This is a genomic window from Corynebacterium faecale (assembly GCF_030408735.1).
In the GTDB taxonomy this organism is placed as follows: domain Bacteria; phylum Actinomycetota; class Actinomycetes; order Mycobacteriales; family Mycobacteriaceae; genus Corynebacterium; species Corynebacterium faecale.
Genome location: NZ_CP047204.1, coordinates 2074964 through 2190306, shown reverse-complemented (window position 1 = coordinate 2190306; position 115343 = coordinate 2074964). Strand labels below are relative to the sequence as shown.

Annotated in this window: 100 protein-coding genes, 3 tRNA genes, 1 other RNA gene and 2 pseudogenes (1 of these 106 cut by a window edge); 55 read left to right on the top strand and 51 right to left on the bottom strand. The window is 60.1% G+C overall.

Annotated features, from left to right (window positions below; translation table 11 throughout):
* On the bottom strand, positions 1-545 hold the 5' portion of the coding sequence (locus CFAEC_RS09960; RefSeq protein ID WP_290276478.1) for an IS6 family transposase. The gene continues 52 nt to the left of window position 1, outside the view; only the first 545 of its 597 coding nucleotides appear in the window; it begins with the start codon at positions 543-545; the stop codon falls past the left edge of the window.
* 264 nt (positions 546-809) lie between these two features.
* Here CFAEC_RS09960 and cmtR point away from each other — a divergent pair, with 264 nt between their 5' ends.
* Genes cmtR through CFAEC_RS09940 form a run of 4 tightly spaced genes read left to right on the top strand, consistent with a single transcriptional unit; the run spans position 810 to position 3785 of the window.
* Positions 810-1175, top strand: a complete 366-nt coding sequence (gene cmtR / locus CFAEC_RS09955; protein WP_290276476.1) for a Cd(II)/Pb(II)-sensing metalloregulatory transcriptional regulator CmtR — start codon at positions 810-812, stop codon at positions 1173-1175.
* Positions 1172-3136: a heavy metal translocating P-type ATPase gene (locus tag CFAEC_RS09950; protein WP_197462035.1), complete on the top strand. Its 1965-nt coding sequence runs from the start codon at positions 1172-1174 to the stop codon at positions 3134-3136. The genes cmtR and CFAEC_RS09950 overlap by 4 nt, the downstream gene beginning before the upstream one ends.
* The gene (locus tag CFAEC_RS09945) at positions 3117-3485 is read left to right on the top strand and encodes an SGNH/GDSL hydrolase family protein (protein WP_290276475.1); all 369 of its coding nucleotides are present in this window, start codon (positions 3117-3119) and stop codon (positions 3483-3485) included. Before CFAEC_RS09950 ends, CFAEC_RS09945 begins: the two co-directional genes overlap by 20 nt.
* A 45-nt stretch (positions 3486-3530) precedes the next feature.
* Positions 3531-3785 carry a histidine phosphatase family protein gene (locus CFAEC_RS09940; RefSeq protein ID WP_290279869.1) on the top strand — a complete coding sequence of 85 codons (255 nt, stop codon included), beginning with the start codon at positions 3531-3533 and terminating at the stop codon, positions 3783-3785.
* Positions 3786-3802: 17 nt separating this feature from the next.
* Here CFAEC_RS09940 and CFAEC_RS09935 read toward each other — a convergent pair whose 3' ends face one another.
* Positions 3803-4237, bottom strand: a complete 435-nt coding sequence (locus tag CFAEC_RS09935; RefSeq protein WP_290276473.1) for a tautomerase family protein — start codon at positions 4235-4237, stop codon at positions 3803-3805.
* A 228-nt stretch (positions 4238-4465) separates the two neighbouring features.
* A complete protein-coding gene (locus tag CFAEC_RS09930; RefSeq protein WP_290276471.1) occupies positions 4466-5062 on the bottom strand; it encodes an IS6 family transposase in 597 nt (198 codons plus the stop codon).
* Between the two features lie 248 nt (positions 5063-5310).
* On the opposite strand from CFAEC_RS09930, the gene CFAEC_RS09925 reads away from it, so the two are divergent.
* On the top strand, positions 5311-6366 hold the full coding sequence (locus tag CFAEC_RS09925; protein WP_290276469.1) for a PDDEXK family nuclease: 1056 nt from the start codon (positions 5311-5313) through the stop codon (positions 6364-6366).
* A 54-nt stretch (positions 6367-6420) separates the two neighbouring features.
* Positions 6421-6765, top strand: a complete 345-nt coding sequence (locus CFAEC_RS09920) for a hypothetical protein (RefSeq protein ID WP_290276467.1) — start codon at positions 6421-6423, stop codon at positions 6763-6765.
* 270 nt (positions 6766-7035) lie between these two features.
* Here CFAEC_RS09920 and CFAEC_RS09915 read toward each other — a convergent pair whose 3' ends face one another.
* The 3 genes from CFAEC_RS09915 to CFAEC_RS09905 all read right to left on the bottom strand — a co-directional run bounded on the left by CFAEC_RS09915 (position 7036) and on the right by CFAEC_RS09905 (position 8969).
* Positions 7036-7662, bottom strand: coding sequence for a recombinase family protein (locus tag CFAEC_RS09915; RefSeq protein ID WP_290276465.1), 627 nt, complete (start codon positions 7660-7662; stop codon positions 7036-7038).
* Between the two features lie 87 nt (positions 7663-7749).
* Positions 7750-8058, bottom strand: a complete 309-nt coding sequence (locus CFAEC_RS09910; protein ID WP_290276463.1) for a hypothetical protein — start codon at positions 8056-8058, stop codon at positions 7750-7752.
* Positions 8059-8369: 311 nt separating this feature from the next.
* On the bottom strand, positions 8370-8969 hold the full coding sequence (locus tag CFAEC_RS09905) for a metal-dependent hydrolase (RefSeq protein WP_290276461.1): 600 nt from the start codon (positions 8967-8969) through the stop codon (positions 8370-8372).
* Positions 8970-9191: 222 nt separating this feature from the next.
* Between CFAEC_RS09905 and CFAEC_RS09900 the strand changes: the two are divergent.
* Positions 9192-9496: pseudogene (locus tag CFAEC_RS09900) on the top strand (IS1380 family transposase); the annotation flags it as partial.
* A 131-nt stretch (positions 9497-9627) separates the two neighbouring features.
* A pseudogene (locus tag CFAEC_RS09895) lies at positions 9628-10838 on the top strand (IS3 family transposase).
* Here the strand turns inward: CFAEC_RS09895 and istA are convergent.
* The 3 genes from istA to malQ form a co-directional block, all read right to left on the bottom strand.
* Positions 10816-12222 carry an IS21 family transposase gene (gene istA / locus CFAEC_RS09890; RefSeq protein WP_290276459.1) on the bottom strand — a complete coding sequence of 469 codons (1407 nt, stop codon included), beginning with the start codon at positions 12220-12222 and terminating at the stop codon, positions 10816-10818. The pseudogene CFAEC_RS09895 and the gene istA sit on opposite strands and share 23 nt — an antisense overlap.
* Positions 12223-12501: 279 nt before the next feature.
* Complete coding sequence (locus CFAEC_RS09885; protein ID WP_290276457.1) at positions 12502-14367, bottom strand: ABC transporter ATP-binding protein; 1866 nt, start codon at positions 14365-14367, stop codon at positions 12502-12504.
* A gap of 145 nt (positions 14368-14512) precedes the next feature.
* Positions 14513-16654 (bottom strand): 4-alpha-glucanotransferase, encoded by a 2142-nt coding sequence (gene malQ, locus CFAEC_RS09880; protein WP_290276455.1) that lies wholly within the window; start codon positions 16652-16654, stop codon positions 14513-14515.
* 436 nt (positions 16655-17090) lie between these two features.
* Between malQ and CFAEC_RS09875 the strand changes: the two genes are divergently transcribed.
* The 3 genes from CFAEC_RS09875 (at position 17091) to CFAEC_RS09865 (ending at position 20367) form a co-directional block, all read left to right on the top strand.
* Positions 17091-18941, top strand: a complete 1851-nt coding sequence (locus tag CFAEC_RS09875; protein WP_290276453.1) for an AMP-dependent synthetase/ligase — start codon at positions 17091-17093, stop codon at positions 18939-18941.
* Positions 18942-18953: 12 nt separating this feature from the next.
* Positions 18954-19331, top strand: a complete 378-nt coding sequence (locus tag CFAEC_RS09870; protein ID WP_290276451.1) for a hypothetical protein — start codon at positions 18954-18956, stop codon at positions 19329-19331.
* Between the two features lie 358 nt (positions 19332-19689).
* Positions 19690-20367, top strand: a complete 678-nt coding sequence (locus tag CFAEC_RS09865; RefSeq protein WP_290276448.1) for a hypothetical protein — start codon at positions 19690-19692, stop codon at positions 20365-20367.
* A 260-nt stretch (positions 20368-20627) separates the two neighbouring features.
* Here the strand turns inward: CFAEC_RS09865 and CFAEC_RS09860 are convergent, their stop codons facing one another.
* Complete coding sequence (locus tag CFAEC_RS09860; protein WP_290276446.1) at positions 20628-21242, bottom strand: hypothetical protein; 615 nt, start codon at positions 21240-21242, stop codon at positions 20628-20630.
* Positions 21243-21341: 99 nt separating this feature from the next.
* Here CFAEC_RS09860 and hemW point away from each other — a divergent pair, with 99 nt between their 5' ends.
* The 11 genes from hemW (at position 21342) to CFAEC_RS09805 (ending at position 32562) form a co-directional block, all read left to right on the top strand.
* Positions 21342-22571, top strand: coding sequence for a radical SAM family heme chaperone HemW (gene hemW / locus CFAEC_RS09855; RefSeq protein ID WP_290276444.1), 1230 nt, complete (start codon positions 21342-21344; stop codon positions 22569-22571).
* 10 nt (positions 22572-22581) lie between these two features.
* Positions 22582-23610 (top strand): heat-inducible transcriptional repressor HrcA, encoded by a 1029-nt coding sequence (hrcA, locus tag CFAEC_RS09850; RefSeq protein WP_290276442.1) that lies wholly within the window; start codon positions 22582-22584, stop codon positions 23608-23610.
* 71 nt (positions 23611-23681) lie between these two features.
* Positions 23682-24821, top strand: a complete 1140-nt coding sequence (gene dnaJ, locus CFAEC_RS09845) for a molecular chaperone DnaJ (RefSeq protein WP_290276440.1) — start codon at positions 23682-23684, stop codon at positions 24819-24821.
* Complete coding sequence (locus tag CFAEC_RS09840) at positions 24821-25546, top strand: 16S rRNA (uracil(1498)-N(3))-methyltransferase (RefSeq protein WP_290276438.1); 726 nt, start codon at positions 24821-24823, stop codon at positions 25544-25546. Before dnaJ ends, CFAEC_RS09840 begins: the two co-directional genes overlap by 1 nt.
* Before the next feature lie 80 nt (positions 25547-25626).
* Positions 25627-26706, top strand: coding sequence for a PhoH family protein (locus tag CFAEC_RS09835; RefSeq protein WP_290276436.1), 1080 nt, complete (start codon positions 25627-25629; stop codon positions 26704-26706).
* Positions 26703-27305 (top strand): rRNA maturation RNase YbeY, encoded by a 603-nt coding sequence (gene ybeY, locus CFAEC_RS09830; protein ID WP_290276434.1) that lies wholly within the window; start codon positions 26703-26705, stop codon positions 27303-27305. The genes CFAEC_RS09835 and ybeY overlap by 4 nt, the downstream gene beginning before the upstream one ends.
* Entirely contained in the window at positions 27306-28625 is a 1320-nt protein-coding gene (locus CFAEC_RS09825) for a hemolysin family protein (protein ID WP_290276432.1), read from the top strand.
* 306 nt (positions 28626-28931) lie between these two features.
* Positions 28932-29849, top strand: a complete 918-nt coding sequence (era, locus tag CFAEC_RS09820) for a GTPase Era (RefSeq protein WP_290276430.1) — start codon at positions 28932-28934, stop codon at positions 29847-29849.
* 57 nt (positions 29850-29906) lie between these two features.
* Positions 29907-30635 carry a DNA repair protein RecO gene (gene recO, locus CFAEC_RS09815; protein ID WP_290276428.1) on the top strand — a complete coding sequence of 243 codons (729 nt, stop codon included), beginning with the start codon at positions 29907-29909 and terminating at the stop codon, positions 30633-30635.
* Between the two features lie 25 nt (positions 30636-30660).
* Positions 30661-31395, top strand: coding sequence for an isoprenyl transferase (locus CFAEC_RS09810; RefSeq protein ID WP_290279867.1), 735 nt, complete (start codon positions 30661-30663; stop codon positions 31393-31395).
* A gap of 78 nt (positions 31396-31473) precedes the next feature.
* Complete coding sequence (locus tag CFAEC_RS09805) at positions 31474-32562, top strand: VIT1/CCC1 transporter family protein (protein WP_290276426.1); 1089 nt, start codon at positions 31474-31476, stop codon at positions 32560-32562.
* A 5-nt stretch (positions 32563-32567) separates the two neighbouring features.
* Here CFAEC_RS09805 and CFAEC_RS09800 read toward each other — a convergent pair whose 3' ends face one another.
* Together CFAEC_RS09800 and CFAEC_RS09795 are read right to left on the bottom strand one after the other, a co-directional pair.
* A complete protein-coding gene (locus CFAEC_RS09800; protein ID WP_290276424.1) occupies positions 32568-32996 on the bottom strand; it encodes a Fur family transcriptional regulator in 429 nt (142 codons plus the stop codon).
* Between the two features lie 50 nt (positions 32997-33046).
* Positions 33047-33445 (bottom strand): ArsR/SmtB family transcription factor, encoded by a 399-nt coding sequence (locus CFAEC_RS09795; RefSeq protein WP_290276421.1) that lies wholly within the window; start codon positions 33443-33445, stop codon positions 33047-33049.
* 323 nt (positions 33446-33768) lie between these two features.
* Between CFAEC_RS09795 and CFAEC_RS09790 the strand changes: the two genes are divergently transcribed.
* From CFAEC_RS09790 to CFAEC_RS09780, 3 genes are all read left to right on the top strand, one after another.
* Positions 33769-35154, top strand: coding sequence for a glycine--tRNA ligase (locus tag CFAEC_RS09790; protein WP_290276418.1), 1386 nt, complete (start codon positions 33769-33771; stop codon positions 35152-35154).
* Between the two features lie 76 nt (positions 35155-35230).
* Positions 35231-35803, top strand: coding sequence for a hypothetical protein (locus CFAEC_RS09785; RefSeq protein WP_290276416.1), 573 nt, complete (start codon positions 35231-35233; stop codon positions 35801-35803).
* Positions 35804-35842: 39 nt separating this feature from the next.
* Positions 35843-36331 (top strand): hypothetical protein, encoded by a 489-nt coding sequence (locus CFAEC_RS09780; protein ID WP_290276414.1) that lies wholly within the window; start codon positions 35843-35845, stop codon positions 36329-36331.
* A gap of 12 nt (positions 36332-36343) precedes the next feature.
* Here CFAEC_RS09780 and CFAEC_RS09775 read toward each other — a convergent pair whose 3' ends face one another.
* Positions 36344-38413 carry a TPM domain-containing protein gene (locus CFAEC_RS09775; RefSeq protein WP_290276413.1) on the bottom strand — a complete coding sequence of 690 codons (2070 nt, stop codon included), beginning with the start codon at positions 38411-38413 and terminating at the stop codon, positions 36344-36346.
* A gap of 141 nt (positions 38414-38554) precedes the next feature.
* On the opposite strand from CFAEC_RS09775, the gene CFAEC_RS09770 reads away from it, so the two are divergent.
* The 3 genes from CFAEC_RS09770 to glmS all read left to right on the top strand — a co-directional run bounded on the left by CFAEC_RS09770 (position 38555) and on the right by glmS (position 42503).
* Entirely contained in the window at positions 38555-39157 is a 603-nt protein-coding gene (locus CFAEC_RS09770) for a YdcF family protein (protein ID WP_353960129.1), read from the top strand.
* Positions 39158-40438 (top strand): deoxyguanosinetriphosphate triphosphohydrolase, encoded by a 1281-nt coding sequence (locus CFAEC_RS09765; protein WP_290276409.1) that lies wholly within the window; start codon positions 39158-39160, stop codon positions 40436-40438.
* A gap of 193 nt (positions 40439-40631) precedes the next feature.
* Entirely contained in the window at positions 40632-42503 is a 1872-nt protein-coding gene (glmS, locus tag CFAEC_RS09760) for a glutamine--fructose-6-phosphate transaminase (isomerizing) (protein WP_290276407.1), read from the top strand.
* Positions 42504-42525: 22 nt separating this feature from the next.
* Here the strand turns inward: glmS and CFAEC_RS09755 are convergent, their stop codons facing one another.
* Positions 42526-42786, bottom strand: coding sequence for a hypothetical protein (locus CFAEC_RS09755; protein ID WP_290276405.1), 261 nt, complete (start codon positions 42784-42786; stop codon positions 42526-42528).
* Between the two features lie 3 nt (positions 42787-42789).
* Positions 42790-43323 (bottom strand): guanyl-specific ribonuclease, encoded by a 534-nt coding sequence (locus tag CFAEC_RS09750; protein WP_290276403.1) that lies wholly within the window; start codon positions 43321-43323, stop codon positions 42790-42792.
* Between the two features lie 65 nt (positions 43324-43388).
* On the opposite strand from CFAEC_RS09750, the gene dnaG reads away from it, so the two are divergent.
* Positions 43389-45287 (top strand): DNA primase, encoded by a 1899-nt coding sequence (dnaG, locus tag CFAEC_RS09745; protein ID WP_290276400.1) that lies wholly within the window; start codon positions 43389-43391, stop codon positions 45285-45287.
* A gap of 12 nt (positions 45288-45299) precedes the next feature.
* Here dnaG and CFAEC_RS09740 read toward each other — a convergent pair whose 3' ends face one another.
* The 5 genes from CFAEC_RS09740 to CFAEC_RS09720 all read right to left on the bottom strand — a co-directional run bounded on the left by CFAEC_RS09740 (position 45300) and on the right by CFAEC_RS09720 (position 49948).
* Positions 45300-45542 (bottom strand): hypothetical protein, encoded by a 243-nt coding sequence (locus CFAEC_RS09740; RefSeq protein WP_290276398.1) that lies wholly within the window; start codon positions 45540-45542, stop codon positions 45300-45302.
* Between the two features lie 58 nt (positions 45543-45600).
* The gene (locus tag CFAEC_RS09735) at positions 45601-47433 is read right to left on the bottom strand and encodes a glycoside hydrolase family 15 protein (RefSeq protein ID WP_290276396.1); all 1833 of its coding nucleotides are present in this window, start codon (positions 47431-47433) and stop codon (positions 45601-45603) included.
* A 98-nt stretch (positions 47434-47531) separates the two neighbouring features.
* Entirely contained in the window at positions 47532-47963 is a 432-nt protein-coding gene (locus CFAEC_RS09730; RefSeq protein WP_290276395.1) for an OsmC family protein, read from the bottom strand.
* A 226-nt stretch (positions 47964-48189) separates the two neighbouring features.
* Positions 48190-48262: transfer RNA gene (locus CFAEC_RS09725), tRNA-Asn, on the bottom strand.
* Positions 48263-48355: 93 nt separating this feature from the next.
* A complete protein-coding gene (locus CFAEC_RS09720) occupies positions 48356-49948 on the bottom strand; it encodes an alkaline phosphatase D family protein (RefSeq protein WP_290276394.1) in 1593 nt (530 codons plus the stop codon).
* A gap of 126 nt (positions 49949-50074) precedes the next feature.
* On the opposite strand from CFAEC_RS09720, the gene CFAEC_RS09715 reads away from it, so the two are divergent.
* Positions 50075-50148: transfer RNA gene (locus tag CFAEC_RS09715), tRNA-Ile, on the top strand.
* A gap of 223 nt (positions 50149-50371) precedes the next feature.
* Positions 50372-51700, top strand: coding sequence for a glycosyltransferase family 4 protein (locus CFAEC_RS09710; RefSeq protein ID WP_290276392.1), 1329 nt, complete (start codon positions 50372-50374; stop codon positions 51698-51700).
* Positions 51701-51753: 53 nt separating this feature from the next.
* Here the strand turns inward: CFAEC_RS09710 and CFAEC_RS09705 are convergent, their stop codons facing one another.
* Positions 51754-53082, bottom strand: a complete 1329-nt coding sequence (locus CFAEC_RS09705) for a glycosyltransferase family 4 protein (RefSeq protein ID WP_290276390.1) — start codon at positions 53080-53082, stop codon at positions 51754-51756.
* Between the two features lie 244 nt (positions 53083-53326).
* Between CFAEC_RS09705 and CFAEC_RS09700 the strand changes: the two genes are divergently transcribed.
* A complete protein-coding gene (locus CFAEC_RS09700) occupies positions 53327-54136 on the top strand; it encodes a serine hydrolase domain-containing protein (protein WP_290276388.1) in 810 nt (269 codons plus the stop codon).
* Positions 54137-54468: 332 nt separating this feature from the next.
* Positions 54469-54897: a hypothetical protein gene (locus tag CFAEC_RS09695; RefSeq protein ID WP_290276387.1), complete on the top strand. Its 429-nt coding sequence runs from the start codon at positions 54469-54471 to the stop codon at positions 54895-54897.
* A 93-nt stretch (positions 54898-54990) separates the two neighbouring features.
* On the opposite strand, the gene CFAEC_RS09690 is transcribed toward CFAEC_RS09695, so the two are convergent.
* The 3 genes from CFAEC_RS09690 to CFAEC_RS09680 all read right to left on the bottom strand — a co-directional run bounded on the left by CFAEC_RS09690 (position 54991) and on the right by CFAEC_RS09680 (position 57357).
* The gene (locus CFAEC_RS09690) at positions 54991-56082 is read right to left on the bottom strand and encodes an App1 family protein phosphatidate phosphatase (protein ID WP_290276385.1); all 1092 of its coding nucleotides are present in this window, start codon (positions 56080-56082) and stop codon (positions 54991-54993) included.
* Between the two features lie 73 nt (positions 56083-56155).
* Positions 56156-57001 carry an HAD-IIA family hydrolase gene (locus CFAEC_RS09685; RefSeq protein WP_290276383.1) on the bottom strand — a complete coding sequence of 282 codons (846 nt, stop codon included), beginning with the start codon at positions 56999-57001 and terminating at the stop codon, positions 56156-56158.
* Positions 57002-57060: 59 nt separating this feature from the next.
* The gene (locus CFAEC_RS09680) at positions 57061-57357 is read right to left on the bottom strand and encodes an acyl carrier protein (protein ID WP_290276381.1); all 297 of its coding nucleotides are present in this window, start codon (positions 57355-57357) and stop codon (positions 57061-57063) included.
* A gap of 118 nt (positions 57358-57475) precedes the next feature.
* Between CFAEC_RS09680 and CFAEC_RS09675 the strand changes: the two genes are divergently transcribed.
* Complete coding sequence (locus CFAEC_RS09675; protein ID WP_353960128.1) at positions 57476-58441, top strand: alpha/beta fold hydrolase; 966 nt, start codon at positions 57476-57478, stop codon at positions 58439-58441.
* A gap of 5 nt (positions 58442-58446) precedes the next feature.
* Here CFAEC_RS09675 and CFAEC_RS09670 read toward each other — a convergent pair whose 3' ends face one another.
* Complete coding sequence (locus CFAEC_RS09670; protein WP_290276378.1) at positions 58447-59205, bottom strand: DUF1707 domain-containing protein; 759 nt, start codon at positions 59203-59205, stop codon at positions 58447-58449.
* 257 nt (positions 59206-59462) lie between these two features.
* Here CFAEC_RS09670 and CFAEC_RS09665 point away from each other — a divergent pair, with 257 nt between their 5' ends.
* The 3 genes from CFAEC_RS09665 to CFAEC_RS09655 are packed head-to-tail and all read left to right on the top strand — an operon-like array spanning position 59463 to position 62180.
* Entirely contained in the window at positions 59463-60449 is a 987-nt protein-coding gene (locus tag CFAEC_RS09665) for an ABC transporter substrate-binding protein (RefSeq protein ID WP_290276376.1), read from the top strand.
* Entirely contained in the window at positions 60446-61381 is a 936-nt protein-coding gene (locus CFAEC_RS09660; RefSeq protein WP_290276374.1) for an ABC transporter permease, read from the top strand. Before CFAEC_RS09665 ends, CFAEC_RS09660 begins: the two co-directional genes overlap by 4 nt.
* 7 nt (positions 61382-61388) lie before the next feature.
* The gene (locus tag CFAEC_RS09655; RefSeq protein WP_290276372.1) at positions 61389-62180 is read left to right on the top strand and encodes an ABC transporter ATP-binding protein; all 792 of its coding nucleotides are present in this window, start codon (positions 61389-61391) and stop codon (positions 62178-62180) included.
* A gap of 94 nt (positions 62181-62274) precedes the next feature.
* Here CFAEC_RS09655 and aceE read toward each other — a convergent pair whose 3' ends face one another.
* The gene (gene aceE / locus CFAEC_RS09650) at positions 62275-65043 is read right to left on the bottom strand and encodes a pyruvate dehydrogenase (acetyl-transferring), homodimeric type (protein WP_290276369.1); all 2769 of its coding nucleotides are present in this window, start codon (positions 65041-65043) and stop codon (positions 62275-62277) included.
* Positions 65044-65780: 737 nt separating this feature from the next.
* On the opposite strand from aceE, the gene CFAEC_RS09645 reads away from it, so the two are divergent.
* From CFAEC_RS09645 to cbiB, 3 genes are all read left to right on the top strand, one after another.
* Positions 65781-66212, top strand: a complete 432-nt coding sequence (locus tag CFAEC_RS09645; protein WP_290276367.1) for a DUF3052 domain-containing protein — start codon at positions 65781-65783, stop codon at positions 66210-66212.
* A 107-nt stretch (positions 66213-66319) separates the two neighbouring features.
* Positions 66320-66392, top strand: a tRNA-Val gene (locus tag CFAEC_RS09640).
* Positions 66393-66469: 77 nt separating this feature from the next.
* A complete protein-coding gene (gene cbiB / locus CFAEC_RS09635) occupies positions 66470-67384 on the top strand; it encodes an adenosylcobinamide-phosphate synthase CbiB (protein ID WP_290276365.1) in 915 nt (304 codons plus the stop codon).
* Here cbiB and CFAEC_RS09630 read toward each other — a convergent pair.
* The 3 genes from CFAEC_RS09630 to CFAEC_RS09620 form a co-directional block, all read right to left on the bottom strand.
* On the bottom strand, positions 67381-68445 hold the full coding sequence (locus tag CFAEC_RS09630) for an SURF1 family cytochrome oxidase biogenesis protein (RefSeq protein WP_435384228.1): 1065 nt from the start codon (positions 68443-68445) through the stop codon (positions 67381-67383). The genes cbiB and CFAEC_RS09630 overlap by 4 nt on opposite strands.
* Positions 68446-68516: 71 nt before the next feature.
* Positions 68517-69017 (bottom strand): low molecular weight protein-tyrosine-phosphatase, encoded by a 501-nt coding sequence (locus CFAEC_RS09625; protein WP_290276364.1) that lies wholly within the window; start codon positions 69015-69017, stop codon positions 68517-68519.
* Positions 69004-69672, bottom strand: a complete 669-nt coding sequence (locus tag CFAEC_RS09620; RefSeq protein WP_290276362.1) for an HAD hydrolase-like protein — start codon at positions 69670-69672, stop codon at positions 69004-69006. Before CFAEC_RS09620 ends, CFAEC_RS09625 begins: the two co-directional genes overlap by 14 nt.
* 25 nt (positions 69673-69697) lie before the next feature.
* On the opposite strand from CFAEC_RS09620, the gene cobC reads away from it, so the two are divergent.
* From cobC to CFAEC_RS09590, 6 genes are all read left to right on the top strand, one after another.
* Entirely contained in the window at positions 69698-70816 is a 1119-nt protein-coding gene (gene cobC / locus CFAEC_RS09615; RefSeq protein ID WP_290276361.1) for an Rv2231c family histidinol phosphate aminotransferase CobC, read from the top strand.
* Positions 70813-71955 (top strand): Nif3-like dinuclear metal center hexameric protein, encoded by a 1143-nt coding sequence (locus tag CFAEC_RS09610; protein ID WP_290276359.1) that lies wholly within the window; start codon positions 70813-70815, stop codon positions 71953-71955. Before cobC ends, CFAEC_RS09610 begins: the two co-directional genes overlap by 4 nt.
* Positions 71956-72483: 528 nt before the next feature.
* Positions 72484-73203, top strand: coding sequence for a zinc ribbon domain-containing protein (locus tag CFAEC_RS09605; protein ID WP_290276357.1), 720 nt, complete (start codon positions 72484-72486; stop codon positions 73201-73203).
* A gap of 229 nt (positions 73204-73432) precedes the next feature.
* On the top strand, positions 73433-74653 hold the full coding sequence (locus CFAEC_RS09600) for a bifunctional RNase H/acid phosphatase (protein ID WP_290276355.1): 1221 nt from the start codon (positions 73433-73435) through the stop codon (positions 74651-74653).
* A gap of 74 nt (positions 74654-74727) precedes the next feature.
* An RNA gene (gene rnpB / locus CFAEC_RS09595) (RNase P RNA component class A) lies at positions 74728-75133 on the top strand.
* Positions 75134-75172: 39 nt separating this feature from the next.
* Positions 75173-76582: an RNB domain-containing ribonuclease gene (locus CFAEC_RS09590; protein ID WP_290276353.1), complete on the top strand. Its 1410-nt coding sequence runs from the start codon at positions 75173-75175 to the stop codon at positions 76580-76582.
* Between the two features lie 8 nt (positions 76583-76590).
* Here CFAEC_RS09590 and CFAEC_RS09585 read toward each other — a convergent pair whose 3' ends face one another.
* Positions 76591-77946 carry a galactokinase family protein gene (locus CFAEC_RS09585; RefSeq protein ID WP_290276352.1) on the bottom strand — a complete coding sequence of 452 codons (1356 nt, stop codon included), beginning with the start codon at positions 77944-77946 and terminating at the stop codon, positions 76591-76593.
* Between the two features lie 171 nt (positions 77947-78117).
* Between CFAEC_RS09585 and CFAEC_RS09580 the strand changes: the two genes are divergently transcribed.
* A complete protein-coding gene (locus CFAEC_RS09580; RefSeq protein ID WP_290276349.1) occupies positions 78118-78303 on the top strand; it encodes an SPOR domain-containing protein in 186 nt (61 codons plus the stop codon).
* Between the two features lie 79 nt (positions 78304-78382).
* Here the strand turns inward: CFAEC_RS09580 and CFAEC_RS09575 are convergent, their stop codons facing one another.
* Entirely contained in the window at positions 78383-80314 is a 1932-nt protein-coding gene (locus tag CFAEC_RS09575; protein WP_290276347.1) for a CYTH and CHAD domain-containing protein, read from the bottom strand.
* A 140-nt stretch (positions 80315-80454) separates the two neighbouring features.
* Positions 80455-81609 carry a DUF2786 domain-containing protein gene (locus CFAEC_RS09570; protein WP_290276346.1) on the bottom strand — a complete coding sequence of 385 codons (1155 nt, stop codon included), beginning with the start codon at positions 81607-81609 and terminating at the stop codon, positions 80455-80457.
* A gap of 195 nt (positions 81610-81804) precedes the next feature.
* Between CFAEC_RS09570 and CFAEC_RS09565 the strand changes: the two genes are divergently transcribed.
* From CFAEC_RS09565 to CFAEC_RS09555, 3 genes are all read left to right on the top strand, one after another.
* Entirely contained in the window at positions 81805-83145 is a 1341-nt protein-coding gene (locus CFAEC_RS09565) for a glutamine synthetase family protein (RefSeq protein ID WP_290276343.1), read from the top strand.
* 36 nt (positions 83146-83181) lie between these two features.
* Positions 83182-86322 (top strand): bifunctional [glutamine synthetase] adenylyltransferase/[glutamine synthetase]-adenylyl-L-tyrosine phosphorylase, encoded by a 3141-nt coding sequence (locus CFAEC_RS09560; RefSeq protein ID WP_290276341.1) that lies wholly within the window; start codon positions 83182-83184, stop codon positions 86320-86322.
* Positions 86323-86475: 153 nt separating this feature from the next.
* Positions 86476-86994 (top strand): hypothetical protein, encoded by a 519-nt coding sequence (locus tag CFAEC_RS09555; protein WP_290276339.1) that lies wholly within the window; start codon positions 86476-86478, stop codon positions 86992-86994.
* A 42-nt stretch (positions 86995-87036) separates the two neighbouring features.
* Here the strand turns inward: CFAEC_RS09555 and CFAEC_RS09550 are convergent, their stop codons facing one another.
* The 3 genes from CFAEC_RS09550 to CFAEC_RS09540 form a co-directional block, all read right to left on the bottom strand.
* Positions 87037-88341, bottom strand: coding sequence for an MFS transporter (locus CFAEC_RS09550; protein ID WP_290276337.1), 1305 nt, complete (start codon positions 88339-88341; stop codon positions 87037-87039).
* Between the two features lie 37 nt (positions 88342-88378).
* Positions 88379-89704 carry an MFS transporter gene (locus CFAEC_RS09545; protein WP_353960107.1) on the bottom strand — a complete coding sequence of 442 codons (1326 nt, stop codon included), beginning with the start codon at positions 89702-89704 and terminating at the stop codon, positions 88379-88381.
* Positions 89705-89847: 143 nt separating this feature from the next.
* Positions 89848-90072: a hypothetical protein gene (locus CFAEC_RS09540; RefSeq protein WP_290276335.1), complete on the bottom strand. Its 225-nt coding sequence runs from the start codon at positions 90070-90072 to the stop codon at positions 89848-89850.
* Positions 90073-90206: 134 nt separating this feature from the next.
* On the opposite strand from CFAEC_RS09540, the gene thrC reads away from it, so the two are divergent.
* Positions 90207-91652 (top strand): threonine synthase, encoded by a 1446-nt coding sequence (thrC, locus tag CFAEC_RS09535; protein WP_290276334.1) that lies wholly within the window; start codon positions 90207-90209, stop codon positions 91650-91652.
* Positions 91653-91731: 79 nt separating this feature from the next.
* Here the strand turns inward: thrC and CFAEC_RS09530 are convergent, their stop codons facing one another.
* Positions 91732-92076 (bottom strand): RidA family protein, encoded by a 345-nt coding sequence (locus tag CFAEC_RS09530; RefSeq protein WP_290276333.1) that lies wholly within the window; start codon positions 92074-92076, stop codon positions 91732-91734.
* Positions 92077-92142: 66 nt separating this feature from the next.
* Positions 92143-93129 (bottom strand): TIGR03571 family LLM class oxidoreductase, encoded by a 987-nt coding sequence (locus tag CFAEC_RS09525; RefSeq protein ID WP_290276330.1) that lies wholly within the window; start codon positions 93127-93129, stop codon positions 92143-92145.
* Positions 93130-93249: 120 nt separating this feature from the next.
* Here CFAEC_RS09525 and CFAEC_RS09520 point away from each other — a divergent pair, with 120 nt between their 5' ends.
* Positions 93250-93780, top strand: a complete 531-nt coding sequence (locus tag CFAEC_RS09520; RefSeq protein ID WP_290276328.1) for an NUDIX hydrolase — start codon at positions 93250-93252, stop codon at positions 93778-93780.
* 334 nt (positions 93781-94114) lie between these two features.
* Positions 94115-94282 carry a hypothetical protein gene (locus tag CFAEC_RS09515; RefSeq protein WP_290276327.1) on the top strand — a complete coding sequence of 56 codons (168 nt, stop codon included), beginning with the start codon at positions 94115-94117 and terminating at the stop codon, positions 94280-94282.
* Between the two features lie 78 nt (positions 94283-94360).
* Here CFAEC_RS09515 and glnA (CFAEC_RS09510) read toward each other — a convergent pair whose 3' ends face one another.
* The 7 genes from glnA (CFAEC_RS09510) to CFAEC_RS09480 form a co-directional block, all read right to left on the bottom strand.
* Complete coding sequence (glnA, locus tag CFAEC_RS09510; RefSeq protein WP_290279862.1) at positions 94361-95770, bottom strand: type I glutamate--ammonia ligase; 1410 nt, start codon at positions 95768-95770, stop codon at positions 94361-94363.
* A gap of 551 nt (positions 95771-96321) precedes the next feature.
* Positions 96322-97092 carry a DUF1206 domain-containing protein gene (locus tag CFAEC_RS09505; protein WP_290276325.1) on the bottom strand — a complete coding sequence of 257 codons (771 nt, stop codon included), beginning with the start codon at positions 97090-97092 and terminating at the stop codon, positions 96322-96324.
* 294 nt (positions 97093-97386) lie between these two features.
* Positions 97387-98547 carry an ornithine cyclodeaminase family protein gene (locus tag CFAEC_RS09500; protein WP_290276323.1) on the bottom strand — a complete coding sequence of 387 codons (1161 nt, stop codon included), beginning with the start codon at positions 98545-98547 and terminating at the stop codon, positions 97387-97389.
* A gap of 618 nt (positions 98548-99165) precedes the next feature.
* Positions 99166-99402 (bottom strand): hypothetical protein, encoded by a 237-nt coding sequence (locus tag CFAEC_RS09495; RefSeq protein ID WP_290276321.1) that lies wholly within the window; start codon positions 99400-99402, stop codon positions 99166-99168.
* Between the two features lie 87 nt (positions 99403-99489).
* Entirely contained in the window at positions 99490-101832 is a 2343-nt protein-coding gene (locus CFAEC_RS09490; protein ID WP_290276319.1) for a cytochrome P450/oxidoreductase, read from the bottom strand.
* A gap of 722 nt (positions 101833-102554) precedes the next feature.
* Positions 102555-103385 carry a PRC-barrel domain-containing protein gene (locus CFAEC_RS09485; protein ID WP_290276316.1) on the bottom strand — a complete coding sequence of 277 codons (831 nt, stop codon included), beginning with the start codon at positions 103383-103385 and terminating at the stop codon, positions 102555-102557.
* Positions 103386-103457: 72 nt separating this feature from the next.
* Entirely contained in the window at positions 103458-104009 is a 552-nt protein-coding gene (locus CFAEC_RS09480; protein ID WP_290276314.1) for a PRC-barrel domain containing protein, read from the bottom strand.
* A gap of 285 nt (positions 104010-104294) precedes the next feature.
* Here CFAEC_RS09480 and CFAEC_RS09475 point away from each other — a divergent pair, with 285 nt between their 5' ends.
* Positions 104295-105137, top strand: a complete 843-nt coding sequence (locus CFAEC_RS09475) for an SGNH/GDSL hydrolase family protein (RefSeq protein ID WP_290276312.1) — start codon at positions 104295-104297, stop codon at positions 105135-105137.
* 112 nt (positions 105138-105249) lie between these two features.
* On the opposite strand, the gene CFAEC_RS09470 is transcribed toward CFAEC_RS09475, so the two are convergent.
* Together CFAEC_RS09470 and glnA (CFAEC_RS09465) are read right to left on the bottom strand one after the other, a co-directional pair.
* Positions 105250-105795, bottom strand: a complete 546-nt coding sequence (locus CFAEC_RS09470; RefSeq protein ID WP_290276309.1) for a PRC-barrel domain-containing protein — start codon at positions 105793-105795, stop codon at positions 105250-105252.
* A gap of 412 nt (positions 105796-106207) precedes the next feature.
* On the bottom strand, positions 106208-107641 hold the full coding sequence (glnA, locus tag CFAEC_RS09465) for a type I glutamate--ammonia ligase (protein WP_290276307.1): 1434 nt from the start codon (positions 107639-107641) through the stop codon (positions 106208-106210).
* A 316-nt stretch (positions 107642-107957) separates the two neighbouring features.
* Here glnA (CFAEC_RS09465) and CFAEC_RS09460 point away from each other — a divergent pair, with 316 nt between their 5' ends.
* Positions 107958-108431 carry an RDD family protein gene (locus tag CFAEC_RS09460; protein ID WP_290276305.1) on the top strand — a complete coding sequence of 158 codons (474 nt, stop codon included), beginning with the start codon at positions 107958-107960 and terminating at the stop codon, positions 108429-108431.
* Between the two features lie 46 nt (positions 108432-108477).
* Here CFAEC_RS09460 and CFAEC_RS09455 read toward each other — a convergent pair whose 3' ends face one another.
* From CFAEC_RS09455 to sucB, 5 genes are all read right to left on the bottom strand, one after another.
* The gene (locus CFAEC_RS09455; RefSeq protein WP_290276302.1) at positions 108478-110106 is read right to left on the bottom strand and encodes an aspartate:alanine exchanger family transporter; all 1629 of its coding nucleotides are present in this window, start codon (positions 110104-110106) and stop codon (positions 108478-108480) included.
* A gap of 130 nt (positions 110107-110236) precedes the next feature.
* Positions 110237-111019: a DUF4191 domain-containing protein gene (locus tag CFAEC_RS09450; RefSeq protein ID WP_290276300.1), complete on the bottom strand. Its 783-nt coding sequence runs from the start codon at positions 111017-111019 to the stop codon at positions 110237-110239.
* Positions 111020-111166: 147 nt separating this feature from the next.
* Complete coding sequence (lipA, locus tag CFAEC_RS09445) at positions 111167-112213, bottom strand: lipoyl synthase (protein WP_290276298.1); 1047 nt, start codon at positions 112211-112213, stop codon at positions 111167-111169.
* Positions 112214-112342: 129 nt separating this feature from the next.
* On the bottom strand, positions 112343-113098 hold the full coding sequence (lipB, locus tag CFAEC_RS09440; protein WP_290276296.1) for a lipoyl(octanoyl) transferase LipB: 756 nt from the start codon (positions 113096-113098) through the stop codon (positions 112343-112345).
* A 104-nt stretch (positions 113099-113202) separates the two neighbouring features.
* Positions 113203-115230: a 2-oxoglutarate dehydrogenase, E2 component, dihydrolipoamide succinyltransferase gene (gene sucB, locus CFAEC_RS09435; protein ID WP_290276294.1), complete on the bottom strand. Its 2028-nt coding sequence runs from the start codon at positions 115228-115230 to the stop codon at positions 113203-113205.
* Positions 115231-115343: the final 113 nt, after the last annotated feature.

Here is a 115343-nt window from a genome sequence, read left to right as displayed (position 1 = left end):
CCGTAGGCAAACATCGTGCCTTGCCCTTTCCGCAATGAGTGCATCGCCTCCATCCCTTTCAACGTCCGATATGCAGATGTCCGGTTCTTAAACGCGCCTTTCGGCCCGAGGATCCGCTTCAGCCGACCATGGTCGCCTTCCAGGATGTTGTTGAGGTATTTCACCTGCCGGTGTTCCACTGTTGGCGGGCAGATTCCCTCTGACTTCAACTCGGCGATTGCCCTGGCTAGGGAGGGTGCTTTATCGGTGTTGATCACTCTGGGATACCCGGCTGACGCATTGGATCTGAGGGCCTTGGCCAGGAAACGCTTCGCTGCGGCCACGTTCCGCTTCGGAGAGAGGTAAAAGTCCAGGGTCTGGCCACCGGCGGTGATCGCCCGATAGAGGTAGCACCACCTGCCGCCGACCCGGATATAGGTCTCATCCACCCGCCAGGAACTTAGCCTGCCAGTCAGGTACCTGCCGGTACCACCGTGTTTGCTTGTCCAGCTCAGGGGCGTATTTCTGGACCCAACGGTGAGAATCGTGGTGTGATCGACCGGCACGCCCCGCTGAAGTCATCATTTCTTCCAGGTCTTAGGTCAGCTCACCCCGTAGCGGCAGTACCACCGCACCACCCACAGAATGATGTCACGGGGGAAATGGCGACCCGAGAAGATGCCCATGGTTCTAATTATTTCACGCCGGTATTCCTACTGCCCCAACTTTGCAACAGCACCCTCCAAAGCGAATCCATCCTGCGATTCCGAGGGGCTCCTCGGAGATGAGAGAGATTGCCAACTAGTCAGCACCTACTGTATGGTCAGCACATGCTGACTATTGCTTCCCGTCTTGATGTAATGAACCGCTTGGGCCGTGCCATGGCTGATCCCACCCGGTCCCGGATCCTGTTGTCCCTACTCGAATCCCCCGGGTATCCGGCCCAACTGGCCGAAACGCTGGGGTTGACCCGGACGAATGTCTCCAACCACCTGGCCTGTCTACGCGACTGCGGGATTGTAGTCGCCGAGCCGGAGGGGCGGCGTACCCGCTATGAGATCGTCGACGCACACCTGGCCCGCGCGCTCAATGCCCTGGTAGAGATCACCCTCGCCGTTGATGAGGATGCCCCCTGCCTAGACCCTGCCTGTCTGGTCGCCGGCTGTTGCGATACAGAAGGAGGCCAGCAGTCATGACGTCTGCCTGTGGTTGTGAACCATCTGCACCGATGGCCAGAGAAGAGGAGCACACGCCCTGGTGGCGTGATCGGGCTATCCTCCTTCCTGTGGCCTCCGGTGTATCGTTGCTGGTTGGTCTGATCCTTGAGTGGTTCGTTCCCAATGCCGGGATGATCGCCCTCGTCTTATTCTGGGCCTCCCTGTTGTTGGGTGCCTCCCAGTTCGTTCCTGGGGCGCTGAAGGGGTTGTTTACCCGGGGAAAACTGGGTATCGGGTTGCTGATGACGATCAGCGCCACCGGTGCCGTCCTGCTCGGGTTCATCGAGGAGGCCGCCGCCCTAGCCTTCCTCTACTCCATCGCAGAGGCGCTGGAAGATAAGGCGATGGACAAGGCCCGCTCGGGCCTGCGGTCCCTGCTTGCTCTGATCCCCTCGACCGCGACCATTCTTGTCCGCGGGTCTACCCGCACGGTGCCGGTCGAAGACCTCGCTCCAGGGGATGTGTTGCGCCTGGCGGCCGGAGATCGCTTGGCCACCGATGGAATCATCCGGTCCGGGCACAGCAGCCTGGATGTTTCGGCGATCACCGGGGAATCCATCCCTGTGGAGGTCGGCCCCGGTGACGCGGTGCTGGCTGGCTCAATCAACACCACCGGGGCTCTCGAAGTTGAGGCCACCGCCGGAGGCACAGACAATTCCCTGACCACTGTGGTCGCGCTGGTCGAGCAGGCGCAGAGTGAGAAGGGCCAACGCGCGCGTATCGCCGACCGGTTGGCCCGCCCCCTGGTGCCGGGGGTGCTCATTCTGGCCATCTTCGTTGCCGTGATCGGGTCCCTGTTCGGGGATCCAGGTGTGTGGATTGAGCGTGCCCTGGTCGTGCTGGTCGCGGCCTCGCCGTGTGCGCTGGCGATCTCGGTGCCGGTCACGGTCGTCTCTGCGATCGGGGCGGCCAGCAAGTTCGGGGTGGTCATCAAGTCCGGCGCCGCTTTTGAGCGCCTCGGTGGCATCCGCCACCTGGCCCTGGATAAGACCGGTACCCTAACCCGCAATCAGCCCACTGTTGCGGAGGTGCTCACCATCGATGGCATCAGTCGGGCAGATGTCCTCGGCTGGGCTGCCGCGCTCGAGGATCACTCCACCCACCCGCTGGCCGCCGCTATTACCGCCGCAGCACCCCAGGCGCCGACTGCCCAGCAGGTTGACGAGACTGCGGGGCAGGGGATCACCGGGGTGATCGACGGGACGCAGATTAAGGTCGGGAGTCCCCGCTGGCTGTCCCCTGGCCCCTTGGTCGGGCAGGTCGAAACCCTGGAGAGCCAGGGTATGACCGTGGTCATCGTTTACCGTGACGACCACCCGGTCGGTGCGGTGGGGGTGCGCGATGAACTCCGTCCGGAAACCCCCGAGGTCATTCAGTCCCTGACGGACGAGGGTTTCGGGATTACCATGCTCACCGGTGACAACCGGCGCACCGCCGATGCTCTGGCCCACGAGGCCGGTATTACGGATGTCCGGTCCGAGCTGCGCCCGGAGGATAAGGCTCAGGCCGTGGCTGACCTGGCAGGCCGGGGGCCGGTGGCGATGATCGGTGACGGTATCAACGACGCCCCCGCCCTAGCTACCGCCGATATCGGGATTGCCATGGGAGCGAAGGGATCGGATGCGGCGATCGAGTCCGCGGATGTTGCCTTTACCGGTGATGACCTGCGTCTGATTCCGCGTGCCCTGCACCATGCCCGACGGGGGCGCACCATCATCAACCAGAACATCGTGCTGTCCCTGGCGATCATCATCGTGCTGCTGCCGCTGGCGATCACTGGTGTGTTGGGACTAGCTGCGGTTGTCTTGGTCCATGAGGTCGCAGAGGTTATCGTCATTGCCAATGGTCTACGCGCTGCCCGGACCGCAACTACCGCACGGCCAGTGGCTGCTGGCACACTGTCTACGTCGGAGCTCACCCATGCCGGCCCTCATGTGTGACCTGGTGACCATTGTCCCGATCATCCTGGTCGCCCTGATGGTGTTCACCGGTCCTGACCGCCCCGAGCCTGAAGGCCTGACCGGGGAGAGCGTCCCAATTGAGCTGCTGGTGCGAGAGGACAGTCCACGCCTGTCCGACGGCGAGGAGGACCGCCAGGCAGTCAATGAGTGGATCAGGAACTCAGGTGAATTCGACGCCCTTGCTGATTACGAGGCTGCGGTCCGCGACCCCGACAACCCGAGCAGGCTCCTTCCCGCATTCAATCCGGGCGACAACCTACATCCGAATGACGAGGGCTACGCGGCGATGGTCGACGAACTAGATCTTGAGGAGATCTGCGCCAGCTGATCGGTCAGCTATTGGCTCCGCCACCTATACCCAGAACATGAGCTACTGCACTGCTATTGGCAGGTCATCGACCGGTTCCAGCCCGTGCTGGAGTTGCTGCGCCCGACCTTCGAGGGCGATCGTGGCATGATGTCGGTCAGCCACGGCACCGCGATCCGCACCATCACCACCTACACCACCGGGGTGGACGGCGGCTTCTCCGGATACATGACCAACTGCCGCTACATCGTGATTAAATCCGGCGAGGTCGGCTTCGGCCAGGGTGACCTGGTCCGGTGGGCAAATACAGGCAGCAAATAGATTTAGCGGCCCGCTGGTCACAGACCTGTCAGCACATCGCGAACCTGTGGCGGTAGGGAGCTAAACCACTCAGCTTCCCCGCCGGGCTCGGGCAAGAGCTGGCCGTATTCGGTCATGTTCGCACCGGGGATCTCATTGACGTAGACCCAGAGGTGGGCCGCCGGTATTCCCAGTGTCTCGGCGCCCCTGGCGGTGAGCTGTTTTAATAGCCCGGTTTTCTGCTGTTCGGTGCGCCCGGAACGGATATCCGCCCGGATCCAGACGTGGTCCTGAGAAACTTCCTGGCCGGCGAGGAATAACTCACCGGGTGCAAGATCGTTGAAGAGCACCTGAACCAGATAGCGCGGGGCGGACGTGACTTCGTGGTGGAGGTCGGTGATCAGCTCAGCGAGTTTCGGGCGCTGCCCCGGTCCGATTGTCCCGGCGGTGGATAAGACGGTGTAGGTCGGCATGAACCTCAATCTACCTACCCAGCACAAAAGCGGCACCCGCATCTAGTATCAGGTGCCGCTTCAGGCGTATTTTAGCCCCACTTGAACTGCGGCGCAGCACCTCAACAGTGCACTGTCGTAAAACGAAGAGACAGCCACATCGATCCAAAGGGTGCTGTTGCAAACTTCAGGCGGAGAGCCGTGACGACCCAGTCTTCATCCTCTGATGCTCGCTGCGGGTCGGCGTTCTCAGGCAGCCTCGAACACCCGGCTGACGATCACCGCATCCGGGTTCGGTTGCCCGTAGGCAAACATCGCGCCCTGGCCTTTGCGCAATGAGTGCATCGCCTCCATCCCTTTCAACGTCCGATATGCAGATGTCCGGTTCTTAAACGCGCCTTTCGGCCCGAGGATCCGCTTCAGCCGACCATGGTCGCCTTCCAGGATGTTGTTGAGGTATTTCACCTGCCGGTGTTCCACTGTTGGCGGGCAGATTCCCTCTGACTTCAACTCGGCGATTGCCCTGGCTAGGGAGGGTGCCTTATCTGTATTAATCACCCGCGGGGACCCGGCCGACGCGTTCGCCCGCAGCGTCTTCGCCAGGAAACGCTTCGCTGCGGCCACGTTCCGCTTCGGAGAGAGGTAAAAGTCCAGGGTCTGGCCACCGGCGGTGATCGCCCGATAGAGATAGCACCACCTGCCGCCGACCCGGATATAGGTCTCATCCACCCGCCAGGAACTTAGCCTGCCAGTCAGGTACCTGCCGGTACCACCGTGTTTGCTTGTCCAGCTCAGGGGCGTATTTCTGGACCCAACGGTGAGAATCGTGGTGTGATCGACCGGCACGCCCCGCTGAAGTCATCATTTCTTCCAGGTCTTAGGTCAGCTCACCCCGTAGCGGCAGTACCACCGCACCACCCACAGAATGATGTCACGGGGGAAATGGCGACCCGAGAAGATGCCCATGGTTCTAATTATTTCACGCCGGTATTCCTACTGCCCCAACTTTGCAACAGCACCATCTGCAAGAGCACCAGAGGAATGCTGACCGGTTAACCGGGGCTGGCGCATTCGAAAAGGCGATACGCTAGGGTATGTCCAACGTACTGCAGATCGACGGTGCCCGCTCTGAGATGTGCCAGGAATACTCCATGGCGGAGGCTGGTCTGAACGAGACCGAGCACCTGGAACAGTGGATCGTCGACCATCCCGAGCTTATTGATGCGTCCATGATCATCGTGACCACCCAATTCAATCGCTGGGCCGCGAAAGAGGCCACCGCCACCGAACGCCTCGATGTCCTCGGCCTGGCCAGCGATGGCACGCTGGTCGTCATCGAGCTCAAGAGCGTGCGGGATAAATCCGTTCATCTGCAGGCCCTGACCTATGGAGCCCTGGTCTCGAGCTTCACTCTCAGACAGCTGGCAGAAGCACACGCAGCCTGGCTCAACAAGGATAAAACCGAGGATGCCGACACCGTCCGCCCCGAGCAGACGCTTGAGATCCTGCGGAATCACCTTGAACTGGAGCCGGAACAACCCGACCCCATCTTCGCGCTCCCGAAGATCGTCCTCGTGGCACCGAGTTTTCCCGCCCAGGTGCTCACCACCGTCCAATGGTTGCAGGAGATCACCCCGGAACTAACCATTGAATGCCACACGTACCGGATCATCAACGTGGCCACTAGGGACGACACCGAGGCAGCATCCTTCCAAAATCTGGTGGCCAGCTTCAACCGACTGTTCCCGGTTATGGACATCGACGCCTATCGCCTGCGTGCGCAGTCCCCGCGCATTCAGGAGGCTGTCGACCAGAAGATCCGAAAAGCGAACGTGGTGGACCTCATCCTGACCGGTGACCTCCTCCCCGATGGAGCGGCCCTGGCCTTCCACCCGGCGAGGGAACACCAGGGAAAGGCCAAGGCAGTCGAACGCTGGCTCGATGAGGACCCGAGCCGAAGGAAGTTCTCCTGGGATGCTGACTCCCCGAAGCCGTTTGTCTGGGGGTGCGAACCGGAGAAGCGCTGGAGCTCCGCCAAACTGGTCCAAGAGATCTTTACGCGGGCCGGGCAAGCAATCGACAGCCCCGGTACCCGTGCTTGGGCCTACGAAGGACGCAGCCTACCGGACATTGCCTACGGGCACGACTGAGTTTCCTCGAAGGGTGCTGTTGCAAAGTTGGGGCAGTAGGAAGATTGCGCCCGTATGGTCCAGCAACAGCAGACTCTTGAGACCGCGGCGACTGCTATGCACCTAGTGGAAACCAGTGCTCTTACCGGACAAGGAAGTGAAGCAGCAGTGTTCCTCCCGGAGCCGGATGCCTCCATTGACCCGGGGCCTCCGCGAGAAGACAAGACCCCTCTTGCCCGTTCATGGCAAGCGGTACAAGACAGTTTCAACGCCAGCATCGAAAAAGCCAGACACGACCCGGAGACCGCCCGCGACTTGTTCCGTTTCATGACCTACGGCCACACCGACGAGAAATCTCTTCACCGTGTCCGAGATACTTTTGCCCTGCTCAGTATTCCGCTGGAATTTCTGTCACATTAATCGTTTTTGGTAGCGTTCACGTGACATAGGTAAAATAACGCGTTAAGTGACAAAATTGGTTTTTTCGACCTCGCGCAACATTTTTCCGACGTGTGTCACGCAAACGATCGTTTACGTCACACGCATCGAAAAAATATCGTTGTCAGGGTCAGAAGGCGATTGCACAAACACGGCCTGGTCAGCAGGGCTGTGCACACGCCTTCTGACCACTATCTGGTCACTACCTGCGCGAACAAGACGACAAGTGTCAGAAGTCCCGTTCACCAACCCTCACCGCAGGCTGGGGTTCGAGGCGTCAGGGATGTCTGCGGCGGTGTGGGTCTCCACCGGCCGGGGTGGCAGGTGCCGGTAGAGACTGGAGCGAGTGATGCCGGTCTTCTCCACAATCTTGCTCATCGAGTACCCCTCATTGCGCAAGTGTGCTGCGTAGCGAAGCTTGTCCGGGTCCACCACACTGGGCCGGCCCACCCGCTTTCCCTTCGCCTCGGCCACTGCCCGGGCATGGGCCGCGCGCTCGACGGCGTAGGTGCGCTCCATCTGCCCGAACAGCGAGAGGATCACCACCGCCAACTGCGCCATCGGATCATTCGGGTTCGAGGAATCAACCTTGATGGGATCGGCCAGGGTGCGCACCCCGACCTCACGCTCCTGAAGGTCATGGATCAGGTTAAGAGTGTCCCGGACGGTGCGGCCCAGCCTGTCGAGGGTGTGAACGACGATGACATCACCCGCGCGGGCTTGCTCAAGGGCTTGCTGGAGTCCGGAGCGGTTGGTGGTGGATCCGGATTTCTTATCGACGTAGATGTATTTGTCCGCGATACCTTCTTTGCGTAACGCGTCGATCTGGCGGTCGAGGTCTTGTTTCGCGGTGGAAACCCGGGCGTAACCAATATCCATGACCCACAGCGTACCGGAAGTCTATTCTGCAGCAGGTTTCGTGAGTCAATTCGTTGGAATAGATTGTGGAACAGTTTCGTCCTGGGGCTATGTATTTTCACTTGGTTCCATTAAGGGTGTCCCACTTCCTTGGAAGTGGGACACCCTATGGGCGGCCGTGCAGACGACTTCTGAAAACGACACCCAGACCCCAGTCTGGCGTGGGATCAGTCCTTGTTCAAGGTTTCCATCCGCCATGGCATGTTTCCAGCGGTGGATAGATTTGGGATTGATGCCGTGTTCGATCAGGTACGTCGTTTTCGTGCCGTGGGGGCCGGAGAGATAGGCGATCACGTGCTCGCGTTTGTATTCCGGGGTCAGGTCCTGAGTGTCCTGGGATGGGATGGTCACTGTCATGGTTGTGGTCTCCTTACGTGGTTAACACCACTTCACAACTAGACTGGCAGAGAGGGGGGTACACCGATTGCTCACCCACGCTCACGCGCCGCCGGTAACTGTCCCTGCCTAACCACCTGAACCGAAGTCCTTCGGCCCGAGCTGACCTACCAGTTCGTGGAACAACTAGACGACGACGTGATCTGGGTATCATTCCTGCCCGAAAATTTTGGTGGTGCCCGCAGCAGAAAACAACCGATCACCGACGGACCATCGGCGGATCGAGGCTAAGTGTTGCATTTTCCCAACAGTCCGCCGAAGCCTTCGGTGGACTATGTGAGAGCTACCTTCCCTACCCAATACAAAACTCCCACTATCCCTAGGAGGAAGAATACTGTGTTCATCGCTCCATTGGCGTAGCAGAGTTTCAAGCAAAACTTGCCCTTCTCGATCGGGTAGAAGATTTGGATAGGCTGTTTGTTCAGTAGATCAAGGAGAACATGGGTGATGAACCCTGCGGCAAAGGCTGCCGTCAGTGGTGGGCACAGCAACCAGACTCCTGCGCTCAACGAGACAAGTCCGAGCAAAGAATGTGTGAATGTCCGATGCGATGTAAACCTACCGAATATAACCAGCGCAATCAGAATGGCAGAGCCTGCGATCAATCGCTGACTACTGCTTTGCAAGACAGAGCTAATAATTGGTCCTTGGGTGATCACATCCACAATGAGAAAAACCATGGTCAGCCCCAAGACAATCAAGCGCGCGTGTAAGGCATCTCGAAACTTGGAATTTGAGCGAACCTCCATGTCGGAAATGATTCCGCCAGTAGCTCCGCCGATGACCGCGACTGAGAATCCTTCGAGGGTAACAGGCTGAGTGACCAAGAAAGCGGTTGCAACCCCAACGCTGATGTGAGTTTTCCCCATCATGGCAGCTTCTCCCTGAAGTATTCATATTTTAGAATAGTCATGACCCCAGATTAGCCTGCGCCATCGCGTCGCCTGGGCGGGAGCAATTCGCCGCTGCGGGCCTTAGCCTGGATACACCGATGTGATTTAGGGGCGGCGTGGGAAAAGAGAAATGCCCCTCTGACATGGGATAATATGACTTGTCGAAGGTCTATATTCGCCATCCAGGACGTCATCTCTCAGGTGCAACTATCTCGCACTCCCGCAGCACTATCTATCTCATTCGATGATCCCACCCTCGTGTCGACCGCGGGGCCTGGTCCCGGTCATGCGCCTGGCCGACACTGCTGGCCTGTCGGCCCTGGCCCAATACCGGGTGACCATCGCAGGCGACAAAGGCGCGGAATGCCGGGGCGAAGATCCCCTCACTGGTCGCCAGCATGGTCGCCGGTGCCGACTCGATTGACGATATGGACCAGCTGCGCCACGGCGGCATGAACCGACTGTTTAGCCGGATCTACGCGCCCTCGACCCTGGGATCCTTCCTGGTGCTGTTGCAAACTTCAGGTGGAGAGCTGTGACGACCCAGTCTTTATCCTCTGATGCTCGCGGACCTGACCCCCGTTTGGTAGACACCTAACATCCCAACAATCTGGGACTGAAAGGTAATCTCCACACCATGCCAAGCAAGACCTACACCGAAGAGTTCAGACGCGATGCCGTCGCGCTCTACGAGAACTCCCCGGGCACCTCGCTCCAGACCATCGCCACTGATCTTGGGATCAACCGTGCCACCCTGCATAACTGGCTGAAAAAATACGGCACCGGTGCCCGCACCAAGATCAGCTCTAAGGATTCACCTTCCCCGGCCTCGGTGACGGAGGCTGAGCGCATTCGGCAGCTGGAACGAGAAAACGCCCGGTTACGCGAAGAGCGTGACATCCTGCGAAAGGCCGCTAAATATTTCGCGGAAGAGACGAACTGGTGATCCGCTTCCAGTTCGTTGACGACGCCCAGAAAAACCACTCGGTTAAGCGGATATGCGAGGTCCTGAAACTCAACAGGTCCTCCTATTACAAATGGAAAAACAGCAGCTCAACCCGCAGGAAACGACTCATATCCGACGTGATGCTCGGGGCTCGAGTCAAGACTGTCTTCACCGCCGAAAATGGTTGTTACGGTGCCAAGCGGATCACGGCTGAACTCAAAGACCAAATCGGCCATGACCCTGTGAATCACAAGCGGGTTGCCCGAATCATGCGCTCGTTGAAGCTGTTTGGCTACGACCGAAGAAACGCAAGGTCACCACCACCGTGTCCGATCAGAAGAAACCAGTGTTCCCTGATCTGGTGGTACGTCAAATTCACCGCCGACAAGCCGAACCAGGTTTACGTCGGGGACATCACCTACCTGCCGATTGCTGATGGATCGAATATGTACCTGGCTACAGTCATTGACTGTTATTCCCGCAGGTTGGTGGGCTTTTCTTGTCAGCAGATCACATGCGTACTTCCCTGGTGCAGGACGCTTTGCTCATGGCTAAGGGCCAGCGCGGAAGCCTGACGGGGGCGATCTTTCACTCGGATCACGGAAGTGTTTATACGTCGAATGCATTCCAGGACACCTGCAAAGATCTTGGAATTGAGGGCTGTCAATGGGATCAATCGGCACCAGTGCGGACAACGCGTTAGCGGAGTCTTTCAACGCTGCGATGAAGCGGGAAGTCCTCAAGGATTCCAAGACCTTCGAGAATCAATTGCGCTGCCGCCGGGATGTGTTCCGCTGGTGTACGTAGTTCACAACACGGTGCGCCGGCATTCCTGGTGTAGTTATCTCGCTCCTGCGGTGTTTGAGGAGCGCGGTTCTGTTATCCTGAGATCTGCTTCCTGATCAAATCCTCCGTGTCTACTATCCGGGGGTCGGGCCCAACAGCCAACGTACTACTATAAGCTTGGGCTTCAACTTTACGGGCGTTAAACATCTGGCCGATGAGTTCGTGGGTTGCTGTCCCTATACTTTGCGCCCAGTCTTCAATACGGTCCCGGTTCCACTTGGTGGCCAAGTCCTTATGTTTTTCCGGAACATGATCATCGAGTGTGGAATACCCCATGTTCGCAGGCATGATGGAATGAACAGCAATGGATTCGTTGTCAGCGAAGACCTCTAGATGATCATCGAAAACCTGAACATCAACGAACCTGCCGGCGTACTCCCAGGGCACAGAGTAGAAGTGCTTATTGACTCTGATGTGGTAGTTCATCCCTGCTTTTGCTCGCCGCCACGTGGACCACGACCACCGCGGCACTGGTTGGGTGTTGAGTGTGTGTTGCTCATCGGCGAGGAAGATCTCCCGTCGACTGGTGTCGGTGCCCCGAAAGCCTGTCCTGTCGTTGATCCAGTCCACCTGGGTGGTGATCGCGGTGTTGAGAGACTCGAAACTGTAGAATTCCCGGTCGTTTAAATATTCGATCACCCAGGTTTGGATGATGTCAACGGCCTTTTCCACATGGGCTTTATCCCGTGGCTTCAGCGGCCGGGCAGGGGTTATTCCGATGCCGAAATGTTGGCTGAATCGGAAATACTCCTCGTTGACGTCACGGACATGGACCCCCTTAAACAGCTGATTGGTGGCAGTAGAAGCGTTATCCGGTGTGACTTTGACTGGCCGTCCCCCGAAGTAGTCGAAGGCCTCCTGGTGACTTGATAGCCACGCCCGCATCTTCGTATCTGGTGTTGCCAGGGCAAAGACCATTCCTGAGTGCGGCAACGATGCCACGAAAATGGCTGCTTCAAAGCGTGCTCCGGTGATCGGATCGATGACCATCATGGAGTCCCCGGACCAGTCCACATACATCTCATCCCCAGGAAGGTGGGTGATCTGGGCGGTGAGATCATTGACATCGATGTAGTGGTCGTAGAGCTTGCAGAATTGCTTATACGTGTAGTGCTGTTGTCCCGGCCGCACGGGTTGTTGGCAGTACCGGTGATGTTCGACCTTGAGTGTTACTCGTTCACCGCGTCGTTGACGTGCGGCGATAGCAGCGAAATTCGGCGGGAGGAAGTCTTCTTCCTTGCGGTACCGGTTATCGGGGAATAACTCGGTTAGCTGGGGTGGTGAGAGAGACATGATCGCGGTGGTGTCGAACCCATGGGTTCGAATAGTTCGTGACGCCTTATCGATAGTTCGTCGCGAGCAGCCGAAGTCGTGGGTGATTGTGGTCCATGAATCACCGCGACTCAGGGCGAGCATGATGGCTTGGTAATCGGTGGCCATCAGCACTCCTTTCAGTAGGTAGCGCGGCTTGTGCGTTCGTGTGCCAAGCCGTCATCTACTACAGTGCCAACGAATATCACCCCCGGTACCCGATACGGCGATTGATCGGTACCCGATGCGGGATTACCGGTACCAAACGCCGACGCGCGTCATACGTATCCTCGCGGCCCGGGAAGTCTACCAGGGGAAATGAGAATTGATCCCCAGCGCTGGCTCGACCGTATACAAGCGCACCAGGAAGTCTACCAGGGGAAATGAGGTTAAACGACAAGCTTAGCTTTATTCCTCATCCTCCACAGGCGCGTCACCGGTGAAGCCGAAGGACCGCAGCTTCTGCCGGTCGGCCTCGGCGGTGGACTGGGTCAGACGCAGCAGTTCGGCGTAGATGCCACCAGAGACAGCCAGCTGGGCGGGGGAGCCGATCTCATCGACCCGGCCGTCGCGGATGGTCACGATGGTGTCCACGTCCGCGATGGTGGAGAGCCTGTGCGCGATCATCAAGGTGGTGCGGTTGGCCATGAGCTGCTCCAGGCCTTCCTGGACGGCACGTTCAGACTTGGTGTCCAGGGCGGAGGTTGCTTCGTCCAGCACCAGCACCGGGGCATCCTTGAGCATCGCGCGGGCCACCGCCACACGTTGCTTCTGGCCTCCGGAAAGTTTGAGGCCGCGTTCGCCGATCACGGTGTCATAGCCCTGGGGGAAGGCTTCGATGAACTCGTGCGCATTGGCTTTCTTGGATACCTCCACGATTTCGTCCATGCTGGCGCCGGGTCGGCCGTAGGCGATGTTTTCTGCGATTGATCCGGAGAACAAACTCGCGTCCTGGAAGACCACCCCCACTGAGGCGCGGAGCTTCTCGGCGGTCAGTGACTTAACATCCTCCCCGCACACGGACATGGAACCGGCACTGGGCTCATAGAGTCCCAAAAGGAGATTGACCAAGGTGGATTTTCCGCCACCGGATTCACCCACCAGGGCGATGCGTTCACCATGCCTGGCCTCGATGGTGACATCCTTGATCACCGGTTTGCCCTCCTCGTAGGCGAAGGTGACGTTCTCAAACTTCAGGGCAGACTCGGCAGCAGTCAGCGGCGTAGGTACGGCCAATGTCAGTGATGGGGTTTCCGAGGTGGCAGTGACCTTGACCAGTTCCTTGTTGGCGGTGGGTTCTACCTCCTCGGACATGACGGCGAAGTAGTCCCGGGAGCCGGCGATGGCGCGCTGTGCGGCGTCCACGATGAAGCTCATCATGAACACCGGCTGTTTGGCCATGTTCACCAACTGGATGAGCATGACCATGTCACCCAGGCTGAAGTGCCCGTTCAGGGTGCGGGAGAAGAGCAGCAGATAGATCCCCAAGAAGATGAGGTTCAGGGCCGCTCCGCGCAGGAAATCCATGCGGTGCCACCACTGGGACTGGGGGCGGGCAACGGAAACCACCGTGCCATAACGGCCGCCGAAGTCATCTAATTCACGGGTTTCAGCGACGAAGCTTTTGACCACTTTCATCTGGCCGACCACCTCAGCGAAGCGACCGTTGGCCAGGTCAATCTGTGCGTTCTTCTCCCGTTCCCACTTCTGCCAGCGCACCGAGGTCAGCGCCGTGACCCACATGTAGATGGGGAAGAGGAGTGCTAGGAGAATGGTCAGCGGCCAGTAGTAGATCGCCGTGATGATCAACACCGCCACCATGGTGATGAGCATGGGGAAGAAGTTGTTGGAGAACCCCTTCATGAACTGGGTGATGCCCGTGATTGAGCGGTCCAGGCGGGCAATGATGGTGCCGGTGACCTGGTTATCGAAGTACTTCTGGGGCAGTGCCAGCAGTTTGGCGTAGTAGCGGGTGGAGAGGATCTGCCGCATGCGCTCGGACATGATGTCGCCGAAATAACCACCCACGTTGGACATCAATGTGTTGAAGATATCCGCCACAAACAGGATGACCGCCAGGATGACGATGGTCTGGGTTACAGACGCAACGGTCACCTCACCGCTGACCGCGGAGACGATCGTGTCGGTGGCCTCGCGGAGAATGAACGGGGAGACCAGGGACAGGCCGGCGACCACGATGGAGGCCAGTACGATGCCGAGGTAGTAGGGCCAGAGGGCGGACGTGGTTTTGAGGATTCGTCCAAGCAATCGCATGAGAGTGGGGTGGCCTTCTTGTTTTGAGATTGATCAAAGAGATGACCTCATTGTTTATCACAGACCCGGGGATCTCAACACCGCCACCCCGCAACGCCGCACGCCCGGGAGGGGGACCTCCCGGGCGTCGATAAGCGCAGTGTTTCTAGTCGCGCGTTGAAGCGTCCGCGACGGTGCGGTAGAGGGGATGATCGCGCAGCGTCTCGATGGTGATGGGGGTGCCATCGTTATCGCAGAGTGGGACGCACCAGTTGGGGTACATATCGCGGGTGGTGCCTGGCTGGTTCTGGGCACGCTTGTCACCGACCATGTCCACCAGGGATACACAGGTCAAAGCGGACGGGGTGCCGGCCACGAAACGGTGCAGGCCTTCGAGCAGCCCGGCGAGCTCGCCGCGGTTGGTACGGGCCAGGCCAACGAAGCTGCCACCCTCGGGCCGTTCCAGGATACCGTCATCGGCCAGGACATCGAGGATCTCTGCCTGCCACTGCAGATCCTCTGCGTCCTCAACGGAGGCGTCGCGGGTGAGCACACCGAGGCGGTCGCGCAGTTCGATGTGCTCGCCGGCGAGATAACCGGCGGTGGGTGGGAGGTCATGCGTGGTCACAGAAGTCAGCGCCAAGGGGCGGTACTCCTGCTGACGGCGGGGGCCTGGCTGGCTGGGGGAGTGCTCGAACCAGAGGATGGAGGTGCCCATGATGCCGCGGCTGGCCAGGACATCCTGCACCCATGGCTCGAAGGTACCCAGATCCTCGCCGATGACCACGGCATCGGCAAGCTCAGCCTCAAGTGCGAGGATGCCCACGAGCGCATCGTGGTCGAACTTGAGATAGGTGCCGGTGGCGGGGGACTGCATGCGCGGCATCACGAAAAGACGGAACAATCCCAGGATATGATCCACCCGGATGCCACCGGAGTGGCGCAGAACCGTGCGCAGCAGGTTACGCCAGGGGAGGTAACCTGCCTCCGCCAGGTAGGTCGGATTCCATGGTGGCTGGGACCAGTCCTGGCCCTGCTGGTTGTAACCGTCCGGTGGCGCACCCACGGAAATATCCGGGGCAAGCACATGGGCGAGGTTCTGGGAATCCGCGCCGCCCGGGTGCACACCCACAGCCAGGTCGGCCATGATGCCGATGGACATACCTGCATCCACCGCACGCTTCTGCGCGGCGGCCAGCTGCTCATCACACAGCCACTGCAACCACATGTAGAAGGTGGTCAGTTCATCACGGTCCGGTTCCTGGCGGTGCGCGGAAGCGACCTGGGAGATCTCACGATCAGCACACCAGGTGGCGAAATCGACCAGGCCCCGGCCCTCGCGCTCGACATAATCGTTAAAGGCCTGCTCACGCTCAGCGGTGCGCTTAACGCCGAAGATCTCATGCAGGACCTGCAACTTCGCCTCGAAGATGGGATTGCGTTCGATGATGTCTGCGCTGTAATTCAGCTCGCGGAACTCATCGGCGATCTCTGCGACATCATCACGCAGCTCCACATCCAACTGGTTGAACTCCGGCACATCCTCCACGCGGATGTAGATCGGGTTGATGAACCGACGGGTGGTGGGCAGGTAGGGGGAATCCTCCGTCGGCGGTAGCGGCTCAGCCGCATGCATCGGGTTGATGAGGAGGAAATCTGAGCCATCCTTGGCCAAGACGGATGCGAGATTGCCCAGATCGTTGAAATCGCCCATGCTCCAGGACAGGTTGGAACGCACTGAATAAATCTGAGCCATCACACCCATGCGTGGTGATTCCAGGTACTTATCCGCGGTGGACAGACGCGCCGGCGTGATAATCAAGCCACACGTGGCCTGCTGATCCCCTGCATCCAGGTGGATCTGGTGCCATCCGAGCGGGAGATCCGCAGGCAGTTTGAAACTCGCCTCGCCCCAGGTCACCCCATCCACATCACGTGGCTGGGTCCAGTTATCCACCTGCTGAGCCTCATGGCGTTCACCCGAATCCAGTTCAATGGTCACCGCAGCCGGTGAGCCATCATGCACATGAACCGGGAACACCACCTGATCACCCTGCACAGCCACCACACATGGGGGCAGCGGACGGGAGAATTCGCGGTCATGGAAGCGGTCAATGGCGGCGGTGAGCACCTCATCCGAGGGCTCACCCTCACCCAGATCCCCCTCACCCAGATCAACATCAAGGGAGCGCAGAACCTTGATCAGCGTATCCTCGCTGACCTCAATGTTTGCACCGCGATAGTCAGTGTAGGAGGTGGAGATTCCGTAGAATCCGGCCAGTTCTTTTAAAGGTCCTCGAGCAGTCACAAATCAACATCATGCCACTGAACAGCACTCCCGACAGCGTAACTGGATTGAAATCATTGAAGGGGTGAAAACTGAGGTGGTCTCCAGGGTATGTTCATTCCCGTTTCGCGCCTGGTTTCTGTCTGGTTTGTGTCTGGCTTGTGTCTGGTTTGTGTCTGGTTTGTGTCACGAAATCAGATGAGCGGGTAGATTTGTAAGCAAACTTTCAGGTGGTTTTTCGGTGCCTCCCCAGCCAGGTGCGTCTCATGGACGGGATTGGTGAAGGCTGGCGCGGCTGTGCTCCCGTGGTCGAGAGCGTGATCGTGTTGCCGGGGGTATGTCGGGAAACTTCTACTGCACCACCATTGAAACACCGGTCTGCTGCCAGCCGATAGGCTCGAGAGCACCAATAATTAAGGAATCAACCCCAACGCAACATGGAAGGCGGGAACCTCTGATGACTTCAGCGTCCAAGCCCAAGGAATTCTCGGTCAAGGCGGAGTACACGATCGGTAAGAATGAGACCTGCCTGACCGCATTGATTGATCAGGTCAAGGCCCGCCCCTACGGCGTGCTTTTCTCACGTCCCGCCAACTTTGAGTGGGTCAATGTCACCGCCCAGGAATTCCTGGATGAAGTCTTCGAGGTAGCCAAGGGCATCATCTCCGTGGGTGTGGAGCAGGGCGACCGCGTGGCCCTGCTGGCCAACACCCGTTATGAATGGTCCGTCCTGGATTTCGCCATCTGGGCTGCCGGTGCGGCCAGTGTGCCCATCTACAGCTCGTCCTCGCTTTCCCAGGTTCAGTGGATCATCGAGGATTCCGGTGCGGTCCTGGCCATCACCGAGACCGCTGACCACACCGATCTGATGAAGCATCTGGTTCTCGGTGAGGACGGAACCCCGGCGCTCAAGGGATCCAACTCTCAGCTGCGACGCATCCTGGAGATCAATTCCTCTGCCATGGAAACCTTGAAATTCGAGGGACGTGGGCTGGCTGATGAGCTTGTCTGGGACCGCATCAACTCCACCGAATCCTCTGATCTGGCGTCGCTTGTGTACACCTCCGGCACCACCGGGCGCCCGAAGGGATGCGAACTCACCCACCACAACTGGCTTTCTGAGGCACGTTCCCTGCTCAGTCATCCTGTTGGTGCCATCGCGGTGCCGGGCACCCGCATGCTCACCTTCCTGCCACTGGCGCACGTGCTGGCCCGCGCGGTATCCCTGGCTTTCACCATTGGTGGTGCCACCCAGTCCCACTGGTCAGATTTCTCCACCCTCGCACTGGAGCTGCAGCGTGCACGCCCGAACCTGATTCTCGGTGTACCACGAGTCTTTGAAAAGGTCCGCAACTCCGCCGCAGCCAACGCCTCAGACGGTGGTCCGGTGAAGGCGGCACTGTTCGCACGCGCTGAGAAGGCGGCCATCGACTACTCCCGTGCGATGGACACCGAGGAAGGCCCCGGTCGTGCTCTGCGTGCTGCCCACAAGGTCTTTGACAAGCTGATCTATACCAAGATCCGGGCTGCCGTGGGCGACTCCGTTGCCTACGCGGTGACCGGTGGCTCCGCCATGGGCCACGAACTCCTGCACTTCTACCGTGGCATCGGCATCCCGATCTATGAGGGATACGGACTCACCGAGACCGCCGCCGCCTCTGCCATTGACTTCGATGACCAGAAGATCGGCACTGTGGGCAAGCCACTGCCCGGCATGACCATCCGAATCAATGATGACGGAGAGATCCTGCTCAAGGGCGAGATGATGTTCCGCGGTTATTGGAACAATCCGGAGGCCACCGCTGAATCAGTGGTGGACGGCTGGTTCAACACCGGCGACCTGGGTGAGCTTCTGGATTCCGGCCATCTAGTGATCACAGGCCGGAAGAAGGATCTCATCGTCACCGCCGGTGGCAAGAATGTTTCACCAGGACCGATGGAGGACATCGTCCGCGCCCACCCACTGGTCAGCCAGGCCATGGTGGTCGGCGACGGCAAGCCATTCGTGGGCCTTCTGGTCACCCTGGATCCAGATTCCCTCAAGCGGTGGAAACTCAACCGGAACATCCCGGAATCACGCACCATCGAGGAACTGGCCACCGATCCCGCCCTCCGCGCCGAGGTCCAGGACGCCATCAACAACGCCAACGCCACCGTCTCCCATTCCGAGGCGATCAAGCGATTCTTCATCCTTGACCGTGACCTCACCGAGGAAGATGATGAGCTCACGCCTACCCTGAAGGTCAAGCGCAATGTGGTGCACCGCCGTTACGCCGACGCCATTGAACACATCTACCGACGGAAATAAACGGAGAAACACGTGGAAGATATTCAGTTCGACTGGGATGGTGCCGCCTGGCAGCGTTCCGAGGTGGGTTCGGAGCCTGAGGGTTTCGCACTCGGAGTGATGGATGAGTTCGCCTATATCGCCGCCACAGGTTCGGAGGGGGATGAGGAGTTTTTCACCCTCGGTTCCAATCCCGGCCTGGCGTTCGGTGATCCCGAATGGCTCTTTGCCCAGGACAACCCCGCTTATGTCGTGGAATGCCTGGGACTGCCCGCAGACCGGGAGCCTGCGGTGACCAAGGTGGTGGATAAGTATCTGTCCAGGCTGGATGATACTGACGCCCGAGGCGAGCCCGCAGAGATCCTGAGCGCCTTGGTGTCCGCCATGGGCCTGCCACCACTACCCAGGTAGAAAGCACAGGAGACCCATCCTCAGGCCCGTCGGTCACACTGGAGTTGGTGCAGTGCCGGCGGGCCTCGTTGTGTCACGGCGCGGTGTTGATCGGGGAGCAGCCCTGGGTTCTCATCTGGGGTCCGCTCGGGGTTGCGCACATGGATCAACCTGGGGGTCAGTCGCAGGTGTAAGTGGCGGCCTGAGAACCGCTCGGGGGATGGACGACACGCGGTGCGGGGGTGTGTCGGCGTGCCTAACGGGAATTCCAAGCCAATTCACATAGAGTCGAAACCCGTTGGACAAACTCTCAAGTGTTACTTGAGGGTCACGTGTGATTCCTGAGGCTGAATGTAAGAAAGGATGTGTGCTGGAGAGCATGAGCACTTCCACCGCGCAACTGCGTCACCGCGAACTCACCCAGGAGATCTACAATATCGGTGATGAGGTTGCCGAGTATATCGAACACCTCATGGAGGCGATCTCTGACTGGGATGCCGAACTGGTCGATGACTGCCTCGCGGAGTTCGAGGAGATCGTCGCAGAGGCCCGCAACGATTCCCGGGCGGTGGTCGCTGAGCTCTCCGGCCTCCGTCACGCTCTGACCTCCGGACTGCGTCAGGGAACGGTCAGTGTGAGGTCTGCTGTTCTGGTCAGCGTCACCCAGCCGGAACGTATCACCGCCACAGATTTGGAGCGGCTGTTTCCCATCGAGGATCTGGTGATGGTCCCGGAGATGGCTGCCGCCCTTGGTGCGCGGACCGAAGGTGTGGTCAAGCACTTGGAGCAGGTGGTGGACTGGGTGCTCATGCAGACCGCCGGTGTGGCTGAGGATCTGGATTCGGTATCACTGCCCATGGTGTACGGACGTGTCGCCGATGATGTGTGCACCTCCACCCGCGCCTGGCTAAATACGGTTGCTGATGCCCACCCTGATTATGTACGGACCATGCGCGGCACCAACCCACCCGGTTTCCTCCTGGAGCGTGCCCGCATCGATGCCATCGTGAACCGTGTTGCGGAAAAGCTGGAGCTGAAGCGCGGGCAGGTTTCCTAACCGTCCGACGCCCCTCACTTCACTGGCGCAACTGGCAGACACCCCACCGCACGGTCGGGAGGCTCATGCCGGCTATAAACAGCAAAACCTGGAGTTCTGTGAGCGTCATCCTGGCTGTATGCAGATTTGAAGCGTGCAGAACTCCAAGATTTACTCTTCGCAGGCCCCTCATGATGCAAGCCAACCAGCACTCAGCGGCACAACAGTGGACCGACCAGCACAGCTGCTGCCACTGCCACTAACACCCAGTCAGTGGGGGATTATTCCTCGAAGAGGAACGCCATGAACGGCAACTGCGGGAGCCTGAAGGCAATGTTGGAGATCAGGCTGAATAGTGGGGAGGAATTCTCAACCGGATCCATCTTGGGGCGGGAGTATTCCACCGACACGGTGAAGGTATCAACAGGCTCATCACCATCGAGGACGGTGAATACCGGGGCCACCTTGGCGGCGGCGGAAAAATTCTGGGGAACCGAGACCACGATGGACTGATCAGACAGCACGGTGGTGCGGAATGACTGGAATGGTGCAGATACCTCGACCTGGAGATCATCGAAGGTACGGTCGCCCTCGAAGTTCACGCGGATGGTTTCTCCACGCTGGGCTTCCAGATCAGGCCAGTAGTCCTGGTCATCGCCGTTATCTGCGGAATCACTGTGAGCCGCGGTGGTGGAGGAGTCAGCGGTGGTGGTGGGTGATGTGGGCACAGCATCAGCAACCGCGGTTGCGGATACGGTTGCGGAGACAGCCACGGTGGAGGCGCTGGTGCCAGGGGCGACGGTGGCGGTGGCGACAGGGGTTTCCTGCGCAGCGCAGGGGGTCATGCCCACCAGCAGAGCTGTTGTCAGCGCTGCGATTACCGTCATCCGTTTCATAGTCTGCACTCTACTACTTTCGTGGCAAAAGGGTATAGCCAACCTTGGTTAAAGCTGAAAATTCTGCTGAAGATACCCCACGCACTACTGTTGGGTGCTATGTCAGTATTCCGCTCAGTCTTCGGTGTCTATGTCCATGTTCCGTTCTGCTCCACACGGTGCGGATACTGCGATTTCAACACCTATACCGCGGGTGAGCTGGGAAGCACCGCGGGGCCGGATACCTACCTGGATGCCCTGGAGGTTGAGTTGGAGATGGCTGTGGCCAAGCTCACCGAGGCTAAAAGCCAGGATTCCAGCCATCCGGGGCCCCGCCCGGCGGATACCGTATTCATCGGCGGGGGCACCCCCTCCCTGATCGGTGCGGATGGATTGGGCCGCGTGCTCACCGGAATCCGTAATACCTTCGGACTGGCACCGGATGCGGAGATCACCACCGAATCCAACCCGGAATCCACCTCGCCGGAGTTTTTCGATGCACTGCGGGAGTCCGGATACAACCGGATCTCGCTGGGGATGCAGTCGGCGTCGTCAAGCGTTTTGCGTGTGCTGGACCGCACGCACACCCCGGGCCGCCCGGTGGCGGCGGCCAGGGAAGCCCGCGCGGCGGGGTTCGAGCATGTCAACCTGGACATGATCTACGGCACCCCGACCGAGACCGATGATGATGTGCGCAAGACCCTCGATGCCGTGCTGGACGCCGATGTGGATCATGTCTCGGCGTATTCGCTCATCGTGGAGGACGGCACCGCCATGGCGCGCAAGGTGCGTCGCGGGGAGCTGCCGGCCCCTGATGATGATGTCTACGCCGACCGCTATGAGCTGATTGATGCCCGCCTGCGTGCGAATGGTTTTGACTGGTATGAGGTGTCCAACTGGGCGAAACCCGGCGGGGAGTGCCGCCACAACATGGGGTACTGGGTGGACGGTGACTGGTGGGGTGCCGGCCCCGGCGCGCACTCCCACATCGGGGATCACCGCTTCTTCAACGTCAAGCACCCGGCCAGGTACTCAGCGCAGATCGCCACCGGTGAGCTGCCCATCATGGAGACCGAGACTCTCGCGCAGGCCGATCACCACACCGAACGTGTCATGCTGGGTCTGCGTCTCAAGCAGGGGCTGCCGGCGGATATCTTCAGCGCGGCGGCGCACCGCGAGATCGACCGCCACATTGACCTGGGTCTCCTGCACCGCGTAGGCCCCAACGTTGCGGTCACCGATTCCGGCCGCCTGCTTGCCGACGGCATCATCACCGACATCCTTCTCGCCGAAGACACTGCTGAAGACTCAGCCGAAGACACTGCTGAGGGTGCCGGAGAAACCCAGTAAGGTGACTGTCATGGTCAGTGCAACGGAGAAACGCAGATATGAGGTTTTGCGCGCCATCGTCGCCGATTACATCGCGTCCCAGGAACCGGTGGGATCCAAGGCGCTGCTGGAACGACACAAACTCAATGTCAGTTCTGCGACGATCCGCAATGACATGTCAGTGCTTGAATCAGACGGTTATATCGTCCAGGAACATGCCAGCTCAGGGCGGGTACCCACGGAGAAGGGCTACCGCGTCTTCGTGGATTCCATCCATGACATCAAGCCGTTATCCCTGGCGGAGCGTCGCGCCATCCTGGGGTTCCTCGAAGGGGGAGTGGACCTGGAGGATGTGCTGCGCCGCTCAGTCCAGCTCCTATCCCAACTGACCCATCAGGCCGCCGTGGTGCAGTTACCCACCTTGAAGACATCCCGGGTGAAGCACTGCGAGGTGGTGCCGTTGTCCCCGATGCGTCTGTTGCTGGTGCTCATCACCGACACCGGCCGGGTGGATCAGCGCAATGTGGAATTGGATGAGCCCTTGGAACCCGCCAAGGTCACCGTGCTCAAGGATCTACTCAATGGTGCGCTCGCGGAGAAGACCCTCACCGAGGCCTCTGAGGCACTGCAGGAACTCGCACGCAAGGCCCCCTCCGATATTCGCAGCACCATGGAACGCTGCAGCGGTGTGCTGGTGGCAACCCTGGTGGAACAACCCTCGGACCGTTTGATCCTGGCGGGTGCCAGCCACCTGACCCGCCTGCCCCGTGAGGCCCCGGCGAGTGTGCCGATGGTGCTGGAGGCACTGGAGGAACAGGTGGTCATGCTCAAGCTGTTGTCCAATGTCACTGATCTCAACCACGTGACCGTGCACATCGGTGAGGAAAATGAGGACGTGGAGCTGCGCAGCGCGTCGGTGGTGACCACCGGCTACGGATCCTCCGGCACCACCCTCGGTGGCCTGGGAGTGGTGGGCCCCACATACATGGACTACCCGGGAACAATTTCCAAGGTGTCCGCTGTTGCTAAATATGTCGGCCGGGTTCTGGCGGGCGAATAAGCCCGCTATACTAGGCCATTTGTTCACCTATTCTCGATAAATCTTCACCAACAAGGGAGAATCACCGACCGATGGCACGTGATTATTACGGCATCCTCGGAGTCGACCGCAATGCAACCGACTCGGAAATCAAGAAGGCCTACCGAAAGCTGGCCCGCAAGTATCATCCCGATGTCAACCCGGGTGAAGAGGCCGCGGAGAAGTTCCGCGAGGCCTCGGTGGCACACGAGGTGTTGACGGATCCGGATAAGCGCCGCATCGTGGATATGGGCGGCGACCCCATGGAGCAGGGTGGTGGCGCAGGCCATCCGGGTGGTTTCGGCGGCAGTGGCGGCCTCGGCGATATCTTCGATGCCTTCTTCGGCGGAGGTGGAGCCTCCCGTGGGCCCAGGTCCCGTGTGCAGCCGGGCAGCGACACCCTGTGGCGCACTTCCATCACACTTGAGGATGCCTACACCGGCACCAAGAAGGACCTCACCCTGGACACGGCCGTGCTGTGTACCCACTGCCACGGATCAGGATCTGAATCCGGCAAGAAGCCACACACCTGTGGCACCTGCCATGGCTCCGGTGAGATCCAGGAAGTTCAGCGCAGCTTCCTGGGCAATGTCATGACCAGTCGCCCCTGCCACACCTGTGACGGCACCGGCGAGGTCATTCCCGATCCCTGTCAGGAGTGCTCCGGTGACGGTCGCGTGCGCGCGCGCCGTGACATCGTGGCCAACATCCCGGCAGGTATCCAGTCCGGAATGCGCATCCGCATGGCCGGTCAGGGCGAGGTGGGCTCCGGTGGTGGTCCCGCCGGTGACCTCTACATCGAGGTCATGGTCCGCCCACACGCGGTGTTCACCCGCGACGGCGACAACCTCCACGCCAGCATCCGTGTTCCCATGATCGATGCGGCCCTGGGCACCGAGCTCGAGGTCGAGTCGCTCACCGGCGAGGAAGTCACCGTCACCATTCCGGCAGGCACCCAGCCCAATGATGTGATCACGATGGAAGGCGAGGGCATGACGCGCCTGCGTTCCGAGGGCCGCGGCGATCTCATGGCCCACGTGGATCTCTTCGTCCCCACCGAGCTGGATGAGCACACCCGCGAACTCCTGGAGAAGATCCGCGACCACCGCAGTGACAATTCCTCCGTCCACCGCGAAGGCGATGACAACAGCGGATTCTTTGACAAGATCAAGAACAGGTTCCGCACCAAATAATGTCGCTGCCCGTCTTCATCTCCGACAGTGACGCGGTCGTCGGCAAGCACATCACGGTGACCGGCCCGGAAGGCCGGCATGCGGTCACCGTCAAGCGCATCACCCCGGGTGAGCGCGTCATGCTTATCGACGGCTCCGGCACCACCCGCACCTGCCTGGTCACCGCCACCGGCGGTAAAGACCGAATGGAGGTGGTGGTGGAATCCATCGAGGAGATCCCCGCCCCGAACCCACGGGTGACCATCGTGCAGGCCATCCCCAAGTCAGAACGTTCTGAACTCACAATTGACCTGCTCACCCAGGGCGGTGCCGACCGGATCGTGGCCTGGCAATCACAACGCACCATCGCGCGGTGGACGGGCAAGGAAGCCAAATCTCTGGCCAAATGGCAGACAGCCGCGGAGACCGCAGCCAAACAAGCCCGGCGTGCCACCATCCCGGAGATACTCGGTGTGGTAGACGCAGCGGGCGTGGAGCAACTCATCGCGGAATCAGATCTGGCGATCATCCTGCATGAGGAAGCCAGTTCACCGTTTAGGGAATTAACGTTCTCCGGCAGTGTTGTGGTGATCATCGGCCCCGAGGGTGGGGTGGCCCCGGAGGAGGTGGAACGCTTCACCGCAGCAGGAGCCCACACCGTCAAACTGGGGCCGGAGGTGCTCCGGACCGCATCCGCCGGGATGGTTGCCCTCGCTGCCATCGGCGTGCTGTCAGACCGCTGGTAAAGTTTCCCTCAATATACTTTCGTATGTCCCCACGGCCCCTTAAAGCCAAGCAAGTTCAGAAAGCAGGCAGATACAGCACTGTGACCAGCCCGCGAAACACACGCCCTGACGTGGTGTCCACCGTCTACAACCTCCAACGCGAACTCGCACCGACCGTTTTGGGTGTCACCGATGACAACCTGAAGGTCCTGGACAACCAGGTGGATGCCGATTTCCACGCGAGGGGCAACCGCATCGAGCTGACCGGCCCCGCACACGAGGTGTCCCGCGCCGGCAGGATCCTGGACGAGCTGCAGGCCATCGCCCGCCGTGGCCATGTGATCAGCACGGATACCGTGAAGAACGTGATCAGCATGATCAACGTGGAGACCCCGCAGTCCGTGTCCGAGATCCTCACCGGTGACATCATCGCCCGCCGCGGCAAGATCATCCGGGCCAAGACCCTGGGGCAGAAGGAATATGTGGATGCGATCGATGAGAACACGATCGTGTTCGGTGTCGGTCCCGCAGGTTCCGGCAAGACCTACCTCGCCATGGCCAAGGCCGTCCAGGCGCTGCAGACCAAACAGGTCAGCCGGATCATCCTCACCCGTCCCGCGGTGGAGGCCGGCGAGAAGCTCGGCTTCCTGCCCGGCACGCTGAATGAGAAGATCGATCCCTACCTGCGCCCGCTGCATGACGCGCTGCGTGACATGGTCGAACCCGAGGTGATCCCGAAGCTGATGGAAGCCGGGATCGTCGAGGTCGCACCACTCGCCTATATGCGTGGCCGCACCCTCAACGATGCCTTCGTGATCCTGGATGAAGCCCAGAACACCACCCCTGCGCAGATGAAGATGTTCCTCACCCGCCTGGGCTTCGGTTCCAAGATGGTGGTCACCGGTGACATCACCCAGGTGGACCTTCCAGGAGGCCAGAAATCAGGCCTGCGCCTGGTCCGTCACATCCTGCGCGGTGTGGAGGATGTGCACTTTTCCGAACTGACCTCGGAGGACGTGGTGCGACACCAGCTGGTCGGCCACATCGTCAACGCCTATGACGACTACGAGGAACTGCAGGAAAAGCGTGAATCAGAACGCCGTCGTGCCCGTGAGGAACGCGAGGCGGATCTGCGAGCTCAGACCGAACGTGAAGCCAGGGATCAGGAGAAACTGTCATGAGCATTGAGGTATTCAACGAATCCGGATGGGAGGGCGTGAACGAGGAGATGCTCATGGATGTGCTCTCCTTCGCCCTCGGCGAGATGGACATCCACCCCGATGCGGAGGCCTCCATCCACATCGTGGACATGGACACCATCGCGGATCTGCATGTGAAGTGGCTGGACCTGGAAGGTCCAACCGATGTGATGAGCTTCCCCATGGATGAGCTGACCCCCGGCTACTCCAGGCCTGACGGTGCCAGCCCCGGCCCGGCGATGCTCGGCGATATCGTGCTGTGCCCTGAATTTGCAGAGAAGCAGGCGAGCAAGGCCGGCCATGATCTGCCCCATGAACTCGCCCTGCTCACCGTTCACGGCTGCCTCCACCTGCTGGGCTATGACCACATGGAACCCGCAGCCGAGCGGGAAATGTTCGCCCTCCAGAATGAACTGCTGGCTGACTGGTATGACGACGTGGACAAACGCGGCGTGGTCTACCAGCCCAAGCCCACCGGACCGGGTGCATTCCCCACGGCCGCGGAACGCATGGAACTGGACAGGAAAATGACGGGCGAGGCTTCCGAAGCTGATACCCCTGGCATTGAGGAACAGCCCTAGATGGGCGACACCGTCTTATGGCTGACGCTGGCAACAGTGGGCTCCCTGCTGCTCTCCGGACTACTGGGGGCCATTGAGACGGCCGTATCCACCGTCTCCCGTGCCCGCGTCGAACAGATGCACAAGGACGAGATCAGCGGATCAAAAGCTCTGCTGCACGTCATAGACAACCGAGCCACCCACATCAACATGCTGGTGATGCTGCGCACCCTGCTGGATGCCACCGCAGCTGTGCTTGCCGGTGTGATCGCAGTCCACGTGGTGGTCAATGATGCCTGGGCGATCATCGCCGCAGTGGCAGTGGTTTCCCTGCTCACATTCGCCGTGGTGGGGGTGTTCGGTCGGACCGTTGGACGCAAGAACCCCTATACCGTCTCACTGCGTAGCGCCATGGTGCTCAGTGGAGTGGAGAAGATTCTGGGGCCGGTCGCCCGCCTGCTGATCTGGGTGGGCAATGTCATCGCCCCGGGTCCCGGTCTGCGCAACGGACCCTATGCCACAGAAGTGGAACTGCGTGAGATGGTCGACATCGCACAGGAACACGGCATCGTGGAGATCGAAGAGCGACGGATGATCCAATCCGTGTTCGACCTGGCCTCCACCACCGTGCGCCAGGTAATGGTGCCACGCCCGGAGATGATCTGGATCGAATCCGGCAAGACAGCCGGCCAGGCCACCGCACTCTGCGTACGCTCAGGCCATTCCCGCATCCCCGTCATCGGTGAAAACGTGGATGACATCCTCGGTGTGGTCTACCTCAAAGACCTGGTGAAGGAAACCTACTACGCCACGGATGGCGGACACTCCGTCACCGTGGATCAGGTCATGCGCCCCACCAAGTTCGTTCCCGATTCCCGCTCACTGGACACCCTTCTCCAGGAGATGCAGGAGGAACAGAATCACATCGCCCTCCTCGTGGATGAATACGGCGGCATCGCGGGACTGATCTCCATTGAGGACATCCTCGAAGAGATCGTCGGTGAGATCGCCGATGAATACGACAGCAATGAGGTGGCCCCGATCGAGAACATCGGTGACCGCACCTTCCGCGTCATGTCGCGGCTGTCCCTGGAGGATTTCCAGGACCATATCCGGGATGAACTGGATCATGAGATTGAATTCTCCGATGAGATCGAAGACCAGGTGGACACCATCGGCGGACTCCTCGCCTATGAACTCGGCCGCGTCCCACTGCCTGGTGCCACCGTGGAAAGCTCCGGTCTGAAGCTCACCGCCGAAGGGGAACGTAATCGCCGTGGGCGCCTGCGCATGCACTCTGTCGTGGTGGTGGTCTCGGAAACTGAAACGTCGGAGGATTAGGGGCAGGAGTGCTGGCTTGTCGGGGTGCTGATTGATTGGGGCCTGCTCATAGGGGTTGGGGCGGGATATCAGATTGGCCAGTGAGTAGTTGATGTGTTGCTGTTTCGTGATACCGGTCGCAGGAATAGGTGAGGCGATCGGTTGCTAACGATCCGGGTTCTGGATGGCGGGATAGCCCGGAGGAGGGTCTATGCTGGAAAGATCCAAGGAATCCAGACCTGAGGTCGCGTGCCCCCTCTTTTTGCAGCATGGGGGATGTGGCGTGGAGCTGGATCGATCATCCCAATATGTGAAGTTAGAGGATTTATGAGTTTCACCGATATCCCGGAGGGTTTCCGTTCCGGCTTCGTCAGCTTCGTCGGCCGACCCAACACCGGCAAGTCCACCCTGACCAACGCGCTGGTGGGTGAGAAAATCGCCATCACCGCTGATCAGCCCGAAACAACCCGCCACCCGATCCGTGGTCTCGTGCACCGCGATGATGCCCAGATCATCGTGGTGGATACCCCCGGTCTGCACCGCCCCCGCACCCTGCTGGGTGAGCGACTCAATGAGTCCGTCAAGGAGACCTATTCCGATGTGGACCTCATCGGTCTGACCATCCCGGCCCATGAGAAGATCGGGCCCGGTGACCGGTGGATCCTCGATGCTGTCCGCACAGCTGTCCCGAAGACTCCGATCGTGGGCATCATCACCAAGATCGACAAGGCATCGCGTGACCAGGTTGCCGCTCAGCTGATGGCTGTCCACGAGCTTCTCGGTGGCACCAGCGAAGTGGTTCCGGTGTCCTCCACCACGGGTGAGAATGTGGATACCCTGGCCACCGTCATTGCCGGTCTGCTCCCCGAAGGCCCGAAGTTCTACCCGGATGATCACATCACCGATGAGGACACCGAGACCCGGATGTCTGAACTGATCCGTGAGGCGGCACTGTCCGGTCTGAAGGATGAGCTGCCCCACTCCATCGCCGTGGAGATCGATGAGGTCCTCCCGGATCCGACCCGCCCCGGCACCCTGTCCGTCCACGCCATCATCTATGTGGAGCGGGTCGGCCAGAAGGACATCATCATGGGATTCAAGGGCCAGCGGATGGGACGCATCATCCACAACTCCCGCCTGCAGATCATCAAACTGCTCGGCCAGAACGTCTACCTGGATCTACGCATCAAGGTGCTGAAGAACTGGCAGTCCGACCCGAAGTCACTGAACCGCCTCGGGTTCTAACAGACCCTGCGGTTCGGATCACAGCCGGAGTTGGCAGGGGAGTGAAAGGGTAGGCGCGTGCGCAGGGAAAGTTACCGGGATCGTGCCCTGGTGGTGCGTACCCATGACTTCGGGGAGGCCGACCGTGTCATCGTCCTGCTCACCCGCGACCACGGCATCGTCCGGGGCGTGGCCAAGGGCGTGCGACGCTCCAAATCCCGGTTCGGCTCCCGCCTCCAACTCTTTGTGGAACTTGATGTCCAGCTCTACCCGGGGCGCAACCTGTCCACCATCTCCGGGGCGGACACCGTCGGTTACTACGCCTCCGGCATCATCGACGATTTCAAACGCTACTCAGCAGCCTCCGCTGTCCTGGAGATAGCCTCACACATCGCCCCCATGGATGAGGGGCCACATCTTTTTGATGCCACCGCCGGGATTCTGCAACGGATGCAGGGTGCACCTCATCCGGTGCTCCTGCTTGATGAGTTCATGCTCCGCTCCATGGAGCACGCCGGCTGGGCCCCGAGTCTCTTCGACTGTGCCCAGTGCGGGCGCGCCGGCCCACACACCGCCTTCCATCCGGGGGCCGGTGGTGCGGTCTGTCTCTACTGCAGGCCACAGGGCAGTGCAGAGATTCCTGCTGAGGCCCTCCACATGATGTGGCTGCTGGCCAGGGGAGCGGGTGACCGTGTGCTGGCAGAACACCCGGAGCTCACCGGCACCATCCACCGGCTCACCACAGCTCACCTGCAGTGGCACCTGGAACGCAAACTTCCCACACTTGAGGTACTCGACCAGGTGTGACAATCCCGGCATGGCACAATGGATCATTGTGAGCGAACTTGTACCCCCCAACATTCCCGCCCAATTCCTCCCGGAGCATATCGCCCTGGTGATGGATGGAAACGGTCGCTGGGCGACTGAAAAGGGCATGAAGCGCACCGAGGGCCACCGACGCGGCGAAGCCGTGCTCATGGATGTGGTCGATGCCTGCCTGGCACTCGGGGTGCCCTACCTCTCTGCGTATGCCTTCTCCACGGAGAACTGGCGCCGCTCCACCGATGAAGTCCGGTTCCTCATGGGCTTCAACCGCGATGTGCTGCGCCGCCAGCGTGATGAACTCAACCGGAAGGGCGTGCGCGTACGGTGGGTTGGTCGGCGTCCGCGTCTGTGGCGTTCGGTCATCCGTGAACTGGAGGCAGCTGAAGAGCTGACCAAGGACAACACCACCATGACCCTGGCCATGTGTGTGAATTACGGTGGACGCGCTGAGATCATCGATGCGGCCCGCGAGATCGCCCGTCTGGCGGCTCAGGGTGAACTCCGCCCGGAGCAGATCACGGAGAAGACCTTCCCGAACTTCCTCGATGAACCGGACATGCCGGATGTGGATCTCTTCCTGCGTCCCTCCGGTGAGAAACGGACCTCCAATTTTCTCCTCTGGCAATCGGCCTATGCGGAGATGGTGTACCAGGATAAACTCTTCCCGGATTTCACCCCGCAGGATCTCTTCAATGCTGTGGAGGAGTATGCCCGTCGCGACCGTCGTTTCGGTACCGCCTAGACTCGCTTCCTAGACAGAGGGGATGACCGCGTCCACAGTGAGATCCTGTGGAACGTCCCTTCAGAAGAGGGACTGCACATGAGCGACGATCCGACGAGGACCATTCCTGAAAAACCCACCCCTGATCAGCTTCGTCGATGGCGTCGGTACCTTGCCAATGAACGCGCGGAAGCCGAGGTCTACCGGGAGCTGGCGGGTAAACGCACGGGTGAGGAACGCGAGATCCTCCTGCGCCTGGCTGACGCGGAATCCCGGCACGAGGCGCACTGGCGTGACCTGCTCGGGTCTGAGGTGGGGCAACCGGGTAAACCGGATCTGCGCACCCGCATCCTTGGAGGGTTGGCCAGGAATTTCGGCTCGGTGTTCTCGCTTGCGTTGATGCAGTCCGCGGAATCGCGGAGCCCGTACACCAATGATGCCGATGCCACGGATCAGATGAGTGCTGATGAACGCATCCACGCAGAGGTCATCCGCGGATTGGCCACCCGCGGCAGGGAACGGATGAGTGGCAATTTCCGCGCCTCGGTGTTCGGGGTGAATGATGGGCTGGTGTCCAACCTCGCGTTGGTGATCGGCGTGATGGCATCCGGGGTGGCACCCCAGATCGTGTTGCTGACCGGTGTGTCCGGTCTGCTCTCCGGTGCGCTGTCCATGGCCGCCGGTGAGTACATATCGGTGCGTTCACAGCTCGAGTTGCTTGATGCCTCCACGCCCGATCCGGATGCCCAGAAGGCCATCCCGGAACTTGACGTGGATGCCAATGAGTTGGAGCTTGTCTACCGCGCGCGTGGCCTGGGGGAGGGGGAGGCGGCGGCGAAGGCAGCGGCGGTCTTTGCCCGCCTGGGTGAGCTTGACGACGCCCCCCTCATCCCCACCGAAGACCGTCCCGAGACAGGAAGCGCCCGCTCAGCCGCTCTGTTCAGCTTCCTCAGCTTCGCCGTAGGTGCCTTCATCCCGATCATCCCCCACGTGATCGGACTGACCGGACTGGTGGCCGGCGTGGTGTCACTCATTCTCGTGGGTGTCTCCCTGCTGCTGACAGGCGGAATCACCGGTGTGCTGTCAGGAAGACCACCTCTGTACCGTGCCCTTCGACAGCTCGGCATCGGATTCGGGGCAGCATCCGTGACTTATATGCTCGGCCTCGCCTTCGGGATGATCCTATAACCGGGTCAGTTATTCCGGCACGCGGGGCACAGTCCGAAGATCTCCGCTTCGTGGCTGGTCACGCTGAAACCATGGGAGTCTGCCACGTTCTTAGCCCAGGATTCCACCGGGCCACCATCGATTTCCTCGGTCCTGCCGCACTGGGTGCACACCAGGTGATGGTGGTGTCCCTCATCGTGGCATTGGCGGTACAGGGTCTCACCACCGGTGACGTTGAGAACATCCACCGCGCCGATCTCCGCCAATGACTGAAGTGTGCGGTAGACCGTGGTCAACCCAACCGAATGTTCGCGGGAATTAAGCTCAGCATGAATGGCCTTGGCAGAGGCGAAATTATCTATCTCTTCCAGGATCTCCACCACAGCCTTGCGTTGCCTGGTGCTGCGCACACCGAGTTTTGGTGTGGACTTCTCACCGTGTCGATTCAGGCTCATCGCCGTCCTCCTCACCACTCTAGGAAAAACCGCTGTGATTACCGCTGATACTACTCGGAAGTCTTGTTTGCAGCTTCCAACGCCAGCTTGAGCAGGTCAATGGCCATGGGCTGGGCAAGCGAGTAGGACATCTGGCGACCCATGCGATCAGCGTTAACCAGATTCACACCTTTGAGCACCTTCAGATGCTGACTCACCAGTGGCTGGGAACTACCCACGAGAGCGACAAGTTCAGACACATAGTGTGGACGCTCATTCAGGGCAATCAACATGCGGATACGCAGGGGTGAATCCACGGCACGGATCAGCGAGCTGATGGCTGCAACATTTTCCGGGGAGCCCAGATCGGTGGAATCCGTTGTGGTTCTGGTAGCGGGATAGGAAGAAATGGATTGATCCACTTCATCTTCCAACGGCGCAATGAAACTGCGGGTTGAGTCTTTTACCATGGAGGTCTCCTTCCGGGCCGGAAACCCTGGGGTAGAGCCCCCGGAATTGGCAACTTATCTGTTACTATAGCCGGTTACCCTGGCGTAATTGGCATTTTGTAAATACCCTAGGCAGCATCTGGGGGTAACCGTGGGGCATTAATTTCGCCGCTGTCCATATGTCTGCTTAACCCCTTGTGATGTATTTACGGATACGGGTAGAAGAATCTGCGTTGTCGGGGCCGAGCGGTGGTTATTCCACCTGTTGGGCTAGGATTGTCAAGGTCTGTCCTTTTAGATGGGGACACTTGAATCAGCAATCGACCTGGAGGAGAGCATCCGACGTGGCTCAGCAATCGATCATCGACACCGTTGTTAATCTGTGTAAACGACGTGGACTGGTGTACCCCTGTGGTGAGATCTACGGCGGCACCCGCTCCGCATGGGATTACGGCCCCCTCGGTGTGGAACTGAAGGAGAACATCAAGCGCCAGTGGTGGCGCACCATGGTCACATCCCGCCCGGACGTGGTTGGCGTGGACACCTCTGTCATCCTGCCTCGTCAGGTCTGGGTCACCTCCGGCCACGTTGAGGTCTTCACCGACCCCCTGGTGGAGTCCCTCCACACCCACAAGCGTTACCGCGCTGATCACCTGCTCGAGGAGTACGAGGAGAAGCACGGCCACCCACCGGTCAATGGTCTCGCTGACATCAATGATCCGGTCACCGGCCAGCCGGGCAACTGGACTGAGCCGAAGGCCTTCTCCGGTCTGCTCAAGACCTACCTGGGCCCTGTTGATGATGAGGAGGGTCTGCACTACCTGCGTCCGGAGACGGCACAGGGCATCTTCGTCAACTTCAAGAACGTGATGAACTCCTCCCGCATCAAGCCACCGTTCGGCATCGCCAACATCGGCAAGTCCTTCCGTAATGAGATCACCCCGGGTAACTTCATTTTCCGTACCCGAGAGTTCGAGCAGATGGAGATGGAATTCTTTGTCAAGCCGGGCGAGGATGAAGAGTGGCACCAGTACTGGATCGATGCTCGCCACCAGTGGTACATCGATCTGGGTGTGAACCCGGAGAACCTGCGCCTTTACGAACACCCGCAGGAGAAGCTGTCCCACTACTCCAAGCGCACCGTTGACATCGAATACGCCTTCAATTTCGCCAACACCAAGTGGGGCGAGCTCGAGGGTATCGCCAACCGCACCGACTACGATCTGCGTGTCCACTCCGAAGGCTCCGGTGAGGATCTGTCCTACTTCGATCAGGAGACCGGAGAGCGCTGGATCCCGTTCGTCATCGAGCCTGCCGCGGGTCTCGGTCGCGCGATGATGGTCTTCCTCATGGATGCCTACCACGAGGATGAGGCTCCAAACTCCAAGGGTGGAGTGGACAAGCGCGTCGTGCTGAAGCTGGACCGTCGTCTGGCTCCGGTCAAGGTCGCCGTCCTGCCACTGTCCAAGAAACCTGAGCTGTCCGGCCCGGCCGAGAAGCTGGCAGCTGAGCTGCGCCAGTTCTGGAACGTTGACTACGACACCTCCGGTGCCATCGGACGTCGTTACCGTCGCCAGGATGAGATCGGAACGCCGTTCTGTATCACCGTGGACTTTGACACCCTGGAAGACAACGCTGTCACCGTCCGTGAGCGTGACACCATGGAGCAGGTCCGTGTTCCACTGGATGAGCTCCAGGGTTACCTCGCACAGCAGCTGCTCGGCTGCTAGGCATCAGAAGTAGCGCTGTGTAAGCAGTGGAAGAGGGGAAGCACCGGCTGGGTACAGCCGGTGCTATTCTGTTTTCATGACCACGAAGGATCTCGCCGTGACCGAGTACACCTCCTGGGGCAAACGCACCAAGATTGAGGGCCAGATTTCCACCGACCTCCTCCGCGGGGATGAACAGGCACAGCTGGGAACCTTCGGTGATTCCACCTCCAAGGCTTTCACCTCCACAGCTGTGGTGGGGGATCAGGAGTGGCAGTTATCCTTCGATATCGATGGCACAGCCTCTGCAACTCTGCCCGATGGCAGGGTGTTCACTGCGAACCCTGGCGAGAAGGGCTTTTCCAAAGCCAAGAACGTTGATATCGACATGGATGGCGTGCACATGGTGGCCATCAATGAGAACAAGGCCAACTGGATCATCGATGATGCCAATTCTGACAAAGTAGGTCAGTTCACCGGTGTGAACAACGGACTGCGCCGCGCAATCCTGGAGTTCGAGGAGGGAGTGCAGCTGCCCCGCGAGCAGGAAGTGTTCCTCTCCTGGATCACCCGCAAGACCCTGGAATCCCGGATGCTCGGTTCCAGCTGGGGCCTGACCATCTTTTTGATTGTGCTCACCCCGATCATCATCTTCTTGATGTTCACCTGATCCCCTTCGCCGAGGTAATTGAAGCCCCAGGTATTTCACATGGACAAAACGAAACGCCCCAAAGCGGGCATCTTCGGAGCGCACACCCGGGAAACCTGGGCATGGCTCGGCAATGAGCTTTTCGACGAATCCGGTGAGATCATCGCCGATGTCAGATCCGATGTTCTCTACGTTGCACATGAACGCCTCCTCATCGAATCCACCCCCGGCGCGATGAGATTCCGGTGCCGGGCAACCACCTCCGATGGCTCGGTGTACACGATTACCCAGGAATCCTTCTCCGTGAGCGAACTGGTCGCCCGATGCGGCGACCGCGTCTATGAACTGCGGAGGGTCTCTCCGTGGCGCAAGGAACGCATGATCACCAATGGAGGCGTGGAGGTGGCCCGCATGCGTCCCATGACGAGCGGGCGCGTGGAATTCCAGGTGGGCACCGCAGGGGAGGAGAAACTCCCCTTCGTTGATGCGGTGTTCCTCAGCTGGGGTTGTGTGTTGGTGGATTCGGCTGTGAGACGACCGAGGATCTGACCCCGGGGTTTCTTAGAAGCGGCCTCCGCGGAACCCGCCGCCTCCACCGCCAAAGCCGCCTCCGCCACCGAACCCGCCGCCTCCGCCAAAGCCACCTCCTCCGAATCCACCGCCTCCAAATCCTCCACCGCGACCACCGCTGTTGAGGATGGAGTTGATCACCATGCCGGCAACGATCGCACCACCGGTGCCACCGGAGCGGTTCTGACGGTTCATGCGGTTGTTGTAATCGTTGATATCAGAACGAGCGGACTTGGTGGCACGCTGGGCCGCCACAGATGCCTGGCGCGCATATTCGGTAGCTGCGCGGGTGTCGGAGACCCGGCTCTGCTGCGCCATGGCGTGCAGTTTCCTGGCGTTGGCCAGGTGGGTCCGGGCATCGGACTTCACGATGCGCCCACGGGTGGACACCAGATCCTCAGCACTTTGGATCTGCTTGGTGGCAGCCTCCAGCTGCTGATCGAAGACACGGAGTTGACGCTGCTGGTCTGCGGCGGTGGCTCGAACTGCATCGAGTTGGACATCCAGGTCGGAGTCGATGTCGGTGAGCTCGGTGTAGGTGCCCAGGGGGTCTGTCTCTGCGTCGGCACGCGCGGTGGTGAGCGCCTCGGCCGCGCGGCGGACCGCATCGTCGAGGGCATCCCAGTCTGCCCGGGTTCCGTCCTGGCTGGCCTGCCTCTTCAGCTGCGCGGCTTCGGCGATCTCCTCCTCGATCTCGGTGATCAGGTCGGAGACATTGCCTCGCGCCACCGCGATGTTCTCATCGGCGTGTTCCACACCTTCGAGCATGCGGTCGGCGGTGGCCACGGCGTGCTCAGCCTCCCGGATGGCTTCGACCAGGCCACCCTGCTGGCCGGCGGGTTTTGCCTGCAGTTCGCGTGCGGTGGAGAGGACCTTCTCTGATTCATCAAGCGCTGCGGTGGCCAGTTCCACGTTGTCATCGATGCTCTCCAGAACGCCTGAGCTGTAACGGGTACGCAGGTCTTCCAGGGTGGCGGACACCTTGGGTAGGCGGGTGCGCACATCGATGGTCTTCTGGGTGATCTCATCCAGTTTGGATTCGGCATTGACCAGGAGATTGCGCATCTCTGCGAAGTTCTCCGCCTCCGCGTCCAGGGCGTCATCCGCCTGGCCGCAGGAGGAGATGATCTCCACCAGCATGGCGCGCTTTTCGGCCTCTGATTCCGGAATGGAATCGTTGAGCCGCTGCTGAAGCCCGAACGCCTTCTGCAGGGTGGACTGGGAATGGTTCATCGCGCGGGTGAAACTGCGGGTGCGCTCAGGACCGAACTCCGCCTGGGCGATCTCCAGTTCCTCCTTGCCGCGGCGGATGGATTCATCAGTGGATGCCAGTTCCTCCTCAGCCAGGGATTCCAGGGTCTCCATCGGCAGCTGCATCAGGCGGTTGGTGTCACGGGGGTCGATGTTGCGGGCGTCGGCAAGCGTTGCTGTGTTTTCCTTCTTCCGACGGTTGCGGTTGTAGGCCCACAGGCCACCACCGGCGGCCACCACGCCAGCGCCGGCTGCGCCCAGCCAGGCGAGCGACTCACCGGAGACCTCGGAGCCTCCTGCGCCGCCGGTGACAGACTCCGCAAGATCAATGGCGGACTGGACGAAGTCGCCTTCAACAAGCTGTGCATAGGTGGCGTTGTAGGCACTATCAAGTTCAGCATCGGTCCACTGCTGGCCAGCCTGGATGCCAAACAGGCCTTCATCAGGAGCTACCGCGTAGATGAGCACGTTGCCACCACCGTTGGTGGTCAGTGCCTGCTGTGTCCAGGCATCCGGGTCCGCCCCGTCAAAGGAGTTGAGGAACACCACGAAGATCTCCCGCTGTTCCTCAGTGCGCGCGGTGTTGATGGCCTCTTCGATGGCGGAGATATCCGACCCGGACAGCGTGCCGGTGTAATCGGTGACCCGCTCCGAATAGAGCTGTGGTGCCTCGGCGAGCACCACCTCGTTGGCGGACACCGGGAAGGTACCAACGAGGAGCACCCCACCTGCGCCCAGGGCTAATGCGGCCGCGGACGTGGTCATCACCCGAGCCATGTACTGACGGACATTCTCCACACGCTTGTTCATGCGCACCACAATACCGACACAATCACCAACACCCCTGGCACACTGGTGAAGGTGAGAAAAATTCCCCGTGTGTTGTTGGCATCGATTGCCGTGAAGTGTGTGTTGGTGCTGCAACCGATCATCCGCAGTCAGGCTTATGCACTGTGGCGTCGTCCCAATGACCGGCATGAGATCACGTCCATCCTTGTTCTGGGTACCGCTCAATATGATGGCCGCCCGTCACGGCAGTTCGCTGCGCGTCTGCGTCATACCGCAACGTTGTGGCGCCAGAATGAGTCCCAGCGGGTCTATGCCGTGGGCGGTAAACTGCCCGGCGACCGTTTCACGGAGGCCGAGGTTGCCCGTGAATACCTGCTCAAGGAGGGGGTGGATCCGGATCTGATCTTCCTCCAACCCACGGGCAATGACACCCGCACCTCCTTCGACCCCCTTGATCCGGCAGAGGTGGGACGGGTGCTGGTGGTCACCGACCCCAACCACTCCTACCGGGCGGTGCGCATTGCGCGCCGCATGGGCTTTGACGCGTACCCTTCCCCGACACCGCACACACCGGCGACCTTTCCGTCGAAAAGCTTCTTCACCACGGTGGCACACGAATGGGGTGGGATAATGGTGCTTGATGTGTCGGCGGTGTTCGGCCAGCGTGCGGCCGATCCGCTGGAGGATGCGTTGCGGACGGTCCAGGCGTGGTTGCGGCCCTCGCGGCGTGCACGGCATGAGGAGCTACGGAGGTTGAGGAAATAGATGTACCCCTACGATGAGACGGATGCGCTGCGGCTGCACCGCGAGCCGCCCAAGGCCAGTGAACTGCGCCTGAGCGAGGCCGACTTCCGCAGCGACTTCTCGCGCGACCGGGCGCGCGTGCTCCACTCCGCTGCTTTACGACGACTAGCCGACAAAACTCAAGTGGTGGGTCCCCGCGATGGAGATACCCCACGGACCCGACTGACCCATTCCCTGGAGGTGGCGCAGATCGCCCGCGGCATGGGCAGCGGTCTGGGCCTGGACCCTGATCTCTCTGAGCTGGCTGGTCTGTGCCATGACATCGGTCATCCTCCCTACGGGCACAATGGTGAGGTGGCGCTCAATGAGGTCGCCGCTGACTGCGGAGGCTTCGAGGGTAATGCCCAGACCCTGCGCATCCTCACCCGCCTGGAACCCAAGGTGGTGTCGGAGGAGGGCACAAGCTTCGGACTCAACCTCACCCGTGCCGCACTGGACGCCGCCTGCAAATACCCCTGGACCAAAACCAATCAGGACGGATCCATCAACCGTAAATACGGAGCCTATGACGAGGACGCGGAGATCCTGGCCTGGATGCGTGAAGGCCATGAGGACGTCCGACCCAGCCTGGAAGCACAGGTGATGGATTTCTCTGATGACATCGCCTACTCCGTCCATGATGTGGAGGATGGCATTGTCTCCGGACGCATCGACCTGAGCGTGTTGTGGGATCTGGTGGAACTGGCAGCCCTGGCGGAGAAAGGCGCCCGCGCCTTCGGGGGAGACCCCGGAGAACTGATCGAGGGTGCCGCACAGCTGCGGGAACTGCCCGTGGTGGCGGCCGCCACGGATTTCACGGCCACACTGTCGTCCTACACGGCGCTGAAGGCAATGACCTCCGAACTGGTGGGTCGATATGTCGGTTCCACGATCGGTGCCACCCGGACTGCAGCCCTGGAGGGCGGCATCGATGTCGGAAGGATGCACGGTGATCTGGTCATCCAACCCGAGGCCGACCGAGAAGTGAAACTACTCAAAACCCTGGCGGTCCTCTACGTGATGGATGATCCAGGCCACCTGGCCAGACAAGACCGACAACGCGACCGTGTCTTCCGCGTATATGACTACCTCATGCTCGGCGCGCCGGGGTCCCTGGATCCGATGTACCGGCAGTGGTTTTTGGAAGCCGATGGAGATGCCGGACGGGCCCGGGTGGTGGTGGATCAGATTGCATCGATGACGGAATCACGTCTGGAGCGCATGGCCCGGAACGCAGCGGATATCTCGGGTTTCCTGGGGTGATGTACTGCTTGCCACACCGCTGAGAATCTTGGCAGGAAACTCTACGTTTCGCGTGGGGAAACACGAGATTCCTTTCAATCGACAGGTGTCGTTTGGGCAGATAGACACATGTTTCCGGTGGTCAGAAACATGAAGAAAATTTCTGCCCTTTTCAGGTGGTGCGAGAGATAAAACCTGATGTACAGTTTCGGGAATGTGTGGAATTGTCGGATACATTGGCCAAGCGGGTGACACCCGCAACTACTATGCGCTGGACGTAGTTCTCGAGGGACTCCGTCGGCTGGAATACCGCGGATATGACTCGGCAGGCGTGGCTGTCTACTCGGACGGGGAGATCAACTTCCGGAAGAAGGCAGGCAAGGTCGCTGCACTGGACGGCGAGATAGCCCGCGCTCCGCTGCCGCAGTCGATCCTCGGAATCGGCCACACCCGCTGGGCCACCCACGGTGGACCCACCGATGTCAACGCCCACCCGCACGTGGTGGCCGGTGGACAGCTGGCCGTGGTGCACAACGGCATCATCGAGAACTTCTCCGAACTCCGTGCCGAGCTGGTGTCCAAGGGCTATAACTTCGTCTCCTCCACTGATACTGAGGTGGCGGCCACCCTGCTGGGAGAGATCTACAAGACTGAGGGTAACGGTGACCTCACCCTGGCCATGCAGCTGACCGGTCAGCGCCTTGAAGGTGCGTTCACCCTCCTGGCCATCCACGCTGAGCACGGTGACCGGATCGTGGCCGCGCGCCGCAATTCACCACTGGTGATCGGCCTGGGCGAGGGGGAGAACTTCCTGGGCTCCGATGTCTCCGGTTTCATTGACTACACCCGCAACGCTGTGGAGATGGGCAATGACCAGATCGTCACCATCACCGCCGATTCCTATGAGATCACCAACTTCGACGGCACCCCGGCGGTAGGCAAGCCTTTCGCCGTGGAGTGGGACGCCGCCGCTGCAGAGAAGGGTGGATTCCACTCCTTCATGGACAAGGAGATCCACGACCAGCCCGCCGCCGTGCGCGATACCCTCTTGGGCCGCCTCGACGAGGAAGGCAAGCTGGTCCTGGATGAACTGCGTATCGATGAATCCGTACTGCGGTCCGCGGACAAGATCATCGTGGTTGCCTGCGGCACCGCGGCCTACGCAGGTCAGGTGGCACGTTATGCCATCGAACACTGGTGCCGTATCCCCACCGAGGTGGAACTGGCCCATGAGTTCCGCTACCGGGACCCCATTGTGAACGAGAAGACCCTGGTGGTGGCACTATCCCAGTCGGGTGAAACCATGGACACCCTCATGGCTGTACGTCATGCACGTGAACAGGGCGCCAAGGTCATCGCCATCTGCAATACCGTCGGTTCCACCCTGCCCCGCGAGGCGGATGCCTCCCTCTACACCTATGCCGGACCGGAGATCTCCGTGGCCTCCACCAAGGCGTTCCTGGCCCAGATCACCGCCTCCTACCTGCTCGGTCTCTACCTGGCGCAGCTTCGTGGCAACAAGTTCGCCGATGAGGTGAGTGTGATCCTGGATTCCCTGCGTGAGATGCCCGCAAAGATCCAAGAGGTGATCGACAACGAAGATCAGGTCAAGCAGCTCGGACAGGCCATGGTCGATGCCAAATCCGTTCTCTTCCTCGGACGCCACGTCGGTTACCCGGTGGCACTGGAAGGTGCACTGAAGCTCAAGGAGATCGCCTACCTGCACGCAGAGGGATTCGCAGCCGGTGAACTCAAGCATGGCCCCATCGCCCTGGTGGAAGACGGTCAGCCGGTCTTCGTGATCGTCCCATCCCCACGTGGCCGTGATTCACTCCACGCCAAGGTGGTCTCCAATATTCAGGAGGTCCGTGCACGTGGTGCCGTCACCATTGTCATCGCGGAGGAAGGCGATGAGGCTGTCAACGAGCACGCCAACTACATCATCCGCATTCCGCAGGCCCCGACCCTGATGCAGCCGTTGCTGGCCACCGTGCCACTGCAGATCTTCGCCTGCGCCGTGGCCACGGAGAAGGGCTATGACGTTGATCAGCCCCGCAACCTGGCCAAGTCGGTCACCGTGGAATAAGGCTTAAATCCCCAGAGGTACCTCACCCTGCGTGATTTAAGTCCCCGGGCAACCTCAGCGACACACCGAGATCCTCACAGATCCGGTGGAGCGTTGAGGTTGTTTTCTTCTCCACTGCCCAGGACCCGTGAACGGTGATTTTTTGTAGGTGGGTTTCCCGGATCAGATCGGCCAGCCCGTCGAAATTGGTGGGGGAGGGGCGTTCGAGACCCCAGGCCGCCCTGCCAATCAGACCGAAGAAATCCTGCCGGTCATGGAACGTGCCTCTGATCACGATGTCCATGGTCTAATTCTCCACGCTCTCAGCATCGGTGATCTCACAGAAGCTCTCATAGTGATCCTCGGTGAAATACCAGACCTCCGGGTCGGTGGCCTGGGTTCCGCCGGTGACGATACGCAGCGGCCCACGGTGATTCAGCCCTGGGGTTTCCACCGTGTACTCACGGTAGTAGTTGTTGGACTCATCGGGGAGGATGCCTTCATAGTTTCCGAAGCGCACCCCATCATTATCGGGGTAATCGAAGGGGCCTCCGGCCAGGATGTCCCCGATGACCAGATCGGCCTGGTTGGGCAGTTCCAGCGTGGTGCAGGTGGGCAGACCGCTGATGGTGTTCTGCCCGGGGCTGGCGGTGGTGGGTTCGGGTGCGGGCGTGCTGGTGTTCTGCCCGGGCAGGAAGGTGTTTGCCGTGGTGGGCATGCTGGTGGGAGTTGGTGTGTCAGCGGAGTCATCTCCGCTGATATCAAAGCCCATCCAGGCGGCGGCGAGGATCAGCCCGGCTCCGATGAATCCGGCTACAGTCTTGTTTCCACTTCTCAGCATGCGTTCCATCTTGGCATAGTCCTCGCATGGGAACGATGTCCGGATGAGGGGCTAGAGTGTTCACCATGGCTAAGGGACGCATACCGGAAAGCGATATCCAGGCAATCCGTGAACGAACCCCGATCGAGGAGATCGTGGGTGATTATGTGCAGCTTAAAACCGCTGGCGCAGACTCACTCAAGGGACTCAGCCCCTTCAAGGATGAGAAGACACCGTCGTTCCACGTTCGACCCAACCGTGGGTATTACCACTGCTTTTCCACCGGCAAAGGCGGTGATGTGTACTCCTTCCTCATGGAGATGGAGCACATCACCTTCCCCGAGGCGGTGGAGGTCTGCGCTGAGAAGATCGGCTTCCAGATCAACTATCAGGGTGGTGGCCCGGGGCGGCGTGAGGAACCGGGCACCAGGCAGCGTCTCATCGCGGCCAACAAGGCTGCCCACCAGTTCTACCGTGAACAGCTGGAAACCCCCGAAGCCCAGCCCGGCAGGGACTTCCTGCTGCAACGGGGGTTCAGCAAGGAACACATCTACCAGTTCGAATGCGGATACGCCCCGGCTGGTTGGGACACCCTGACCAAATATCTGCTGAAGAAGGGTTTTGAGTTCAAGGAACTGGAGGCCGCCGGCCTGACCAAGATGGGCCGGCGTGGTCCCATCGACCAGTTCCAGCGTCGTCTGTTGTGGCCGATTAAGAACCTCTCCGGCGATGTCATCGGGTTCGGCGCCCGGAAGCTTTTCGACGACGACAAGATGGGCAAGTACATGAACACGCCCGAAACGTTGTTGTACAAGAAGTCCAAGGTGCTGTTCGGTCTGGACACAGCCAAACGGGCCATCGCCCAGAGCCACCAGGCCGTGGTGGTGGAGGGATACACCGATGTCATGGCCATGCATGCCGCGGGCATTGAAACAGCCGTGGCATCCTGTGGCACCGCCTTCGGTGAGGAACACCTGCAGATGCTGCGTCGACTCATGCTCGATGACAACTATTTCCGCGGTGAGCTCATCTATACCTTTGACGGCGACGAGGCGGGACAGAAGGCCGCCATGCGTGCCTTTGAGGGAGACCAGAAATTCACCGGCCAGTCCTATGTGGCGGTCGCCCCGGAGGGCATGGACCCCTGCGATATGCGTTTGGAACGCGGTGACGCCGCGGTGCGTGACCTGGTCGCAAGCAGAGTGCCCATGTTCGAGTTCGTCATCCAGTCCATCATCGCCGACTACTCCCATGACACGGTGGAAGGCCGCCTGTCAGCTTTGCGTCGCGCGGTGCCCATCGTTGCGGAGATCCGTGACAAGACCCTGCAGTCCGAATACGCCCGTCTCCTCGCCGGCTGGGTGGGTTGGCCCGACCCGGCTGAAGTGCTGCGCCAGGTCCATGAGGAATCCCGGCGCCCCCGGCAGCAGAAGAAACAGATGCGGGCAACCCGCTTTGATACCCAGCAGCTGGAGGATCAGAGCCGTCGACCGAACATGACCATGCCCAATCCCCGCAACCCCGCGCTGTGGCAGGAGCGGGAATCCCTGAAGATCGCGCTCCAATATCCTGAACTGGCGGGTTCCTACTTTGATGGTCTGGCGGTGGACTGTTTCACCAACCCCGCCTACCGGCTGGTCCGTGATGCCATCGCCGCCGCGGGCGGTTGTGAGCAGGCCACGCCGGGAGTGGACTGGCTGCCCAGCGTGTCAGAGAACATGGCCGACATCCTGGGTACATCACTGGTATCAGAATTGGCGATGGAACCCATCGAGGTTGAAGCGCAAGACGTGGAATCCTACACCGATGGTGTGCTGTCCCGTCTACAGGAAACCCGCGTGGGCAACCAGATCGCGGTGCTGAAAAGCCAATTGCAACGCATGCGACCCTCCGATGATGAACAGGCCTACAACTCCCTGTTCTCTGATCTGGTGGCCCTGGAACAGGCCCGACGGGAACTGCTGGCCCGGGCGTTCAGAGGATAGCCGGAACCGAGGCTAGTCCTGGTCTGGCTCCAAGACGGTGTGACCATCCTGTGTGCGGAGGTTGCGCACTTCCTTCATCCGTGGCTCCGGGTCGAGCCTGTTGGCAATCGCCCGACGCGTGGCATTCACCGCTGACTTGGTCACCGGTGAATTGATGGCGGTCTCGTATCCCTTTTTGATCTGGTGGTATCGCTTACGCCCGGCCTTGGTGCCTAAGACGTAGCCAGCGGCAGCGCCGATCACAAGCTGGATCATGGGTGGATAACTCTCCCTAGAAGATATTTGAGGTGCATCGGAAGGAACACGGTACAGCCTACCTGTTCCGGGCTTCCTCAAAATTGATGGCGCGTGCCGCACTGATCAGGCCGATGTGGGAGAAGGCCTGTGGATAGTTCCCGGCCATCCGCTGATGTGAGGTGGAGTATTCCTCCGCCAGCAGACCGAGTGGACTCTGCACCGAGAGGATACGGGCCATCATTTCCTTGGCATCATCCAACCGCCCGGAAATAGCGTACTGCTCCACCAGCCAGAAGGAACAGATGATGAAGGGGTACTCATCGCCAGCCAGCCCATCGGAGCCGTCCGTGATGTAGCGGTGCAGGAAACCATAGTCATCCAGCAGCTCTTGCTCAATGCGGGCGACAGTGCTGAGCATCTTCGGGTCGGTGGCGGAGATGAAACCGATCTGGACCAGGTGCAGGAGTGAGGCATCCACCTGGGTGTTGTCATAACACTGGGTGAAGGACTGGATTTCCTCGTTGTAACCGTGTTCCATGATCTCAGCGCAGAGGCGGTCGCGGAGCTCCCGCCAGTGTTCGACCGGGCCATCCAGACCGTATTCTTCTACTGCCTTCACGCCGCGGTCGAAGGCCGCCCACATGGAGGCACGCCCGTGGGTGAAGTACTGGGGTTCCGAGCGCATCTCCCAGATTCCCTGGTCCTTGCGGTCGTAATTCTCCTCCTGGAACTGCAGCATGGCCTTCTGCATGCCCCAGGAGAACTCATCCTCCTTGCAGCCGGCGCGGCGCAGTGTCTCCAATGCCACCATCACTTCACCGACAACATCGGCCTGGTACTGCTCGGCGGCCCCGTTGCCCACCCGCACAGGCACCGAGTTTTCATACCCACGCAGGTGGGGTAGTTCCCGCTCTGGGAGGTGCCTCTCACCGCCGAGTCCGTACATGATGCGGAGGTTTTCCGGATCACCGGCGATGGCGCGCAACAGCCAGGTTCGCCACTGCAGCGCGGCACGTGAAAAGCCGTACTCCACCAGGGACTCAATGGTCAGGGCGGAATCACGCAACCACACAAACCGGTAATCCCAGTTGCGGACACCACCGAAATCCTCGGGGAGGGATGTCGTCGGTGCGGCCACGATGCCACCTGTTTTCAGATCCGTGAGGGCCCGTAGGACGAGCATGGAGCGGCGAACCTCGGCGTCGTAAAGCTTCTGTTGGGGCAGGTCTTCCACCCAGGAGGACCAGAACGCCAACGTGGCCTCAAGGGAACGTGAATAATCCGGCAGCGGCGGATGTTCATCGAAGGACGGTGACCACGTGAGCACCCATTCCAGGGTGTCGCCCTCTTTCATATGGAAGGTTCCAGCGTGGCAGTCCCTGGCAGGGCGGTGTGGCATTTTCGGGCCACGGACATAAACCGCGTTGGGGCCGGCGACCGCCTGGACCACACTCATGTCATCCAATTCCTCGGTCCGGAAATACGGTGTGGCCTCACCATAATCAAAACGCAGACGCAGTGTGGCCTCCACATCCACCTCACCTTCAATGCAGTGGATGGTGCGCACCAGGTCAGTGAGAGTATCACCGTGACCGTGGATAGGCATGAAATCCACCACGCGCGCCGTGCCGGTTTCGGAACGCCATACGGTCTGCACCACAAACGAATCACCCAGGTAGGCATGGCTGATCACTTCACCGTCCGCGACCCGCAGGCTCCAGTGGCCATGATCATGGTCTCCGAGGAGCCGGGTGAACACCGCCTGCGAATCAAACCTGGGTAGACACAGCCAGTCGATGCTGCCATTGCGTGACAGCAGGGCACCGGTGTGGGTGTCTGACAACAGCGTGTAGTCCTCCAGTGGGGTATCCAGCGGTACGGACTGTGCTGTGCTCGTGGTTTTTTCCATGCCTGCCAGGGTAGAGCGTGACGTGGGAAGTGACAATCATGGGGGCGCGGCACCGCATGGGTCAGGGCCGAGGGTTAGGGCCAAGTTGAGGGGGCTGCCTATGGTGCTGCTGTGACAGTGGTGCTGGCCTCGACGCCATGGTTGAGGGATGTTTTCACCGTGCACAGAATGCCGATGGACCTCTCTGCAGCTGCGATGAGTTTCTCCCTGCGTTCAATATCCAGTGAGGACATGTCCGCGGAAATCAGATTGGTGAGACTGGTGATGCGGTTCGTGTCCGCATCATGGGTGAAGTCCACGACAGAACTTACTTCTGCATTCTCACCCAGTTTGTTCACCAGTTGTGCCTCGGCGGACAGCGCCGCGCATCCGGCGAGTGCCGCCTGGAGTAATTCGACCGGGGAGAAGGCCCCGTCGGCGCCCTCCAGACCGATATCAACAGTGGCGCCACGGCCATTGTCCACGGTGTAAGTCCATGATCCGGTGCGGGTGGCGGTCAGCGAAAAAGTGGTGGAGGAGTCTGTGCTCATGGGCCCACGGTACGTGAGGGTAAAACTTGGAGTTCTATAAAGCTGTCCTGGGGTTTTCCAACGGCAGAAGCAACAGATCTCCCACTTTTACTCTCGGCCAGTCTGTGCGTCCGGAGAAACCGGGTCAACCCCAACCCCCTTTAAGCCCCAACCCCAGCGCCCAGCGCCCAACCCCAGCCGGACGACGAAAAAACCCACCGAGAAAACTCGGTGGGTTTCAATCTTGCTCCTCCAACTGGGCTCGAACCAGTGACCCTTCGATTAACAGTCGAATGCTCTGCCAACTGAGCTATGGAGGAATAAGTCTGTTGTTTCGGTAGCGGCTCTGTGCCACTCCCTTGCAACGAGAATTAACTATAGCCCGATGGCTTCAAAACACGCAAATCGTATGGTCAGGAGGTAAATCCGGTGCCATAAACCCAGTCCAAAGCGATTGCTGTGGAAACCGGTGAATCAGGGCGGGTGATGTCGGCGACGCGTATCCATTCCATTCGCACGGCATCGGGAGTGAGGGAGGCGATCGCATAACCATGGGCATCCAGATCCACGTGTCGGACGTGGGAGGCGTTGTGTCGGATGAAGTTTTCCAGGTTGAGGCTGACGGGGCTGTTCTCTGGGAGGTTGAGGAAGTCATCCACGTTGGGGGAGGAGATGGAACTGCACACCAGTTCAGCGGCGATGTGGCGACCATCGTGACGCAGGGTGCTGCCCCATTCGGAATGGATATCACCGGAGAGAAACAGTGTCGGCCGACCAGTGCCAGCCAGGACGGAGAGCAACCGGTCACGTTCACGGGAATATCCATCCCACTGATCCAGGTTGGCGGGCAGCGGGTCAGGCAGTTGGATCAGTGGCCCGCCGGTGACCTGCATGGGGGCGAACATGACGGAACTGCCGATAATGTTCCACCGCGCCGAGGAGGTTTCCACCTGGGTTTTCAACCAGGTGAATTGATCAGTGCCCATCATGGTGGTGCCGCGCATTCCGTTCAGCCACTCGTGATGTGTTGGTGGGGCATCCCGGAAACTGCGCAGATCCAGCATGGACAACTGGCCGAGGTCGCCGAAGGTGAATGAGCGGTAGAGAACGGAATCTGTGATGACACGGATGGGCATCCAGTCCAGGTAGGCCTGCAGTCCTGCCTGCCTGCGCTCACTCCAGGGGCCTTCGTGTGGCTGATGGTTCTGTGCACCGTCCCGCCAGGAGTCATTGGCGGTCTCGTGATCATCCCACATGACCACCCACGGCAGCGCGGCGTGCGCGGCCTGTAGATCCGGGTCGGACCGGTGGTGCCCGTAGCGCTGGCGGTACTGGGACAGCGTGATGATCTCCTCCGCTGGCTGCGTGGAGCGGATGACACCGTTTTTGCCCACGAACTGCCCCTGTCCGTATTCATAGATGTAATCCCCGAGGAACACCACCAGGTCCAGCTGTCCCGCGTCTGCGCGCCGGGCGATGTCACCGAAGGCGGCGAAGAACCCTGATTCCCAGTTCGAGCATGAGGCGACGGCGAAATTCAGGGAGGCGAGGGGGGCGTCATCAAGCGTCAACGTTGCGGTGGTGCCCACCGGCGAACGCGTGCCGTCTGGTGCGGTGAAGCGGTAGAAATAGCGGGTGGCGGGCTCAAGCCCGCCCGGGTCCACGTGCACGGTGTGATCACGGCCCGGCCCGGTGATCACACTGCCGGAGGCGACAACGGTGCTTATCGACGCATCCCTCGCAACCTCCCACCCGATCTCCACATCGCCCCCGATCCCACTTCCGGGGGTGGCCCCGGGGATCGGGGTCACCCGTGTCCAGAGGATGACCGAGGTGGGGGTGGGATCCCCGGATGCCACACCATGATGAAACCACGGTCCCTGTTGTCCCTGTTGTCCCTGTTGTCCGGCGCTGGCATCGCTGGTGTGAACCACTGTGGTGGCTGTGGTGGCTGTGATCGCGGTGGCCTGCAGGAAGCGACGGCGAGTGAGGGTTCTTCCGTGCATGGAGCAACCTTTTCAATGCAATGGGGAGATGTGTTTCACATGATAATGCGCCATGAAGCGGGGGTCGGCATGTTGGGGCGACGGGGGATGGGTATAATAAGCGCGTTGTCCAAAAGGCAACGGTGAGGGGCTATAGCTCAGTCGGTTAGAGCCACGGACTCATAATCCGTTGGTCGCGGGTTCGAGCCCCGCTGGCCCCACGTTTAATGATCGTCGCGTCTGGTGCGCGGCGATTCATTCATGTCTGGGGATGGTGTCCGAAGAGACGATAGTAACCCTATGGTTGAATTCTTAGACTCTGTGGGGAATGCATGTGCGCTGCATGATACGGTTTTTAAAGAATCCTTCTTCGTGCAGGGAGTTAGAGAAAACCTCCCTCGATGAGGGGCGAATATCAGAGGCGGCCGTCGACCATTGAACATCTTGATCATTTCGCATCACTGGTATCCCGAAAACGGCGTTCACCAACGCCGTTGGACATGGCTATCCAAGGTGCTTATTGATGCAGGACATCAGGTCACCGTGATCACGCCACCGCCCCATGGTCAACGGGCGGGATCAACCCGGGAAGGGTTGCGCTCCTTCAAACTTCTCAACGCCGAGGCGGAAACCGGGCAATCTGGGGAGTCGATCATCAGGACTCCGTATCTGCCCAGTAACAACTCACTGATCAGCAGGGGATTCAGCCAGGTTTTTGTGGCAGCGACCTCGTTGATCACCGCGCTGAAGCGCTCGCGTGGCAGAAATGGCCAGAAACCTGACCTGATCATAGGAACGGTTCCGGCTCTCCCCACATCGGTTATCACCTACCTGGTGGCCCTCTTCCAGCGCAGGCCCTACATCATCGACCTCCGAGACGCGTGGCCGGACCTCTTGGACCAGATCACCTCCTGGAATGAGGGGGTCAGTGAGACCAGTCGGTTGGAGAACCTCGTGCTCAAGGGACCGCTTAACCTCGGTGTCGGAATGATCAGAAGGATTGTGAACAACATCCTGCGGATGTCCTCCGGGATTGTCGTCACCGCAGAGAATCTTGAGCATCACCTCCGGGAGTCCACCGAGCTGTGGCGCAATAAACCCCCGGTGGACATCACCACCGTGCGCAATGTGTTTCCCGCGGAGACGGATTATCTGGCCACTGACAAAAGTTCCCGACCGGATAATGAACTGCGGGTGCTCTACGCCGGTACCCTCGGGCGGGCGCAGCATCTCCAGAATGCGATTGAGGCCGTCCGCATCGCGGAGGAAAAGGGTCTGACGGTTCATCTGCGCATGGTGGGGGCGGGCGCCACCAGGCAGGCACTGGTGAAGCATGCACGTGAGGTCGATGGTGCCATTGAGATCCTCAGCAGGAAACCCGCCGATGAACTCAATGCCGACTACGACTGGGCAGACACCGCTTTGGTTCACCTCACCCATTGGGAGCCACTGACCCGCGCTGTGCCCTCAAAGACCTATGAACTGATGGTCTCCCGGATACATATCAGTGCAGTCGTCTCAGGTGAGGCGGCGGAACTGGTGAGGCAGCAGGGCGCAGGCGATGTGGTGGACCCCGCCGACCCGGAAGGGTTGGCTGATCTGTGGATACAACTGGCTAAGAACCGTGACTGCCTGGCCATCAGTGGACGGGGATCTGACTGGGTCAGCCGCGAGCGGGAGACGATTGCTCCGCAGCGCCTCCTGAAGCTTGTTGATACAGCCGTGCAGGTGGGCAGGCACCCTTTCCGCAAGAAACGGACCGGTGGGAACTAGTATTCCCGGCGGCCGGTGAACCTCAGCAGAGACCCTCGCCGCTTAGTTGCTGATTAATGACTGATGCGGGTCTTGAGCTCTGCATACATCTCGGCGTAGCGCTGGCCGATGGCGTCCCAGGTGCGCTGCTCCAGGAAGTCTGTTGCATCGACCGGGGCGGCCCGGAGAGCCTTGTTCACCGCAAGGGCCAACGCCTCGGGATCATCAGCCTCTGCATAGACCCCCAGGTTTCCGGTCACTTCCCGCAGGGCAGGAAGATCTGAGGTCACCACTGGGATACCTAGCGCCAGTGCAGCCAATGGTTTGATCGGGGTGACTGTCCTACACACCGGGGTGTCCTTGCGCGGAACCACAAAGACATCCAGTGCGGCGTACCATTTCCAGGCATCGACCGCCGGGACACGTCCCGGGAATATGACGCGATTGATCACCCCGCAGTCCGCGGCAAGCTGTTTCAATGCGGGGAGTTCCGTTCCATCACCCACCAGGATCGCCGTCAGATCAGACAACTGCGCGAGGGACTCGATCAGGGTATCGAATCCCTCATAACCAACCATCGCGGAAACAGATCCCACCAGCGGGCCAGTGGGCAATCCGAGTTCCTCGCGGAGCGCGTCCCTGTCTGTGGATTTCCCGATGAGGTCAGAGTCCACGGCGTTGGGGATCACGGTGATCTTCTCCGGGTCCACCCCACGCTCGGCCAGTTGTTCTGCAGAGACACTGCTGAGAGCCACGACTGCATCTGCGCGCATGGCCAGTGCCGTTTCCTGCAAGCGTCGACCCTGGAACAGGGAACTATGGGCGGCCTGTTCCACATCGAGGGGAGTGGCAGGGTCGAAACGGCTCAACCATGTCAGTTCGGGTTCACCCCGGACCTCGTAGATCCAGGGGATGCCCAGTTCCCGTGCAGCATGCTCCGCGGCCAGAGCATTCTCGAAGGGGGTGGTGGTGTGGATGGCCCACGCATCGGTGCTGCGCGCGATTCGAATCAAGTCTGCGGCGGTGTGTCGAACCACGGAGAGGGAGGAATTCGGCATCACCCAGGGCAGAAGTCGGTGGTAGGCAATTCCCTCCACCAGTTCCTGCTGAGTGCGCGATAGTCGGCCCACGGTAACCGGATAACCCAGCCGTGTCACCGCCAGGGCCGAAACTCCTACGCTGCGCAAGGCGGTCAACACCCCGTGTGAGCGAAGGGAGTACCCCGAATTGGTGTGGGGCAGGGAATTGGTGAGGAGGTGGATCACAGGTCCGGTGTGCTCACCCGGGAACGTCGGAGTGTGATCGGGCCTATGGGATAGAAGGGAACGGAGATTACGGATCCGTGCTGTTTGTGGGGCCAGCTCCAACTGGCCGAGCCTCTCATGATCCGACACTGCCGGCATCCGCTTTATCATTGCTGCAAGCGGTGCCCCCAAGGGTGACTCCCGGAAACGCTGGGCCACCTTCTCCACAAAACTCCCGGGGTTCCGGAGGAGAAATCCGCCAGACCCGGTGATAAGTGTGGTCGCGGTTTTCAACAGGTGGGGGAACTCGAAGGGGGTCACATCTACACAGATTACATTTTCCGCACCGCAGGCGACATGTCGCACCGACGTCCAGGTTGAAGGTGTTGCTAGGGTCTAGGCCATGAAGAGCTTGCAGGCATTGGATTCATGGCCGGTGGATAACGTCGCTGGCAGCGTCATCGTGGACGGCGCTGTGACCACCCACGGCGATGTTGATGAGGTCTTCGAGATCATGAGCGTGACCAAACTGGTGACCGCCTACGCATTCCTTCTCGCAGTGGAGGAGGGGGTATTCGAACTGGACACACCCCTGGGCCCGGAGGGGGCGACGGTTCGACACCTGTTGGGGCATTCCTCGGGTCTGGCATTTGGTAGCCCCGTGGTGCAGCGTCCGGTGGAGGACCGACGCATCTACTCCTCGGCAGGTTTCGATGTGCTTGCTGATGCGGTGGCGGAAGAAGCCGGGATGCCCTTCGCGGAGTATCTGAAGGAAGCGGTGTTGGATCCGCTCGGCATGGATTCCACTGAGCTGCATGGTTCGGCGGGGCACGCGATGCGTTCCACCGTTGCGGACCTGACCCGGTTTGCGCAGGAATTGGTTGAGCCGACCCTGCTGTCACAACAGACACTGGATGAAGCATTCACGGTGCAGTATCCGGATCTAATCGGAACCGTCCCGGGATACGGAATGCAGAAACCATGCCCGTGGGGCCTGGGTTTTGAAATCAAAGGCACGAAGGATCCACACTGGACCGGCCCCGGGATGCCCGAGACCACCATCGGCCATTTCGGTTATTCCGGTACTTTCCTCTGGGTGGTTCCGGGTTCCGGGCGTGCCTGTGTGGTGTTGACGGATCGTTTCTTCGAGGACTGGGCCAAGCCGTTGTGGTCAGACTTCAACGATGCGCTCTGGGCGGAAATTCAAGCGTAGGGATTACTTGTATCCAGCTGCCATGGGGATGGGATCTGGCTGGCCGGGAGGGCCGCTCGGAGCCCAAAAAGCGTTCTGAGCTGGTCTCGGTTTGGTCGGATAACGGGGAGTCTAAAGTTAAGCTTTAGGTTTAATAATCGGGGGCTAAAGTGTTGGTTCAGGGTTGCCGGTGGGGCGGGAGTTAACCAGAATCGCCTGTAGCAAGTCGTTGAAGATGAATGACGCGCACACGAGGCCGTTGGGGAAGACGATCCTCGTCTTACAACACCCGGCTCTGGGGGAATCCATCCTGGAGAGTCGGGGGTTGTCAAGTGTTGCCGAAGGAATCCGACATGACGAACAACGCATTAACCGTGCCCACCCGGACCCGTCATCAGGCGGAACTGCTTTCGGCAGACTTCTGGGAGGACATGGGGCTACCCCAACTGAAGACCTCCGTCGCTGGTTCTTATGAAGACGTGGCAAAGCCTGCGCAGACCGCTGTTCTCACCATCAGTGGGATGCCCTGTGCGCTGCGCTCCACCGTGGAAGCAGCAATGGTTGTGTGTATTCCGAGTCCCTCCGAGCTTTTCGCCTCGGGGTCGGACCCGCTCACCGCACACTGGTTCACGGCCTGGCGTCGTGATCCTTTTCAGCTCGGCCTCGTCGAGTGTCGTGAGGTGATCACCGGAACACCACGCGAACTCTCTTATCTGAGGGAGATGCTGGTTAATCTGGCGGATGAACACAGGTTCGAGGTTGAGCTCCGCATCGTCGATTAGACGCATTCGGGTTACACCAGGGGGAATGGACTCAGTCCTGCGGCGCCTCCCTAGAGGAAGGGGGAGGCGTCGCAGGACTGTTGTCTTAATGAGTCACCTCTCGGATTCTGCTGAGCCGGTTGGATCCACGGTCAGGGGAAACGGCTTGGACCGGTGATGCTCAAGAAGCTCGTGACCATCGCGGCCGTGTACCACTGGCACACCCTGCCCGCCATTGGTGGTGATGGTGGACAACGCACCGGTGGTGCCATGGGACAACACGTGCTCCCCGGGGGAGAGTTCGCGGATGGCCACACCGGCGATCCGGTCCGGATGCTCAGCGACGGCCTCATCAAAGATCAGCGGGTCATGCTGCCCATCATCACCGACGAGAATCCACTTGATGTCCGGATAATCAATGAAGAGGTTACGCAGTTGGACCTTCTTGTGCTCCTGTCCTGAACGGAATAGCCCGGTGGGGGTGGGGCCCCAATCGGTGAGCAGCATCGGCCCGTCGGGGAGGTTATGCCTGGTCAGGAAGCCACGCAGTGTTTCGAAGGTGTTCCATGCCCCGGTGGAGAGGTAGAACACCGGCGCGTCCGGGTCATTTTTGAGCAGCTCGGCATAGAACTCAGCCATGCCGGGAACCGGTTGGCGGGTGTTGGTGTGGCGGATCCAGGAATTCCAGGCAGCCAACAGGGCGCGGGGAAGCCAGGTGACCATGACGGTGTCATCGATATCAGAGACCAGCCCCAGTCGCGCCGAAGGGGACACGATGAGCACCCGCGCCGTGGCTGGTTGTGCACCCTCGGCCTGCACCGTCACATCGTGCCAACCGGTAGCCAAACCGTGGTCCTCGATGAGCAGGTCAAGGTAACCGTTGGAATCGGTGTGGGTCTCCACGATGGTATCGCCGATACTCACACGCACGGGGTGTTCGGGGATCTGGATGGTGAAGAACTGGCGCCACCCGCGCTGTGCCTGTTTACCCAGGGACACCGGTGACTGGTATTCAGCCCCGGAGGGGATGCTCTCCGGTTTGTCCGGGTTGGTCATGAGCACCCTCGCGAGTACCCGGATCCGTCGGTCGGTTCCATAACCGGAGAAACCTGTCACCTCAGGGATCCACCCTTTGCCGGTGGACCATTTCATGGCGGCCCGGTTAGAGGCATTCTCGCCCTTGCGCACAATGTCTGATATCGCCATGTTCTAGACAGTAGACACCGCACCGCCGATGCGCAGGAAACAACACCGGCGGGGACAATAATTCATTCAGATATCAGCTCTCCTCGGAGAAACCGGTGGCCTTTTCTGCCGGATCATCCTCGAAGAAGGATCCGTCGCCGAAGGGGTCATCCCAGTTTTCGGCGATGTCGGCGATGGAATCAACCACCATGGTGGGGCGGAAGGGGTAGCGTTTGATTTCCGCCTCATCGGAGATCCCGCTCTTGACCAGAACCGTGCGCATGCCGGCTTCCAGGCCTGAGATCACATCGGTGTCCATGCGGTCGCCGATCATGACGGTGTGTTCCGAATGCGCGCCGATGGTGTTGAGCGCACTGCGCATCATCACGGGGTTGGGCTTGCCGATGAAGTAGGGTTCTGCGCCGGTGGCGGCGGTGATGAGGGCGGCAACCGAACCGGTGGCCGGCAGGATTCCGGTGGGGGAAGGGCCGGTGACATCCGGGTTGGTGCAGATGAAGCGGGCACCGCGCAGAATCAGGTTGATGGCGGTGGTGATCGCCTCGAAGGAATAGGTGCGGGTCTCACCCAGGACCACAAAATCAGGGTTGGAATCAGTGAGGATCCAGCCTGCTGTGTGGAGTGCGGTGGTGAGACCGGATTCACCCACCACGTAGGCGGTGCCCTCTTTCATCTGTGATTTCAGGAAGTGGGCGGTGGCGGTCGCGGAGGTCCAGATGCGCTCCGGTGGGATCTCCAGACCGGAGGAGCGCAGGCGTGCGGAGAGATCACGGGGTGTGAAGATCGAATTATTGGTCAACACCATGAACTCGATGTTGTTGTGGGTCAGCGCCTGCAGGAACCGGTCCGCACCGGGGATCATGTCGCCTTCCCTGATGAGGACGCCATCCATATCGGTGAGATAAGAGATATTCACAGTCATAAGACCATTGTGCTCCCAAAGCGGCGCATTGTCCGGAGGCTATGAAATATCTAACAGTGTCAGGCGGCGGGACGGTGGGTCTCCACGAAGGTGATCACATCACCGACAGTGGAAAACCCCTGGACATCGGCATCTTCGATGCGCACGCCGAAGGCGTCCTCCACCAGTACGACAGCCTCGATGAGGTTGAGGGAGCTGATGGCCAGATCATCACGCAGGCGCGAGTCGGTGGTGATGTCATCGCTGTCCACGCCACCTACATCGGACAAAATGGTGATCAGGGTGGTCAGCGTCTGTTGTGTACCGGACTGGGAGTCAGATACATCGGCATCATTCGGGGTGGGGTTCAGGCTCATATCACTTAAAGTTACCGACATGCCCGCATGTGAGCCAGTCAGCTCCCCTTGTACGCTGAAGGGCATGGCAATGGGTACCATCCGGTTACGGTCGTATGCACGAAGCACAGCTTTACGTCTGACACAGTCAGGCAGGCGTCGATTAGCGCTGCAACACGCCGCGCTGCACAGCCACACCCGGCGGCCCGGGTTGGTGCACGTTGACGTGGAAACCGTCGTCGAATCCGGCGGCATCCCGATCCAGACCTACGTGGTCGGCCCCCCGGCCGCAGAGGCCACCGTGGTGTTCATCCACGGCTTCACCCTCGCCGCCGAGGTGTTCTACATGCAGGTTGACTACCTGCGCGCGCACTTCCCGCACGTTAAAAGCCTGCTTATCGACGCCCGCGGCCACGGCCGCACCGGACGTGTTGCGCCGGAGTCCTGCACCATTGACGGCACCGCTGATGATGTCCTCGCAGCCATCACCACCCACGCGCCGGAGGGGCCACTCATCCTGGTGGGACATTCCCTCGGGGGCTTGACTGCTCTCAACCTGGTCAAACGTGCTGATCCCGAGCTGCGTGAGCGGATCGCCGGTGTTATTCTCGCCGCCACCTCCATCGAATCACTCTCCGCACAGGGACTGCCACAGATCCTGGCCTCTCCGATCGCTGAGAAGGTCCGGGATGTCACCGAGGCCTCACCCGATGATGCCGAGGCATTCCGGCACTATGCCTCCCAGTTCATCGCCCCGGCCCTGTCCACCGCGGTGTTCAAACGCCCCATCAATGATCAGGTGGTGGAGTTCCATGCCGCCATGATCCATGAGACGCCTCTGGATACCTTCGTCGGGTTCTTCGATGACCTGCAGGACCATGATGAGCTGGATGCCGCCGAAGCCATGTCAGGTATCCACGGCTATGTCCTCGCCGGGGAGAATGATGATGTCACACCGCTCAGTCAGTCCGAGCGGATCTGCGAGTTATGGCCGGAGGCCAGGTGCCAGATCGCGGAAGGGGCGGGGCATATGCTGCCGCTGGAGGCCCCTGGCATCCTCAACAACACCATCCACAATCTTCTCCGCAACGTGCTGGAAGGCTGAAGCTTTTACTTGCCGAAGACCTGCTCCCAGAATCCCAGGGGCTCATTCGGGCTCTTGGTGATCACCTTGAGCGTGGAGGCACGAGACACCCCGGTGAGGATCACCCGGGGAGCGCCCGGGATCGGATTGGTGGTGTCCACATGGAACTCCGACCAGTTCTTGCTGGCGATCTGGACATCCACGTGCACACCCGGTGGGACCACGATGGTGGCCGCCGACATGTTCATGGAGATGTCAATGGTCACCACCGGTGCCGAGGCTGTGGCCCTGCGCAGATCCAGGTGCAGATCCGAACCATTGAGCTTGTAGGAGGAATATCCGGGGACGACCCATTCACCGGTTTTCTTGATGCTGCTCATGGTGGATTGCTCCACGTCCTGGTGGGGTACCGCGGTGTACTGATGGGGGTGTCCCAGGTGCTGCCCCATCGGGATCCCATCAGGAGCATGGGGATGGGGCGGCTGGTTGGGGTGCCCATACTGGTAGTTCTGATGATGCTGCGCCGGAGGTTGCTGCGGCGGCTGCTGGTAGTGCTGGGGGAGGGGCTGCGGGGGAACCGGGGAACCCTGCTGTTGAACGGGCGGCCCACCGAAGTAGCGGGCACGGATCTGCATCAGATCAGTGTTATTGTCCGTTGACCATACGATATCCACCAGATCCTGGTAGGTGGTCAGATCCAGGCGACCCTGCCCGACGAGTCGGGTGAGTTCAGCCTGGAGGAATTCGCGGTCAGAGTCACTGGGCTTTCTTGATGGCACGTTCATGGTGGATACCACTCTAGCGTCGCGCTACTTTCCGTGCCGTCTATTTATCGCAGTCTCTTCGGCGGCCTCTTCATGCTGTCCACGCTCACGTTTAACTGCGGTGCTCACCTGGGGCACCCACACACCCCTCGGATTTACCCATATGACCTACGGGGACAGTAAGTTCAAAGGTGAGAATCATCTCACACTGGTGTTTCTTGAGTCATAGTCATAAAACACCCCTCGGGCCCTTAGAAAAATTTATTAGGAGATGTGCCATGTTCTCTTCCCGTTCGAAGATCTTCGCCGGCATCATGACCGTCGGCGCGCTCGCCCTGGCGTCCTGCGCCGACGAGTCGGATGACACCACCGCCACCTCCGAGGGTGGGGAGTCCTACACCATCGGCATCAACCAGCTGGTGCAGCACCCTGCGCTCGACGCAGCCACCGACGGCTTCAAGCAGGCTTTTGACGACGCGGGTGTGGATGTCACCTTTGAGGAGCAGAACGCCAACGGTGAGCAGGGAACCGCCCTGACCATCGCCCAGCAGTTCGCCTCCGATGATCTGGATCTTGTGCTCGCAGTGGCCACCCCGGCCGCACAGGCGACCGCCCAGAACATCACCGATATCCCGGTTCTCTTCACCGCGGTCACCGATGCGGAATCCGCTGAACTCGTCGATTCCAATGAAAGCCCGGGCGGAAACGTCACCGGCACGTCCGATGTGGCGCCGATCGATGAGCAGCTGGAGCTCCTCCAGCAGCTGGTGCCAGGTGTCCAGAACATTGGCATCGTCTACGCCTCCGGTGAGGTCAACTCCCAGGTACAGGTGGATGCTGTCGAAGAGGCTGCGGGCCCCCTTGGCATCGAGGTCTCGACCCAGACCGTCACCACCGTCAATGAGATCCAGCAGGCCGTGGACGCACTGGGCGATGTGGATGCCATCTACGTCCCGACCGACAACATGGTGGTCTCCGGAATCGCCTCCCTCGTCCAGATCGCAGAGCAGAACCAGATCCCCGTGATCGCCGCTGAATCCGGCACCGTCGAAGGCGGAGCGGTTGCCACCCTCGGTATCGATTACACCGAGCTCGGTCGCCAGACCGGTGAGATGGCACTGCGTATCCTCCAGGATGGTGCTGATCCAGCAACCATGTCTGTGGAGACCGCCACCGAATTCACCTACGTGATCAACGAGGACGCCGCTGAGCGCCAGGGTGTGGAAATCCCCCAGGAGGTCCTGGACAAGGCTGAGCGCGTATGATCGGCGCCCTTGAAGTCGGACTCATCTACGGTGTGATGGCACTGGGGGTCTACCTCACCTTCCGTGTTCTCAACTTCGCCGACCTCACCGTCGACGGCAGCTTCACCACCGGTGCGGCAACCGCGGCGATGGCGATCATGGCCGGATGGCATCCCGTCCCGGCCACGCTTGCCGGATTTGTCACCGGCTTCATCGCGGGCCTGATCACCGGTCTGCTGCACACCAAGGGCAAGATCGATGGACTGCTCGCCGGTATTCTCACCATGATCGCCCTGTGGTCCATCAACCTGCGCATCATGGACGGTGCCAATGTGCCCCTGCTCCGGCAGGACACCATCTTCACCCCGCTGCGTGACGCCGGATTGTTGGGCACCTGGGCTGGTCCGGGAATCCTCCTGGTCGCCGTGGTGCTGCTCGGTGCCGTGGTGGTGTGGTTCCTCAACACCGACCTCGGTCTGTCACTGCGTGCCACCGGAGACAATGGTCCCATGGTGCAGTCCTTCGGTGTGTCCACCGACTTCACCAAAACGTTCACCATCGCCCTGTCCAATGGTTTTGTGGGCATGTGCGGTGCGCTGGTGGGGCAGTACCAGGGCTTCGCCGATATCTCCATGGGCATCGGCCTGATCCTCGTTGGTCTGGCCTCTGTCATCCTCGGCCAGGCGCTGCTGGGTCAGCGTCGGGTGTGGATGGCCATCATCGCCGTGATCATCGGTGCGGTCCTCTACCGCCTGATCATTTTCGCGGCGCTGCGCGTTGGTCTTGATCCCAATGACATGAAGGCGATCACGGCACTGTTGGTGATCATCGCGCTGCTCCTGCCACGCTGGAAGGGAATGACCTCCAGATTCCGGAGGTCCCCCGCGATCCCAGCGGCAGCGGTGGCCACTGAGAAACCCACAGAGCCCCTGACTGTTGGAAAGGACGGTTGATTCATCCATGTTGACCATATCCACCATCAGCAAGACCTTCTTCCCGGGCACCGTCAATGAACGCAAAGCGCTCACTGATCTCAGCCTGGAGATGAGGGAGGGTGATTTTGTCACCGTCATTGGCTCCAATGGCGCGGGAAAGTCGACGTTGCTCAACGCGGTTTCAGGTCGTCTCTTCATGGATTCCGGCACCATCACCATCGCCGGGACCACCGTGAACAGGATGTCCGAGCATAAGCGTGCCCGCTTCGTGGGCCGGGTGTTTCAGGACCCACTGGCGGGAACCGCCCCCAACCTCAGCATTGAGGAAAACCTGTCCCTCGCGCTGCTGCGCGGCAAGAACCGCGGACTCGGTTCCGCGCTGACCTCCAAGCGACGCGAGCTGTATAAACAGGAACTGGCCAAGTTGGAGCTCGGCCTGGAGAACCGCCTCACCGCCAAGGTGGGTCTGCTCTCCGGTGGGCAGCGCCAGGCGCTGTCCCTGCTCATGGCTGGGTACACCCAGCCCAAAATCATGCTTCTCGACGAACACACCGCCGCCCTGGATCCCCAGCGTGCGGAGCTGGTCACCACCCTGACCCAGAAGATCGTCGCCGAAGGTGGGTTGACCACCCTCATGGTCACCCACAACATGGAACAGGCCATCCGCCTGGGTAATCGGCTGATCATGATGCACGAAGGACGCATCGTGTATGAAGCTGATCAGGAGACCAAGAGCAAACTCACCGTGCGTGATCTGCTCCAGGAGTTCGCCAACATCAAGGGAGCCACGCTCTCGGACAAGTCGATGCTGGGATAACCAAACCCTCACCTGAAAACCCAGAAAACCCAACCGGAGCGAGATGCGCCGGTTGGGTTTTCTGGGTCAAGCGTGGTGGTGCTTTTTACCGAAGTTACTCGATGGGAGCATCCGGATCCACGGTGACCGAGGTCGGATCAGACAGCTTGAACTTCTCAGCTGCCTGGGCTGCCACGGACTCATCGATGGTGCCTTCGCTGGCCAGGCCGCGCAGGACAGCCACAACGATGGACTCGGCGTCGATGTTGAAATAACGACGCGCGGCGGGGCGGGTGTCGGAGAATCCGAAACCGTCTGCACCGAGAACGGTGTAGGTGCCAGGAACCCATTCACGGATCTGGTTCGGCAGATCGGTGGCGAAGTCGGAGACCGCGACGTACGGGCCGGAACCCTTCTTCAGCTGGGTGGTCACGAACGGCTCATCGATGTCCGTGCCTGGGTTGCGCAGTGCCTCGAGGTTGCGACGTGCGCCATCGCGGGCCAGTTCGGTCCAGGAGGTGGCGGAGAAGATATTGGCCTTGATGCCGTAATCCTCATCCAGGATCTCCTTGGCACGCAGTGCCCACTGCATACCCACACCGGAGGCGAGGATGGAGGCCCGGTGGCCCTCGCCCTCAGCCTCGGAATAGAGGTAGATGCCCTTGTGCAGACCCTCGACGTCCAGATCCTCAGGCTCAGCAGGCTGAGGGGTCGGTTCGTTGTAGATGGTGATGTAGTAAATGACATTCTCACCATCCTTCGAGCCATACATGCGGTCGATGCCACGGTGGACCAGGTGCGCGATCTCGTAGGAGAACGCCGGGTCGTAGGACTCCACGCCCGGGTTGGTGGATGCCAGGATCGGGGAGTGACCGTCCATGTGCTGGAGGCCCTCACCGGTCAGCGTGGTGCGACCAGCGGTGGCACCGAGCAGGAAACCACGTGCCATCTGGTCAGCGGCAGCCCAGATGCTGTCGCCGGTGCGCTGGAAACCGAACATCGAGTAGAAGATGTACAGCGGGATCATGGCCTTGCCGTGGGTGGCGTAGGAGGTGCCGGCCGCAATGAAGGATGCGACGGAACCTGCCTCATTGATGCCCTCGTGGAGAATCTGGCCATCCTTGGCCTCACGGTAGGACAGCATGAGGTCGTGATCGACCGGCACGTAGTTCTGACCGTGCGGGTTGTAGATCTTCAGGGTCGGGAACCAGGAGTCCAAACCGAAAGTGCGGGCCTCATCCGGGATGATCGGGACCAGACGCTCAGCCAGATCCTTGTCGCGCATGAGTTCCTTGAATGTACGCACCGTGGCCATGGTGGTGGCGATCTGCTGCTTCGCGGATCCCTTACGTACGGAACGCAGCTTGTCCAGTGGTGGAACCTTCAGTGGTTCGTAGTTCTCGCGGCGCTCCGGCAGGTAACCGCCGAGAGCCTTCCTGCGTTCCTTCATGTACTTGATCTCCGGTGCATCATCACCCGGGTGGTAGTACGGAGGCAGGTAGGGATCCTTGTCCAGTTCCTCATCGGAGATCGGCAGACCCTGCTTATCGCGGAACTGCTTCAGATCATCGAGGGTCAGCTTCTTCATCTGGTGGGTCGCGTTGCGGCCCTCGAAGTTGTGACCGAGGCCGTAACCCTTGATGGTGTGGGCCAGAATCACGGTTGGGCGATCCTTGGTCTCCAGGGCGCGCTTGTAGGCGGCATAGACCTTACGGTAATCGTGTCCACCGCGTGGCAGACGCCAGATCTCATCATCGGTCATGTCCTCGACCAGCTTGGCGGTGCGGGGATCGCGGCCGAAGAAGTGCTCACGGACATAGGCACCGTCGTTTGCCTTGAAGGTCTGGTAGTCACCATCGGAGGTGTTGTTCATGACCTCGACGAGAGCACCGTCCTGATCCTTCTCCAGCAGATCGTCCCACTCGCGACCCCAGATGACCTTAATCACGGACCAGCCGGCACCACGGAAGAAGGATTCAAGTTCCTGGATGATCTTGGTGTTTCCGCGCACAGGGCCGTCAAGGCGCTGCAGGTTGCAGTTGACCACGAAGGTCAGGTTGTCCAGGTTGTTCAGCGCAGCCTGGTGGATGAGGCCACGGGACTCCGGCTCATCCATCTCACCGTCACCGAGGAATGCCCAGACGTGCTGGTCAGAGGTGTCCTTGATGCCACGGTTGTGGAGGTAGCGGTTGAAGCGGGCCTGGTAGATGGCGTCCATTGGGCCAAGACCCATGGAGACGGTTGGGAATTCCCAGAAGTCGGGCATGCCGTGAGGATGCGGGTAGGACGGGATTCCGCCACCCTCGTGGGAGACTTCCTGACGGAAGCTGTCCAGGTCCTCCTCGGTGAGACGACCCTCCATGAAGGCGCGGGCATACATGCCTGGGGAGGCGTGGCCCTGGAAGAAGATCTGGTCACCGCCACCTGGGTGATCCTTGCCGCGGAAGAAGTGGTTGAAACCGACTTCATACAGAGGGGCTGCGCCGGCGTAGGTGGAGATGTGTCCACCGACTCCGATGCCCGGGCGCTGTGCGCGGTGCACCATGATCGCGGCGTTCCAGCGGATCCACCGGCGGTAGCGCTTCTCCATCTCCTCGTCACCGGGGAAGTCCGGCTCCATGGAAGTTGGGATCGTATTCACGTAATCGGTGGAAGTCATCGGCGGAAGCGGAACACGCTTGGCGGATGCTCGCTCCAGCAGACGCAGCATCAGGTAGCGAGCACGCTCCGGAGAGGACTCCTGAAGCAGACCATCGAGGGAATCCATCCACTCGTTGGTCTCCTCCGGATCGGTGTCGTTCAAATAAGATGCAACACCGTCACGGATCATCGCGAAGTTGGTGTCATCCGTGGGCTTGCCACCAAGTTTTGCTTGATTGGCCATTTCCACACCTCCTGTTGGAATGTCTTAATTTCGTTCATGCGACCGGCTGGGCCGGTGACCGTCTCCGTAGAACCCCATGGGGAGTAGGTCGCAGGGAAATCCACCTGTCCGGTGAGAGACGGTGGCCTTTCAGAAGAAGCCGTGATGGTTCATTCCGACGTATCTACATTCCATGAGGAAAGGTGGCGACGGTACGCACACAAGTTGACACAAGGATACGCACAAATGTGGCTTTGGTTTAACAAACCCTTGCAGATGCGCGGGTTTTGCCAGCTGAGGCGTGGGGGTTATGCGGTTGAAGCGCTTGTTCTGAGGGTCGTTGTGTAGCGATGTGTGGAAAAATCAGGTACTTATTCGGAGGAAACAACTGGTGTAATCAAAGACACACCTCGCCCTCTTTCCGCTATGTGGAAAGGCGTTTGGTGGAATGTGAAGTTTCTCTCACGTTCGGGTCGGGGGCGAATAAAAAGGAGGTCTGATGTCGCTGGGACGCTCCTTTCAGATCCACTGAAAAGATGTTGGTAGGTGGTCCGACATGAGTATGTTGGTCATCCGTCGAAAGGATATTCTTCAACTTTCCGGGGGAGATTCCGAAATAATTGCCAGTAAATATGGGAACTTCGGCACCGTGCGCGGTAATGTGCTTGATGTAAACGTAAATAGCCCTCTGGAGGTGGTTCCTAGTGTGAATCGCCCCATATCTTTATTGAGGGTTCAATTCACAGGAGGAACATACAGTGGCCGACGCTCCGGGCACAGTTAAGCAAGGTGCCCAGGATTATGCTCAACTACTCGGCATTGAATCGGGTCAGTCCGTCCAGGAGATCGGATGGGATGAAGATTGTGATTCGCTGATCAGTGAGTCTGTCGAGGAGGTCATCGGCGAGGAACTCCTCGATGAGGACACCGATGAGCTGTGCGATGTTGTGCTGCTCTGGTGGCGCGAGGAGGACGGCGACCTGGTCGACGGACTCGTGGACGCCATCCGTTCCCTCGCGGAGAATGGCCGTGTGTGGCTACTCACGCCTGGGATTGGCAAGGACGGCGCGCTTGCTCCGGGTGTGATCTCCGAATCCGCGCAGCTGGCCGGCCTGGTGCAGACCAAGGCCGAACGCCTCGGCTCATGGCAGGGGTCCTGCCTGGTTCAACGCGGCACCAAGAAGGCCTAAGTTTGTGGGAATGCGCCACTGGAGGGGCTGATTTTTAGCTCTGCTCGGTGGTGTGTTAATATCTTCCTCGTTGCTTCAGCGGGTCACGTGATCCGCGTGGCACGTGCGCGCCTTTAGCTCAGCTGGAAGAGCAGCTGGTTTACACCCAGCAGGTCGGCGGTTCGAGCCCGTCAGGGCGCACAAGTATAAATGCAGGTCATCGGAGTTCATCGCTTCGGGTGGCCTGCATTTTTTCATTACCAGGATCCGGAGGCATCATGACCCCAGCGGTGGGCATCGTTCTGGGCACAGTCGCAGACCGCATAATCCCTGATCCGCCTGGGGCAGTGCATCCAGTCGCCATCTACGGATCATATGTGTCCTGGTTGGAAAACCGCCTGTACCGCGGTTCCAGGGGCCGGGGCGCGCTGTTCTGGGGCGCCGCGGTGATCCCACCCGTTGCGGTCACAGCAATGCTGCACCGCAAGTGGCCGATCACCATGACGGCGCTGGCGCTGTGGGCCTCACTGGGTGGGACTCTGTTGGAACGCACGGGTGAACGGATGGCAGGCCGGCTCGATGCCGGAGACACGCAAAAAGCCCGCGAATTGGTGCCGTGGTTGTGCTCCCGCGACCCTGAGCTTCTCGACGCCCCGGGCATCGCCCGCGCCACGGTCGAATCCCTGGCGGAGAACACCTCCGATGCCGCGACCTCCTCGCTGTTCTGGGCAGGGGTGGCGGGAGCACCCGGAGTGGTGGCCCACCGGTGTATCAACACCCTCGATGCCATGGTCGGTTACCGAAACGACCGCTACCGGGACTTCGGATGGGCATCGGCCCGGATCGATGACCTGGCCGCCTGGTTCCCCGCCCGGCTCACGGCGATCATCCATACCGGAATAGCTGCAGTCGAGGGCAGGGGAGCGGAGGCGGTGCGGGCCTGGCGTGAGGATGCACCGCATCATCCCAGTCCCAATGCAGGCCCTGTGGAAGCCACCGCTGCGGCGGCTCTGGGAGTCACCCTGGGCGGCCGGACCGAATACGCCCACGGGGTGGAACACCGTCCGGAGATGGGCCGCGGCCCCACACCCGATGTGGCAACAGTCAGGCGGGCTGTGGTGCTGGCCCGTAAAACACAGATTGCCAGCGCCGTGGTATCCACGGGGCTGGCAATCATACTGAGAAGGAGTTAGAACCGCTCCTCATGGCGTTTAGCCATGTCACGGTAATGATCCGGGTGCTGGTCCCCGTACCTGGAACGACGGCGGTGTTCTGATGTGGCGGGTGCGGCTGGGGACGACAGGGACGCGGAAGGTGCGGCAGCAACCGCGAGGCTTGGTTCTTCATCAGCGTGTGCGGTCTGCACCGACATCTCCGCGCGCTCAGCCTTGTCGCGTCGACGTTCGCGAAGTTCAGCCCAGATGAAATAACCCAGGCCGAGCGGCGCCATCACACCGAATGCGATCCACTGCATGCCGTAGGACAGGTGACTGCCGCGATCGAGCTGGGGGATCGGCATGGCATTGAGCACACCTGGCTGATCCTCAAGCAGCTGCACATAATCCTGTCCGAGGTCGAGCCCCACGACATCACCCACCTGCTGCGTGTTGATGCCATAAACCTGCTGGTAACCACTGTCTTCCAGGGGCTGTTTATCCGGCAGGACCTCATTGCGCCGGGCGAGCCCGACGATGGTGACCGGGGTGGACGGTGCAGGTGACATCTCCGGCACGATGGTGCCTTCAGAGATGACGAAACCACGGTTGATCAACACGGTTGGGCCATCGTCCAGCTGGAAGGGCGTCAGGGACTGGAACACCGGGGTGGTTTCCACCGGACGAAGACGCAGCAGCGCTTCATTGTCCGGGAGGTACTGCCCTGTCAATGAGACCCGGTACCACTCATTTTCCGGAAGTACGTGGCCGTCGGCATCAAAGACCTCGGAGTAGGGGACAACCTCGCGCTCATAACCCTCGCGGATCTGAACATTGCGCTGGGTGATGTCTTCATCCTTGTTCAGCTGCCATGGGGCGAGCATGGTGAAAGCCGCGTAGGAGAACGTGATGATCACCGCCAGGGAGAGAAACCATCCCGGTGTGAGGAACTTCTTCAACCCACCTCTGGGCTTCCTCCGACTGCCGTCAGGTTTGTTGCCGATGGTGGTCGCCCCGCCTTCTGAATAGCGGGTGCGCACACTTCGGTCCCGGGTACTGTCGCTGTGCCCGTTATCCGGGCCCGTCACCTTGCTTTCCACAACTCACACCTTAGAACCAAATGTTGTAAAGACCTAAGCGAAAGTTCGACTTCTACCTGAAAACCCCAGGATCAGCCGCGGTCAGCGGAGTGAAGTGTGATCCATTCGAGCACACCAGGCATGGCATTCTCCACGTTCTCCCGCACGAGGGAAAAATCCCTGTCGGTGCCGTAGTAGGGATCAGCGACATCATCGGTGGGGTTTGATTCCGGGTCGAAGGACCGGAGGAGCCTGATTCTGTCATTCGGAGCTCCTGCGGCGGCCAGTTCGTGGGCATGACCTGAATCCATGGCGACGAAGAGATCAGCACGTTTGTGTTCGGGACCCAGCTGGGCTGCGCGGTGGGTGGAACCGTCATAACCGCCAGCCCGGAGTTCTGCGATGGCGCGGCGGTCGGCTAGTTGGCCGACATGCCAATCACCCATGCCGCAGGAGGAGAAGATGACATCGTTGCCCAACCCGGCTTCCTCCGCTTTCTTCCTGGCAATGATCTCCGACATGGGGGAGCGGCAGATATTACCCGTGCATACAAAAACTATCTCCAACGGCCGGTTGAATTCAGACCCAGTCATGGATGATCCTCTCCAGTTCTTCAGCATCTGTCACGGTGTAGCGGGCTGTGGCCCATTCCTCCGGAGTTCCATATCCCCAGGTTACAGCGACACAATCGATACCGAAGTGGGCTGATCCTTCAATATCGTGGGAACGGTCACCGATCATCAGGACATTGCGGAGCCGGGGATCCCCGTCGGTGAGTTTGACACTGTCAATCACATGGCGGATCACTGATGCCTTGTCCCGCCGGGGGCCGTTTTCTTCCGCGGCCCCCATGAACTCGAAGAGATCGAACATGTCATAACGGCGCAGGACCTTCTCTGCGAAGTACTCACCCTTGGAGGTGGCGGTGCAGAGTCGGAAACCCTCATCTTTCAACCGCACCAACAGATCCCGCATCCCCGGAAACTCGGTTGAATTTTCCCAACCGGTCTCCCCATAGCGGTCGAGGTATATCTGCAGTCCCTCCTTCGCCAGCTCCGGGGACATGCCCAGGCTCTGGAGTGTCTGTTCCATCGGCGGACCGGGAATCCGATTGATCCTTTCCTCGGATGGGATGTCCCAGCCCATGACCTCAAGAGTGTGGATGAAGGATGCACGGATTCCGGGGAAGGAATCCACGAGTGTTCCATCCAGGTCGAACAGGATTGTCTTCAAGGATTGATCAGTCACGTCACCAACATTGCCAGAAAGTAGTATGAAGCGCGTGACCACCACTTCTCATGATGACCTTCCCGATGATCCTCTGCGCTACCACGGAGACCAGGCAGCTGTTGACGCTGAACTGGACTTCGCCGTCAATGTGCAGGCCGACACCCCACCGGGGTGGCTGCGGGAGGTGGTGGCGGAGGGCGTCGACAAGCTTGGTTCCTACCCGGATCATCAGCTGCACCGTGAGGCGACCGCCGCTGTGGCCGCGTGGCACGGGGTGTCGCCGGACCAGGTGCTGCTGCTCAATGGTGCCGCTGAGGGGTTTTCGCTGCTGACGAAGCTGCGGCCCGCATGGCCGGTGATCATCCATCCGGGTTTCACTGAACCGGAGGCCTGTCTCGTGGAGGCCGGCATCGATGTGGACCGGGTGATTCTCACACCACCGTTCGATCTTGACCGGGCGGTTGAGGTGCTCGGTTTCGGTGGTGTGCATGATGAGGCGGACCTGGTGGTGATCGGCAACCCGACGAACCCGACGGGGCGCCTCTACCCGGTGGAGGAGCTGTCCCGGCTGGCTGAACCCTGGCGCCACCTCGTGGTGGATGAGGCATTTCTGGATGTGAGCGAGGGACAGTCCATGATTTCCCGAGTGGGGGAGCTGCCGGGATTGATCGTGCTGCGGAGCCTGACCAAGACGTGGTCCCTGGCGGGTCTGCGCTGTGGTTATCTCATCTCTGATCGCGAAACAGTGGCGCGTCTGGCAGGCGGGCGCCCACGGTGGCCGCTGGGCACCCTCCAGCTGTTGGCCATCCGTGCGGTGATGGAACCCGGAGGCCGGGGTGAGACCGAACTCCCAGGAATCAGCGGGAGGATTGCGAGTGATCGCGAGACCATGGTGCTGGCCCTTCAAGCGGCTGGTTTCACCGTTCATCCCTCGGCCGCGCCCTACCTGCTGGTGCAGCCTCCGGGCGGTGCGCAGGCCGCGGACAGACTCCGGCTGGGCCTGGCCGCGCGGGGCATCACCGTGCGCAGATGCGACACCTTCCCTGGGCTAGACTCGGGATTCTGGCGACTGGCAGTACGCGAGCCAGCCAAGGTCGCAACACTGCTGCAGACCATTGACGAACTTAAGCCCACCCACAACGACCAGGAGAGCAATCCGTGACTGAACTGACCGTTGGCCACATCCGCCACATATTGGACCAGGCCTATCCGCCGGCCCTTGCGGAGAGCTGGGACAAAGTGGGGTTGATCTGCGGTGATCCGGCTGCCTCGGTGGAGAAGGTGGCCCTTGCACTGGATTGCACCCAGGAGGTCGCTGACCGTGCGGTGGAGCTGGGTGTGGACATGCTCATCATCCACCACCCGCTTCTGCTCAGAGGCGTGACCTCCGTGGCTGCTGATGAACCGAAGGGCAAGGTCATCCACACCCTCATCCGTGGTGGGGTCGCCTTGTTCTCCGCCCACACCAACGCTGACTCAGCACGCCCTGGAGTAAATGACAAACTTGCAGAGCTGGTGGGCATCACCCCTGGACGACCCATCGCCCCGCGTCACCTGGATGCGATGGATAAATGGGGTGTGCAGGTCATGGAGAAAGATGCCCACCATGTGAAACGCTCCCTCTTTGAGGCCGGCGCCGGTGAGATCGGCGACTACCGCGAATGCTCCTTCGAGTTCAACGGCACCGGCCAGTTCCGCCCGGTCGGTGACGCCAACCCCACCGAGGGCAGCGTGGACGAACTCTTCCGGGACCTTGAACTTCGTGTGGAGTTCGTGGCCCCACGACGTTTGCGCGCACACCTTCTGGAGGTGCTCCGGTCCGCCCACCCCTATGAGGAACCCGGTTTCGACATTGTGGAAATGCCCACCACCACACCGCTGGAGACCGCCTACGGCCTCGGCAGGGTGGGGCAACTACCCGAACCGATGCGTCTGTCTGATTTTGTCCAGCAGGTAGCCGATCAACTGCCCGCCACCGTGTGGGGAGTGCGCGCCACCGGCGACCCTGATCAGATGGTATCCACCGTGGCGGTGTCCTCCGGCTCCGGTGACAGTTTCCTCGATGATGTCCGGCGACTCGGCGTGGATGTCTTTGTCACCTCTGACCTCCGTCACCACCCGGTGGATGAGTACCTGCGCGCTGGTGGCCCCGCCGTGGTGGATACCGCCCACTGGGCCAGCGAATTCCCCTGGACATCCCAGGTGCAGGAACTCCTGGAGGATCAGGCCCCGGAACTGTCCGTGGACATCCTCAACATCCGGACTGACCCCTGGACGATGGCGGCGAAGCCTCAGGCATAGGTGGGCTCACCACTGGTCCTGCGTTTGCTTGGGGCTGTGCTTGCTTGAAGCTTGCGCTGGGAGCTTGTCTGACTTGGCGCAGGCGGGTGTTGGACAGGCCAGTTCGGATCCGCCCGCGTGCTTGCCGGCGAGCGCGTGTCCACCGCTGGCACCGACACCGCCCTGGCGGGCGCGCGCCGGGATTATCAGGATGCGGCAGCATCAGGATCGCCGTCGACTGTAGTTTTCACTCTGCAGGTGCATAGACTTTAATGGCAGAAGGAATGGGAAGGCAGCCACTACAGCCAGTCCGGTGGTTGTGGGCGCGTCGTATGCTGGACAACAGGTAGAAAAACTTCCAACGTTGTCAGAATCCCAAACTTCCGGACAGTGCCACGGATACCCACCGGCCGCGTGATGTGACCCAAGGACCGGACTGCTCCCGACGAGGGGGTTGCGTTCCGAGGTGGACACACCCACCAGTCAGCTGCCGACATGAGGCTAAGATCAGCCAGCTTGTGTAGTTAAGTAGTTATTTAGGAGAAAAAGATGAAACTAGATCAGCAACAGCAAAAAACCCTCCTCGAGCTGGCCACCGCCGAGCGTGCGCTCAATGCCGGTGCGTACAGCAAAATCTCCCCGGAGCAGGATGCTCTGGATAAGGCACTCGCGGAGCAGACCCGCCTGCGTGATGCCGCCTCAGCCGCACAGATGGTGGTTGATGATATGGAGAATGAAATTCTGCGTATCCAATCCGATGAGCGCAAGCTGCGCCGCCGTAAGAAGGACAGCCAGGACGCCCTCGGTGCAGAGACTGATGAGGAACGCCGCCGCGATCTCAACCACGATCTCTACACCGCGAAGTCCCGCATTGCGGACCTCATGAGTGAGCTGCAGGAGGCTCACAATGAGATTCACGCACTACGTAACAACCGTGACCTCTCACAGTCCCGCGCCAAGGATGCCGAGCGCATCGTGGCGGAGGCACGTGCCGCACTTGATGCAGCCAATGCCTCTGCCGCAGGTGATGAGGATCCCCGCGAGAAGATCGCCCGCCTGTCTCAGGAGATTCCTGCCCCGGCTCTGGCTGAGTACCACGCGCAGCGCGATGAGAACGGTGTGGGCGCTGCACAGTACAACGGTCGGTCCTGTGGCGGTTGCGCCATGGTGCTGCCTGCTGGTCTGCTGTCTGAAATCCGCAATGCACCAGCGGATGAACTGCCACAGTGTCCAGAGTGCGGTTCCTACCTGATCCGCGATATCTCCTAGTCTCGAGTGAGCAGGGCTCCAAAAACCGTGGTTCCACAAACGGTGTGAAGCCAGATTCAAGCAGACCTCAGAGAACCATCCCCGGGGAAACTGCGGGGGAGTGGGCGCTGGTTTCCCGCAAGGGGTCAGCCGGCACGCCTGGCACAACTTTAGAGGGCCCATGGGTGCGCCGGTTGCATGATCGCGACCAGCACCTGGCCCCCGAACCATTAAGGGACATGATTTCTCAATGAAGCTGATTATCGAGGCCGACGGCGGTTCCCGCGGAAATCCCGGTATCGCCGGCTCCGGCACCGTGGTGTACACCGACAACAAGGAGAAGATCCTCCGGGAGATCGCCTATGTGGTGGGCACCAGATCCACCAACAACGTGGCGGAGTACCGGGGCCTGATCGAAGGTCTGCGGGTCGCGCGGGAACTTGATGCCACCGAGGTTGAGGTATTCATGGATTCCAAACTGGTGGTGGAGCAGATGTCGGGCCGCTGGAAGATCAAGCATCCGGATATGAAGGTTCTGGCCATCGAGGCCAATAAATTAGCTTCGGGGATCAACAAGGTCACCTACACCTGGATTCCGCGTGAGAAGAACAAAGTTGCCGATCATCTCTCCAATGTGGCCATGGATGCCGCTGCCGCGGGTAAACCGGAAGGCCCGATCGACGATGGCACACCGGTGGTCGCCGATATCAAGGCAGTCGCAGAATCCGCAGGCCTGATCCCCTCCAGTGACCCCACCTCCACTGGGATGGAGGACTCCGCCGGTTCCGATAAGCGGGAGGGAGAGGACCTCAACTGCCCCAATACCAAACCGTCCAATTGGAATGGTGCCACCACCGATCCCACCCGCCTGCTCCTGTTGCGACACGGGCAGACCGCGATGTCGGCGGCCCGTCAGTACTCGGGTCGCTCGAACCCGGAGCTGTCCGAACTGGGGCAGCAACAGGTGGAGGCGGCAGCCATCGCACTGGCTGAACGCGGTGGGATTGATGCGATCGTGAGTTCCCCGCTGCGTCGCTGTGTCCAGACCGCGGAGGCGGTGGCCAGGCGTGTGGGACTTGAGGTGCGCATCATTGATGATCTGATTGAAACTGATTTCGGGCTGTGGGACGGCAAGACCTTCTCGGAGGCGAATGAAGCGGATCCGGAGCTGCACCAGCAGTGGCTCACCGACACCTCGGTGGCTCCTCCCGGTGGGGAATCACTCCAGCAGGTGCACCGTCGGGTGAAGAAGGCACGTCAGCTGATTGAGAAGGACTATGGCACCGCCAACGTGTTGGTGGTCAGCCATGTGACACCGATCAAGTCGATTCTGCGTCAGTCACTGGATGCCAGTCCCGCCTTTTTCAAGAAGACCCACCTGGATCTGGCTTCCCTGTCCATCGCGGAGTTCTACTCCGATGGGCCCACCTGTATGAGACTCTTCAACGACACCTCACACCTGGATAGTTAAGAGCACGCTGCCGCACTGACAACCTGATGGTTATCAGTAATCCACCTCGCAGGGGTAGAGTTAAACGTTGCGAATGAGTCGGTCAAGGTGATCGCGTCTGATGAACCGGGTGGCTGGATCACCCAGGCATCAGCCGAGGAAAGTCTGGACTCCACAGAGCACGGTGGTTGTTAACGGCAACCCGGAGCGATCCGCGGGAAAGTGCAACAGAGAGTAGACCGCCATCGGTTTCGGCTGGTGGTAAGGGTGAAAGGGTGCGGTAAGAGCGCACCGGCAGATCAGGTGACTGATCTGGCCAGGTAAACCCCACCGGGAGCAAGGCATGAGGATGCACCGTCAAGGTGTGTCTGTGCAGGCGTTCAAGGCTGCTCGCCCAGCCTGCAGGTAGCTGCTGGAGGTAGTCAGCGATGGCTATCCGAGATGGATGTTCACCGCCCACAGCTGTGGGAACAGAATCCGGCTTATGTACCGACTCATTCGCCCTGCACGTATTTTCGCGCTGTGGAACAATTGGAGCGCATGAAGCTTTATGCCGCGGTTCTCGACTTTGACGTCATCGCAGAGGAATTCGGTGTGAGCCGTGATTTCCCCGATGAGCTGCACCGGGAGGCCGAGCATGCGCGGGATCGATTCGCGGAAAAGCGGGAGGATCTCCGCGATGTCCCGTTTGTCACGATTGATCCGGTCGGTTCGCGTGACCTGGATCAGGCCATCTATATCGAGCGCCTTCCCGCCGGTTTCCGCGTGCATTATGCGATCGCGGATGTCGCAGCCTTCATCACCCCGGGCAGTGCCCTGGAGCATGAATCCATCCACCGCGGACAGACCATCTACCTGCCTGATTCCCCGGCGCGGTTGCACCCGGAGGAGTTGTCGGAGGATTCGGCGAGCCTCCTGCAGGGGCAGGAGCGGCCGGCGGTTGTCTGGTCAATCGATCTGGATGACAACGGCGAGATCGCCCACACGCATGTGCGCCGCGCGCTGATCCGTTCGCGTGCGCGCCTGGATTATGACCAGGCCCAGGCTGACCTGGATGCGGGCGTGCTCCACCCCAGCATCGAGCACCTCCCGGCCGTGGGCCGGTTGCGGCAGGAGAGTGCTTTACGACGAAACGCCATCAACCTCTCCATCCCCAGCCAGCGGGTAGCCCGCGTCTCCGATGACAGGGCTGGCGAACACTTCGAGATCATCATCGAGCCCCGGCACCCGATCATGGACTACAATTCGGAGATTTCCCTGCTCACGGGAATGGTCGCCGGCACCATGATGGTGGAGGCCGGTCATGGTCTCCTGCGCACGCTGGCCCCAGCCACCGCGGGGTCGGAGGAGACCTTCCGTTTCGAGGTCACCGCGTTGGGATATGACCTGCCCGATGATCAACCCATCGGGGAGTTCCTGCAGTCCATCGACCCGAATAACTCCACCGGGATGGCCGTGCAGCGTGAGGCCCAGAAGCTGTTGCGTGGTTCCGGCTATGTGAGCGTAGCTGTGGAGGAAGCAGAGATCCACAATGGCGTGGGCGGATACTATGCGCATGTCACCGCACCGCTGCGCAGGTTGGTGGATCGGTTCGCCACGGAGCACTGCCTGGCCATCGCCGGGGGTTATGAGGTGCCTGACTGGGTTCTGGCCGCCGAAGAGCAGGTGCTGGAATCAATGAGACGAACCTCGAGCCTGGCCAGCCAGGTGGATAACGCCTGTCTGGATCTCACCGAGGCGACGGTTCTGCAGCCGTGGGTGGGGCAGAGTTTTGACGGTGTGGTGCTCTCCAGTGATGAGGAGCGTTCCACCGCCAGGCTCTTCATCGTGGATCCCCCGGTGTTCGCCCGGAGCCTGGGTGCTCCGCAATCCGGAACCCGCAAGAAATTCACGCTCATCACAGCAGATCCGGAGACCCGGGCCGTGCAGTTCGCATGGCCCGCCGATTAGTGGTGTGGCTAGAAAACCTTTTCTGCGATCACACCGTGTTGGAGGGGAACCACCAGCAGACCGTCGTCGGACAGATCGGCTGAGAAGTTGGGTGCTTTCCGGGCGTCGACAAGCACAATCACCCCGTGGGTGATGCCCGCGTTGGTGTTGCGGGCGGACAGTGCTCCCCGGGTGAGGCAGAGTTCCGCGACTGCCTGATCAGTGCCGGATAGTCCGTGCAGGCGCATCAGCTCCCGCTGTGAGACGGCGAGCAATTCACCGATGTCCTGGAGGCGGCGTGAACGCAGTGCGCTGCACAGGCGTTGTGTGCGGAGGGTTTCAGCTTCCCAGAACCCCAGCCAACTGCGGGCCTGGTCAACAGTGGGCAGGTCACGGCGCCCGGCGACCTCGATGACCGCCTGCAGCCAATCGATGACGCGGGTTGTGGCATCCGGGAGCAAACGCAGTGATTCCACACTGAAAGCACGGGTGGCGGCATCGATGAATTCCTGCCTGTGGCGTGTCTGTCCGGAATCAACAGATAAGGTTCCGGGGCTGGGCGTGCGCACCGCAAAAGCCTCCAGCCCTGCGGACTTCCCCACGGGATGTGGGATCTGGGTGACGGAACCATCTGAATAATCGATCACCGACATCTTCCCGTGCTCCCCGCGCAGCGCCAGAGTATGACGGGCACGCAGCGGGGTGATCTCCGCGAACATGTTCGCGGACTGGGAACAGACCTCAGCCAGGCGTGCACGGACCGGTGGGTCACAGGTCTCGTCCGTGAACAGCGCCAGCGCCGTGGCCACCTCTGCTGCCTCGGCCTCCCCGAGTCCGATGCCCACGGGGATCGTGGACACCACGGTGATGTCAAGGCCCTGGGTGTCACGCGACAGCATCTGACGGTGGATCATCGACCAGGCGATACCACCCAGCCGCGCGGCGATACCTCCCTCCGGAACAGGTGGGGACACTGGCCTGGAATTCGCATTCACGGTTGTCTGCTGAGCCACAGCCCGCGCTGCAATCTCAGCTACAGGCAGCGAGTGCTTTTCCACATGAGCCGCGGTGGCCGCTGTGTTCGCTGCACCCGCTGTGTCTGCTGCGCCCTGGGCCACCACCGCCACATTGATCACACCCTGGGTGTTGGAACCGACCGTCACCGCGGTCGTCCACTGTGCGATCGTCCCCACCACCACGCCGCCACTGTAATCGGTGTGTTCCCCCATCATCGTCCACGTCGCGGGCGCTGTGGCACCACCCGTGGGATCACCGGCGTAGAGAGCCCGGTGGTGGGCACGGGAGGCGGCAAGCAGCCCTCGGGGTGTCATCATCGCTGCGGTGGCGTCTGCAGGATCGGTGAATGTCGGCTGCCAGATGGGCATGGGGTAGCGGGCCTCCCTGGGCTCGGTGGAAAAAGATTGATGTTCAGAAGTTGCTGAACAGATACACTCTAGCCTCTCCCGGTTGGCACTTGATCCCCACCTGTGTGCGGTGGGCGTCACTATAGTGGTGGGGACTAAATGCTCAACGGCGATTCTTGGAGGAATGAGGACATGGCTGACAGCGACATGAAGTGGTTCTATGATTTATCCACCGGACAGGTGACTCAGGGTAAGGCGACCGGGTTCGAAACCCGCATGGGCCCCTATGACACTGAGGCCGAGGCACGGCACGCCCTGGAGCGGGTCAACGCCCGCAACGAGATTGCCGACGACTGGGATGAGGCCGCCGAGGACTGAGCCCCTGGGATGAGTTCTAAACCACCGAGGTAGGGAGGGGCCCTCTCGGTGGTTTATTCATGAGCGTGCCAGGTCGGTGTTATTTCTTCTTCTTGTCCTTCTTATCCTTCTTGGCGGCCTTCTTCGCTGATTCCTTGACTGCGTCCTTGGCCAGTTTGCGCGAGGCATCCTCGAGCTTGTCGTAGGCATCCGCCACCGACGTATAGGCATCGTTATAACCTTCGAGGTATATGCGGGACTGGAGCTTCTCATGCTGGTAGAGCACTCCGTAGGCGAAGGTGTCCCGTCCCTTCCTGTGGGCGATCTGGGACCTGCGCAGCAGCTCATCACGGGATGTGACCGCATCCTGGAAATCACCCAGGACTGACTGCAATCTACTGCACGCCTTGTAGAGCTTCTTGGTGTTGACCGGGGTGGCGTCGCCGACAGCTTCGGCGCTGTAGCGCAGCTTCTTGATGGCCTTGCGGACGTTGTGGAAATTCTCCTCCCTTTCCAGAACGGGGACGTCCAGATCATCCCACTGCTTCACTGCCTTCTTGTGCAGTTTGACCACCTTGGCGTGGGTCTTGTCCAGGTGTTCCAACAGCACACGGGCGGCATCCACCTTTTCCCCGACGGCAGGTGCAGGATCGTCTGAATCCTGTGAAGTGGACTCTTCAACCTCTTCTGTCTCTTCAATCCCTTCAACCTCGGAGGTGGCTGCTTCCTCCAGATCCGTCGGTACGCCTACAGCTGTGTCATCGTTGCTGTCTCCATCACGGTCTTGCAGCTTGGCAACCGTGTCACCGATCTGGTCACTGATCTCATCACTGTGATCCAGCTGTGCGACGATGTCGGCTGCGACCCCGTGGTCGTCTTGGGGTTCCTCTTCCTGTGGGTCTTCTGATGGAGTCGCTGGGATTGTGACCAGCGGTGGATTGACCAGTAGATCCTCCAGTGAACGCAGGAGCCTGGCGTAGCGCTCATCATCGAGGGTTGCCACCACGCGTGCATGTTCACGCCGGTAATCACGGCTGAGATCATCGAGGAGATCCTTCTTGGTGTCCTCATCAATCACCTCGCCGACTTCGGTGTCGATGAGCGCAGCCAGGCGTTCTTCAATGACCTCGGCGTCGCGGGCGCGGCCGAGAATGGTGGCCAGAAGTTTCAGTTCCTTTTCAATCTGCAGATAATCCTCGCCACCGAGGATGCCCTCGAAGGTCTGCATGTGGCTGCGCAATTCGCGGGTGGCCACACGCATCTGGTGGACTGAGTCCCATTCATCTGCCCTGACCCGGGGATCATATTCGGCGATCTTGCGGGCATTGGCCTCGATGGCGGCCAGCACCGCATGGGCCGGATCATCTTCAGGCAACTGAGCGGTTTGTGGAGGGACAGGGGCATAGCGGATGGATTCACCCAGAGCCGACACCAGCTTGGACGGGCTGTCGGAGACAAAAGCTCCCGCCTGGGTGAGAACATCAGCGGCTGAGGCCAGAAGCTCCCACCCTGAATCATCAGTGCTGATGTCCCCAGCCAGTTCGAACTCCCACTCACGCCACTGTTTGCGGGCACCACCGGGAAGATACGAGATCGTGGAGACATGGTCATCACAGAACTCCGCGATGAAGTCTCCTAGTTCATTCTTCAGATAAGTGGCGTGGCGTTCGTTGGCTACCTCAGCGATCGGAGTGAGCTGGCGTCCCTGGAGCATCGCGCGGACATGCCCGAGTAGTGCGGTGGGTGGGGTGGTCTCATCCGCGCCGGGAGCATCCAGTTCGGCTTGAAGCTCTCTGCGTCCGAAGGTGTCGGGGAATTTGATGTGCCAACCTGCATCGTGGCCGCCGGTGCGGCGCCGGAGCGTGATTTTGGCTCGTGTGAGCCTCAGGTCCTCGGTGTCGAAATAGACGGCCACGAGATGATGGGTCTCAGTTCGATCCACCTCCGCGACACCGTGAATCCCTGTGAGTTCGGGAACCTCGGTGGTTTCGCTAACGGAGAATTTGGTTTCTACTTCCAGATGCTGAGTCATTGTTTGTCCCCTCTATCTACCCAATTTAATGGGTTTCAACGGGCACCGATGGAGAGATTCCCTCCCTCGGTGCCTCGCCCTTCCACCTGCTGGGTTGACTTCCTTTTTACCTTCTTCCAATATTACGTGGCTTACTCATCTCACCAGTCCCAGGTTTCAAGTGACCGTTGTCCTCCCAGCCCAGATGAGTCCCCACCGAGGTGGGAATTACCTGCCGCTGCGTACCCGTCCTGGTAACCCAGAGGATTGTTCGCACTGACCTTGAGGTTCCGGGTGTGGGGAAAAATTGACTGCAGGGTCTGGTGTGCCTGCCTGCTCCGGTCCTTCAGGATCGGCAGCACAGTGTCGGAGGCGCAGGGGGCTGTGTCCTGGAGATCATTAAGCACCTCCTCGCTCGCACGTTTGAGCAAGGCGCCGATCCGGGTGGCATAGGCGATCATGAAACTTCGCCGGTAACTCGAGGTCTCACCCTGCTCCTGTGCGGTTTTCGCTCCAGCCGAAGTGCGCATGAAATGAGCTCGCTGCCGGTTCAGGCTGTGAAAGAGATCCAGGACGTGTTCAACGTCATCGCGGGTCCCGAATACCGTGGCGATGCCAGAGCTGGTCAACAGGAGTGATTCACAGGAGTTGGCTCGGGCCACGGTTCCCAGGAGTTTCATCTGGTAGCTCACCCACGGGGAATGTAGATGAACCCTGGAGGACACGACCTGATTCTGTGTTCCCTTCTCTGCATAGGAATCTGCCAGGAGTGTCTCCACCCGGTACTGCTGGCGCAGTGATTCTGCCTTTTCGACCAGCGCCTCTGCCTCCTTCTCGAAGGGGGTTGATTCAGCCTTCTTCAACAGGGCCTGGATGCGGTCGTGGGCTTTACGTTGTTCGGGGGACAGGCCCTCCCGGTATCTCTCTTCCCGCTCCTCGGTGGATTCACCCATGAGCACAGTCCAATCCTGCAGCGAGCCCAGGAGAGGCAGGCGTTTGACGATCTTCTCCAGGGCAGTCACGCTGAGGGCGGACACCGGTGAGGGCCTGGTCTGGCTGAACCAATGGTCGAGGAGTTCATCGGGCACATTGTGGGTGACACCGGACAGTGCATGGAACAGCAGGGGATCGATCTGGGCGGTGAACTCGTGGCGGAGATCCGCGGGTGTCCACCCGTTCATCGCGCATTCGGTGATCCACAGGACAGCTGAATCGACCAGCGTCCGGTGGTAGTGGTCTTCCGCCGCCTTGCGCCTACTCCACTGGTGGGTGTCATCGGACGTGGTGGCTGAAGCTGAGTGGTGGTGGGTAGTCATGACAAACTCCTTGCATTAGTAATTGTGTTCTAAATTCCTTCAGTCATGAGTCAATCAGTCGCAGTGGACACCCTGTACCCCCATTAGTCTCAATATGGAGTTAACCAGCGGTTAGTCTCCGTTTCTTTACCCCCGCAAACCGTTGCTGTAGGGGAAAACGCAGTTCGTGTCCAGACGCTGCGTAAATTGGTGGACATGAACAGCCAACAGGAATTTGTGCTCAGCACCATCGATGAACGGGACATCAAATTCGTCCGACTCTGGTTCACTGACATCGTCGGCCAGTTGAAATCGGTGGTGGTCGCCCCCGCAGAGTTGGAGTCCGCCTTTGAAGAGGGCATCGGATTCGATGGATCAGCAATCGAAGGATATGCCCGGATCTCCGAAGCGGACACCATTGCCCGGCCGGATCCCTCCACCTTCCAGATCCTCCCACTGGAAGCGGAAACCTCACGGCTCCAAGCTGCCCGCATGTTCTGTGATGTCACCATGCCTGATGGCCAACCGAGTTTCTCTGATCCCCGCCAGGTACTCCGGAGGCAGGTCCAACTGGCAGCAGATGATGGTTTCATCTGCATGGTCTCGCCTGAGATCGAGTTCTTCCTGGTACAGAGTTTGCGCACTAATGGTCAACCGCCGGTACCCACGGATAATGGCGGTTATTTTGACCAGGCCACTTTCAACGAGGCACCGAATTTCCGTCGCCATGCCATGCTCGCTCTTGAAGAGATGGGCATCCCCGTGGAATTCTCCCACCATGAGACCGCGCCGGGACAGCAGGAGATCGATCTTCGTCACGCCGATGCCCTGACCATGGCGGATAATGTGATGACCTTCCGTTATCTGATGAAACAGGTGGCCCGCGATCAGGGTGTGGCAGCCACCTTCATGCCGAAACCCTTCGCTGACCATGCAGGTTCCGCCATCCACACCCACATGTCCCTGTTTGAGGGAGGATCCAACGCTTTCCATGATCCAGATGATGAGTTCAGGCTCTCCCGTACAGCCAGGCAGTTCATCGCAGGTATTCTGCGTCATGCGCCGGAATTTTGTGCAGTGACCAACCAGTGGGTGAACTCCTATAAACGAATCGTCTACGGGAATGAAGCACCCACCGCCGCTACCTGGGGAATGTCTAACCGCTCTGCTCTGGTCCGAGTCCCCACCTATCGTCTGAACAAGGCAGGTTCCCGTCGTGTGGAAATCAGAATTCCTGATTCAGCCTGCAACCCCTACCTGGCTTTCTCGGTTCTCCTCGGCGCCGGGTTGAAAGGCATCAAGGAGGGATATGAACTGGATGATCCTGCTGAGGACGATATTTCATCCCTGAGTCTCCGTGAGCGTCGTGCCATGGGGTACAACGATCTCCCCAGCAGCCTCGACCAGGCTTTGCGTCTGATGGAACGGTCCGATCTGGTCGCAGATATCCTGGGTGAGCATGTCTTCGAGTACTTCCTGCGCAATAAATGGCGTGAGTGGCGTGACTACCAGGCACAGATCACACCCTGGGAACTCCGCACCAACCTCGATTATTAGATCTGCAGCCAGCCCGCGAAGGAAGGTGAGTTCTCTGTGACTGATCCGTTGATCCATGGACGCAAGGTGATGGGGTTTGTCCGTGACCCGTTGCCCACCGTCGGCGCACTCTCATTGAAATCAGCCAATGCCAAGGCCGACCTTGAATGGTTGGGATGGCGCAATGTGGAGTCCATTCCGCTGCTGTGGGCGCTGTCTGGTGCCGGTGACCCCGATGTGGCCCTCAACCAGTTGGTCCGGATGTATCAGACCCTGGAGGAGCGGTCACCGCAGGCCCGGGATGAGTTTGATCAACGGATCCGATCTGATGAACCCTTCCGCATTCGCCTTGTGGCGCTGCTCGGGGGATCCACGGCCATGGGGGATCACCTGGTGGCCAACACTGAATTGTGGACGCTGCTCGGTGACGAGGCTCCCACCGCGGAGGACATGTTCACCGACATGCTTGAATCAGTCGGTGCCGTCCCCGCCGAGTTCGCCGTGGATGATGCGCCTGATCTGGTCAACACCGCCACGGAGGATCTCACCACACCGGGGACCTACCGGGCGGCGATCACCGGCGTGGAGGCCGAGCGTGCCCTGCGATGGACCTACCGGACCCTCATGATGCGCCTTGCCGCCCGTGATCTGGCTGGAACCTATCCCAACGATGCCCGACGGAGGTCCCAGCCGCGGGTGGGTTTCACCACGGTCACCCGCAGCCTCAGCGACCTGGCGGATGCGGCGCTGACGGCTGCACTCGCCGTGTCGGTTGCCGGTGTGTACGGCGAGAAGCCAGTGGATGCCCGCCTGTCTGTCATGGCCATGGGCAAGTGTGGTGCGCAGGAACTCAACTACATCTCCGACGTTGATGTCATCTTCATCGCCGAACCCGCCCACGCCAAGGCCACCAGGTTGGCTGCGGAGTTCATCCGCATCGGGTGTAATTCCTTCTTCGAGGTGGATGCAGCCCTGCGCCCGGAGGGCAAGAGCGGCGCTCTGGTCAGGACTCTTGATTCTCACGTCGCCTATTACAAACGGTGGGCGGAAACCTGGGAATTCCAGGCCCTTTTAAAAGCTCGACCCATGACGGGCGATATGGAACTGGGGCAATCCTATGTGGAGAAACTCGGGCCACTGATCTGGACCGCAAGCCAGCGGGAATCCTTCGTCGATGACGTCCAGGCGATGCGACGTCGGGTGCTGGACAATGTTCCCGCGGAACTCCGGGACCGGGAACTCAAGCTCGGCCGGGGTGGTCTGCGGGATGTGGAGTTTGCCGTGCAGCTCCTCCAGATGGTCCACGGACGCTATGACGAGACGCTACGTGTGCGGTCCACGGTGGAGGCCCTCCAGGTTCTGGTGGACCAGGGGTATATCGGGCGCGAGGATGGCCAGAGCCTCATCGAGTCCTATGAGTTTCTCCGCCTCCTGGAACACCGGCTGCAACTGGAAAGGGTGAAACGTACCCACACCCTGCCACGCGGGGATGACCGCATGAATATGCGGTGGCTCGCGCGCGCCTCCGGGTTCACCGGCTCCGGAGAACGAAGCTCTGCGCGTGCGATGGAGGAACATCTGAGACGGGTGCGTCTCCAGATTCAATCGCTACACAGCCAGCTGTTTTACCGGCCACTGCTCAATTCTGTGGTCAATCTCAGCGTGGGTGCTATGAAGCTCTCACCGGAGGCTGCGAAACTCCAGCTGGGAGCACTGGGTTATCAGCATCCCGTGCGTGCCTATGAACACCTCACGGCGCTGGCGTCGGGGACCAGCCGCAAAGCCAAGATCCAGGCGATGTTGCTGCCCACACTCATGGAATGGCTTTCCCAGACTGCCGACCCTGATGCCGGCCTGCTCAACTACCGTAAGCTGTCCGACGCGGCATATGACCGCAGCTGGTTCCTGCGGATGTTGCGTGATGAGGGGATCGTGGGGCAGCGCCTCATGCGTATCCTGGGCAGTTCACCGTATACCTCGGCGCTGATCATCTCCACCCCTGATTTTGTCACCCAGCTGGGGGATGGGGCGACAGGACCCAAACTGTTGGAGACCGCACCTGAGCGGGTGGGCAAGGCGCTGCGGGCCACCGCCGCCCGACATGACGATCCTGACCGGGCCATCCAGGCAGCCAGGTCACTGCGCAGGCAGGAACTGGCCCGGGTCGCGTCATCGGACCTGCTCAATCTGCTGAGTGTGCAGGAGGTGTGCCACAGTCTCTCGCTGGTATGGGACGCGGTGCTGGATGCGGCCCTGTCAGCGGAAATCCGTGCTGCCGTGGCTGACCCCGCCAAACCAGATCAGCCCATGGCCACGATCTCTGTCATCGGGATGGGGCGCCTCGGAGGTGCGGAATTGGGATACGGATCTGATGCGGATGTCATGTTCGTGGCGGAGCCCGCACCAGGGGTGGACGAGAATGAGGCCATCGCCTGGGCCATCAACATCTGTGATTCCATGCGGACACGTCTGGCCACACCCTCAGGTGATCCACCACTCGAGGTGGATCTGGGGCTGCGTCCGGAGGGTCGTTCCGGTGCCGTGGTGCGCACCGTTGAATCCTATGAGAACTACTACTCCAAGTGGGGCGAGACCTGGGAGATCCAGGCGTTGCTCCGGGCTGCGTGGGTGGCGGGGGACAGGGAGCTGGGCACCAGGTTCCTGGAGGCAATTGATAAATTCCGGTATCCGGCCCGTGGCGCCTCCGACACGCAGATCCGTGAGGTGCGTCGTATGAAAGCCCGCGTGGATGACGAACGGCTGCCCCGGGGAGCTGACCGCAACACCCACACCAAACTGGGGCGTGGTGCGTTGACCGATATTGAATGGACCGTCCAGTTGCTCACCATGCTCCATGCCCATGAGCATCCGGAACTGCACAACACCTCCACTCTTGAGGTCTTAGATGTTGTGGAGGATAAGAAGATCATCAATCCCACACAAGCGCAGACCCTGAGGGAGGCCTGGCTGACTGCGACGGCCGCCCGCAATGCCCTGGTGCTGGTGAAGGGTAAACGCGCTGATCAGCTTCCCCCACCGGGGCCTCAGTTGGCGCAGGTTGCCGGGGCAGCGGGGTGGGACCCCACCGAATACCAGGAATATCTGGACAACTACCTCAAGATCACCCGTAAGAGTAGGCAGGTGGTGGAGGAGGTGTTCTGGGGTCTTGATTCCATCGATCCGTTGAGGGGAGTGTAGGTCTTTGACCCCTCAACTCCCAGGGGGACCCGGGATGTGTCAGGGAGTACCCTGATCTTTGCCCTGAAGAGGTTTACACACTCCCCAACCGGACGTAGTCTCGGAAGAGAAACAGCAGCGTGAAACCCCCTCGACGGACAGGACCTTGCTCTCATGGCCATCAAAATCACCATTGACCTCTCAGAAGCCACCTTTGCCGAGTTGTCGGCTGTTATCGGTTACGCACATCAACTGGGTGCGGATCCGGATGAAAAGCTCACCTTTGACGGTGGTGTCCTCACCATCGAATTTGACGGCGATCTGCAGCATGATGATCTCTTCACCGCCTTCGGTGAGGGCTTGGATGAAGATGATATTCAGTTCGATTCACCAGAGGATCTCGACGGCCCCCTGTACGTGGAGGATTTTGTTGATACCGATGATTTAAGAGATCACTCCGGGCGCGATGAGTACCGTGGTCGCCGCTCACATCGGGACTCCTCGCCTGCAGACGATGTGATCAATGACATCGGAGAAGCAGTGAACAAGCTTGTCCAGGGTTTCATGGGTGATAGGGATGGCCATGGCGGACGCGGTGGACGCGGCCGTGGTTACGGTGATTTCGGTGGCTTCGGAGGACCTGCCGGTCCATTCGGGCCCTTCGGTCCTTTTGGTCCCCGCAACCGTTTCTAGTCAGTAACCCGGCGATGAGAAACTCCCGTCGGAGGGATTTTCTCATCGCCTTTCCGGGTCGGATGACATGGCGCCCCGTCGCACGATTCTCAGACATACCAGATAGCCCACGGCCCCCAGCAGCCACACGATGCCCACCGCTGTCCAGGCGAAGCGGAAATCACTCCAGTCGTAACCGCCGCCATCGGCATGGACATCCAGAAGGAAACCCAGCAGCTGAGTGGCCAGCATGGAGGCTGTGAATCCACCCATGTTGGCGAAGCCGGTGCCGGTGACCATCACGGACCGATCCAGTTGCTCGCGGACCGTGTCAAAACCATAATTGGCTACCGGGCTGATCAGCGCCGATAACACCAGAATCACCGAGACCACCACAAACGCGTGCTCATGCGGTTCCCGTGGCAGGAAGAGCACCGCCCATAGGCAGATTTGGACCACCGCCACCCCCAGACCGGCGACGTTGCGTCGCAGGCCCAGGCGCGCTGAGACCAGCCCGCACAGCGGGGCACCGATCACCGTCGCCACCGTGTACAACGTCAACACGGCGCCGACCTGAGCGTCGTCAAGCCCAAGACCGAGACGCATCGCCGGCACGCCCCACAGCATGAGGAATACCATCACCGGCATCATGTTGGTCCAGTGGGTGAACAATCCCTGCCATGCATAAGCGTTGGTCAGGACGATTTTCAGGTTGCGGCCCACCCGCCGGATGCTTATCGACGTTCCACCATCACCGCTGGGCGGTGCCGCGTGTGCTTCCCCATCTGCCGCAGGTGGTGCGTCGCGGACAACCACCGCCGCCGCAAGCGCGATGATCGCGCCCGCGGAGCCGAGAGTGATGAACGCCGTGGTCCAACCGGAGACATTGAGCAGATACAGAAACGGCACCGCGGAGATGAACTGACCGACCTGCCCGAGGGCGCCTGAAATCTGGGAGAAGATCGGGGTGACCCGCATCGGGAACCAGTAGGGCAACAACCTCATCACGGAGAGAAACGCGGTGGCATCGCCCATGCCGATGAGCACGCGGGCGAAGATGGCCACCGGATAGCTGGTGGTCAGGCCCAGGAGTACCTGGCCCACCGCCATGAGCAGCGCGCCGGCAAGGAGGGTTTTCCTGGCGCCGAACCGGTCCACCACCAACCCCGTTGGAATCTGGGCGAGCGCGTACACACCCAGCTGAACTGAGGCGAACACCGCCACCCGGGAAGCATCCACCTGAAAGCGTTCCACGGCCTCGATTCCCGCCACGCCGAAGGAGGTGCGCCCGGTGATGGCCACAACATAAACCAGGACCGCTGCCAGCCACACCAGCAGGGCCCTTCGGGAAATCTTCCCATTTGTCACTTAGTCTTGGCCGTTACCTTTCTTCACGATGATGAGATCAACGGTTCCGGAGTTGTTCAACCATGCGCCTGCCGGGACCACCTTTGAGCCGGGCGATGAAGAAGCCCGCGACACCGATGGCCCAGATGAGGAAGACTGCGGCGTAGGCGATGCGGAAATCAGCCCAGTCATAACCGCCGTCGGTATCCACGACGTCGAGAAGCACACCGACCAGCTGGGCGGCCGCCATGGAGGCGAGGAAACCGCCCATGTTGGCCAGGCCGGTGCCGGCCGCGAGGATGGAACGGTCCAGCCGTTCGCGGATGGTGTCGAAACCATACCCGGACATCGGGGTGGTCAGGCCCTGGATGATGTTGATGATCACGATGGCGATCAGGCCACGGGGTTCCTCGGAGGAGAGGAACACGAACCACGCGATCGCGGGGACGAACGCCATGAGGATTGCCACCACATCTCGCCGGTGGCCGGTCCGGGCGGAGATGACACCGACGAAGGGGCCTGCGATGACGGCGAACAGGGTGTTGATGCTGAGAATCAACCCAACCTCAGTAACACTCAACCCCATGCCGAGCGTCATCAGCGGGACACCCCACATCATGGTGAAAACGTTCTGCCACAGCATGAGCAGGTAGTGGATGAAAAACCCCTGCCAACAGGTGGGGTTCTGGATGATTAGTTTCAAACTGGTCCCCGGTGATGGTTGGACCGGGGTGGCGGATGTTTCCGGGGGCATGGCGGCACCCTTTTTCACCCGTTGCTCCGGGGCATCCCTCACAGCGATGAGCGCGGCGAAGGCGATCAGGGCAACGGCCGAGCCGAGAGTGACAAAGGAGGTTGTCCATCCCTGTGCGCCGAGCATCGCCATGAAGGGAACTGCGGACAGCACCTGTCCCAACTGGCCGAGTGCGCTGGTGAGCTGCCCGAATAGAGGTGTTTTACGCAGTGGGAACCAGAAAGGCAGCAGCCTCATCACAGAGAGGAACACGCTGGCGTCGCCGGCGCCGATGAGGACACGGGCGAAGATCGCAACACCATAGACGTCGGTGAGGCCGAGAACGATCTGGCCGGTGCCCATCACCAGGGCACCTATCGCGAGTAGTTTGCGCGGGCCGAACTTGTCGATGGCCATGCCCATCGGGATCTGAGCCAGTGCATACACGCCGACCTGAACCGAGGTGAATACCGCGATGCGGGTGGCATCAACCTGGAAGCGTTCGATGGCATCCACACCGGCGACACCGAAGGAGGTGCGGCTGGTGATGGCGGCGATATAGACCAGAACCGCGGCGATCCAGACGATCAGGGCACGCCCGGTGACCTTCTCCCTCGGATTCGGCGAGGCTGCCTGAAAGTTGTTAGACACAATCCACAACCCTAGGCCTCCTACCGGATTATCGGCAGGTTAGATGCGTGTAAGCGGGCAAAAACGTGAGCAAGCAGTGCGGGGAGCTGTAATGCCGAACCCGTCACTGCCGTGGTGTGGCTAGTGGAACATGGTGGGCTCGGTTAGAAACCGAAGGGATTGTTGGCGTAGAGCAAGGTGTAGATCTCCGGGCCGAAAATAACCATGAGTGTAGCCAGAATCGTGCAGCCGATGAGCACATAGAGATTGTGCTTGGACACGGGGGCAGGCTCCGGCAGTGAACGGCTACCGCTGGTTGGGAGGCCGGCAGCGCGATCCATGGTCAGATCCGCCTGGGTGTCAGTGGTGGATTGGTGTGGTGCGGTCATGTTGGGCATCCTCAAAGCAGGCAAAATAGTGATTGGGAACACTCTAGATGGTGGTGTCTTCAATGTCACGATTTCCCGAATTTGAGGGGCATCCGGGGGAGTATTGTCCCACCCCTTGGGCTACGCTGTATTCCGTGGATTACATTTCGACGCGTGATACCAGCCGCACCCCAGCCCGCTTCAGCGATATCCTGCTCGGTGGCCTCGCCCCGGACGGTGGACTCTACCTGCCGGTCGAGTACCCGCAGATCAGCCAGGACACCCTGACTAAGTGGCGCGAACTCCTCGCCACCGATGGTTACGCAGCTCTGGCTGCAGAGGTCATCTCCCTGTTTGTCAATGACATTCCGGTTGAGGACATCAAGGCGATCACCGCCCGTGCCTACACCCATCCCAAGTTCTCCTCTGAGGAGATCGTCCCGGTGACCGAACTTGAGGATGGACTCTGGATCGGCCACCTCTCCGAGGGGCCCACCGCGGCCTTCAAGGACATGGCCATGCAGTTGCTGGGCGAGCTGTTTGAATACGAGCTGCGCCGCCGTGATGAAACTATCAACATCCTGGGTGCCACGTCCGGTGATACGGGTTCCTCCGCGGAATACGCCATGCGTGGCCGCGAGGGCATCCGGGTGTTCATGCTCACCCCCGCAGGACGGATGACCCCCTTCCAGCAGGCGCAGATGTTCGGACTGGATGACCCGAATATCTTCAATATCGCCCTGGACGGTGTCTTCGATGACTGCCAGGACGTGGTCAAGGCCGTGTCCGCCGATGCAGATTTCAAGCGTGAACAGCGCATCGGCGCAGTGAACTCCATCAACTGGGCCCGCCTCATGGCGCAGGTCGTCTACTACGTCTCCTCCTGGATCCGTGTCACCGAGTCCAATGATCAGAAGGTCAGCTTCTCTGTCCCGACCGGGAACTTCGGTGATATCTGCGCAGGCCACATCGCGCGTCAGATGGGTCTGCCGATCGACCGACTCATCGTGGCCACCAACGAAAATGATGTGCTGGATGAATTCTTCCGCACCGGTGACTACCGGGTCCGCAGCTCGGAGGATACCTTCGAGACATCCAGCCCCTCGATGGATATCTCCCGTGCCTCCAACTTCGAGCGCTTCATCTTCGACCTGCTCGGCAGAGATGCCGCCCGGGTGAATGATCTCTTCGGTACCCAGGTCAAACAGGGTGGATTCACCCTGTCCGAGGATCCAGCCTTCCCGGATGCGACGGCAAAGTATGGTTTCGCCTCCGGCCGATCCACCCACGCCGACCGTGTGGAGACCATCCGCGATATCGCTGAGCGTCTCAATGTGGTTATCGATCCCCACACCGCAGACGGTGTGTTCGTGGCACGTCAGTGGCGCGACGAGATTACCACGCCTATCGTATGTCTGGAAACTGCGCTGCCGGTGAAGTTCGCTGACACCATCAGGGAGGCCACCGGGCAGGATCCTGATATGCCGGAACGTTTCGCCGCCATCATGGATGTCGAGCACAAGGTCACCGACCTGCCCAATGACACCGATGTGGTCAAACAATTCATCGTGGACTCCATCGCCACCACCAGCGTGAAATAAGCCCCGCTGGCTGCAGTACCCAATAGACCTGACTTTTGTTCTCCTGTTATCAGGGGTGCAGAAAGTCAGGTCTTCTTGTCTAATCGACTACCGCGATGGCGTCGATCTCCACGGTGGCGCCATAGGGGAGCGCGGAGGCTCCGACGAAACTGCGGGCGGGACGCGACTCCATGAAATGCTCCCGGAACTGCTCATTGCATTCTTCGCGGAGGCTGATGTCGGTGACGAAGTAGGTTAACTTCACCACATCTTTCAACTCACCGCCTTCGGTGGCAAGCCGTTCACGCATGCGTTCCAGCGCGGCGTCAACGGCTTCTTTCCGCCCGGAGACCGGTTGATAGTCACGGTCAACGGAGAGGGCACCGGAAACATAGATGTGGTTTCCAGCACGTTTGGCTGGGGAGTATGGATGATCAGTGGACATGATGCCACCTTAGCTAAAAACTCCAGGCCAGCTGTGGATCTGCGCGCAGTTCCCAGAGGGGGTTGCCTAGAGATGGGGCAGTACCTCAGAGCCGATCTGATCGATGATCTCTTCGGCGGGGCGGCCAACGGGGTTGAGGATGACGTGGTTGATCCCCATCTCGCGCATGGTGTGCAGGTGTGTGATCAGGCCCTTACTGGTGGTTCGGATACCCAGCTCCACGCCATCCGTGGAGGAGCGCTCAGTGAGTTCCAGGCCCATGGAGGAAATGAGCAACGGGGTGGGGTTTGAGGGATTCTTGATGGTGTCCCGTGCCTGATTCCACAGATCGAGTCGTCCGACCTGCTGCTCGGCGGGGCGGTAGTAGGTGGCCCAGCCGTCGGCATTCCGGACGATCCACTGCACCGTCTGTCGGGCAGATCCCACGGCGATCAGTGGGATCGTCGCCGGCGGGGGAGTGGTGGGTGCATGGCCTCCGGTGAACTCCTCCAGTGGGTCGCGCTCAGGACCCTCTGGGGACAGTGCAGCACGCAACAGTGTCCACCCGTGCCGGATGGCATCCCGACGATCGTCAAGGTGCTTGCCGAAAATCTCGAACTCCTCGTGTCTGTCCCCGGAGCCGATGCCCAGGATGAAGCGCCCGCCGCTGATCCTGTCCAGAGTGAGTGCGGATTTGGCCACATGCAACGGGTGGCGCAGGGGCAGGACGGTGGCCGCGGTGCCGATACTGATCGTGGAGGTCGTCTGCGCCATGGCACCGAGAATGAGGAAGGGATCGTCCAGGAACACCGCCTGCTGGTTCTCTGGGGACAGCCCCTGTGGGATGGCTAGGGGCACATCACGTACCCACAGACCACGGAAACCTGCCTGTTCCGCTTGTTGCGCCAGCGTGATGCTACGTTCCACGGGCACCATCTCACCACGGGCAGTCTCCGGTCCGATCGGGGTCATCAGGCCCAGCGTGATGTTGCGTGCTTTCCCTGTGGCATCCGGGTCACCACCGAGCAGGTGTGTGAAACCACGGTTGAAAACTGGTGTCGTTGGTTGCTCCATGGTGCCCACCTTAAACATCAGTGCCGGGGATTGACCTGTGTCTGCTGACCTGATCCGGGTGACGTAGCCTGAGTGCAAGAGTTGTCTACCGGCCCGAACAAGAAACGAGGGATCCCGTCCATGCCAGTTCCGGACTTCATTCTCAACATCCGTGAGCGGATCGGCCACGATCAGCTCTGGTTACCTGCTGTGACCGCCGTGGTGATCCGGGATGTTCCGCCGGGATCCCCATTCCACGTGACCCCGGACGTGCTGTTGGTCAAACGGGCGGATAACGGTGAGTGGACCCCGCCGACGGGTATCTGCGATCCGGATGAGCAGCCCCATGTCACCGCCGCCCGTGAGGTTCTGGAGGAGACGGGGCTGGAGGTCACCGCTGATGCGCTGCTCGGTGTGGGCGCGGTCGGGCCGGTGACCTACGACAATGGTGATGTGTCCAGCTATATGGATACCGCCATGCGCTGCACCGTGGTGGGCTCTGATGTGCCGGTGCTCGGCGATAATGAGAACACGGAGGTCGGCTGGTTCCCGATCTCGAAGATGCCGGTGACCAATCAGCGGTTCCGGATGGTGATCGCTGATGCGGTGGCGCAGCTCAAGCACCCGCAGGGTTTCCGTCCGCGCATGGGGTATGAAAAGCGAGCCAGGTAGCACGCGTTCCTTTCAGGCCATCGTCGACAAGCTTGTGCTTGTCGACGATGGCCTGACTGTTTTCCTGAGACAGCACTCCCATGACCTGTCCACCCAGTGGGACGGGTGCCCCCGCATTGTCTGGTTTGCCACATAAATGCCCGAATCTAAACATGAACAAACCCTCACCTTTCCCATTTTGGGGGTGGTTTGGGGGTATTTTGGCCAGGGTTTTCGCTCTTCAACTTCGTTTTCTTGTTCCCGGTGCCTAGAATGACTAATAACGCAAACAAGTGCAAAAGTGATCCAGTCCACAATTAGGGGGCTGGACATTCTTGAAGGAGAGGAGCTGGTCATGGGTCTGCAAATCCGGGCGAATGAAATGAAGGTGTGGGAAACCTTCACCCTCGAGCGACAGCTCGAATGCATCATCAACGCCGATCACCTCCTTCTCTTCCGCGGCAACCCACACGGATCAGTCAGCTTGTCCGATGTGATCGCCTCCGAGCTCATCGGGATCTAAACACCTCTCACCACAGACTGAAGCCACCGACCTGATCAGGTCGGTGGCTTCAGTCTGTGTCTGGCTCAGGGAAGAAAACTAGCAGTCGTAGTACAACTCGAAATCGAGTGCAGTGGGACGCAGGCGTTCCTGGGTGATCTCATTGTCATGTTTATAGGCCACGTAGGCCTCGATCAGATCATCGGTAAACACATTGCCCTCGGTGAGGAAATCATGATCTTCCTCAAGAGCCTTCAACGCCTGTTCGAGTGAGGTTGGTGCCTGGGCAACCCGGGCGGCCTCCTCAGGGGGAAGTTCGTACAGATCCTTATCCAGCGGCGCATCAGGTTCGATGCGGTTGCGGATACCGTCCAGGCCGGCCATCATCGACGCGGTGAATGCCAGATATGGGTTTCCGGAAGGATCCGGAGTGCGGAACTCGATGCGGGTCGCCTTGGGGTTGGGGCCACTGGCGGGAATGCGGATCGCAGCTGACCGGTTCTGCTGGGAGTAGGCCAGGCTCACCGGAGCCTCGAAACCGGGCACCAGGCGGTTGTATGAGTTCAGCGTGGGGTTGGTGAAGGCCAATACCGACGGTGCATGTTTGAGCAGACCACCGACGTAATAACGGGCCATGTCCGACAGGTTTCCATAACCCGCCTCATCATGGAACAGCGGCAGACCGTTCTTCCACAGTGACTGGTGGATGTGCATTCCGGAACCGCCGTCATCAGCCAGCGGCTTGGGCATGAAGGTGGCGGACTTCCCCACAGCCTTGGCGGTATTCTTCACCACGTACTTGAAGGTTTGTAGATCATCCGCAGCGTGGAGGAGGGTGTTGAAGCGGTAGTTTATCTCCTGCTGACCGCCACTACCCATCTCGTGGTGGGAACGTTCGACGGTGAAGCCGATCTCCGCCAGGGTCTCGCCGATGGTATCGCGCAGATCCTGGAAGTGGTCATAAGGGGCCACGGGGAAGTATCCACCCTTTTGCCGGACCTTATGCCCCAGGTTCCTACTGCCGTCCGGGTTTTCCAGGGAACCACTGTTCCACCAACCCTCAACGGAATCCACCTCATGGAAGGCCGCGTTGGTCTGGGAGCTGAACCGCACCGAATCGAAGATGTAGAACTCCGCTTCGGCGCCGAAGTTGCAGCTGTCGGCGAAGCCGGTTGAGGCCAGGTATTCCTCTGCTTTACGGGCGATATTGCGGGGATCCCTGGAGAAAGGCTCACGCGTATACGGGTCGTGGACGAAGAACTTGATGTTCAGTGTCTTGGACCTCCGGAACGGGTCAATGAAGGCCGTGGACAGGTCCGGCAGCAGCATCATGTCTGAGTCATCGACGGTGGTGTAACCACTGATCGATGAACCGTCGAAAGCCAGGCCATTTTCCATGGCGGCCTCGTCGAAGGCTGCGGCGGGGACGGAGAGGTGCTGTTCAGTTCCAGGGACATCAGTGAATTGAACATCAACCCAGTTGATGTCATTGTCCCGGATGAACTTCATGATGTCAGCCGGGCTGGTGGTCGGGCTCGGGGCCACGATAAATCATTCCTTCAAGAGAATGGGAGATTGGGGTTGGAAGAGATTGTCGGTCTATGTCAGGAGGGGCGCCCCGCAGATTGAGAGTTCGGTTCCGGCCCCTCCTTTTCGCAGTGTTCTCAGAAAGGCACCAGCCAGATAGCCGCGACCCTGAGCAGGCGTCAAGACGCCGATATCGGGGGTGCTGGGGTAGGGCGAGCTCACTTGGACCTTTCCACGTGGGGTTTAAGCGGCGTTCCCTGAAAAGACGGGGACCGCCGTGAAACCCGACACTGCATCTCGAGCGGTTATGTCTTCAACTCACGAGGATACATAAGGAAAACCTGCTGGCAGGGGAGAATTCACAGGTTTTTCACGATAAGTGGTCCATGATTCAGGGAATAAGGCGAGGTGAGCCATGCAAAACCCGACATCAAAAATCCATCATCCCAGTTCACCCCCGGAAGGGGGCTGGAGGGAACGGTGAATGGGCATCCCGCAGCCTGTGCTGTCACGGTATCTGGGACTGAGCGTTTTCACATCCGAACATAACGGGCACGGGCGATTGAATACAGGCCATAGAGGGCCAGACCCACGCCGATGATGATGAGAAGGATACTGCCTGCGGGTTGTTCCCCCAGGGTGCGCAGGGCGGCGTCGAGCCCAGCCGCCTGCTCCGGATCATTGGCCCAGCCGGCCCAGATAATGAGCCCGCCCAGGACGGAGAAGGCGATACCACGGGCGATATAACCGACCATGCCTGCGAGGACGATGGCTGAACCGACCTGGCCGGCTTCTGCTCCTGCTTCCAGCTCTTCCCGGAAACCCTTGGTGGCGCCAGTTTTGAGGTTGTACAGGCCCACACCCACCACCACCAGCCCGGCTATCATGACCGCGATATCGCCCCAGGGTTGGGCCAGCACCGTGGCAGTGACATCCGTGGCGGTCTCGCTGTCAGAGGTGCTTTCCCCGCGGGCGAAGGTGGCTGTGGTGAAAGCCAGGGACAGGTAGACCACCGCGAGGACTGCGCCTTTGCCCTTTTCCTTGAGATCCCGGCCGGTGACCACCTGGCTCAACCGCCACAATCCCAGCGCTGCGAGACAGAACACCGCGGCCCAGAGCAGGATCTGCCCACCGGGGGCTTCAGCTACAGCCGCCAGGGCACCGGTGTTGGAGGCCTCGCCGCCACCGGATCCCGTCGCGATCTGGACAGCGATCCAACCGATGAGAATGTGCACGATGCCGAGGACGATGAAGCCGCCTCGGGCCAGCATGGTCAAGGCAGGGTGATCGGCTATCTTGTTCATCCCTCTATTCAACCGTGCTGGAGACCACATTGCCAGGGTAAAGCTACCAGTCTGCGAACGACCACGATCAAACTATGTGCAGGTGCGCTGTGCTGATTCCCTCTGACAGGCCGGGCTCGCCGGCCTGCGGGCAGAGAGCTTTTCGACGACCGAATGCGGGACCACCATCCCTGGACACGGCTGAATTGCGGTGCGGATCTTCCATCCACGAAACCCTGCTTAACGGACTCGTCGATGTATCCGGAATGCCCGCACTCACTGGTGCACCAACCGCGGGTGTGAATCCCCGTCGATTTACTTCAGAACTGGGACATCCCACAGATTCAGAGAGGTACCGATGCCCTTTTCCAGAGCGTTGTGGTAAACATCGTAGGCCCAGGCGACATCTTCGACGGGCATGCCGCCGATGGAGTAGCAGAAGATCTGCTCATCATTGATCCGTCCGGGTGCCTTACCCGAAGCGATGTCACCGATGTTGACCAGCCGCTCTGAGGCAAGGGTGCCTTCGACGGACATATCCCACCAACGGTTACCGGGGATACCCAGTAGCTGCTCGTAGGTGACGTCTGGACCATTTTCGTGGAACCACTCGGAGTACAGACCGGTGTAATCAACCACGAGGTTGGCTTCATCGGATGTAATGAAATCATCGTCGAAACGTGCAGCGGCAGGGCACAGGATGAGGGCACCCGGCTTGATCCACTCGCGTTTGAAGTAGGGGAAGCCCGAAGGACCATCCGGTGAGGTGGATGTTCCGGCGATGAGGATATCGGAGCCTTCGATCGCAGCCTGTTCGGTGTCCACGACGTCTACTGATTCAAGCTGCGGGTAGTTCTCACGGAACCATTCGACCACACGCTGGGTGGATTCAGGGGAGCGTCCCTTGATCTTCAGGTGCTTGATGCCCGGGCGCTGGGACAGGGCGGAGGCGAAGATGGTGCGACTCATCACGCCGGGGCCGATGATGCCGACAGTTTCGGCATCCTTGATGGCCAGGTGCTTGACACCCACACCAGGAACGGCACCGGTGCGGTAGGCGGACAAGAGGTTGGCCGACATGATGGCCTGGGGCGCACCGGTGTCGGCGTCGTTAAGCACAAAAACGTGGATGGAACGGGGAAGGCCACGCTTGCGGTTCTCGGTGTTGGAGCCGTACCACTTCACACCAGTGGAGCGGAAACGACCACCGAGGTAGGCGGGCATGGCCATGAAACGACGGTCAGGACCGTCGGCGGGCATGCCGTCGTGCTCCGGGTTTTCCGGAAAGTTGATCTGTGCGCCGTGGGAGTTCGCAGACGCGCCTGCCATGCGGTAGTCACCATCAGCCAGGAGGATGAGGGTCTCTTCCATCGTCTCCACACAGCGGGCGGAGTCGGTCACACCTGCTGCAACCATGTCCTCTTCATTGAGATAGAGGAAATCAATACGGGTGTTGTTTGCGTTAGGGGAGCTCACATATACCTTTCTAGGCGGGGTTCAAGTGACGCTCCCAGGCACGCTTCAACGGCCGCGCCCTGAAGACGGGGACCGCCTTGTAACCCGAAACTGCATCTCGCGCGGTGATGTCTTCAAACCCTGAGACTACATAAATAAAACCTGCTGGTCTGAGAAAATTCATTGGTTTTAACTGATAAGCATTGGTGGACGTGGGGATAAGACAAGGTGAGGCGGGATAAACCCGGTGCCGTAGCAGCCACTCATCACCTCACCCCCGAATGGGGTTTTCGAGGGGACTTGGATGGGTTCCTCCCAGATATGTGGCTGCCACCACATCGAGGAACATTCCTGCAGCTGAAGGCTCACACAGGACTATTCTTAAACCTTCCCCACGAACCGCTCGCCGGGGTAGGGGTGCCGGCCTCAAGGCGAATCTGTATATCTCACCATGATGATGAGAGCAGTACACCGCCTGCAGGTTGTATGCAGAAGTCTCTGGTGGTCGGATCACCGGGGGTGTAGTTCCAGCAGACCGGTAGATAAGACAGCTGCCCCTGTCTCTCAGGAAAAATACCTGTGAAACACGGGGGCAGCTTATGGTGTGTTCCCCGGTAGCCCGGGGAGAGTCGCTCAGTACTACTGGTGGGCTTCTTCGAAACGAAGGAACTTCATCGCGTAGTCAAAGATCTGGGTGACAGCCCGGTCATCTGCAGCTCCAGTGGAAGCCACGACCAACAGCTCAGCCAATTCCGAGTCAGACTTGCCCCCGAGGAGTTCCTGCTCAGGGTGATTTTCCAGGTAGCGGCGGAAGTGCCCGGCCAGAGCTTCCTGAGGAACGTCGCGGAAAATATCCCACATATCAATGTGTGCCATGGTTCTACTCTTTCGTGAAACGGGGTTCTGTGATGGACGGGGAAAGCCACCCGGGGTGGTACTCCCCGGGGAATGAGGGCATCGGGACTAGATATCCAGGACTAACTTGTCACCGCAACGGCCACGGGAAACGCAGGTCATGAGTGCGTTATTCTCACGCTTTTCCTTCTCGGAGAGAATGACATCATGGTGCTCCGCCTCGCCGGAGATGATTCCCACCTCACAGGTGCCACAGATACCTTCACGGCACTCCGCATAGAGATCTTCTCCGGCTGCCTCGAGTGTTTCAAGCAGCGTCATGTTTGCGGGAACCTCGAATTCCTCGCCCGTGGAGTTCTTGACCACGGTGAAGGCCTTGTTCTTGGATGCATCGACCAGGGTGGTGGCGGTGAAGGATTCCCGACGGACGGTATCCTCCGGCCAGCCGGTGGTGGCTTCAATAACAGCGTTGGTGAAACGATCCGGGCCACAGGTCAGAAGCTGGACTCCTTTTTCATAACGTCCGGCGAACTGGGAGACATCCATGCGGGTTCCCTCGTCGGAGATGTAGAACTCCGCGGTGCCACCGTGATCACGGACGATGCGCTCCATATAGGCCATGCTCTGCTTCGAACTGCCTGAGTAGTGCAGTTCATAATCAATGCCTTCCCGCTTCGCTTCATCTGCCATGGCGAGCATCGGTGTGATGCCAATTCCCGCGCCGACGAGGACCAGCTTGTGGGCGTTTTTATTGAAGCGGAAATTATGACGTGGTCCGCGGACCTCCACCAGGGAACCAGGCTTGAGGTTTTCATGGATCCACCTGGAACCGCCACGGCTGTCCTCCTCCAACTGAACAGCAATTTCCCACTCATTTGGTGTTTCGTTCACCAGTGAATACTGGCGGTTGAGACCGCCGGCGTTGATCTCAATGTGGGCACCGGAGAAGGCCTTGGGAAGATCGGTGCCATCCATGTTGGTCAGAGTGATCCGACGGATGCGATCAGTTGAGTCCTGGGTGGCGGAAACCACCATGGTGCGGGTGCGCAGTTCACGCCCCGGGCCGTTGTAGACGATGGTCGGGTTCTGCTCCGAAACCGGGCCGAAGTTCTCCGGGTTGATGGAGGCATCCCAGGTTGCCTTGATGGACTGTGGCCCACGGAAGGAGATCGAGGGCAGGCGTCCGAAGTCCTGATCTTGAACGATGTTGATGTGGGGGAGACGCTTGAGGATCTGCTGGAAAAGAATCTGCATCTGCATGCGTGCCAGGTTGCGGCCCATGCACTGGTGGATGCCATATCCGAAGGTCATGTGCTTGGTCACGTTATCGCGGTACAGGTCGAAAGTATGCGGATCGGGGAAGACCTCAGGGTCACGGTTGGCCACTGATGTCACCAGGAGAACATCCTCGCCGGCGGGGATGGTGACTCCGCGAACCTCGACCTCATTGACGGTCTTGCGACGCCAGGCATGTGAACCACCGTTGAGTCGCAGGGATTCCTCCACCGCGTTGGGAATCAGCTCAGGCTTCTGCAGGAGCAGCTTCCACAGGTCAGGGCGTTCGGTCTGCAGGAAGATAAACAGGTTGGACGCGGAGTTGGAGGTGGTGTCATGCGCGGCGGTGACGGCGGACATCGTCTTGGACCGCAGGTAGTACATCGGAACAGCATCCGGGTCTTCGCGGTGTGCGCGGATGGAATGGGGCACCCAGCCCTCTGCGTTCTCATCGGCCATGAGCTTGGCCAGCACCTTTTGGGAGTGCTGCCAGAACTTACCGTTGGTTTCTGCGACCTTGATGTCCTCGCCGGGTGCAGGTTTGCCCCAGGTACTGGTGGCGTGGGCCATTGAGTACTCATGGATCTTCGCCATATCCTCCGCAGGGATGCCCATGAACTGCAGGGCCACAGTCAGTGGGGAGATGTGCAGGAGGTCCTTATAAAGGTCAACTTCACCATCGGCGATGAACTGGTCGATGTAGCTGTCGACTGTCTTGCGGGCAACCCCTTCCAGTTTGCGGAGCTGCTCAACCTTAAAGGGCTCTTCCAGTGCGCGACGGCGGGGAGTGTGGATAGGTTCATCGGTGTTGACGATGGTGTCGCGGAAATCGTATCCGTATTCATCAAGAACATCCTTGGCTTCATCTGACAGTGGCACCGCCTTCTGGAGGGCGTTGGTGGCCGAGTAATTCTCGGTGTCCTTGAAGATCTTCATGATGTCTTCATAGCGGGTGACCACCCAGTAGCCCAGCTTGTGGGAATAGAAGACCGGCTCGTTATGGAAGGACCACTCGGTATGTCCCCAGGGATCGTTGACGAATTCAGCACCCAGGGCATCGAACTTCTCATCGGAGAGGCTCTTGCGATTACTCAGGGCCTCGAGATCAACCATCTCACCGTTGAGGTATGGGCAGGCGGACGCGTCTGCTGAGGGGTTGGCCAAAGTATCAGTCATATTTGATCAGTCCTAAGTAATCCAGAGGGTGGAACGTTCCCTCACCAATGCATGGTGTGGGGCGCTGTGCATCACCTAGGACGGTATGAGTGATGAACATTACAAACAAATAGCGATCCCGGTCATGCATCTAAAGATTGACCTAATGTGAGTGTATTAACAAGACTTTATTAGCCAGATTCACATTCCGATTTTCAGGCATTCTGCATTGTGGAGAGTGGTCGGCGGCCAAAATCACCCCTATCGGGGGTTCTTTGACTGTCCTGGTGTTAAGAACTGCTGCCGTTGGGTTTGGGATTATCATTGGGTATGGAAATGGTGGGTTTGAGCCGTTTCGGTGCTTTACCAGCGACTTTCGGTGATATTCAGTGGGTTCGGCCCCAGGGGGGTCCCCATACTTGGTTAGGGGGTCAGGGTATGTACCCCGCGGTGTGGGTTGATGTGGAATCCACTCCTTTTTGGTCTTCGCCTGTATTTGGGTTCCTAAAAGCGCTGTGATGGTCCATTTTCGAGATGTGCACCCCCGCCCAATTCGGGCATGATCCCACATGGGGGAGGTGGATGGGGTGATCCAAGGTATCGGGGGTATATAGCAGCGGTGTGGTGATGGAGGGTGAGCTCAATCCCATGCAGTGCGTGAATCTGACACACGATGAACGGGATGGGAAAATCCCCGCCAGGAAGCCCTGGCGGGGATTGGTTAACAGGTGGGGAAGGTGGTGTTACTTCACCGTGCCGGTCTGGCGATCAGAGAATTTGCGCAGCGGGAACCTGTGCAGTTTATTGTCCGGGGTGTCGAAGTCGCCGGGGGCCTTGCCCTCAACCACGTCGCCACGGGCGTGCTTACCCGCAGAGTCAGCCCTCTCGAAGTCGCCGGGGGTCTTGCCCTCAACGACATCGCCACGTGTGTGATCGCCCGGGCCATCGGCGGGATAGCGCTCATTGTCGTCCGCCACGGCAGGTTCTGATGCGACGGTGGTGTCCGCATCGGACCGTACGGCTCCTCCCGGAGCGCCTCCGCCCACCCCGGAGTTGGCGGCGTTGCTCGGTGATGTTTCAGACACGATGTTGAAATCCGCTTCCTTGTGGGCATGACCGGGTGCCTGGTCGCGGGGTGGATCCTGCGCATCGGCAGCGAGGTCCGCGTCCCTGCGACTGGTGGGATCAGTCTGGGTGAGAGGGGCATCTGCATGGGTGCCGTCCAGGTGGAAGTAGTCGGCATCCTGGGCCTCGGACAGGCCGTAGTGTGCGTAGACCCTGTCTTCCTCATGGGCGGTCAGTCCATTGTCTGCGTCGATGTCGGGCGCGTCCTTGACGGCGTCCTTGCTGAAACCGAGATTGAGTGACCCTGCACTGAGGGAGGAGCCCCTGAGTGGAACCAGGCTGGAGGACAGGCCGAAGAGACCGTGGTTGACCTCCACGAATTTCGGCTGACCACTCCTGTCGTCCAGAAATACCTCATTGACCGAACCGAGCTTATCGCCTGATCTGTCATAGGCTGTGGCATCAAAAAGTTCGCGGATCTCGTTCTTGTTGGGCATTGCGTCTGTCATGTTCTTTCCTTTCTCGAAGGGGGTTACCACGCTGGGAATCGTGATGGTTATTAGAAGTTTCCGGTGTGTTCTTTAGCGCCTGAATTTGCTGAGACGGATTCTCTCAGCCTCTGCCCGGTCATCGGCTGCGTCACGCGCCGCTGTGGTCGCATCATGGGGAGCCTCTGCACGGTTGACCTTGTCCGCATAGGGATCACCTGAATCGCCGGGGCCGGCGCTATCAGCGACTGGGGCCTTCAGACCCACTTCGTCGCCATCAGGGAGTTCAGGCATGACAGGGTGGAAATAATCGGCTGCAGCCTCCTTGCTCAGACCGTAATGAGCAAGAATCGTCTCGCGTTCTTCACTGCTCAATCCGAAGTTCGGATCGATATCGGGAGCATCCTTGATGGCATCCTTGGAGAACCCGAGGGTCAGGGTGTGGCCCTTCAGCCGGGATCCGCGCAGTGGCACGATTCCAGTGTGTCTGCCGAAGAGCCCGTGGTTTACTTCCACGAGGACTGGCAGCCCGGTCGAATCGTCGGTGAAGATGCCGTTGACCGCTCCCAGCTTGTGTCCATCCTTATCATGAGCGATGGCATCCAGGAGGGCGACAATCTCATACTTGGTTGTATGTTCAGACATGATCTTCCTTTGTTCGCGGGTATCCGTTAACGCCACCGTAGGCTCAAAAGCAACTGTTATTAATCCGTTATGCCCATTTAGTGTCTGCATGACTGGATACCGCAGAAATACGATCTGAATAAAATCAAATTGTGACCTGAATCATGGTTGGGTGGTGTGGCATCTCCCGGGGCAGGCTGGAAAACGACCGCCGACAGCCACGGCGTCAGTGCGATCAGGGAAGAGGAACCCCCGTAGAAACCTCATCATCGCCGTGTGGTTCGACGGTCGGGTAGACAGGGAGGCGTGAAGCGTCTCTTGGCATTGGCTCTTGTCGTCCCCGTTCTCGTGGCCTGCAGCGGTGAACCCTCCGGCGAGGCCGGGAACGGGGTGGCGGGGGAGGCGTCGTTAAGCTATGCGGCCTTGGGGGATTCCTTTGCCGCCATGGGTGGACGTGATCAACCGCTGCGGGGCGAACCATTCTGCCTTCGCTCGGCGGGTAATTATCCGGAGCTCGTCCATGCAGATGTCACTGACATGTCGTGTCAGGGGGCGGTGACCGATGATCTTCTTCGTCCCCGAGCAACCCCTGATGGACAGCTGCCAGCACAGCTGGAAGCGCTGGATGTAACCACCACGCTGGTGACCCTTTCCATCGGCGGAAATGATCTGGGGTTCGGGGACGTAGCTGGATGTATCAGCAGCCAGATGCGCCAGACCGGACCGACACCGTGCGTGGAGCAGTGGGAAGCTGTGATAAACCAGCGGATGGAGGCAATTCCGGACAAGCTGGACCGGGTGCATGAACAGATCAACGAACGTGCTGGACATGCTCAGGTGGTGGTCACCGGTTATCTGCCTCTGGTGGCCGCCGGCGACTGTCCGGAGTTGGCAGGGGTGTCTGAAGCTGATCAGAACTGGGCCGTTTCCCTGACCGCGGAGATCAACCGGGTGGTGGAGGAAGCTGCGCACCGGCACGGCGCGGACTTTGTGTTACCCGACTCTGCAGAGGATCACACCGCCTGCGCCGCTCCCGAACAGCGGTGGGCGGATATCCGGGGTGCGGAGACAGATGCCTATCCTCTTCATCTGACCTCCACCGGGCACGAGGCGATGGCTGAAGCAGTGCGGGCGGTCCTGGACAACTGACGAAAAAACCGCTCCGGCAACGAGAATCCTCCCATGGATCACACGAGAATCACATGGGAGGATGAGAAGTAGCTAGCGGCGCTCAGTTCTGTCTAGCAACGTCTAGCAGCGTCTAGCGGCCGGAGAACCTGCGGAGACGGATTCTCTCCGACTCCGCTACGTCGTCGGCGGCATCGCGCTGAGCAGTCTTGCCATCTTCTGGTGCCTCGGCGGCTTGTCCCTGGGCTGCGAAGGTATCGCCTGGCAGGGCGGTGCCGGTGGACTGATCCAAGATGCCCACATCCGTGGCGTCTGGCTGCTCGGGGATCTCCGGGTGGAAATAGGAGGCATCCTCGGCATCGGTCACGCCGTAATGCGCGAAGACATCATCCTGCTCGATGGTGCTCAAGCCATTGTCAGGGTTAATGTCCGGGGCATCCTGGATGGTGTCCTTGGCGAACCCCAGGTTCAGTTTGCTGGCTTCCAGTCGGGCACCCCTGAGTGGGACGATGCTGGAATTGCGCCCAAACAGTCCGTGGCTGACTTCCACAAACGTGGGTAAACCTGTGTCGTCGTTGAGGAATACGCCTTCAACGGCTCCCAGTTTGCTTCCGGAGTTGTCATAGGCGTTGGCCTGAAGAAGAGAAACAATCTCATACTTGTCGGTGTGCTCTGACATGAGTTTCCTTTGCTGTGGGGGATGGATAACCCCACCATAAACAGATTGGTGCCGACCTTTCCCCTGGCATTCCTGCATCCAGCAATGGAGCTGTTGTCACCCCGTTAATAAGCGGGTGGATCTGCTTCTACCGGAGGTGGAGAACATCAGTGGTGAGACTTCTTTTCTGCCCGCCGGACATGTTGAACCCTGGGTCATGGCACGGGGTGGGGCGGCGGTGGTGGCGCGTCTTCCAACAGTGAATAAAATTGCTCAACTGGGAGTGTTCGTGGTCACATTGCAAGAGATGGCTGGTGCGCTCGGTGTGGTCTGCGGTGTGGCGCGGGGCCTGAAAACGGCGACATGCCCCACTCCGGCCCTGTGGGAAGGGCGCGTTATCGGAGAGGGGCATGCGCGCCGTGAGGCGGGATGTCTAGCAGTCGAAATACATCTCGAATTCCTGCGGGGTCGGGCGCAGGCGGACCGGGGTGATCTCGTTGTCATACTTGTACTGGATGTAGGCCTCGATGAGGTCCTCGGTGAACACATCGGACTCGGTGAGGAAGTCGGAATCCTCCTGAAGGGCCTTCAGTGACGCCTCGAGTGAGGTCGGGGCCTGCGGAATGGAGGCAGCCTCCTCCGGCGGGAGCTCATAGAGATCCTTGTCCACCGGTGCATGGGGCTCGATGCGGTTCTTCACACCGTCCAGGCCGGCCATCATCATGGCGGCGAAGCCCAGGTATGGGTTGCCTGATGGGTCCGGAGCACGGAACTCAATGCGCTTGGCCTTCGGGTTGGAACCGGTGATTGGGATACGCACGGCAGCGGAACGGTTGCGCTGTGAGTACACGAGGTTGATCGGAGCCTCGAAGCCGGGAACCAGGCGGTGATAAGAGTTCAGCGTCGGGTTGGTGAAGGCCAGGACGGCGCCGGCGTGGTGCAGGATGCCGCCGATGTAATAGCGGGCGATATCGGAGAGACCCGCATATCCGGACTCATCGTGGAAGAGTGGCTTGCCGTCCTTCCACAGGGACTGGTGGGCGTGCATACCGGAACCGTTGTCACCAGCCAGTGGCTTCGGCATGAAGGTGGCGGCCTTGCCGTGCAGAGCGGCAGTGTTCTTGATGATGTACTTAAAGGTCTGGATATCATCAGCCGCATGCAGCAGGGTGTTGAAGCGGTAGTTGATCTCCTGCTGGCCACCGCCGACCTCGTGGTGGAAACGCTCGAGGTGGAAACCGGCATTGCGCAGGTTGCCCACCATCTCATCGCGGATGTCCACGGTCTGGTCATAAGGTGCGACGGGGAAGTAGCCACCCTTCATGCGGTTTTTTGAACCGGTGTTCGGGGTGCCGTCCAGGTTGGTCTCACGTCCACGGTTCCACCAGCCCTCGTTGGTATCCACCTGGTAGAACGCGGCGTTGACATCGGTGGAGTAACGGACGGAATCGAAGAGGTAGAACTCTGCCTCGGCGCCGAAGTTGCAGGTATCCGCAATGCCGGTGGATGCCAGGTACTGCTCGGCCTTGCGCGCCACATTCCGTGGATCGCGGGAGAATGCTTCGCGCGTGAAGGGGTCGTGGACAAAGAACTTGATGTTCAGTGTCTTGGCCTTGCGGAACGGATCAATCTTGGCGGTGGCCAGATCGGGCAGCAAGTTCATGTCGGATTCATCGATGGTGGTGAAGCCACGGATGGAGGAACCGTCGAAGGCCAGGCCCTCCTCCATCGCATCCTCGTCGAATGCAGAGGCCGGGATGCTGAAGTGCTGCTCGGTACCGGGAAGGTCGGTGAATCGAACGTCCACGAACTCAACGTTTTCATCCTTGATGAACTTGGTTACTTCTTCCGGGGTGTTAAACGCCACGGTAACTCCTCATTGACATGGGCGGTCTGGATATCTGCGCGCCGGGCAAGCTGACGTGCATCTGGTCTGGCTTAGTAGACTCAACTGCAAACGTCGTCCTTGTGACAGAAACCAGTATAGGGCATTATCTGTCGATCTATCAAAACTTTTTTGAGAACCTTCGCTGACCATCGTATACAAGCTCAATCTGAGCGAGCCGGCATCGAGAGAACCATCCCTTCCCCCTACCTCCAGTCAGTGGTGGGATGCGTCGCATTATCCCGTTTCCCCCACGATGCGTTTCCTGTTTGTCGTTCCGTTGGATAGATTGAATAGCATGGCGAAACCGAGAAGAAGCTGGCTCGATGGTCCCGAGATTCCGGCGGATTATGATGATCCCGATGCACCCGGACGGTGGCCCGGTGAAAAACTCGGCCTCCCCGAAAAGGGGAAAGGATCCCTGGTCTCTGTCGCGCGCAGAATCGGTGGTGTGTGCATCGACTGGGGTGTCTCCTGGATCCTTGCCATCGTGCTCACCAACTTCACCGATTTCCTCGGTGATGTAGCCACCTCCACCCTCATCATCTTCGTGGTGATGGGTTGGCTGAGCGGCTGGTTCTTCGCCCGCACCCCCGGCCACGCGATGCTCGGCATGGGTATCGCCCGCGTGGATGCCGTGGACCGCGTGGGCTGGTGGCGTGCCCTGGCGCGTTCGGTGCTCACCATCTTCATCCTGCCCGCAGCCATGGTGGATACGGACGGACGCGGCCTCCACGATAAGGCCACGGGCACCGCGATCATCCGCGGTTAAAAACCGCTTATCGACGCCTAACCACACCCCCCCGTGGCAGGCAGATCTATACGAGAAGAAACAGCAGTACCTGGGCTGCGATGATCTTGGCCACCATGGCCAGTGGATATACCGATGTATAACCCATGGCGGGAAGTTCATTCCGGGTAGTTTCCGAAACATAACTCAACACAGCCGGGTGCGTCTGGGTTCCCGCGAGGATACCCGCGGTCTCCCCGAAGGGGATGCGCATGATTTTGTAGCCGACCAACAGCACCACCACTGACATGAACAGTGTGAGCAGTGCACCCGCCCCGATGATGAGCAGGGATTCCGGATCGCCGAGTGCGGAGCGGAAACCCGCTCCGGCGGTGGTACCGATTGCAGCCAGGAACAGGGTGATCCCCAGCTGTCGCAGAGCCAGGTTCGCACTGTAGGGGATTTGCCACACCACCTTTCCGGTGCGACTGAGTGCTCCCAGCAGCAACGCCACCAGGAGGGGGCCACCTGCGTTGCCCAGGGACAATGCACTGCCACCGGGAAGCGGGAACTCGACCATTCCCACCAGCACACCGAGCGCCAGACCCACCACCAGCGGGATGAGATTGAAATCAGCCAGGCGCCGGTAGGAATCACCGAAGATATGGGTGGCTTCATCAATCCTCCCGGTGGGAGCTACCACGCGTACCCGGTCGCCCAGCTGCAGGGTCATCTCAGGATGGGCAACCAGGTCGGCATCACCACGCCTGATGCGGGTGACCAACATGCCGCGCATCCGGTGACGAAGCTTATCCAGCGGCACCCCCACCATGGATTCATCGGATACGAAGATACGCCGATAATCCAGATCCACATCACTATAGGGGTCACCGTTGGCAAACTCGCCGATGTGGGATATCGCCCGATCCAGTTCCTGGGCGGTGCCCACAACCGTCAGGATATCGCCCCGGCGGGTGCGGTCACCCTCCTCAGGGATGAACTGCTCATCCTCGCCGTCCCGTTCCACACGTGAGACGATCACCTCCAGGCGGAGCAGCTCCGGGATGTTGTTGATGGCGGGGAGATCATCACGGGTCACCCGGATGCGTCGTCCATAGAGCTCCTGAACAGCCACACCCGCATCCTCTGCTTCCTTTTGATGATTGACCTTGAAGATGCCGCCGACGATGGCGATGGCGAGGATGACCACCAGTACGCCCAGGGGATAGGTCAGGGAATAGGCGACAACAGGAAGTTCGAGGATACGAGAGGTTTCGCCTGTATCGGCGTGGATAAGCGCCGGTAGGGCATCGACCACCGCGGCCATGGCCGGAGTGTTGGTCAATGCACCGGTGAGCATGCCGGCGCCCGTTGCCGCTTCGAAGTCGAAGAGTTTGATGAGCAGCCATGCCAACGTCGTGGTGGCCACGATCGCCCCGAGCGCCAGGCCGTTATTGCGCAGCCCCGTGGACCTCAGCGACTTGAAGAATTCTGAACCGGACTCCAGGCCGATTGTGTACACGAACAACGCCAACCCGACCACATAGATCAACGGCGGAACAGTGATGTCCGGTTCAATCGTGGAAAAGGCCAGACCGACGAACAGCACCGCAGCCACCCCGAGGCGAAACCCGAAAATTTTGATTCTGCCGAGCAGGAGTCCGATGCCCATGATTGCGACCAAAGCCAATAGTTGGTTTTCTACAAATAAGCTCACGGCATCAATGATCGCATGTCAGCGGCATTATTTCGCCCGATCGCAGGTCTGATAAAACAACATGGGACGCACCCCCCACGATGGAGGGTGCGCCCCATGAAACCAGGCGATGACGCGGAGGGTGGTAGCCCTACTGCTCGCCCTTGCGCTCAGCCTGACGACGTGCGCGACGGTTCATACCGGACATGCTGGCACCCTTGGGTAGCGGCCCCTTCGGCAGGGCAGCACCCGGGGTGTTACCGAGGTTATCCATGGCTTCGATGCGTGCCGCCAGGGATGCCACTTCGTTCTTCTTGTAGTTGCGGGGCAGCTTCACCAGTTCCCGCTGCAGCTTCGCGATCGGAGTTTCCCCCTCACCGGTACCTGTGATGATCTCATAGACCGGCACACCCGGTGCGACACGGTTGAGACGTTTGCGCTGCTGCGCCATCAACGGCTTCAGACGGTGGGACGCACCCTCACCGACCAGGACCACACCGGCCAGACCGATGACGCGGTGTACAGCATCCATCTGGGTGGTGACCGCAACAGCTGTCTTGGTACGCCAGGTCATGCCAACACCCGAACGGAGGTTCTCCACAGCCCAGCCTGCGGCACCGGCCTGATCCTCAGCGCGCTTGTACACATCCCGTTCCACCCGGCGGGTGAAGATGAACATCGCTGCGACGATACCGGCGACAATGCCCACCGGGAGCATCCACCACTGGCCACCCCAGATCATGCCGAGGAGGAAGAGGATCAGAGGGATACCCAGGATCGCCAGCAGCATCAGCGGGATAAGAGCCTTATCCTGCTTGCGCTGCATGTTGAAGACCTGCCACATCTGTGAGCGGGTTTCCTTACGACGGGCCCTCTTTGCTGCTGATACTTCTTTTTTGGCGGCCTTGGCCGCCTGCTTCTTCGCGTCTGCCATGCCCTTAACAATAGGTGATGGAATCGGGCTTGCGAAAACAGGGACACGCCAACCCACCTGGGAGGTGTGGCTGGGAGCGATAACCCCGGAATGGGAAACGCTCCCTTCTCCGTTGTGGGGAGAGGGGAGCGCCGAACAACCAGAGAATTAGTTGCGTGAGACCACCGGAACGTCCGTGGAGGCGCCGTAACGCTCCAGCAGGGAGGACGCTTCCTGGGTGGTGGGGCCTTCCGTCGTTTCAGCAAGGTGGGAGAGATTCTCCGGGAGGACCTCACCACGGAACTTCAGGGCCTGGGCGTAGAGCTTGCCGGCGCGGTAGGACGAGCGGACCAGTGGCCCAGACATGACTGCGGCGAAACCAAGATCATAGGCCTCCTCAGACAGCTCGACGAACTCCTCAGGCTTGACCCAACGCTCAATGGGATGGAACAGGGGACCCGGGCGCAGGTACTGGGTGATGGTGATGATGTCGGTTCCGGCAGAGTGCAGATCACGCAGCGCCTCGGAAATCTCCTCGCGGGTCTCGCCCATGCCCAGGATCAGGTTGGACTTGGTGACCAGACCGAAGTCCCGTGCCTGACGGATGACATCGAGTGAGCGATCGTAGCGGAACGCCGGGCGGATGCGCTTGAAGATGCGGGGCACGGTCTCCAGGTTGTGGGCAAACACCTCAGGACGGGATTCGAAGACCTCCTGCAGAAGATCCTTCTTGCCGGAAAAGTCCGGGACCAGGTTCTCCACACCCGTGTTCGGGTTCAGCTCGTGGATCTTGCGGACAACCTCGGAGTAGAGCCAGGCTCCCTCATCAGGCAGGTCATCGCGGGTGACACCGGTGATGGTGGAGTAGTTCAGACGCATTTCACGGACAGACTCAGCCACGCGCAGCGGCTCACCACGGTCCAGCGGCTCCGGACGGGCGGAGTTGATCATGCAGAAATCGCAACGACGGGAGCAGTTGGCACCACCGATGAGGAAGGTGGCCTCACGCGACTCCCAGCACTCATGGATATTGGGGCAACCGGCTTCCTGACACACCGTGTGAAGTGAGGAGCTGGCGACCCGCTCCTTCATGTCTTGGTACTCAGGGCCGTTCTTGACCTGGTTCCTGATCCAACGGGGCTTGGTCTCAATCGGGGTTTCCGAGTTCCTGGCCTCGACGCGGAGCAGTCGACGTCCTTCAGGTGCGATAGTCACAGAAGCAACCTTACATCTTTCAATATCGGTTAATAATTCAGGATGGTGGCGCTGGCACTGGTAGGCACCACGGTCACCATGGGGTTTAAATAGGTTCAACGTTGGGACGATGCCCGGGAATTCCCCCGGCTACCCCCGTTTAGGCTGCACCCTGGTGGGGTCGGGGGCGGTGGCGAAGCTGTGATCCGCCACGATCAGACGACCCGCCAGGGCATCATCCAGGGCATCAATCAGCGGTTGGATGGGTTCCGCAGTGGTGACCTCCCGGTCGAGTTCCCGCGAGAGTGTGGTCAGACCTGCATCCTCGATCCCACAGGCCACGATGTGCTCATAGAACTCCAGGGTGTTGTCGCAGTTCAACGCCAGACCATGCATGGTCACCCCGCGCGTGACGCGGATTCCCAAGGCGGCGATCTTGGAATCGTCCGAACCATCATGGGCGGGAACCCACACACCGGAACGTCCATCCACCCGTCCGGCATCGGGGATGCCGAACTGACGGACCACCTGGATGAGCGCCTCCTCCAGCCGTCGGACATAATCCACCACATCGATGGGCTCAGCCAGCTTGATGATGGGGTACATGACTAACTGACCGGGTCCGTGCCACGTGATCCTCCCGCCACGGTCCACATCAATGACGGGGAGTCCGTTGGTTGGCCGATCCTCCGGCTGGGTTCGCTTTCCAGCGGTGTAAACGGAGGGGTGTTCCAGAACCAGGATCTGATCATTGATCTCATCGCGGGCCCGCTTCCCGGCGAGCTGTGCCTGGATGTCCCAGGCCTTCTGATAATCGATGGTTCCGAGGTGCTGAATCTCGATGGGGGAATCGGAGGCCCTGATGGACCGATCAGCAGGGAAGAAAGGGTCACGTGGTGCAGTCATGATGGATTCCACACTACCCGGTGAAGGTGATCAGACATCAAAAGAACCGCTGGCCATCAGGCCAGCGGTTCTTTTGAATCAGCGTGTGACGTGCTGGTGGGAGACTAGAGCTCCAGATCGCCCTCGAAGTTGGCGGTCTCCAGGCGGTCCTTGATGGTGGTCAGGAAACGACCGGCATCGGCGCCGTCCACAACCTGGTGGTCGTAGGTCAGCGGGAGGTTGACCATCTGGCGGATGGCGATGGAATCGATGCCGTCCTCGGTGATGACAACCGGACGCTTCACGATCGCACCGGTACCCAGGATTCCAGCCTGTGGCGGAACCAGGATCGGGGTATCAGAAAGCGCGCCCTCAGAACCGATGTTGGTGATGGTGAAGGTGCCACCGGACAGATCGTTCGGCTTCAGCTTGTTGTTGCGGGAACGGTCAGCCAGATCCACGATGGCCTGGGCGATCTCCGGGAGGGAGAGGTCCTGGGCGTTGTGGATGACCGGGGTAAGCAGGCCGGCAGGGGTGTCCACGGCGATGGCCATGTTCACGGAGGCATGGTAGGTCATCTCCTTGGTCTTGGCGTTGTAGGACGCGTTGACGTTCGGGTGGGCAACCAGGGCCTCAACAACTGCCTTGACGAAGAACGGCAGGTAGGTCAGGTTCAGACCGTGCTTCTCCTGGAAAGCTGGCTTGCTCTTCTTGCGCAGCTCGGCCACACGGGTCATATCAACCTCATGCAGCTGGGTCAGCTGTGCGGAGATCTGCAGAGCCTCGACGGTCTTCTTCGCGGTGATCTCGCGGATGCGGTTGACCTTCTGGGTGGTGCCACGCAGCTTGGCCTTCTCCGGATCCACAGACTTGGTGGATGCAGCGGACTTCGGTGCGGCGTCCTTGGCAGGTGCGGACTCGCCGGAGGCGGCAGCCATGACGTCCTGCTTACGGATACGGCCACCGATGCCGGTGCCCTCGACAGTGTTGAGATCCACGCTGTGCTTCTCAGCCAGCTTGCGAACCAGAGGAGTCACATACGGGACATTGTCGCCGGATGCGGAAGGAGCAGCCTTCGGAGTTTCCTTCTTCGGCTCCTCGACCTTCTTGGCCTCATCACGGGTCACGTCAGGGGTTTCGGCCTTGGGGGCTTCTTCCTTCTTGGGCTCTTCCTTCGGTGCTTCTTCCTTGGCAGCTGGTGCTGCGTTGGCATCGCCGATGCGGGCGATGACGGCGCCGACGTCCACGGTGTCGTCCTCGTCAGCGAGGATCTCCACGATGGTGCCTGCTACTGGGGAAGGGATCTCGGTGTCGACCTTGTCGGTGGAGACCTCGAGCAGTGGCTCGTCGACCTCGACGGTGTCGCCAACAGCCTTCAGCCACTGGGTGATGGTGCCTTCGGTAACGGACTCGCCAAGTTCTGGCATTTCCACGTCGGTGGCGTCGCCGGAAGCGGCCGGTGCGTCAGCCTCTTCCTCCTTAGGCTCAGGGGTTTCGGCCTTGGGGGCTTCTTCCTTCTTGGGCTCTTCCTTCGGTGCTTCTTCCTTGGCAGCTGGTGCTGCGTTGGCATCGCCGATGCGGGCGATGACGGCGCCGACGTCCACGGTGTCGTCCTCGTCAGCGAGGATCTCCACGATGGTGCCTGCTACTGGGGAAGGGATCTCGGTGTCGACCTTGTCGGTGGAGACCTCGAGCAGTGGCTCGTCGACCTCGACGGTGTCGCCAACAGCCTTCAGCCACTGGGTGATGGTGCCTTCGGTAACGGACTCGCCAAGTTCTGGCATTTCCACGTCGGTGGCGTCGCCGGAAGCGGCCGGTGCGTCAGCCTCTTCCTCCTCGGGCTCCTGCTCTTCAGCAGGTGCTTCCTCTGCTGGAGCTTCCTCTTCCTCTTCCTCTGCGGCTGGGGCATCTTCGCCCTCTTCGCCGATAATCGCGATGATGCCACCGACGTCAACGGTGTCGTCCTCTTCTGCCTTGATCTCAAGGATCACGCCAGCAACCGGGGAAGGGATCTCGGTGTCGACCTTGTCGGTGGAGACCTCGAGCAGTGGCTCGTCGACCTCGACGGTGTCGCCAACAGCCTTCAGCCACTGGGTGATAGTGCCTTCGGTTACTGATTCGCCCAGCTCGGGCATCTCTACGGAGAACGCCATTATTTAAGACTCCTCGCAAGTCATGTCGTTAAATCGGAAACTAATACCCAAAGAATACCGACTTGGTTTGTCCAGTGTGGACTTTGGGTCATTTGAGGCCACGAAGTTGCCCC

What these genes read in the sequence shown, in the direction of transcription:
- cmtR (WP_290276476.1), top strand. Translation starts at nt 810, where the DNA reads ATGCTGACTATTGCTTCCCGTCTTGATGTAATGAACCGCTTGGGCCGT.
- CFAEC_RS09950 (WP_197462035.1), top strand. Translation starts at nt 1,172, where the DNA reads ATGACGTCTGCCTGTGGTTGTGAACCATCTGCACCGATGGCCAGAGAA.
- CFAEC_RS09945 (WP_290276475.1), top strand. Translation starts at nt 3,117, where the DNA reads ATGCCGGCCCTCATGTGTGACCTGGTGACCATTGTCCCGATCATCCTG.
- CFAEC_RS09935 (WP_290276473.1), bottom strand. Translation starts at nt 4,237, where the DNA reads ATGCCGACCTACACCGTCTTATCCACCGCCGGGACAATCGGACCGGGG.
- CFAEC_RS09925 (WP_290276469.1), top strand. Translation starts at nt 5,311, where the DNA reads ATGTCCAACGTACTGCAGATCGACGGTGCCCGCTCTGAGATGTGCCAG.
- CFAEC_RS09920 (WP_290276467.1), top strand. Translation starts at nt 6,421, where the DNA reads ATGGTCCAGCAACAGCAGACTCTTGAGACCGCGGCGACTGCTATGCAC.
- CFAEC_RS09915 (WP_290276465.1), bottom strand. Translation starts at nt 7,662, where the DNA reads ATGGATATTGGTTACGCCCGGGTTTCCACCGCGAAACAAGACCTCGAC.
- CFAEC_RS09910 (WP_290276463.1), bottom strand. Translation starts at nt 8,058, where the DNA reads ATGACAGTGACCATCCCATCCCAGGACACTCAGGACCTGACCCCGGAA.
- CFAEC_RS09905 (WP_290276461.1), bottom strand. Translation starts at nt 8,969, where the DNA reads ATGATGGGGAAAACTCACATCAGCGTTGGGGTTGCAACCGCTTTCTTG.
- istA (WP_290276459.1), bottom strand. Translation starts at nt 12,222, where the DNA reads ATGGCCACCGATTACCAAGCCATCATGCTCGCCCTGAGTCGCGGTGAT.
- CFAEC_RS09885 (WP_290276457.1), bottom strand. Translation starts at nt 14,367, where the DNA reads ATGCGATTGCTTGGACGAATCCTCAAAACCACGTCCGCCCTCTGGCCC.
- CFAEC_RS09875 (WP_290276453.1), top strand. Translation starts at nt 17,091, where the DNA reads ATGACTTCAGCGTCCAAGCCCAAGGAATTCTCGGTCAAGGCGGAGTAC.
- CFAEC_RS09865 (WP_290276448.1), top strand. Translation starts at nt 19,690, where the DNA reads ATGAGCACTTCCACCGCGCAACTGCGTCACCGCGAACTCACCCAGGAG.
- CFAEC_RS09860 (WP_290276446.1), bottom strand. Translation starts at nt 21,242, where the DNA reads ATGAAACGGATGACGGTAATCGCAGCGCTGACAACAGCTCTGCTGGTG.
- hemW (WP_290276444.1), top strand. Translation starts at nt 21,342, where the DNA reads ATGTCAGTATTCCGCTCAGTCTTCGGTGTCTATGTCCATGTTCCGTTC.
- hrcA (WP_290276442.1), top strand. Translation starts at nt 22,582, where the DNA reads ATGGTCAGTGCAACGGAGAAACGCAGATATGAGGTTTTGCGCGCCATC.
- dnaJ (WP_290276440.1), top strand. Translation starts at nt 23,682, where the DNA reads ATGGCACGTGATTATTACGGCATCCTCGGAGTCGACCGCAATGCAACC.
- CFAEC_RS09840 (WP_290276438.1), top strand. Translation starts at nt 24,821, where the DNA reads ATGTCGCTGCCCGTCTTCATCTCCGACAGTGACGCGGTCGTCGGCAAG.
- ybeY (WP_290276434.1), top strand. Translation starts at nt 26,703, where the DNA reads ATGAGCATTGAGGTATTCAACGAATCCGGATGGGAGGGCGTGAACGAG.
- CFAEC_RS09825 (WP_290276432.1), top strand. Translation starts at nt 27,306, where the DNA reads ATGGGCGACACCGTCTTATGGCTGACGCTGGCAACAGTGGGCTCCCTG.
- era (WP_290276430.1), top strand. Translation starts at nt 28,932, where the DNA reads ATGAGTTTCACCGATATCCCGGAGGGTTTCCGTTCCGGCTTCGTCAGC.
- CFAEC_RS09805 (WP_290276426.1), top strand. Translation starts at nt 31,474, where the DNA reads ATGAGCGACGATCCGACGAGGACCATTCCTGAAAAACCCACCCCTGAT.
- CFAEC_RS09800 (WP_290276424.1), bottom strand. Translation starts at nt 32,996, where the DNA reads ATGAGCCTGAATCGACACGGTGAGAAGTCCACACCAAAACTCGGTGTG.
- CFAEC_RS09795 (WP_290276421.1), bottom strand. Translation starts at nt 33,445, where the DNA reads ATGGTAAAAGACTCAACCCGCAGTTTCATTGCGCCGTTGGAAGATGAA.
- CFAEC_RS09785 (WP_290276416.1), top strand. Translation starts at nt 35,231, where the DNA reads ATGACCACGAAGGATCTCGCCGTGACCGAGTACACCTCCTGGGGCAAA.
- CFAEC_RS09780 (WP_290276414.1), top strand. Translation starts at nt 35,843, where the DNA reads ATGGACAAAACGAAACGCCCCAAAGCGGGCATCTTCGGAGCGCACACC.
- CFAEC_RS09775 (WP_290276413.1), bottom strand. Translation starts at nt 38,413, where the DNA reads ATGAACAAGCGTGTGGAGAATGTCCGTCAGTACATGGCTCGGGTGATG.
- CFAEC_RS09765 (WP_290276409.1), top strand. Translation starts at nt 39,158, where the DNA reads ATGTACCCCTACGATGAGACGGATGCGCTGCGGCTGCACCGCGAGCCG.
- glmS (WP_290276407.1), top strand. Translation starts at nt 40,632, where the DNA reads ATGTGTGGAATTGTCGGATACATTGGCCAAGCGGGTGACACCCGCAAC.
- CFAEC_RS09755 (WP_290276405.1), bottom strand. Translation starts at nt 42,786, where the DNA reads ATGGACATCGTGATCAGAGGCACGTTCCATGACCGGCAGGATTTCTTC.
- CFAEC_RS09750 (WP_290276403.1), bottom strand. Translation starts at nt 43,323, where the DNA reads ATGCTGAGAAGTGGAAACAAGACTGTAGCCGGATTCATCGGAGCCGGG.
- dnaG (WP_290276400.1), top strand. Translation starts at nt 43,389, where the DNA reads ATGGCTAAGGGACGCATACCGGAAAGCGATATCCAGGCAATCCGTGAA.
- CFAEC_RS09740 (WP_290276398.1), bottom strand. Translation starts at nt 45,542, where the DNA reads ATGATCCAGCTTGTGATCGGCGCTGCCGCTGGCTACGTCTTAGGCACC.
- CFAEC_RS09735 (WP_290276396.1), bottom strand. Translation starts at nt 47,433, where the DNA reads ATGGAAAAAACCACGAGCACAGCACAGTCCGTACCGCTGGATACCCCA.
- CFAEC_RS09730 (WP_290276395.1), bottom strand. Translation starts at nt 47,963, where the DNA reads ATGAGCACAGACTCCTCCACCACTTTTTCGCTGACCGCCACCCGCACC.
- CFAEC_RS09720 (WP_290276394.1), bottom strand. Translation starts at nt 49,948, where the DNA reads ATGCACGGAAGAACCCTCACTCGCCGTCGCTTCCTGCAGGCCACCGCG.
- CFAEC_RS09705 (WP_290276390.1), bottom strand. Translation starts at nt 53,082, where the DNA reads ATGCCGGCAGTGTCGGATCATGAGAGGCTCGGCCAGTTGGAGCTGGCC.
- CFAEC_RS09700 (WP_290276388.1), top strand. Translation starts at nt 53,327, where the DNA reads ATGAAGAGCTTGCAGGCATTGGATTCATGGCCGGTGGATAACGTCGCT.
- CFAEC_RS09695 (WP_290276387.1), top strand. Translation starts at nt 54,469, where the DNA reads ATGACGAACAACGCATTAACCGTGCCCACCCGGACCCGTCATCAGGCG.
- CFAEC_RS09690 (WP_290276385.1), bottom strand. Translation starts at nt 56,082, where the DNA reads ATGGCGATATCAGACATTGTGCGCAAGGGCGAGAATGCCTCTAACCGG.
- CFAEC_RS09685 (WP_290276383.1), bottom strand. Translation starts at nt 57,001, where the DNA reads ATGACTGTGAATATCTCTTATCTCACCGATATGGATGGCGTCCTCATC.
- CFAEC_RS09680 (WP_290276381.1), bottom strand. Translation starts at nt 57,357, where the DNA reads ATGAGCCTGAACCCCACCCCGAATGATGCCGATGTATCTGACTCCCAG.
- CFAEC_RS09670 (WP_290276378.1), bottom strand. Translation starts at nt 59,205, where the DNA reads ATGAACGTGCCATCAAGAAAGCCCAGTGACTCTGACCGCGAATTCCTC.
- CFAEC_RS09665 (WP_290276376.1), top strand. Translation starts at nt 59,463, where the DNA reads ATGTTCTCTTCCCGTTCGAAGATCTTCGCCGGCATCATGACCGTCGGC.
- CFAEC_RS09660 (WP_290276374.1), top strand. Translation starts at nt 60,446, where the DNA reads ATGATCGGCGCCCTTGAAGTCGGACTCATCTACGGTGTGATGGCACTG.
- CFAEC_RS09655 (WP_290276372.1), top strand. Translation starts at nt 61,389, where the DNA reads ATGTTGACCATATCCACCATCAGCAAGACCTTCTTCCCGGGCACCGTC.
- aceE (WP_290276369.1), bottom strand. Translation starts at nt 65,043, where the DNA reads ATGGCCAATCAAGCAAAACTTGGTGGCAAGCCCACGGATGACACCAAC.
- cbiB (WP_290276365.1), top strand. Translation starts at nt 66,470, where the DNA reads ATGACCCCAGCGGTGGGCATCGTTCTGGGCACAGTCGCAGACCGCATA.
- CFAEC_RS09625 (WP_290276364.1), bottom strand. Translation starts at nt 69,017, where the DNA reads ATGACTGGGTCTGAATTCAACCGGCCGTTGGAGATAGTTTTTGTATGC.
- cobC (WP_290276361.1), top strand. Translation starts at nt 69,698, where the DNA reads ATGAAGCGCGTGACCACCACTTCTCATGATGACCTTCCCGATGATCCT.
- CFAEC_RS09605 (WP_290276357.1), top strand. Translation starts at nt 72,484, where the DNA reads ATGAAACTAGATCAGCAACAGCAAAAAACCCTCCTCGAGCTGGCCACC.
- CFAEC_RS09600 (WP_290276355.1), top strand. Translation starts at nt 73,433, where the DNA reads ATGAAGCTGATTATCGAGGCCGACGGCGGTTCCCGCGGAAATCCCGGT.
- CFAEC_RS09590 (WP_290276353.1), top strand. Translation starts at nt 75,173, where the DNA reads ATGAAGCTTTATGCCGCGGTTCTCGACTTTGACGTCATCGCAGAGGAA.
- CFAEC_RS09585 (WP_290276352.1), bottom strand. Translation starts at nt 77,946, where the DNA reads ATGCCCATCTGGCAGCCGACATTCACCGATCCTGCAGACGCCACCGCA.
- CFAEC_RS09580 (WP_290276349.1), top strand. Translation starts at nt 78,118, where the DNA reads ATGGCTGACAGCGACATGAAGTGGTTCTATGATTTATCCACCGGACAG.
- CFAEC_RS09575 (WP_290276347.1), bottom strand. Translation starts at nt 80,314, where the DNA reads ATGACTCAGCATCTGGAAGTAGAAACCAAATTCTCCGTTAGCGAAACC.
- CFAEC_RS09570 (WP_290276346.1), bottom strand. Translation starts at nt 81,609, where the DNA reads ATGACTACCCACCACCACTCAGCTTCAGCCACCACGTCCGATGACACC.
- CFAEC_RS09565 (WP_290276343.1), top strand. Translation starts at nt 81,805, where the DNA reads ATGAACAGCCAACAGGAATTTGTGCTCAGCACCATCGATGAACGGGAC.
- CFAEC_RS09555 (WP_290276339.1), top strand. Translation starts at nt 86,476, where the DNA reads ATGGCCATCAAAATCACCATTGACCTCTCAGAAGCCACCTTTGCCGAG.
- CFAEC_RS09540 (WP_290276335.1), bottom strand. Translation starts at nt 90,072, where the DNA reads ATGACCGCACCACACCAATCCACCACTGACACCCAGGCGGATCTGACC.
- CFAEC_RS09530 (WP_290276333.1), bottom strand. Translation starts at nt 92,076, where the DNA reads ATGTCCACTGATCATCCATACTCCCCAGCCAAACGTGCTGGAAACCAC.
- CFAEC_RS09525 (WP_290276330.1), bottom strand. Translation starts at nt 93,129, where the DNA reads ATGGAGCAACCAACGACACCAGTTTTCAACCGTGGTTTCACACACCTG.
- CFAEC_RS09520 (WP_290276328.1), top strand. Translation starts at nt 93,250, where the DNA reads ATGCCAGTTCCGGACTTCATTCTCAACATCCGTGAGCGGATCGGCCAC.
- CFAEC_RS09515 (WP_290276327.1), top strand. Translation starts at nt 94,115, where the DNA reads ATGGGTCTGCAAATCCGGGCGAATGAAATGAAGGTGTGGGAAACCTTC.
- glnA (WP_290279862.1), bottom strand. Translation starts at nt 95,770, where the DNA reads ATGAAGTTCATCCGGGACAATGACATCAACTGGGTTGATGTTCAATTC.
- CFAEC_RS09505 (WP_290276325.1), bottom strand. Translation starts at nt 97,092, where the DNA reads ATGAACAAGATAGCCGATCACCCTGCCTTGACCATGCTGGCCCGAGGC.
- CFAEC_RS09495 (WP_290276321.1), bottom strand. Translation starts at nt 99,402, where the DNA reads ATGGCACACATTGATATGTGGGATATTTTCCGCGACGTTCCTCAGGAA.
- CFAEC_RS09490 (WP_290276319.1), bottom strand. Translation starts at nt 101,832, where the DNA reads ATGACTGATACTTTGGCCAACCCCTCAGCAGACGCGTCCGCCTGCCCA.
- CFAEC_RS09485 (WP_290276316.1), bottom strand. Translation starts at nt 103,385, where the DNA reads ATGACAGACGCAATGCCCAACAAGAACGAGATCCGCGAACTTTTTGAT.
- CFAEC_RS09480 (WP_290276314.1), bottom strand. Translation starts at nt 104,009, where the DNA reads ATGTCTGAACATACAACCAAGTATGAGATTGTCGCCCTCCTGGATGCC.
- CFAEC_RS09470 (WP_290276309.1), bottom strand. Translation starts at nt 105,795, where the DNA reads ATGTCAGAGCACACCGACAAGTATGAGATTGTTTCTCTTCTTCAGGCC.
- CFAEC_RS09460 (WP_290276305.1), top strand. Translation starts at nt 107,958, where the DNA reads ATGGCGAAACCGAGAAGAAGCTGGCTCGATGGTCCCGAGATTCCGGCG.
- CFAEC_RS09450 (WP_290276300.1), bottom strand. Translation starts at nt 111,019, where the DNA reads ATGGCAGACGCGAAGAAGCAGGCGGCCAAGGCCGCCAAAAAAGAAGTA.
- lipB (WP_290276296.1), bottom strand. Translation starts at nt 113,098, where the DNA reads ATGACTGCACCACGTGACCCTTTCTTCCCTGCTGATCGGTCCATCAGG.
- sucB (WP_290276294.1), bottom strand. Translation starts at nt 115,230, where the DNA reads ATGGCGTTCTCCGTAGAGATGCCCGAGCTGGGCGAATCAGTAACCGAA.